The 112774-nt window shown below is 69.4% G+C and carries 108 protein-coding genes and 2 tRNA genes (1 of these 110 cut by a window edge); 32 read left to right on the top strand and 78 right to left on the bottom strand.

The window, feature by feature from the left end; all coding sequences use genetic code 11:
• The 35 genes from ABE505_RS05560 to ABE505_RS05730 form a co-directional block, all read right to left on the bottom strand.
• A partial coding sequence (locus ABE505_RS05560) for a hypothetical protein (RefSeq protein WP_346458266.1) occupies positions 1–217 on the bottom strand: 217 nt, incomplete at its 3' end.
• A complete protein-coding gene (locus ABE505_RS05565; protein WP_346442614.1) occupies positions 214–993 on the bottom strand; it encodes a ParA family protein in 780 nt (259 codons plus the stop codon). The genes ABE505_RS05560 and ABE505_RS05565, both read right to left, overlap by 4 nt.
• Positions 993–1955, bottom strand: a complete 963-nt coding sequence (gene motD / locus ABE505_RS05570; protein ID WP_346442612.1) for a flagellar motor protein MotD — start codon at positions 1953–1955, stop codon at positions 993–995. Before motD ends, ABE505_RS05565 begins: the two co-directional genes overlap by 1 nt.
• Positions 1956–1965: 10 nt before the next feature.
• Positions 1966–2706 (bottom strand): flagellar motor protein, encoded by a 741-nt coding sequence (locus ABE505_RS05575; RefSeq protein ID WP_183426873.1) that lies wholly within the window; start codon positions 2704–2706, stop codon positions 1966–1968.
• A gap of 49 nt (positions 2707–2755) precedes the next feature.
• Positions 2756–4732 (bottom strand): chemotaxis protein CheA, encoded by a 1977-nt coding sequence (locus tag ABE505_RS05580; protein WP_346442609.1) that lies wholly within the window; start codon positions 4730–4732, stop codon positions 2756–2758.
• Positions 4733–4735: 3 nt separating this feature from the next.
• Positions 4736–5353, bottom strand: coding sequence for a protein phosphatase CheZ (locus ABE505_RS05585; protein ID WP_346442608.1), 618 nt, complete (start codon positions 5351–5353; stop codon positions 4736–4738).
• On the bottom strand, positions 5350–5742 hold the full coding sequence (gene cheY / locus ABE505_RS05590) for a chemotaxis response regulator CheY (RefSeq protein WP_346442606.1): 393 nt from the start codon (positions 5740–5742) through the stop codon (positions 5350–5352). The genes ABE505_RS05585 and cheY overlap by 4 nt, the downstream gene beginning before the upstream one ends.
• 22 nt (positions 5743–5764) lie before the next feature.
• A complete protein-coding gene (locus ABE505_RS05595) occupies positions 5765–6520 on the bottom strand; it encodes an RNA polymerase sigma factor FliA (protein ID WP_346442604.1) in 756 nt (251 codons plus the stop codon).
• Complete coding sequence (locus ABE505_RS05600) at positions 6517–7368, bottom strand: MinD/ParA family protein (RefSeq protein WP_346442602.1); 852 nt, start codon at positions 7366–7368, stop codon at positions 6517–6519. Before ABE505_RS05600 ends, ABE505_RS05595 begins: the two co-directional genes overlap by 4 nt.
• Positions 7355–8890: a flagellar biosynthesis protein FlhF gene (gene flhF / locus ABE505_RS05605; protein ID WP_346442600.1), complete on the bottom strand. Its 1536-nt coding sequence runs from the start codon at positions 8888–8890 to the stop codon at positions 7355–7357. The genes ABE505_RS05600 and flhF overlap by 14 nt, the downstream gene beginning before the upstream one ends.
• Before the next feature lie 170 nt (positions 8891–9060).
• Positions 9061–11130: a flagellar biosynthesis protein FlhA gene (gene flhA, locus ABE505_RS05610; RefSeq protein ID WP_346442627.1), complete on the bottom strand. Its 2070-nt coding sequence runs from the start codon at positions 11128–11130 to the stop codon at positions 9061–9063.
• Positions 11131–11138: 8 nt separating this feature from the next.
• On the bottom strand, positions 11139–12278 hold the full coding sequence (gene flhB, locus ABE505_RS05615) for a flagellar biosynthesis protein FlhB (RefSeq protein WP_346442598.1): 1140 nt from the start codon (positions 12276–12278) through the stop codon (positions 11139–11141).
• 65 nt (positions 12279–12343) lie between these two features.
• Positions 12344–13141, bottom strand: coding sequence for a flagellar biosynthetic protein FliR (gene fliR / locus ABE505_RS05620; protein ID WP_346442597.1), 798 nt, complete (start codon positions 13139–13141; stop codon positions 12344–12346).
• Positions 13142–13169: 28 nt separating this feature from the next.
• Positions 13170–13439 (bottom strand): flagellar biosynthetic protein FliQ, encoded by a 270-nt coding sequence (locus ABE505_RS05625; RefSeq protein WP_346442595.1) that lies wholly within the window; start codon positions 13437–13439, stop codon positions 13170–13172.
• Positions 13436–14209: a flagellar type III secretion system pore protein FliP gene (gene fliP / locus ABE505_RS05630; RefSeq protein ID WP_346442594.1), complete on the bottom strand. Its 774-nt coding sequence runs from the start codon at positions 14207–14209 to the stop codon at positions 13436–13438. Before fliP ends, ABE505_RS05625 begins: the two co-directional genes overlap by 4 nt.
• Position 14210: 1 nt before the next feature.
• Positions 14211–14573: a flagellar biosynthetic protein FliO gene (gene fliO, locus ABE505_RS05635; RefSeq protein WP_183427101.1), complete on the bottom strand. Its 363-nt coding sequence runs from the start codon at positions 14571–14573 to the stop codon at positions 14211–14213.
• A 218-nt stretch (positions 14574–14791) separates the two neighbouring features.
• The gene (fliN, locus tag ABE505_RS05640) at positions 14792–15136 is read right to left on the bottom strand and encodes a flagellar motor switch protein FliN (RefSeq protein WP_346442592.1); all 345 of its coding nucleotides are present in this window, start codon (positions 15134–15136) and stop codon (positions 14792–14794) included.
• A complete protein-coding gene (fliM, locus tag ABE505_RS05645) occupies positions 15133–16146 on the bottom strand; it encodes a flagellar motor switch protein FliM (protein ID WP_346442590.1) in 1014 nt (337 codons plus the stop codon). Before fliM ends, fliN begins: the two co-directional genes overlap by 4 nt.
• A 10-nt stretch (positions 16147–16156) precedes the next feature.
• Complete coding sequence (locus tag ABE505_RS05650; protein WP_346442588.1) at positions 16157–16645, bottom strand: flagellar basal body-associated FliL family protein; 489 nt, start codon at positions 16643–16645, stop codon at positions 16157–16159.
• A gap of 187 nt (positions 16646–16832) precedes the next feature.
• The gene (locus ABE505_RS05655) at positions 16833–17900 is read right to left on the bottom strand and encodes a flagellar hook-length control protein FliK (RefSeq protein ID WP_346442586.1); all 1068 of its coding nucleotides are present in this window, start codon (positions 17898–17900) and stop codon (positions 16833–16835) included.
• Positions 17897–18343 carry a flagellar export protein FliJ gene (gene fliJ, locus ABE505_RS05660; protein ID WP_346442584.1) on the bottom strand — a complete coding sequence of 149 codons (447 nt, stop codon included), beginning with the start codon at positions 18341–18343 and terminating at the stop codon, positions 17897–17899. Before fliJ ends, ABE505_RS05655 begins: the two co-directional genes overlap by 4 nt.
• Positions 18340–19731 (bottom strand): flagellar protein export ATPase FliI, encoded by a 1392-nt coding sequence (gene fliI, locus ABE505_RS05665; protein WP_346442582.1) that lies wholly within the window; start codon positions 19729–19731, stop codon positions 18340–18342. Before fliI ends, fliJ begins: the two co-directional genes overlap by 4 nt.
• Positions 19728–20348: a FliH/SctL family protein gene (locus ABE505_RS05670; RefSeq protein ID WP_346442581.1), complete on the bottom strand. Its 621-nt coding sequence runs from the start codon at positions 20346–20348 to the stop codon at positions 19728–19730. Before ABE505_RS05670 ends, fliI begins: the two co-directional genes overlap by 4 nt.
• Positions 20345–21337 carry a flagellar motor switch protein FliG gene (gene fliG / locus ABE505_RS05675; RefSeq protein WP_183427103.1) on the bottom strand — a complete coding sequence of 331 codons (993 nt, stop codon included), beginning with the start codon at positions 21335–21337 and terminating at the stop codon, positions 20345–20347. The genes ABE505_RS05670 and fliG overlap by 4 nt, the downstream gene beginning before the upstream one ends.
• A 10-nt stretch (positions 21338–21347) precedes the next feature.
• Complete coding sequence (fliF, locus tag ABE505_RS05680; RefSeq protein WP_346442579.1) at positions 21348–23048, bottom strand: flagellar basal-body MS-ring/collar protein FliF; 1701 nt, start codon at positions 23046–23048, stop codon at positions 21348–21350.
• A gap of 23 nt (positions 23049–23071) precedes the next feature.
• Positions 23072–23467 (bottom strand): flagellar hook-basal body complex protein FliE, encoded by a 396-nt coding sequence (gene fliE, locus ABE505_RS05685; protein WP_346442578.1) that lies wholly within the window; start codon positions 23465–23467, stop codon positions 23072–23074.
• Positions 23468–23630: 163 nt separating this feature from the next.
• Positions 23631–25049, bottom strand: a complete 1419-nt coding sequence (locus tag ABE505_RS05690; RefSeq protein ID WP_346442576.1) for a sigma-54 dependent transcriptional regulator — start codon at positions 25047–25049, stop codon at positions 23631–23633.
• Positions 25046–25441, bottom strand: coding sequence for a response regulator transcription factor (locus ABE505_RS05695; protein ID WP_346442574.1), 396 nt, complete (start codon positions 25439–25441; stop codon positions 25046–25048). The genes ABE505_RS05690 and ABE505_RS05695 overlap by 4 nt, the downstream gene beginning before the upstream one ends.
• A 7-nt stretch (positions 25442–25448) precedes the next feature.
• The gene (gene rpoN / locus ABE505_RS05700; protein WP_346442573.1) at positions 25449–26858 is read right to left on the bottom strand and encodes an RNA polymerase factor sigma-54; all 1410 of its coding nucleotides are present in this window, start codon (positions 26856–26858) and stop codon (positions 25449–25451) included.
• Between the two features lie 167 nt (positions 26859–27025).
• Complete coding sequence (locus tag ABE505_RS05705; RefSeq protein ID WP_346442571.1) at positions 27026–27658, bottom strand: response regulator transcription factor; 633 nt, start codon at positions 27656–27658, stop codon at positions 27026–27028.
• A 76-nt stretch (positions 27659–27734) separates the two neighbouring features.
• Positions 27735–28304 (bottom strand): PilZ domain-containing protein, encoded by a 570-nt coding sequence (locus ABE505_RS05710; RefSeq protein WP_346442569.1) that lies wholly within the window; start codon positions 28302–28304, stop codon positions 27735–27737.
• Positions 28301–28612 carry a hypothetical protein gene (locus ABE505_RS05715; protein WP_346442568.1) on the bottom strand — a complete coding sequence of 104 codons (312 nt, stop codon included), beginning with the start codon at positions 28610–28612 and terminating at the stop codon, positions 28301–28303. Before ABE505_RS05715 ends, ABE505_RS05710 begins: the two co-directional genes overlap by 4 nt.
• Positions 28609–29025 carry a flagellar export chaperone FliS gene (gene fliS, locus ABE505_RS05720; RefSeq protein ID WP_346442567.1) on the bottom strand — a complete coding sequence of 139 codons (417 nt, stop codon included), beginning with the start codon at positions 29023–29025 and terminating at the stop codon, positions 28609–28611. The genes ABE505_RS05715 and fliS overlap by 4 nt, the downstream gene beginning before the upstream one ends.
• A 17-nt stretch (positions 29026–29042) precedes the next feature.
• Positions 29043–30440: a flagellar filament capping protein FliD gene (fliD, locus tag ABE505_RS05725; protein ID WP_346442565.1), complete on the bottom strand. Its 1398-nt coding sequence runs from the start codon at positions 30438–30440 to the stop codon at positions 29043–29045.
• A 232-nt stretch (positions 30441–30672) separates the two neighbouring features.
• Positions 30673–32175, bottom strand: a complete 1503-nt coding sequence (locus tag ABE505_RS05730; RefSeq protein ID WP_346442563.1) for a flagellin — start codon at positions 32173–32175, stop codon at positions 30673–30675.
• A 283-nt stretch (positions 32176–32458) separates the two neighbouring features.
• Here ABE505_RS05730 and ABE505_RS05735 point away from each other — a divergent pair, with 283 nt between their 5' ends.
• From ABE505_RS05735 to ABE505_RS05745, 3 genes are read left to right on the top strand one after another with little or no spacing between them, the layout of a single operon-like run.
• The gene (locus tag ABE505_RS05735; protein ID WP_346442561.1) at positions 32459–32968 is read left to right on the top strand and encodes a helix-turn-helix transcriptional regulator; all 510 of its coding nucleotides are present in this window, start codon (positions 32459–32461) and stop codon (positions 32966–32968) included.
• Positions 32952–33296 carry a nucleotidyl transferase AbiEii/AbiGii toxin family protein gene (locus ABE505_RS05740; protein ID WP_346442559.1) on the top strand — a complete coding sequence of 115 codons (345 nt, stop codon included), beginning with the start codon at positions 32952–32954 and terminating at the stop codon, positions 33294–33296. Before ABE505_RS05735 ends, ABE505_RS05740 begins: the two co-directional genes overlap by 17 nt.
• Entirely contained in the window at positions 33268–33678 is a 411-nt protein-coding gene (locus ABE505_RS05745; protein WP_346442558.1) for a nucleotidyl transferase AbiEii/AbiGii toxin family protein, read from the top strand. The genes ABE505_RS05740 and ABE505_RS05745 overlap by 29 nt, the downstream gene beginning before the upstream one ends.
• Positions 33679–33788: 110 nt before the next feature.
• On the opposite strand, the gene flgL is transcribed toward ABE505_RS05745, so the two are convergent.
• The 12 genes from flgL to ABE505_RS05805 form a co-directional block, all read right to left on the bottom strand.
• Complete coding sequence (gene flgL, locus ABE505_RS05750) at positions 33789–34991, bottom strand: flagellar hook-associated protein FlgL (RefSeq protein WP_346442556.1); 1203 nt, start codon at positions 34989–34991, stop codon at positions 33789–33791.
• Positions 34988–36862: a flagellar hook-associated protein FlgK gene (gene flgK / locus ABE505_RS05755; RefSeq protein WP_346442555.1), complete on the bottom strand. Its 1875-nt coding sequence runs from the start codon at positions 36860–36862 to the stop codon at positions 34988–34990. Before flgK ends, flgL begins: the two co-directional genes overlap by 4 nt.
• A 15-nt stretch (positions 36863–36877) precedes the next feature.
• Positions 36878–38011, bottom strand: a complete 1134-nt coding sequence (flgJ, locus tag ABE505_RS05760; RefSeq protein WP_346442553.1) for a flagellar assembly peptidoglycan hydrolase FlgJ — start codon at positions 38009–38011, stop codon at positions 36878–36880.
• 1 nt (position 38012) lies between these two features.
• Positions 38013–39131, bottom strand: a complete 1119-nt coding sequence (locus tag ABE505_RS05765; protein WP_346442552.1) for a flagellar basal body P-ring protein FlgI — start codon at positions 39129–39131, stop codon at positions 38013–38015.
• Between the two features lie 8 nt (positions 39132–39139).
• Positions 39140–39838, bottom strand: coding sequence for a flagellar basal body L-ring protein FlgH (flgH, locus tag ABE505_RS05770; protein WP_346442550.1), 699 nt, complete (start codon positions 39836–39838; stop codon positions 39140–39142).
• A 7-nt stretch (positions 39839–39845) separates the two neighbouring features.
• The gene (gene flgG / locus ABE505_RS05775) at positions 39846–40631 is read right to left on the bottom strand and encodes a flagellar basal-body rod protein FlgG (RefSeq protein WP_346442548.1); all 786 of its coding nucleotides are present in this window, start codon (positions 40629–40631) and stop codon (positions 39846–39848) included.
• 172 nt (positions 40632–40803) lie between these two features.
• Positions 40804–41553, bottom strand: a complete 750-nt coding sequence (locus ABE505_RS05780) for a flagellar basal body rod protein FlgF (protein ID WP_346442546.1) — start codon at positions 41551–41553, stop codon at positions 40804–40806.
• Between the two features lie 97 nt (positions 41554–41650).
• The gene (gene flgE, locus ABE505_RS05785) at positions 41651–42874 is read right to left on the bottom strand and encodes a flagellar hook protein FlgE (protein WP_346442544.1); all 1224 of its coding nucleotides are present in this window, start codon (positions 42872–42874) and stop codon (positions 41651–41653) included.
• 40 nt (positions 42875–42914) lie between these two features.
• The gene (locus ABE505_RS05790; protein WP_346442542.1) at positions 42915–43583 is read right to left on the bottom strand and encodes a flagellar hook capping FlgD N-terminal domain-containing protein; all 669 of its coding nucleotides are present in this window, start codon (positions 43581–43583) and stop codon (positions 42915–42917) included.
• Complete coding sequence (flgC, locus tag ABE505_RS05795; protein WP_047135034.1) at positions 43583–43990, bottom strand: flagellar basal body rod protein FlgC; 408 nt, start codon at positions 43988–43990, stop codon at positions 43583–43585. Before flgC ends, ABE505_RS05790 begins: the two co-directional genes overlap by 1 nt.
• A 3-nt stretch (positions 43991–43993) precedes the next feature.
• Complete coding sequence (gene flgB / locus ABE505_RS05800; protein ID WP_346442540.1) at positions 43994–44401, bottom strand: flagellar basal body rod protein FlgB; 408 nt, start codon at positions 44399–44401, stop codon at positions 43994–43996.
• Between the two features lie 78 nt (positions 44402–44479).
• Positions 44480–45439: a chemotaxis protein gene (locus ABE505_RS05805; RefSeq protein WP_183426914.1), complete on the bottom strand. Its 960-nt coding sequence runs from the start codon at positions 45437–45439 to the stop codon at positions 44480–44482.
• A gap of 137 nt (positions 45440–45576) precedes the next feature.
• Here ABE505_RS05805 and flgA point away from each other — a divergent pair, with 137 nt between their 5' ends.
• The 4 genes from flgA (at position 45577) to ABE505_RS05825 (ending at position 48254) form a co-directional block, all read left to right on the top strand.
• On the top strand, positions 45577–46224 hold the full coding sequence (gene flgA, locus ABE505_RS05810) for a flagellar basal body P-ring formation chaperone FlgA (protein ID WP_346442624.1): 648 nt from the start codon (positions 45577–45579) through the stop codon (positions 46222–46224).
• Positions 46225–46331: 107 nt separating this feature from the next.
• Entirely contained in the window at positions 46332–46649 is a 318-nt protein-coding gene (gene flgM, locus ABE505_RS05815) for a flagellar biosynthesis anti-sigma factor FlgM (RefSeq protein ID WP_346442538.1), read from the top strand.
• Positions 46650–46653: 4 nt separating this feature from the next.
• Entirely contained in the window at positions 46654–46989 is a 336-nt protein-coding gene (locus ABE505_RS05820; protein WP_346442536.1) for a flagellar protein FlgN, read from the top strand.
• A 95-nt stretch (positions 46990–47084) separates the two neighbouring features.
• Positions 47085–48254, top strand: a complete 1170-nt coding sequence (locus ABE505_RS05825; protein WP_346442534.1) for an ATP-binding protein — start codon at positions 47085–47087, stop codon at positions 48252–48254.
• Between the two features lie 21 nt (positions 48255–48275).
• Here the strand turns inward: ABE505_RS05825 and ABE505_RS05830 are convergent, their stop codons facing one another.
• Together ABE505_RS05830 and ABE505_RS05835 are read right to left on the bottom strand one after the other, a co-directional pair.
• The gene (locus ABE505_RS05830; protein ID WP_346442532.1) at positions 48276–49985 is read right to left on the bottom strand and encodes an EAL domain-containing protein; all 1710 of its coding nucleotides are present in this window, start codon (positions 49983–49985) and stop codon (positions 48276–48278) included.
• 35 nt (positions 49986–50020) lie between these two features.
• The gene (locus tag ABE505_RS05835) at positions 50021–51337 is read right to left on the bottom strand and encodes a sensor histidine kinase (protein ID WP_346442530.1); all 1317 of its coding nucleotides are present in this window, start codon (positions 51335–51337) and stop codon (positions 50021–50023) included.
• 150 nt (positions 51338–51487) lie between these two features.
• Between ABE505_RS05835 and ABE505_RS05840 the strand changes: the two genes are divergently transcribed.
• Positions 51488–54286, top strand: a complete 2799-nt coding sequence (locus tag ABE505_RS05840) for an EAL domain-containing protein (RefSeq protein ID WP_346458267.1) — start codon at positions 51488–51490, stop codon at positions 54284–54286.
• 179 nt (positions 54287–54465) lie between these two features.
• Here the strand turns inward: ABE505_RS05840 and ABE505_RS05845 are convergent, their stop codons facing one another.
• From ABE505_RS05845 to ABE505_RS05865, 5 genes are all read right to left on the bottom strand, one after another.
• On the bottom strand, positions 54466–54660 hold the full coding sequence (locus ABE505_RS05845; RefSeq protein WP_346442526.1) for a hypothetical protein: 195 nt from the start codon (positions 54658–54660) through the stop codon (positions 54466–54468).
• Between the two features lie 61 nt (positions 54661–54721).
• Entirely contained in the window at positions 54722–55915 is a 1194-nt protein-coding gene (locus ABE505_RS05850; RefSeq protein ID WP_346442524.1) for a methyl-accepting chemotaxis protein, read from the bottom strand.
• Positions 55916–56019: 104 nt separating this feature from the next.
• Positions 56020–56631 carry a high frequency lysogenization protein HflD gene (hflD, locus tag ABE505_RS05855; protein ID WP_346442522.1) on the bottom strand — a complete coding sequence of 204 codons (612 nt, stop codon included), beginning with the start codon at positions 56629–56631 and terminating at the stop codon, positions 56020–56022.
• Complete coding sequence (mnmA, locus tag ABE505_RS05860) at positions 56628–57791, bottom strand: tRNA 2-thiouridine(34) synthase MnmA (RefSeq protein WP_346442520.1); 1164 nt, start codon at positions 57789–57791, stop codon at positions 56628–56630. The genes hflD and mnmA overlap by 4 nt, the downstream gene beginning before the upstream one ends.
• Positions 57788–58258 carry an NUDIX hydrolase gene (locus ABE505_RS05865; protein ID WP_346442518.1) on the bottom strand — a complete coding sequence of 157 codons (471 nt, stop codon included), beginning with the start codon at positions 58256–58258 and terminating at the stop codon, positions 57788–57790. The genes mnmA and ABE505_RS05865 overlap by 4 nt, the downstream gene beginning before the upstream one ends.
• 198 nt (positions 58259–58456) lie before the next feature.
• Between ABE505_RS05865 and clpS the strand changes: the two genes are divergently transcribed.
• Both clpS and clpA read left to right on the top strand, forming a co-directional pair.
• Entirely contained in the window at positions 58457–58777 is a 321-nt protein-coding gene (gene clpS, locus ABE505_RS05870; RefSeq protein WP_346442517.1) for an ATP-dependent Clp protease adapter ClpS, read from the top strand.
• Between the two features lie 90 nt (positions 58778–58867).
• On the top strand, positions 58868–61147 hold the full coding sequence (gene clpA, locus ABE505_RS05875) for an ATP-dependent Clp protease ATP-binding subunit ClpA (RefSeq protein WP_346442515.1): 2280 nt from the start codon (positions 58868–58870) through the stop codon (positions 61145–61147).
• A gap of 109 nt (positions 61148–61256) precedes the next feature.
• Here clpA and infA read toward each other — a convergent pair whose 3' ends face one another.
• From infA to trxB, 5 genes are all read right to left on the bottom strand, one after another.
• Positions 61257–61475, bottom strand: a complete 219-nt coding sequence (infA, locus tag ABE505_RS05880; protein ID WP_047138142.1) for a translation initiation factor IF-1 — start codon at positions 61473–61475, stop codon at positions 61257–61259.
• Between the two features lie 504 nt (positions 61476–61979).
• Positions 61980–62747 (bottom strand): leucyl/phenylalanyl-tRNA--protein transferase, encoded by a 768-nt coding sequence (gene aat, locus ABE505_RS05885; RefSeq protein WP_346442623.1) that lies wholly within the window; start codon positions 62745–62747, stop codon positions 61980–61982.
• Positions 62744–63877, bottom strand: a complete 1134-nt coding sequence (locus ABE505_RS05890) for a GNAT family N-acetyltransferase (protein ID WP_346442513.1) — start codon at positions 63875–63877, stop codon at positions 62744–62746. The genes aat and ABE505_RS05890 overlap by 4 nt, the downstream gene beginning before the upstream one ends.
• On the bottom strand, positions 63874–65127 hold the full coding sequence (locus ABE505_RS05895; protein ID WP_346442511.1) for a DUF2254 domain-containing protein: 1254 nt from the start codon (positions 65125–65127) through the stop codon (positions 63874–63876). Before ABE505_RS05895 ends, ABE505_RS05890 begins: the two co-directional genes overlap by 4 nt.
• Before the next feature lie 51 nt (positions 65128–65178).
• Positions 65179–66141 carry a thioredoxin-disulfide reductase gene (gene trxB, locus ABE505_RS05900; RefSeq protein ID WP_346442509.1) on the bottom strand — a complete coding sequence of 321 codons (963 nt, stop codon included), beginning with the start codon at positions 66139–66141 and terminating at the stop codon, positions 65179–65181.
• Between the two features lie 254 nt (positions 66142–66395).
• On the opposite strand from trxB, the gene ABE505_RS05905 reads away from it, so the two are divergent.
• The 6 genes from ABE505_RS05905 (at position 66396) to ABE505_RS05930 (ending at position 73206) form a co-directional block, all read left to right on the top strand.
• Positions 66396–68774 (top strand): DNA translocase FtsK 4TM domain-containing protein, encoded by a 2379-nt coding sequence (locus ABE505_RS05905; RefSeq protein ID WP_346442507.1) that lies wholly within the window; start codon positions 66396–66398, stop codon positions 68772–68774.
• A gap of 112 nt (positions 68775–68886) precedes the next feature.
• Complete coding sequence (lolA, locus tag ABE505_RS05910) at positions 68887–69531, top strand: outer membrane lipoprotein chaperone LolA (RefSeq protein ID WP_346442505.1); 645 nt, start codon at positions 68887–68889, stop codon at positions 69529–69531.
• 165 nt (positions 69532–69696) lie between these two features.
• Complete coding sequence (locus ABE505_RS05915; RefSeq protein ID WP_346442621.1) at positions 69697–70992, top strand: replication-associated recombination protein A; 1296 nt, start codon at positions 69697–69699, stop codon at positions 70990–70992.
• 135 nt (positions 70993–71127) lie between these two features.
• Positions 71128–71529: a hypothetical protein gene (locus ABE505_RS05920; protein ID WP_346442503.1), complete on the top strand. Its 402-nt coding sequence runs from the start codon at positions 71128–71130 to the stop codon at positions 71527–71529.
• 237 nt (positions 71530–71766) lie between these two features.
• Positions 71767–72678 carry a GNAT family N-acetyltransferase gene (locus ABE505_RS05925; protein ID WP_346442501.1) on the top strand — a complete coding sequence of 304 codons (912 nt, stop codon included), beginning with the start codon at positions 71767–71769 and terminating at the stop codon, positions 72676–72678.
• Between the two features lie 120 nt (positions 72679–72798).
• Complete coding sequence (locus tag ABE505_RS05930) at positions 72799–73206, top strand: DUF4124 domain-containing protein (RefSeq protein WP_346442499.1); 408 nt, start codon at positions 72799–72801, stop codon at positions 73204–73206.
• A 628-nt stretch (positions 73207–73834) separates the two neighbouring features.
• On the opposite strand, the gene sigJ is transcribed toward ABE505_RS05930, so the two are convergent.
• The 4 genes from sigJ to ABE505_RS05950 form a co-directional block, all read right to left on the bottom strand.
• A complete protein-coding gene (sigJ, locus tag ABE505_RS05935; protein ID WP_346442497.1) occupies positions 73835–74737 on the bottom strand; it encodes an RNA polymerase sigma factor SigJ in 903 nt (300 codons plus the stop codon).
• Between the two features lies 1 nt (position 74738).
• Positions 74739–75188 carry a carboxymuconolactone decarboxylase family protein gene (locus ABE505_RS05940; protein ID WP_346442495.1) on the bottom strand — a complete coding sequence of 150 codons (450 nt, stop codon included), beginning with the start codon at positions 75186–75188 and terminating at the stop codon, positions 74739–74741.
• A 109-nt stretch (positions 75189–75297) separates the two neighbouring features.
• Positions 75298–76164, bottom strand: a complete 867-nt coding sequence (locus tag ABE505_RS05945; protein ID WP_346442493.1) for an MBL fold metallo-hydrolase — start codon at positions 76162–76164, stop codon at positions 75298–75300.
• The gene (locus ABE505_RS05950; RefSeq protein ID WP_346442491.1) at positions 76161–76982 is read right to left on the bottom strand and encodes an MBL fold metallo-hydrolase; all 822 of its coding nucleotides are present in this window, start codon (positions 76980–76982) and stop codon (positions 76161–76163) included. The genes ABE505_RS05945 and ABE505_RS05950 overlap by 4 nt, the downstream gene beginning before the upstream one ends.
• A 131-nt stretch (positions 76983–77113) precedes the next feature.
• Between ABE505_RS05950 and gcvA the strand changes: the two genes are divergently transcribed.
• Positions 77114–78034, top strand: a complete 921-nt coding sequence (gene gcvA, locus ABE505_RS05955) for a transcriptional regulator GcvA (protein ID WP_346442489.1) — start codon at positions 77114–77116, stop codon at positions 78032–78034.
• Between the two features lie 55 nt (positions 78035–78089).
• Here gcvA and ABE505_RS05960 read toward each other — a convergent pair whose 3' ends face one another.
• Genes ABE505_RS05960 through wrbA form a run of 3 tightly spaced genes read right to left on the bottom strand, consistent with a single transcriptional unit; the run spans position 78090 to position 80850 of the window.
• On the bottom strand, positions 78090–79004 hold the full coding sequence (locus tag ABE505_RS05960) for a transporter (RefSeq protein WP_346442487.1): 915 nt from the start codon (positions 79002–79004) through the stop codon (positions 78090–78092).
• A complete protein-coding gene (locus ABE505_RS05965) occupies positions 79001–80185 on the bottom strand; it encodes an MFS transporter (protein WP_346442485.1) in 1185 nt (394 codons plus the stop codon). Before ABE505_RS05965 ends, ABE505_RS05960 begins: the two co-directional genes overlap by 4 nt.
• A 29-nt stretch (positions 80186–80214) precedes the next feature.
• A complete protein-coding gene (wrbA, locus tag ABE505_RS05970; RefSeq protein WP_346442483.1) occupies positions 80215–80850 on the bottom strand; it encodes an NAD(P)H:quinone oxidoreductase in 636 nt (211 codons plus the stop codon).
• Between the two features lie 97 nt (positions 80851–80947).
• Here wrbA and ABE505_RS05975 point away from each other — a divergent pair, with 97 nt between their 5' ends.
• Together ABE505_RS05975 and ABE505_RS05980 are read left to right on the top strand one after the other, a co-directional pair.
• Entirely contained in the window at positions 80948–81895 is a 948-nt protein-coding gene (locus ABE505_RS05975) for a LysR family transcriptional regulator (protein WP_346442482.1), read from the top strand.
• 161 nt (positions 81896–82056) lie between these two features.
• Positions 82057–83205, top strand: coding sequence for an alpha/beta fold hydrolase (locus tag ABE505_RS05980; RefSeq protein WP_346442481.1), 1149 nt, complete (start codon positions 82057–82059; stop codon positions 83203–83205).
• A 10-nt stretch (positions 83206–83215) separates the two neighbouring features.
• On the opposite strand, the gene ABE505_RS05985 is transcribed toward ABE505_RS05980, so the two are convergent.
• The 8 genes from ABE505_RS05985 to ABE505_RS06020 form a co-directional block, all read right to left on the bottom strand.
• The gene (locus tag ABE505_RS05985) at positions 83216–83854 is read right to left on the bottom strand and encodes a copper resistance protein B (protein ID WP_346442479.1); all 639 of its coding nucleotides are present in this window, start codon (positions 83852–83854) and stop codon (positions 83216–83218) included.
• A gap of 569 nt (positions 83855–84423) precedes the next feature.
• Complete coding sequence (locus ABE505_RS05990) at positions 84424–86223, bottom strand: copper resistance system multicopper oxidase (RefSeq protein ID WP_346442477.1); 1800 nt, start codon at positions 86221–86223, stop codon at positions 84424–84426.
• A 76-nt stretch (positions 86224–86299) separates the two neighbouring features.
• Positions 86300–86683, bottom strand: a complete 384-nt coding sequence (locus tag ABE505_RS05995) for a CopL family metal-binding regulatory protein (RefSeq protein ID WP_346442475.1) — start codon at positions 86681–86683, stop codon at positions 86300–86302.
• Between the two features lie 9 nt (positions 86684–86692).
• Positions 86693–88492, bottom strand: coding sequence for a GGDEF and EAL domain-containing protein (locus tag ABE505_RS06000; protein ID WP_346442619.1), 1800 nt, complete (start codon positions 88490–88492; stop codon positions 86693–86695).
• Between the two features lie 142 nt (positions 88493–88634).
• Positions 88635–88710, bottom strand: a tRNA-Glu gene (locus ABE505_RS06005).
• Positions 88711–88762: 52 nt separating this feature from the next.
• Positions 88763–88838, bottom strand: a tRNA-Ala gene (locus ABE505_RS06010).
• A 98-nt stretch (positions 88839–88936) separates the two neighbouring features.
• On the bottom strand, positions 88937–89443 hold the full coding sequence (locus ABE505_RS06015) for a DUF1249 domain-containing protein (RefSeq protein WP_346442473.1): 507 nt from the start codon (positions 89441–89443) through the stop codon (positions 88937–88939).
• A gap of 56 nt (positions 89444–89499) precedes the next feature.
• Entirely contained in the window at positions 89500–90321 is an 822-nt protein-coding gene (locus ABE505_RS06020; RefSeq protein ID WP_346442471.1) for a pyruvate, water dikinase regulatory protein, read from the bottom strand.
• A gap of 112 nt (positions 90322–90433) precedes the next feature.
• Here ABE505_RS06020 and ppsA point away from each other — a divergent pair, with 112 nt between their 5' ends.
• Entirely contained in the window at positions 90434–92812 is a 2379-nt protein-coding gene (gene ppsA / locus ABE505_RS06025; RefSeq protein ID WP_346442470.1) for a phosphoenolpyruvate synthase, read from the top strand.
• 641 nt (positions 92813–93453) lie between these two features.
• Here the strand turns inward: ppsA and orn are convergent.
• The 3 genes from orn to ABE505_RS06040 all read right to left on the bottom strand — a co-directional run bounded on the left by orn (position 93454) and on the right by ABE505_RS06040 (position 95307).
• A complete protein-coding gene (gene orn / locus ABE505_RS06030) occupies positions 93454–94017 on the bottom strand; it encodes an oligoribonuclease (RefSeq protein WP_241946213.1) in 564 nt (187 codons plus the stop codon).
• Positions 94018–94084: 67 nt separating this feature from the next.
• Positions 94085–94591, bottom strand: coding sequence for a tRNA adenosine(34) deaminase TadA (gene tadA, locus ABE505_RS06035; RefSeq protein ID WP_346442468.1), 507 nt, complete (start codon positions 94589–94591; stop codon positions 94085–94087).
• 80 nt (positions 94592–94671) lie between these two features.
• Positions 94672–95307, bottom strand: a complete 636-nt coding sequence (locus ABE505_RS06040; RefSeq protein ID WP_346442466.1) for a helix-turn-helix domain-containing protein — start codon at positions 95305–95307, stop codon at positions 94672–94674.
• 306 nt (positions 95308–95613) lie between these two features.
• On the opposite strand from ABE505_RS06040, the gene ABE505_RS06045 reads away from it, so the two are divergent.
• The 12 genes from ABE505_RS06045 (at position 95614) to ABE505_RS06100 (ending at position 112034) form a co-directional block, all read left to right on the top strand.
• Positions 95614–97584, top strand: coding sequence for a serine hydrolase domain-containing protein (locus ABE505_RS06045; RefSeq protein ID WP_346442464.1), 1971 nt, complete (start codon positions 95614–95616; stop codon positions 97582–97584).
• Between the two features lie 30 nt (positions 97585–97614).
• Positions 97615–98613 carry a dipeptide epimerase gene (locus ABE505_RS06050; RefSeq protein WP_346442462.1) on the top strand — a complete coding sequence of 333 codons (999 nt, stop codon included), beginning with the start codon at positions 97615–97617 and terminating at the stop codon, positions 98611–98613.
• Positions 98610–100625, top strand: a complete 2016-nt coding sequence (locus tag ABE505_RS06055; protein ID WP_346442460.1) for a serine hydrolase domain-containing protein — start codon at positions 98610–98612, stop codon at positions 100623–100625. Before ABE505_RS06050 ends, ABE505_RS06055 begins: the two co-directional genes overlap by 4 nt.
• 19 nt (positions 100626–100644) lie before the next feature.
• Positions 100645–101946 (top strand): peptide MFS transporter, encoded by a 1302-nt coding sequence (locus ABE505_RS06060; protein WP_346442459.1) that lies wholly within the window; start codon positions 100645–100647, stop codon positions 101944–101946.
• Between the two features lie 183 nt (positions 101947–102129).
• Positions 102130–103308 (top strand): membrane dipeptidase, encoded by a 1179-nt coding sequence (locus tag ABE505_RS06065; protein WP_346442458.1) that lies wholly within the window; start codon positions 102130–102132, stop codon positions 103306–103308.
• Positions 103309–103340: 32 nt separating this feature from the next.
• The gene (locus ABE505_RS06070; protein WP_346446143.1) at positions 103341–105542 is read left to right on the top strand and encodes a TonB-dependent receptor; all 2202 of its coding nucleotides are present in this window, start codon (positions 103341–103343) and stop codon (positions 105540–105542) included.
• Between the two features lie 119 nt (positions 105543–105661).
• On the top strand, positions 105662–106705 hold the full coding sequence (locus ABE505_RS06075; protein ID WP_346442617.1) for a DUF1611 domain-containing protein: 1044 nt from the start codon (positions 105662–105664) through the stop codon (positions 106703–106705).
• Positions 106702–107703, top strand: coding sequence for a class A beta-lactamase (bla, locus tag ABE505_RS06080; protein ID WP_346442456.1), 1002 nt, complete (start codon positions 106702–106704; stop codon positions 107701–107703). Before ABE505_RS06075 ends, bla begins: the two co-directional genes overlap by 4 nt.
• On the top strand, positions 107700–108848 hold the full coding sequence (locus ABE505_RS06085; protein WP_346442455.1) for a hypothetical protein: 1149 nt from the start codon (positions 107700–107702) through the stop codon (positions 108846–108848). Before bla ends, ABE505_RS06085 begins: the two co-directional genes overlap by 4 nt.
• 130 nt (positions 108849–108978) lie before the next feature.
• Positions 108979–110013: an N-acetyltransferase DgcN gene (dgcN, locus tag ABE505_RS06090; protein ID WP_346442454.1), complete on the top strand. Its 1035-nt coding sequence runs from the start codon at positions 108979–108981 to the stop codon at positions 110011–110013.
• The gene (dgcA, locus tag ABE505_RS06095) at positions 109998–111071 is read left to right on the top strand and encodes an N-acetyl-D-Glu racemase DgcA (protein ID WP_346442453.1); all 1074 of its coding nucleotides are present in this window, start codon (positions 109998–110000) and stop codon (positions 111069–111071) included. The genes dgcN and dgcA overlap by 16 nt, the downstream gene beginning before the upstream one ends.
• Positions 111072–111131: 60 nt before the next feature.
• Complete coding sequence (locus tag ABE505_RS06100; RefSeq protein WP_346442452.1) at positions 111132–112034, top strand: LysR substrate-binding domain-containing protein; 903 nt, start codon at positions 111132–111134, stop codon at positions 112032–112034.
• Here ABE505_RS06100 and ABE505_RS06105 read toward each other — a convergent pair.
• A protein-coding gene (locus ABE505_RS06105) for an alpha/beta fold hydrolase (RefSeq protein WP_346442451.1) crosses the window boundary here: on the bottom strand, positions 111960–112774 show its 3' portion. The gene runs 184 nt beyond the window's last position; 815 of the gene's 999 nt are visible here — the last part of the coding sequence; its start codon lies off the right edge, out of view; its stop codon occupies positions 111960–111962. The two genes, ABE505_RS06100 and ABE505_RS06105, sit on opposite strands and share 75 nt — an antisense overlap.

A 112774-nucleotide genomic window follows, 5' to 3' on the forward strand; every position in this document is an offset into this window, starting at 1 on the left:
TCGTTGCGGCGGCTGCCGGCTGCGCGCGCGCTGCCGGCGCAGGCACTGCTGGACGTGGCCGCGCTGCGGGGGGCGCCGGTGGGGGCGGCAGTACTGGCGTCTGCGCCGGCGTCGGGCTCGGCGCAGCGGGCACGGGCGCTGCCGCGGAGGCCGCCGGGGCCGGCGCGGCCGACAGCAGCACGCCGAGGTAGTCGTCGACGACCTCGGCGGCGTTCATGCTGCGTGCTCCAGCGCCTGGTCTTCGGCCAGCAGCCAGTCGAGCGCGCGGCCGTAGGCCGAGAATGCGCGGCCCGGCGGATGGCCGTTGACCACCTGCTGGGCGAGTGCGTCGGCGTTGCTGAGCTGGGTGTCGACCGGCACCGCCTCGTCCCAGATCTTGCCCGCGTACTCGTCCTGCAACTGCGCCAGGGTCTCGCGTCCGATGCGGGTGCGGCGGTCGTACATGGTCGGCACCACCGAGACCGGCAGCGGGCGTTGCCGGGAGCGTTCGACCATCTCGGCCGTGCGCACCATGCCGGCCAGGCCGTAGAGCGCCAACGGTTCGCATTGCGTGGGCACGATCACCCGGTCGGCGGCCGCCAGGGCGTTGACCATCAACAGGCCAAGCGTCGGCGGGCAGTCGAGCAGGATCGCATCGTGGCCGCCGGTGTGCCGGGTGATCGCCTGCGACAGCGCCAGGCCCAGGCCCGGCTGGGTCGCGCTGCGGCGTTCGAGCGTTGCCAGCGCGGTCTGCGCGCAGACGTAGTCCAGGCCCTCGGTCGGCGAGGCGCGCATCAGCGAAGCCAGGCTCGAGGGCGGGGTGGCGAACAGGTCGGCCACGCCGGCAGGCGGTGGGTCGGTCGGGATGCCGAACGCGCGGGTGAGCGAGGCATGCGGGTCGAGATCGACCAGCAGCACGCGCAGTCCGCGCGCGACCATCGCGCGGCCGAGGGCCAGGGTGGTCGTGGTCTTGCCGACGCCGCCTTTCTGGTTGGCGATCGCCCAGACGCGCATCAGGTCTCTCCTCGGGGATGGGGGGGCAGGGAATCGGGAGCGTGGTCGGCGGCGACCGCGGGGATGGCATCGATCGCAATCGGCTGCGCGGGCGACGGCCCGCCGATCGGCTGGCCCTGGGTCGACTCCGGCTCGGCCAGCACCATCAGCACCACGCGCCGATTGGCGTTGCGGCCGGCCTCACTGGTGTTGTCGGCCTTGGGGCGCTGTTCGCCGTAGCCGACCATCACCAGCCGCTCGGGCGCCAGGCCCTCGCGCACGAACAGGTGCACCACGCTGGCCGCGCGTGCGGCCGACAGCTCCCAGTTCGACGGAAACTGCGCGGTGCGGATCGGACGGTCGTCGGTGTAGCCCTCGATCCGGATCGGATTGGGCAGCCCGCGCAGCACCGCGGCCAGCCGGCCGAGCAGGGATTGCGCGCCGAAGTCGAGCGTCGCCGAGCCGCTGGGGAACAGGATGTCGCTGTTGATCTCCACCTCCAGCCAAAGATCCGCGCGGCGCACGGTGATCAGCCGCGCATGCACCATCTCCGACAGTGCGTCCTCGAGCTGCAGCGCGATGCGCGCCAGTTGCTGGCGCGAGGCCGCACGTGCCGCGCGGTCGGCGCCGTCGTCGATGCGGTCGCTGCGCATCTTCGATTCGAGCATCGGCTGCAGTGGTGAATCGAGCACCGGCGAGGCGCTGCCCGGTCCGCGCCGCGCACCGCCGGGAATCGGCACCGGGGCCTTGAGGCTGGCATCGCGGTAGACGTTGTCGCCGACCTGGATCGGGTCGATCGTCCGCGGCGTGCCGCTGAAGGCATTCGCCAGCGAACTGGCCATTACCCGGTACTTGCCCTCGTTGAGCGAGGACACCGCATACATGACCACGAAGAACGCCAGCAGCAGCGTCATCAGGTCGGCGTAGGGGATCGCCCAGGCCTCGTGGTTGGCGTGTTCCTCGTGGTGGACGCGTCGTGCCATCGTCGCCGGCTCAGTGCAGGAAGCCGGCCAGACGGGCCTCGATGTTGCGCGGATTCTCGCCCTGGGCGATCGCGATCAGACCCTCGATCGCCAGCTCGCGCTCGCCGCTGCGGCGGCCGATCACGCTCTTGAGTTTGGAGGCGACCGGCAGGAAGAACAGGTTGGCCGAGGCGATGCCGTAGATGGTGGCGGTGAAGGCGGCGGCGATGCCGTGGCCGAGCTTGGACGGGTCGGCGAGGTTCTTCATCACCGCGATCAGCCCCAGCACCGCGCCGACGATGCCGAGCGTAGGCGCGTAGATGCCCATGCTCTCGAACACCTTCGCCGCGGCCAGGTCCTGTTGTTCCTCGCCGTGCAGCTCGATCTCGAGCATGTGCCGGATGGCTTCCGGTTCGACGCCGTCCACCAGCATCTGCAGCCCCTTGCGCAGGAACGGGTCGCTCTGCGATTCGACATAGGCCTCCAGGCCCAGCAGCCCCTGCTTGCGCGAGACGTTGCTCCATTCGAGCAGTTGCGCGATCAGCGCGCCGCGGTCGGCGGTGGGTGGACGGATCGTCCAGCGCAGGATCCGCATCGCACGCTTGAACACGCTCGGCGGTGTGTGCAGCAGGATCGAGGCCAGCGTGCCGACGATCACGATCACGAACGCGGCCGGCGACCACAGCGCGCCGAGCCCGGCACCCTTGAGGATGCTGCCGCCCACCAGGGCGGCAAGGGCGAGCACGAGTCCGACGACGCTGAAAAGGTCCATGATCGCGATATCGGCGCCGGCCGCGGCGACTTGAGCGGCGCGCGGGGGGTCAGGGGCCGCGCAGCGCGTCCACGTCGAGGATCAGCGCGAGCCGTCCATCGCCGATCAGCGTCGCACCGGCGTAGCCAGGCAGGCCGCGCAACGCGCGCGGCAGCGGCTTGATGACCACCTCTTCGCGCCCGCGCACTTCGTCGACGACCAGGCCGAAGCGACTGTCGCCCCGCTGCAACACCACGATGGTCAGCAAGGCGGCTTCCAGCGCAGGCCGGTCGAGCCAGTGCCGCAGATCGAGCAGCGAGAGCGTGTGCGAGCGACGGTCGAGTGCGGCGCGGCCATCGAACCAGTTGACCGTGCGCGCCGGTGCATGCAGTACCTCCTGCACACGGGCCAGCGGCAGGGCGTAGGCGTCGCCGGCCGCGTGCACCAGCAGCGTCGGCAGGATCGCCAGCGTCAGCGGCACCCGCAGCGTGAAGCGGCTGCCGCGACCGAGTTCGGACTGCACCTGGATCTGCCCGCCGAGCTCGCGGATCCGCGACTGCACCACGTCCATGCCGACGCCGCGGCCGGAGATGTCGCTGACCTCGGCGCGGGTCGACAGGCCGGCCAGGAAGATCAGGTGCAGGCATTCCTCGGCGTTGAGGCGCGCGGCCGACTCGGCGTCGATCAGGCCTTTTTCGCGGGCCTTGGCGCGCAGGCGCTCGGGGTCGATGCCGGCACCGTCGTCCTGGACCTCGATGCCGACGTAATCGCCCTGCTGCTGGGCGATCAGCCGGACCTTGCCGGCGCGCGGCTTGCCGGTCGCCTCGCGCAGCTCGGGCGTCTCCACGCCATGGTCGATCGCGTTGCGGACCAGGTGGATCAGCGGGTCGGCCAGCGCCTCGACGAGGTTGCGGTCGAGCTCGGTGTCGGCGCCGACCAGCTCCAGGTCCACTTCCTTGTCGAGCGCGCGGGCGACATCGCGGGCGACCTTCGGAAACCGCGAGAACACCTTGCCGACCGGTTGCATGCGCGTGCGCATGACCGCGCCCTGCAGGCGTGCGGTGGCGTTGTCGAGGGTGGCGACCGCGCGGTCGAGATCCTCGTCGCGCAGGCGCGCGCGCAAGGTCTTGAGGCGGTTGCGGGCCAGCACCAGTTCGCCGACCAGATCGACGATCGCGTCGAGCCGGCGGGTGTCGACGCGGACGGTCTGCTCGCGTTCGGCGGGTGCCTGCGTGGTGCCCGGCTTGGCCGGCGCCGGCGGCGCGGCGCGCGGTGCAGGCGCGGCGGCAGGGGGCGGTGCCGCCACCGCGGCGGCTGCGGGGGCTGGCGCCGCACCGGGCGCGTGCGCGCCATGCAACTGGTCGAGCAGCGCTTCGAATTCGTCGTCGTCGATGATGTCGCCGCCCGCGGCCGGTGCGGCGGCGACCGGCGCAGCGCCCGGGGCGGCCTTGCCGTGCAACTGATCGAGCAGCGCTTCGAACTCAGCGTCGTCGATCGGGTCGTTCGGGCCTGGCGCGGGTGCGGACGCCGATGCGCCAGGCGCGGCGCTGCCGTGCAACTGGTCGAGCAGCGCCTCGAACTCGTCGTCGTCGATCATCCCGCTGCCCGCCGTGGCCGGCGCGGCGGCGGTCGGGGCCACGCGGGCGGCCGGGGCGGGCGCCGCGGGTGCGGCGGTGTCGAGCGCGAAACCGGCGATCAGCTCGGGCGGCGCGTGCGGCACGTCGTCGCCGCTCTCGACCGCATCCACCATCGCCTGCAGCCAGTCGAGCGACTGCTGCGCGGCGTCGAAGTGCCGCGGCAGCAGGGTCGCTGCGCCCGAGCGTGCGGCACCCAGCGTTTCCTCCGCGGCATGGCACAGCTCCACCAGCGCGGTCGCACCGAGGAAGCCGGCGCCGCCCTTGAGGGTGTGGAAGGCCCGGAAGACCGCGTTGAGCTGTTCGCGGTCGTCAGGCGTCTGCTCCAGCTCGACCAGTTGCCCGCCCAGATCGACGAGCAGCTCGCGCGCTTCGAGCACGAAATCGGCGGCGATGTCGGGCGAGAACTGCATCGCTCACAGTCCCAGGCGCGAGAGCAGGTCGTCGGCGTCGTCCTGGCCGACGGTGCCGCTGTCGAGCCCAGCGACCGCCGGGCCGGCGGCTCGCAGGCGGTCCTGCTCGCCGTCGGCGGGCGGCAGCCCAAGTGCGCCCAAGCCCTCGTGCACACCGCGTACGATGCCGGCCACGCGCCGAATGATCTGCCCGCCCAGGTCCTGGTGGCTTTGCGCCAATGCCATCTCACGCAGGTTCTCGCGCAGCGCGTCGATGGTCGCGGTCTGCGCAGCGTCGAGCGTGCCGGCGCGCAACTGGGCGACGTGCGCGCGGCTGTCGTCGATCAAATCGAGCGTGCGGTGCGTGGCCTGCTCGGTCATCGTCACCACGTGGTCGAGACGAGCGCAGGCATCATCCAGCCCTCCCTGCGCGGGCGCGGCCGGTAGGGTGTCGAGCGCCTGCGCCAGTTCGCGCGCCAACCGCCCCAGGCCGTCGACCAGGGTGCGTGCGCGGGCGGCGGCGAGCGCGTCGACCTGGCGGCGCCAGCCGGCCTCGTCGCCGCGTTCGAGCGCTTCGAGTGCGTCGTGCAGCAGCCCGGCGAGCTGGCTGCGGTCGGTGGTCGCCGCGGCGGTCGCGGTCACGCCGCGCTCCCCAGGCGCTCGAAGATCTTGCCCAGCTTCTCCGACAGCGTCTGCGCGGTGAACGGCTTGATGATGTAGCCGTTCACGCCGCTCTGCGCGGCCTCGATGATCTGCTCGCGCTTGGCCTCGGCGGTGACCATCATCACCGGCAATGCGCGGAACTTGGGGTCGGCGCGGATCGTGCGCAGCAATTCGATGCCGGTCATGCCGGGCATGTTCCAGTCGGTGATGACCAGGTCGACCGCATCCTGGCGCAGCACGGCCATCGCGCTGTTGCCGTCCTCGGCTTCGACGGTGTTGTTGAAGCCCAGGTCCGACAACAGGTTCTTGACGATGCGGCGCATCGTCGAGAAGTCGTCGACCACGAGGATACGGATGTTCTTGTTCAAAGCGGGCTCCACGGGAGGGGCATCAGTCGGCGTTGCCGATGCCGGTATCTGCAAGTTCGAAGGCGGACAGGCGGCCGCGCAGGCGCACCACGGCCTGGCCGTGGATCTGGCACACGCGCGATTCGCTCACGCCCAGCACCGCGCCGATTTCCTTGAGGTTGAGTTCCTGTTCGTAGTACAGCGACAGCACCAGTTGCTCGCGCTCGGGCAACAGTTTGATCGCCGCGGCCAGTTCCCGGCCGAACTCGCTGCGCACCAGTTGCTCCTGCGGCGTCGGTCCGCCGTCGCGGTTGGCCGGCTCGACCTCACCGTGGTCCTCGACGTGCGAGTCCAGGCTCAGCACCTGGCCGCGGGCGGCATCTTCGAGCAGGCGTTGGTAGTCGGCGAGCGGCATCTGCAGCTTGGCCGCCACCTCCTGCGCGCTGGCAGCGCGGCCGCTGGCCTGCTCGATCTCGCGGATCGCGGCAGCGGCCTCGCGGGCGCGGCGATGGACCGAGCGGGGCACCCAATCGCCGCGGCGGATCTCGTCGATCATCGCACCGCGGATGCGGATCGAGGCATAGGTCTCGAACGAGGCGCCCTGTTCGGCGTCGTAGCTGCGCGAGGCCTCGAGCAGTCCGATCATGCCGGCCTGGATCAGATCGTCGATCTCCACGCTGGCGGGCAGCCGGGCGGCGATGTGATGGGCGATGCGGCGGACCAGTTCGGCGTGCACCACGACCGGGTCCGGTGCGCTGGTGCGCTGGACGGCCTGGTACTGGCGGGCAGCGGCGTTCATGCCGCCGCTCCCTGGCGCAGCAGGCGATCGACGAAGAACTCGACGTGGCCGCGCGGCGCGGTCGGCGCCTGCCAGCGCGCGACGCGACGTGCGATGTCCACCAGCGCCTGCGACGACGGGCTGCCCGGGTAGGCGCGCACCACCGCCTGCTGGCGCTGGACTGCGGCGCGCAGCCATTCGCATTGCGGCACCGCGCCCAGGTAGTTCAGCGAGACGTCGCCGATGAACCGCTCGCACACGCGCACCAGCTTGTCGTACAGCGCGCGGCCTTCCTGCGGGCTGCGCACCATGTTGGCCACGACCTGGACCCGGTCCAGGCCGCGCTCGCGCGCGAGCACCTTGATCAGCGCATAGGCGTCGGTGAGCGAGGCCGGTTCGTCGCAGACCACGACCACCGCATCCTGCGCGGCCTGGCAGAAGGTCAGCACCGAGTCGGTAATGCCGGCAGCGGTATCGATCACCAGCACATCGAGCTCGCGCTGCAGGTCATTGAAGACGTTGACCAGCCCGGCGTGCTCGATCGGGCGCAGTTCGGCCATGTGCCGGCGGCCGGAGGCGGCGGGCACGATCAGCACGCCCGCCGGGCCCTCGATGATCGCCTCGTCGAGCGTGCAGCGCCCGGCGACGAGATCGGCCAGCGTGAAGCGGGGCGACAGACCCAGCAGCACATCGAGATTGGCCAGGCCCAGGTCGGCGTCGAGCAGCATCGTGCGCTGGCCCATGCCGGCCAGTGCAATGGCGAGATTGGCCGACACGTTGGTCTTGCCCACGCCGCCCTTGCCGCCGGTGACGGCGAGGGTGCGGACGGGCGCAAACGGGGCAGGAGCGGGCAGGTCAGGCGACGGCATGGTGGGGCTTCTGGGCGTCGGGGTCGTGGAGATCGTGCGTGGGGACAATCGGCTTATCGGCATCGCGGCGGAGATCTTCAAGCCGCAATGCGAGATGGGCGGCATTGGCGCGATGCAGATCGTCGGGAATGCGCTGGCCGTCGGCGATCCAGGTCAGCGGCAGGGCGTGGTCGACGGCGACCGACAGCACGCTGCCCAGGCGCCCGGTCTCGTCGAGCTTGGTCAGCACCGCGCCCTGCGGGCGGGCGCCCTCGAAGCGGCGGACGACCTCGTCGAGGTCGGCGAAATGGGTATTGGCCGGCAGCACCAGCAGGGTGCGGATCTGGCGGGCGGCGCGCAGCCAGTGCAGCTGGCCGGCCAGGGCGCGGTCGCGTTGGCTCAACCCGGCGGTGTCGACCAGCACCAGGCGGTAGTCGCGCAGGCGCTGCAGCAGCTGGACCAGGTCGGTCTCGCTGTCGGCTTCGTGGACCGCGATGCCGAGCTGCCGGCCATAGCTGTGCAGCTGTTCGCGGCCGCCCACCCGCACCGTGTCGGTGGTCACCAGTGCGACATCGCGGGCCTGGTGGCGGGCGACGTAGCGCGCGGCGAGCTTGGCGATGGTCGTGGTCTTGCCGGCGCCGGTCGGGCCGACCAGTGCGATGACGCCAGCCTCCTCCAGCGGGTCGATCGGACAGATCGGCAGGCGCTTGGACAGCAGGGCCAGCATCAGACCACGGACGCGGTGGGCCGGGGTGTCGGCCGGCACCTGGAGGGCGATGTCGCGGGTGATGCCGGCATCGAAGCCGTAGTCGTCCATCAGCTCCATGACCTGGCCGCGGGCCGGGGACCCGCGCAGGCGCTCGTCGGTCAGGCGCGCCATCTCGCGCTCGATCATCTGTCGCATCTGCACCAGTTCTTCGCGCATCTGCGCCAGCTCGCCGTCGCTGGCCGGCGCCGGCGGTGCGGGCACGGCGACAAGTGCGGGCGGCGGGGTGCTCGGCATCGCGGTGTGTGCGAGGGGCACGGCCGCCTCCGGCGAGGGCGCGGTCGGCATAACGGGGGGCTGCGACGGAATCCCGTCGTCTTCTGCGTCCACTCTCGTTGCGGGCACTCGACGGCGTCCGAGCAGTTCGGCAAACGACGGAAATCCGGCGCCGGCGTCCGCGACCTCGGCCTGCAAGGCCTCGGCAATCGGCGCGGAGGGTGGGGCGGCAGGGGGCGTGCTGGGCACCGCCTGCGGCGATGCCGCCGCCTCGCTCGGCGCCAGCGCACGCAGCCAGCGTTCGGCGGGCGAGTCGTTCCGGGTCTGGGCCGCCTGCGGTTGCGGCGGCTCGGTCGGCGGCGGAGCCGTCGGTGCATCGCGCCGCTGCGCCTCATCGAGGGCGCGCTGGACCACACTCTCGTCGTAGTTGCTGGCCGCCACGATCTCCACACCCTCGTCGGTGCGGCGATTGGACAGGATCACGGCGTCGGGTCCGTGCGCGGCCCGCACCATCTGCAAGGCGCTGCGCATGTCGGCGGCGACGAAACGGCGGATGTTCATGGGCGGGGGCCGGAAATGGAGAAGGGGGCGTGCGGCCTGGCGCAGGCGAAGGGATCGCTTCGCTCGGGGCGGCCTTGGGGGGCGCTGGGCTGTCGTGTGTGCATCGTGCGTTCTCCGTGGCGGGGCACCGCGTTGACGATGCCCCAGTCCCTACAACCAAGTCCCGCGCTTCAACTGATCGTCCCCAGCAACTTGAGCCGCTTGTCTTCGGGGACTTCGGTGTAGGCCAGCACCGACAGGGTCGGGACGCTGTGCCGGACCAGGCGCGCGAGCGCGGCGCGGACCTGCCCGGGGACCAGCACCACCGCCGGCTCGTTCCTGGCCTCCTGCTGGCCGGCGCAGTCGGCCAGGCTCTGCTGCAGGCGTTCGGCCAGGCCCGGCTCCAGCGCGGCCCCGGTCCCTTGCGCGGAATCCTGCAAGACGCGTTCCAGCGCCGGTGCCAGCGTGTAGACCGGCAACTCGGGCGCCGGGCCGGCGATCTCCTGGACGATGAAGCGGCCCAGCGCGTTGCGGACCGCGGCCGTCAGCTGGCCGGGGTCCTGGGTGTGCGCGGCGTGCTCGACCAGCGCCTCGGCGATGCGGCGCAACTGCCGCACCGGGATGCGCTCGACGAGCAGGTTCTGCAGCACCCGGACCACCACCGCCAGCGGCAGCGCCTTGGGCGTGAGGTCCTCGGCGAGCTTGGGTGCGCTGCGCGCCAGGGTGGCCAGCAACTGCTGGACTTCCTCGTGCCCGAGCAATTCGGGCGCCTGTTCGCGGACCAGATGCGAAAGGTGGGTCGCGACCACGGTCGCTGGATCGACCACGGTGTAGCCCGAGGCCTCGGCCTGGGCGCGCTGGATCGGCAGGATCCACAGCGCGTCGAGCCCGAACGCCGGGTCCTTGCCCGGAATGCCCTCGATCGGTTGCAGCGCGCCGCCCGGGTCGAGCGCCAGCAGGCGGTCGGGATGCACCTCGGCGGTCGCCACCGGCACGCCGTGGACCAGCAGCCGATAGGCGGTGGGCGACAGTTCGAGGTTGTCGCGGATGTGCACCGGCGGAATCAGAAAGCCGATGTCCTGCGTGAGCTTGCGACGCACGGCCTTGATCCGCGCCATCAGTTCGCCGCCCTGGGCCTTGTCGACCAGCGGGATGAGGCGATAACCGACTTCCAGGCCGAGCGGATCGACCGGGCGCAGGTCGTCCCAGCCCAGCTCGGCATTGGCGGCCTGTTCGGGCGCGGGCAGCGCGGCGTCCGGCGCCGCCGCAGCACGCTCGGCCGCCAGGCTGCGCTTGCGCATCGTCCAGGCGCCATAGCCGACCAGCGCAGCCAGGGTCAGGAAAGCGAGGTTGGGCATGCCCGGCACCAACCCGACCACCAGCAGAATGACCGCCGCGATCGCCAGCGCCCGGTACTGGCCGAACACCTGGCCGGTCACCGCGCCGCCCATGTCCTGCGCACGCGAGGCGCGGGTGACCAGCAGCGCGACCGCCGAGGACACCAGCAGCGACGGCAACTGCGATACCAGGCCGTCGCCGATCGACAGCAGGGTGTAGGTCGCCGCCGCATCGCCGAACGGCATGCCGTGCTGGAGCATGCCGATCGCCAGGCCGCCGATGATCGTCACGAACAGAATCAGGATGCCGGCGATCGCATCGCCGCGGATGAACTTGCTGGCGCCGTCCATTGCGCCGTAGAAGTCGGCCTCTTGCCGGACTTCTTCGCGCCGGGCCTTGGCGTCCTCGCGCGTCAGCAGGCCGGCATTGAGGTCGGCGTCGATCGCCATCTGCTTGCCGGGCATCGCATCGAGGATGAAGCGCGCGGTGACTTCCGAAACCCGGCCCGCCCCCTTGGTGATGACCATGAAGTTGATGATCGTCAGGATCGCGAACGCGACGATGCCGACCGCGAAGTTGCCGCCGACGACGAACTCGCCGAACGATTCGATCACGTTGCCGGCCGCCCCCGGGCCGTTCTGGCCGTGCAGCAGGATCACGCGCGTGGAGGCCACGTTCAATGCCAGGCGCAGCATCGTGGTCATCAACAGCACGATCGGGAAGATGCTGAAGTCCAGCGGGCGCTGGACGTAGACGACCGCCAGCAGCACGACCAACGAGATCGCGATGTTGAAGCTGAAGAGCACGTCGAGCGCGAACGGCGGCAACGGCACCACCACCATCGCCAGCAATGCCAGCACCAGCAGCGGCGCGCCCAGCCCGTGACGCAGCATGTCGAACAGACGCTTGGGACCGGACTGCATCACCGCGCTCACGGCCGGGCTCCGTCGCCGGACGCGGCCTCATCGACCTCCACCGCCGACAGCTCGGGATAGGGCTGGCCCGGCGTCCAGTTGCGCAGCTGATACACGTAGGACAGCACCTGGGCGACGGCGGCGTAGAGCTTCACGGGGATTTCCTGACCGATCTGCGCCTCCCGATACAAGACCCGTGCCAGCGGCGGCGCGGCGACCAGCGCGATGCGGTGGCGCTCGCCCACGGCGCGGATGCGCAGCGCCATTTCGTCGACGCCCTTGGCGATCACTTTGGGCGCGCGCATCGCCTCGCCCTCGTACTTGAGCGCGACCGCGTAATGCGTGGGATTGACCACGATCACATCGGCGCCAGGCAGGTCTTCCATCATCCGCCGCTGCGACAGCTGCTGCTGCATCTGGCGGATGCGGCCCTTGACCTCCGGTCGGCCCTCGCTTTCCTTCATCTCCTCGCGCAGTTCCTGCCGCGTCATCTTCAGCTTCCGTCGCCAGTTCCATTTCTGGTACGGCGCGTCGAGCAAGGCCAGCAGCAGCAAGGCTGCGGAGGTGGCCATCAGCATCCACAGGGCGAAGCCGAGCCCGGCGCCGGCCGCGGCCTCGAGCGGCTGGTCGAGCATGCTGCGAAGACGATGCAGTCCCGGCCACAGGAACAGCGCGGCCGCGGTGCCGACCAGGGCCACGCGCAACAGCGATTTGAGCAGTTCGGCCGCGCCCTCGGGCCCGTAGATGCGCTTGAGGCCGGCCAGCGGGTTGAGCTTCTTCAGGTCGGGAATCAGCCCTTTGGTCGAGGCGTTGAATCCGCCCATCAGCGCCGGCGCGACCAGGCAGGCGAGCAGCAGCACCAGCAGCAGCGGCGCCAGCAGCCACAGAAAGCCGAGCATCAGCTGGCCGGCATGGCCGAACAGCCTCTGCGGCGATTCGAGCATCGCCAGATCAGGCGTCAGTGCCGCGCGCATCCAGTCGAGCGCCCGCGCCGACAGGCCGCCGCCGGTGGCCAGCAGCATGCACACGCCCGCGCCGAACACCGCCACGGTCGACAGTTCGCGCGAGCGTGGGACGTTGCCCTTCTCGCGCGCATCGCGCAATCGTTTTTCGCTTGGCTGTTCGGTCTTTTCCTGACCGTCTTCGTTCTCGGCCATCGTTGCCGGCGTCGCAAGTACCCGACAGGGCGCTGCAAGTCATATGCCGCGCCGGACCGGCCGCCTCAACGCCCCAGCGGCACGCGTCCGGCAGCGTCGAAGGCCATGTCGAAGAGCCGCTGGATCGGCGGCCCGAGTTCTCCGGCCAGCACCGAGATCAGCAGCAGGCCCACGAGCACCGAGATCGGCAGCCCGAGCTGGATCGGATTGAGCGCCGGTGCGGCGCGCGATAGGACGCCGAAGGCGAGATTGACCGCGAGCATCGCGACCATGACCGGCAACGCCAGCGAGACCGCACCGCGCAGCACCAGCGCGAAGAACTCGGGCGCCACGCGCAGTGTGGCGTCCAGCTCGGGCAGCGCGGTACCGACCGGCAGCGCCTCGTAGCTGCGCACCAGCAGCGCGATCAGGGCGAGGTGGCCGTTGGCCGCGAAGAACAGCAGGCCGAAAGCGAGATAGAACCACTGGCTGATGATCCCGGAGTTGACCCCGCGCATCGGGTCGCTCATCTGTGCGAACGACAGGCCGGTGCCCTGGGAGATCAGTTCGCCGGCCAGCGCCCCGGCCTCGAACACCAGCCGCAGCATGAACCCCATCGCCGCGCCGACTGCGAGCTCGCGGCCGATCGACAGCACGGTGGCGGCATCGAAGCCGCTCCAGGCCGGCGGCGCGGGCAGGATCGGCGCCAGCGCCAGGCTCATCGCCAGCGCGACCATGACCCGGATCCGCGCCGGAAGCGCGCGCGTACCGATCATCGGCATCGCCATCAGCAGCGCGCCCACCCGCAGCGCGGTCCACAGCAACGCACCGATCATGCCGAAGGCCGCCTGGCCGTCGATCGCCGTCTGCGTGGCGGCATCCATCAGCAGGGGCCTGGGCGCATCGCGGCGATCACCCGATCAGGTGCGGGATGCTGTGGAACAACGTCGTCGTGTAGTCGACGAGATAGCCGACCAGGAACGCGCCGAGTGCGAACAACGCGGCGGTTAGCGCGACGGCCTTGGCGACGAACGCGATCGTCGGCTCGTTGATCTGGGTGGCGGCCTGCAACACGCCGACCACGACGCCGACGACCAGCACCGTCGCCAGCAGCGGCCCACCGACCCACAGGGCGACTTCGAGGCCACGACGCAACTCGGTGAGGGCGAGTTCGGGGGTCATGGCAGGTTGAAACTCGCCGCCAACGTGCCCACCGTCAGCACCCAGCCGTCGACGAGCACGAACAGCAGGATCTTGAACGGCGCGGAGACGAGCATCGGCGAGAGCATCATCATGCCCATCGACATCAACACGCTGGCCACGACCAGGTCGATGATGATGAAGGGGATGAAGATCAGAAATCCGATCTCGAACGCGGTCTTGAGTTCGCTGGTGACGAACGAGGCGACCAGCACCTGGAACGGTACCGCGTCGGGGCCGGCGTAGGTGCCATGCCCGGCGAGGCCGGCGAAGGTCATCAGGTCGGTCTCGCGCACCTGCGCCAGCATGAAGCCGCGCAGCGGCGCGGTGCCGAGCTCCCAGGCGGTGCGGAAATCGATGCGGCCGTCGAGATAGGGTCCGAAGCCGGCGTTCCATGCCGACTCCCAGACCGGCGTCATCACCAGCGCGGTGAGGAACAGCGCCAGGCCGACGAGCACCTGATTGGACGGCGTCTGCCCGGTGCCCAGTGCCTGGCGCAGCAGTGCGAGCACCACGATGATGCGGGTGAAGGCGGTCAGCACCAGCAGCATCGACGGGATCAGCGTGATCGCCGTCATCAGCAACAGGGTCTGCAGCGGCAGGCTCACCGGCGCATCGCCGATCTGGCCGACGGTCACGTCGGGCAAGGCCGGCAGTTGCGGCGCGAGCGCAGGCGTGGCGAGCGCCAGCACCGGCAGCAGCAGGCATAGCGCGCCGGCGAAGGTCGCCAACAAGCGGGAAGGGCGGAACATGTCAGGGATCCTTGCGCAGCCGCTGGGCGAGCAGCTGTCTGAAATCGGGAAGCGACTTGAGCGTGGGCATCGCCAGCGGCGGTGCCTCGGCCAGCGGTGCGGGCAGCACATGCAGCGTGCGCACGCCGCCGGCGCCGATGCCCACCAGCAGTTGTTCGCCGCCGACCTGCAGCACCGCTGCGCGCTCCTTGCCGCCGAGCGGAATGCTGGCGACCACCCGCAGGCCGTCGGCCTGGCGCAGGCCGCTGCCGGGCAGACGCTTGAGCAGCCAGGCCAGGCCGAGGATCAGCCCGAGCACCAGGACCAACGCCACGAAGGCGCCGCCCAGGCCCGGGGCCTGTGGTGCATGGCTGCCGATCGGCATCGGCGTCGGCGGACCGAGCGTGGCGACCGGCGTCGCGACGGCCGGGGTGACGACCGCAGCTTCGATGGGGGGCGCCGATGCGGTGGGCACGGCATCCGTGCCATGGTCCGCGTCGCTGTCGACATGAGGCTGTGACGCCGTCGCTGCCGTCTGGGGCGAAGCCGACAGGGCCGTGGCCCGACCGGTCGCCGCGGCGGCGGGAAAGGCGCCGGCAACGATCACCGCAGTCTCCGGATCCGCTCGCTGGGGCTGACGACATCGGTCAGGCGCACGCCGAACCGGTCGTTGATCACGACGACTTCGCCATGGGCGATCAGCGTGCCATTGACGTAGACATCGAGCGGCTCGCCGGCACCGCGCTCGAGCTCGACCACCGAACCGCGGTTGAGCTGCAGCAGATTGCGGATCGGCATGCGCGTACGGCCGACTTCCAGCGACAGCGCGACCGGCACGTCGAGGATGACATCGAGGTTGAGATCGGCGGCATCGTCGGCGCGTTCGGAGCGCAGGTCGTCGAAGCGCGCCGGTTCGGCCGCGTGCGCGGCGGGATCCTGGGAGTTCATGCGGGCAGGTCCTGGACGGGGGCGGGGCGGGGCGGCTGGGTGCCGGGTGGTCGTGTCTCGGTGATCTTCACCACGTTGCAGCCGCCGGAGGTGCCGAAGCGCCCGGTGAACACCGGGATGTCCTCCACGCAGATCGGCACGTCCTCGGGCAGCTCGATCGGCAGGATGTCGCCGACCTTCAACCGGGTCAGGCGGCGCAGGTCGATCGTGCGCTTGGCCAGGATGCTCGACACCGTGACCTCGGCCGACATCAGCTGCTCGCGCATCGACACGTTCCAGCTTTCGTCGCGGTCGACGCGGTCGCTCTGGATGCCGGCATCGAGCAGTTCGCGGATCGGTTCGAGCATCGAATAAGGCAGCGTGATGTGGATCTCGCCGCCGCCGCCTTCGAGTTCGACATGGAAGCGGCTGACGACCACGTACTCGCGCGGGGTGACGATGTTGGCGAAGTGCGGGTTGATCTCCGAGTTGATGTACTCGCACTCCACGTCCAGCACCGGCGCCCAGGCCTCGGCCATGTCGGCGAAGGTCTGGCGCAGCATCAGCTGGATCACCCGCATCTCGGTCGGGGTGAACTCCCGGCCTTCGATGCGGGTGGGGTAACGGCCATCGCCGCCGAAGAAATTGTCGACGACCGCGAACACCAGCTTGGGCTCGAACACGATCAGGCCGGTACCGCGCAGCGGCTTGAACTTGATCAGGTTGAGGTTGGTCGGCACGTAGAGCTGGTGCAGGTAGTCGCCGAACTTGATCAGGTCGATACCGCGTACCGACAGGTCGGCCGAACGGCGGATCAGGTTGAACAGGCCGATCCGCCACAGCCGCACGAAGCGTTCGTTGACCATCTCCAGCGTCGGCATGCGCCCGCGGATGATGCGGTCCTGGCTGGCGAAGTCGTAGGTCCGCGCCTCGCCCGGATCGGCTTGCGGCTCGGTGTCCACCGCGCCCGAGTCGACGCCGTGCAGCAGTGCGTCGATCTCGTCTTGCGATAGCAGGTCGTTGGAATTCATGCCGCTCGCCTCACTGGGTCACGAAGCTGGTGAACAGCAGCGCTTCGGCGCGCGGCTTGCCGGTTTCCTCGGTCATCAGCGTCTGCACTTCCGACAGCGCCTGCGCGCGCAGCGCCTCCTTGCCCTGGCGCGTGGCGACAGTGCCGGCGGTCTGCTGGGAGAACAGCATCAGCAGCCGCGCGCGCAGCGCCGGCTCGTGGTGCTGGAGCTGGGCGACATCGAGTGGATCGCGCGTGACCAGTTGCACCTCGACCTGCAGATAGCGCGGTCCTTCGCTCTCGTCGCCGAGGTTGACGACGAACGGCGGCGCCATCGGCAGGTACTGGGCCTGTGCCGGCAGCACGGGCTTGGGCGGCCCGGGATTGTTGCGCAGGTGCAGTGCCGCGGCGCCGCCGGCCGCCGCCAGTGCGAGCAGCAGCAGGCCGCCGAGGATCGACAACAGCAGCTTGCGCCGCTTCTTGGGAGGAGACTTGGGTTGCGGGTCGGCAGCGGCGGCCACGGGCGGGTCCGAAAAGGGAATGCCTGTGCTTGGATGCAATCGCCGTGCCGTTCTGGCGACGGTGGGCCGTCACGCTGGGCGGATGTGGCCGGGCCGAGGCACTGTGGACGCAGCGTCGCGCGGCGCGAAACGCGCGCGACGCCCGTCGCGCTGCGACTGGAAGCCGTCGCGGGATCGACGTCGTCGTCTAGGCGTAGGCGTCGAGCAGACCGATCCGCCGGGCCGTCGGTGCGGGCGCCGGCCGCGCTTCGGGGCCGGCGTCGTGCTGGGCGGTGGATGTCGCGCGGCCGGACGGCGACGACATTCCGTCGCGTGCGTCCGAGCCGCCGTCGTGGCCCACGCCGGCATGCGCGAGCTGGAAACCGTGTTCGCCGAGCAGATCCCGCAGCCGCGGCAGGCCCTGTTCGAGGGCGTCGCGGGTCTGTGCGTGCGGGCTGATGAAGTCGGCGGCGATGCGGTCGCCGTCGAGCTGCAGGCGCACCTCGACCGGGCCCAGGTCCTGGGGCGTGACGCGGATGCGGGCATGGCCGATCTTCTGGCCCGCCATCCATTCGAGCTGGGCGCCCAGGCGCTCCTCGAAGTCTCCGCGATGGACATCGGGCGTCGGCAGTGGGGCATCGAGCAGCGGCGGCGGCGTGCGCAAGGCCGGGGCCGGTGCGCCCGGCAGCGCGAATGCGATCGGCGCAGGGGGCTGGCCAGTATCGGGCGCGGGCTCGCTGGCCGGGTGCGTCGCGACGACGGCGATGGTCGCGAGCGTGTCGACGTCGCCGGTGGCGGCATCGGGCGACAGCGCGAGCGCGGGCATGCGCGGCGCGGTTGTCGCGGCGGCCGTGGTGATCGCCGCGGCCTGCGGCGGCGTCTGGGCCGCCGGCATTGCGGTTGTCTCGGCGGGCGGGTCGGCGACCGGCAGCGCGGCGAACCCCGGCAGCCCGACCAGGCCGGCCGGCGGCCACGGCATCGGATCGCCAGGCACCGGCCCGGTCCCGGTCGCGGCGGCCGGATCGTGGTCTTCGGAGGTCGGCGCGGTGTCGGGCGATGCCGCTGCCTCGACCTCGGCGGACGGGCGGTCGTCGTGCCGCCCTTCCGGCGCGCGCCGCTGCGCGGAGGCGTCGGTGCTGCGTTGCGCCTGCCGCCGTTCGAGGGCCCGGGCGAACCCGTCCTCGCCGTCGGCGGGGCCCGACGCCGCGCCGGTGCTGCGCGCCGCCGCGGACGGCGCGCCCATGCCGGGAGTCGCGGTCGCCGCCAGTGGGGTCATGCGTCCTGGCCCTCGCTCGCGGCCAGGCGCACGCGGCGCGCCCCCAGATCGTCGAGCTCACGCTGGGAGCGGCGCTCGTCGACCTGGCGCTCCTGCGCGCGATAACTGGCCGCCAGTTGCTCGAGTACCTGCTTGTCGCGGCTGGCCAGCAGCAGCCGGCCGCGTTCGAGCTCGACCGTCTGCCGGCTCTGGTCGACGGTGCGGCTCTGCTGCTCGACGGCGTTTTCCAGCCGATCCAGGAAAGCGCGGCGGTTGGCAAGTTGCGCCGGACTGGTCGCGGCGAGCTGGCTGTGGGCGTACTCGTCGGCATAGCGCCGCAACTCGGCCAGGCGGGCCTCGTGCGCGTCGAGCGAGGACTGGCGCTGGGCGAGTACGCGCGCCGCCGCGTCTTCGTGGTCCTGGGCGCGGCTGAGCAACGGATCGATGCGTCGGGACTGTTTCATGCAGCGGGTTCCTCAGGTTGCAGCAGGCGTTCGAGCGCCTGTCGGCTGTGTTGCAGGTCGGCAGCGCGGGCGATGTCCTGGCCCAGGAAGGCGACGATGTCCGGCCAGCGCGCCAGCGCTTCGTCGACCGCCGGGTCACCGCCGCGCTGGTAGGCGCCGATGGCGATGAGGTCGCGGTTGGCGTTGTAGGCGCTGACCAGACGCTTGAGCGCGCGGATCCGGTCGCGCCAGTCGACGTCGGCGATCTCGGTGACCACGCGGCTGACCGACGATTCGACGTCGATCGCCGGGTACAGGCCGGCGTCGGCGATCCGGCGCGAGAGCAGGATGTGGCCGTCGAGGATCGCGCGCGCGGCATCGGCGATCGGGTCCTGCGGATCGTCGCCTTCGGTCAGCACGGTGTAGAACGCGGTGATCGAGCCGCGGCCCTTGGCGCCATTGCCGGCGCGCTCGACCAGGGCCGGCAGCTTGGCGAACACCGACGGCGGATAGCCGCGCGTGGTCGGCGGCTCGCCCACCGACAGCCCGATCTCGCGCTGCGCCTGCGCAAAGCGGGTCAGCGAGTCCATCAGCAGCAGCACGTTGAGGCCCTGGTCGCGGAACCACTCGGCGATCGCGGTCGCGCGATAGGCGCCATGCAGACGCGCCAGCGGCGGCCGGTCGGCCGGCGCGGCGACCACGACCGCACGCCGCAGGCCATCCTCGCCCAGGGTGGTCTCGACGAAATCGCGTACCTCACGGCCACGCTCGCCGATCAGGCCCACGACGATCACATCGGCCGAGGTGAAGCGGGTCATCATGCCCAGCAGCGTCGACTTGCCCACGCCCGAGCCGGCGAACAGGCCCACGCGCTGGCCGCGGCCGATCGGCAGCAGCGCGTTGATCGCGCGCACGCCCACGTCCAGCGGCTGGGTGATCGGCTCGCGTGCCAGCGGGTTGATCGACACGCCGGCCATGCCGACGGTGCCCTCGGCACGGATCGGGCCCTTGCCGTCGAGCGGCACGCCGTCGCTGTCGATCACCCGGCCGAGCAGGCCCTCGCCGATCTCCACGCCGCCGCGGCGCTGCAGCGGCACGACGCGGGCGTTGGGCAGCAGGCCGTGCAGTTCGGCGCTGGGCATCAGCGAGGTGCGTTCGCCGGCGAAGCCGACGACCTCGGCCTCGACCCAACCCCCGTCGGCGACCTCGACCCGGCAGGTCGCGCCCATCGGCGCTTCGCAGCCGACCGCCTCGAGCGTCAGCCCGACCGCGCGGCGCAGGATGCCTTCGCGGATCAGCCCGCGTCCGGCCGCAGGGTCCGGCCCGGTGCTGTCCAGGCGCGCGGCCAGGCGCAGGTTGCGGGCGGCCAACCAGTCGGCGGGATCGGCGCGGGGCAGGGGGGCGCTCATCCGCGCGTCCCGGCGCGGCGCAGCACGGTGTCCAGCGCGCCGCGCAGCCGCGCCTCGAGACTGCCATCGATGCGCACGCTGGGCGCATGCACGCGCAAGTCGCCGCGCGCCAGCGCCGGATCGGCGACCAGGCGGGTCTCGTCCGGCAACGCCAGCAACGGCGTCAGCGAGGCGATGTCATCGGGATGCAGGCGCACCTCGACCTCGCGCGCCGCGCCGCCGACCGCATCGACGGCGTCGGTGACCAGTTCGGCCAGCAGTGCCGGCTCGGCCTCGTAGGCGCGGCCCACCAGGCTGCCTGCGATGCGCGCGGCCAGTTCGCCCAGCGCGGCGACGACTTCGTTTTCCAGCCGCGCCAGCGGCCGCGAGAAGTTGTCGAGGATGCCCTCGATCTGCGCGGCCAGCCGGCGCATCTCCGCCTGCGCCTGCGCCAGGCCTTCGGCGCGGCCCTGGGCCAGGCCCTCGGCATGGCCTTCGCGCTGGGCGTCGTCGCGGATGCGCTGGATCTCTTCGAGCGAGGGCGGGCGCGGCAGTTCGGCCGGGACCTCGGTGGCCGCGGGGGCAGGGACGAGGGCCGCGTCGAGCGCCGGTGCCAGCCAGCGCACCGCGCCGCTCATACCAGCGCCTCGGCGTTGCCGCCGCCACCGAGCGTCAGCGCGCCCTCATCGGCGAGCCGGCGCACGATCGTCAGGATCTCCTTCTGCGCCGACTCCACGTCCGACAGCCGGACCGGCCCGCGGGCTTCCATATCCTCGATCAGGATCTCGGCCGCGCGTTGCGACATGTTGCGGGTGATCTTCTCGCGCACACGCGGATCGGCGCCGCGCAGCGCGATGCCCAGGCGGTCGCCCGAGACTTCGCGCAGTACGATCTGCAGTTCGCGGTCGTCGAGTTCGATCAGGTCGTCGAACACGAACATCAGGTCCTGGATGCGCTGGCACAGCTGCGGGTCGATCTTGCGGATCGCACCCAGCAGCCCCTGGTCCTGGCCCGACTCCATGAAGTTGAGGATGTTCGCCGCGACCTTGACCCCGCCGACGGCCGACGACTTGAGGTTCTGGTTGCCGGCGAACTGCCGCTCCATGATCTCGTTGAGTTCGTTGAGCGCATTGGGCGGGATGCCGTCGAGCGTGGCGATGCGCAGCAGCACGTCGGCGCGGGTGCGCTCGGGCATCAGCTTGAGCGCATCGGCCGCCTGGTCGGGGTCGAGGTGCGACATCACGATCGCGATGATCTGCGGATGCTCGTGGCGCACCAGGTCGGCGATCGCGCGCGGGTCCATCCACTTGAGCGTGTCCAGCCCGGTGGTGTTGCGCCCCAGCAGGATGCGGTCGATCAGGCTGCCGGCCTTGTCGGCGCCCAGCGCCTGGACCAGCACCGCGCGGATGTAGTCGTCGGCGCCGACGCCGAGCGAGGTCTGCCGCTCCAGCGCGCCGTGGAAGTCGTCCATCACGCCGGTGACCTGCTCGCGGCTGACCGGCCCCATGGTCGCCATCGCCAGGCCGAGCTTCTGCACTTCCTTGGCGCCCATGTGCTTGAGCACCTCGGCCGCGTCGGCCTCGCCGAGCGAGAGCAGCAGCACCGCGGCGCGCTGCACGCCGGTCATCTCGCCGATGTCAGGTGGTCGCTTCATCGCCCAGCCATCCCTTCACCACCTGCGCCACGCGCTTGGAATCGGTCTTCACCGCCTCGCGGGCCTGCCGCAGGCGGTCTTCATAGGCATCGGACGGCAACGCGATCGCCGCCTGCGCGTGTGCCGGGCCCGACAGTGCGCCGATCTGCGCGGTGTCGTCGGCGAGCGCCGGCACGGCCTCGTCGTCGAGCAGCACGACCTCGGCGGTCTCGGGGTCGGCGCCGCGCCGGGGCTTGGCCGACGGCCCGGTGATCTGGCGCACAGCCGGGCGCACCACGCCGAACAGCAGCGCCAGCACGACCAGCGCGCCGAGCGCGATCCGCGCGATGTCGCGCAGCATCGGCTGCTGCCACCACGGCACCGCGCCGACGTCGTCGAGCGTCTCGCGCACGAACGGCGCGTTCATCACCGACACCACGTCGCCGCGGGCCTCGTCGAAGCCGACCGCCTGGCGCACCAGCGCCTCGATGCGCTGCAGTTCGGCCGCGGTCAACGGCTGCAGCGTGGTCGCGCCGTCGGCGCCGGTGCGCGGCACGTGGTCGACCAGCACCGCGGCGGTGACCCGGCGGATCCGGCCGCCCGGCTGGCGGGTGTGGCTGAGCGTGCGGTCGAGCTCGTAGTTGCGGGTCGCGCTGCGCGACGATTCGCCCGTGTTGCCTGCGGCCGCGGCGACCGCCGCATCGACCGGCGCCGGGTTGGCGGCGGTATCGGGCAGGTTGCTGGTCGCGCCAGGGATGCCCTGGGGACCCGCGGGCGCGCTGTTCTCGCTGGTCTGCTCGCTGCGCAGCTTGGGCGGCTCGGCGTTGTAGAGCTCGCGCGCTTCTTCGCTGACCGAGAAATCCATGTCCACGGTGACCTCGGCGTTGACCCGGCCGGCGCCGGTCATCGGCTCGAGCAGCTCGCGGATGCGCTGGTTGAACGAGGTCTCCTGGCGCCGCGCCTGCTCGAACTGCTGCGCACTCATCGCCGCGTCCGGGTCCTGGCGGCTGTCGCTGAGCAGGCGGCCGTTCTGGTCGACGATGGTGACGCGCTCGGGCGCGAGGTCGGGGATGCTGGAGGCGACCAGGTGCACGATCGCGTCGACCTGTCCGCGCTCGAGACTGGCGCCGCCGCGCAGCTCGAGCACGACCGAGGCACTGGCGGCCTCGCGCTGGCGGGTGAAGGCGCTGGGCTTGGGGATCGCCAAGTGCACGCGGGCGTCGCGCACCGGGCGCAGGGCTGCGATCGTGCGCACCAGTTCGGTCTCCAGCGCATGCTGGTAGCGCGCGGTCTCGACGAACTGGCTGACCCCGAAGCCTGGGTCGCGCTCCATCAACTCGAAGCCCAGGCGACCCGACTCGGTCAGCCCGGAGCCGGCGAGCTTCAAGCGGGCGTCGTGCACGTTCTGCTCGGGCACCGAGATCGCGCCGGTCGCCTGGTCGATGCGGAACGGGATCTGCGCGGTACGCAGCAGGTCGGTGGCTTCGGCCGTGGCCTTGGCGTCGAGGCCGGCGTACAGCGGCACGTAGCCGGGCGTCTGCGACCAGAAGAACACGATCAGGCCGCCGGCGATGGCCGCGGCCAGCAGCAGCATCTTGCCCAGACGGCGGGCGAGCTGCATCTTCTCCAGCCGGTCGAGCACCTCGACTGCCTTGCCGCCGGCCTTGTCGGCGTTGAAGACATCCTTGGGAAGCGGGATCGCCATGGGTCAGTCGGTCTCCGGTGCCGTCACAGCGGCATGTTCATGACGTCCTGGTACGCCTGTACCAGACGGTTGCGCACTTCCACCGTGGCGCGGAATGCCACCTGCGATTGCTGCGAGGCCACCATCACCTTGGCCAGATCCGCGCCCGGCTCGCCGAGCTCGAACGCGCGCACCAGCGCGCCGCTGCGCTGCTGCGCCGCGTTCACGCCCTCGATCGCGTTGCGCAGCGTCGCGCCGAAACTCGGGCTCGCCGCGCCTGCGACGCCACCCGGCGCCTGCGCGCCGCCCAGGCCCTGGACCGGGATCGCATCCGAGCGCGCGGCATCGGCGGCGATCGTCTCGCGCGCCTGCGCCATGGCCGGCATCTGGCCCTGGAAGCTGCGGATCTGCGAGAGGATCGAATTGACCGAATGGCTCATGGGGGCGGGGTGTCGGAAGCCTGCCGGGACGATGCAAGTCGCGTGCCGCGGGCCTTGCGACAGTGGCGCCGGACTCTTGGCGCCGCACCCGATGCGCGGTTTTGCCCGCCCGACAAAGGCGGCGCGCGTTCTCGGGTTGTCGGGTGGCGGGCGCGGCGTCCGCTCAGGCGGCCAGTTCGCGCTCGATGCCGTACTTGCGCAGCTTCTCGGCCAGCGTGGTGCGGCGCAGGCCCAGCAACTGCGCGGCGTGCGCGACGACGCCGTCGCTGCGCTCGAGCGCCTCGCGGATCAGGCCCAGCTCGATCCGTGCCATATGGTCGCGAAGGTCCAGCCCGTCCTCGGGCAACTGCGTCGGTTCGGCCGCGTCCGCGGTCGCAGCGGGCGCTTGGACGTCCGCCTGCGGCGCCGCAGGCGTGTCGATCAGATGCTCGCGGTAGCGTTGCGGCAGGTCCTGCACGCGTACCATGCCGCCTGGATTGAGCACCGCCAGGCGCTCGACCAGGTTGCTCAGCTCGCGCACGTTGCCCGGCCAGGCATAGCCGGCCAGGGCCTCGATCGTGTCGGCCGCGAAGCGGATCTCGCCGCGGCCGTTGCGCGCCAGCTGGCCGGCGATCGTGGCCATCAGCTCGGGCAGGTCGTCGCGCCGTTCGCGCAGCGACGGCATCTCGATCGGGAACACATTGAGGCGGTAGAACAAATCCTCGCGAAACTGGCCCTCGCCGATCCGCGCCTCGAGGTCGCGGTGGGTCGCCGCGATCACGCGGACATCGCAGCGGATCGACTGGTTGCCGCCGACGCGCTCAAAGCACCGCTCCTGCAGCACGCGCAGCAGCTTGACCTGCATCGGCAGGCTCATGTCGCCGATCTCGTCGAGCAGCAGCGTGCCGCCCTCGGCCATCTCGAAGCGGCCCTTGCGCGCCGACAGTGCCCCGGTGAACGCGCCCTTCTCATGGCCGAACAGCTCGCTTTCGAGCAGTTCGGCCGGGATCGCACCGCAGTTGATCGCCACGAACGGCCCATCGCGTCGGGCCGAGCGCTGGTGGATGGCGCGCGCGGCGACTTCCTTGCCGGTGCCCGATTCGCCCAGCACCAGCACCGTGGTGTCGAACGGCGCCACCTGGTCGATCATGCGTCGCAGGCGCCGGACCGGCTCGCTGCTGCCGGTCGGCCCGAAGCCCTGCTCGGTCGAGGCCTGGCGGTCGGCATCGATGCGCTTGAGGCTGGCGATGCGCAGCAGGTTCTCGAGCTGGGCGTGGCGCAGCGGCGATTCCAGCGTCCACACCCCGGCCTCGTGCAGGCCGTGCGCGGCAGCGAACGTCGGCGCTTCGCCGTCGATCAACAGCACCGGCGGCGCGATGCCGGCCTGGCCCAGCCAGCCGAAGAAGGCGGGCGCGGCGGCATCGTCGGCGGCGATGTCGCCGACCAGCACTGCGACCCAGTCGCTGGACCGGTGGCGCGCGGTGGAGATCTCGCCGGCCTCGGCGACCCAGCGCGGGCGCAGGTCCATGAATTCGAGCAGCGTGCACAGCCGCTCGGCGCGGTCGCCGTCGGCGTCGATGACCAGGATGCGCGGCTCGCTCACAGCTGCGCTCCCGGCTCGCCCTGCGGATGGCGCAGGCTGTCGAGGATCTGCATGACTTCCTGGATATAGGACAGCTTGCTGACGAAGTTGTCGGCGCCGGCGCGCGTGGCGTGCTCGCGGTGCTCGGCGTCGTCGAAGTGGCTGGCGATCACGATGTAGGGCGGGTCGTCCTGCGCCTTGATCAACCGCGCGGCCTGCAGGCCGCCCATCTCCGGCATCGCCAGGTCCATCAGCACCACATCCGGGCGCAGCGCCTCGGATTGCGCGATGGCCTCCAGGCCGTTGCCGGCGGTGCCGACCACGTCCAGCCAGTCCAGTCGGCGCAAGTGGCGCAGCGCGGCATTGATGAAGCCGTCGTGGTCGTCGACCAGCAGTACCTTGATCTTGTCCATGGGGGTCTCAGGCCGTTCGGGCCAGTGGCGCGGACGCCGGGGCGCGGCGCAGACGTGCGGGCGGAATGTCGAGCTGTTCGCGGTACTTGGCGACGGTACGCCGCGCGATGTGCACGCCCTGGCGTGCGAGCAGCGCGGCGATCGCGTCGTCGGCCAGCGGGCGGTGCCGCGGCTCGGCCTCGATCAGCCGCCGCACCATCGCCCGGACGGCGGCGCCGGAGACTTCCGCGCCTTCCAGGCGCACTGCGAAGAAGCGCTTCATCTCGATCGTGCCGCGTGGCGTCTGCAGATACTTGCCGGTGGTGATCCGCGAGACCGTCGATTCGTGCATGCCGATCGCCTCGGCGACCTCCTTGAGGGTCAACGGCGCGATGGCTTCCTCGCCCTGGGCCAGGAAGGCCGCCTGGCGTTCGACCAACACGCGCGCGGTGCGCAGCAACGTGTCGTAACGCATCGACAGGCCACGTGCGAACCAGCGCGCCTCCTGCAGCAGTTCGCGCATCGGCGCGGCGGCCTCGCCGCCATCGGCAAGCAACCGCTCGTAGCCGGCGTTGATCGTCACGCGCGGGGTCGTGACCGGGTTCAATGCGACGCGCCAGCCGGCGTCGGCATGCCAGACCACGACATCGGGCACGACCGCGTCGTCGGATACGGGGGCGCCGGTCTGGGCCGGGCGCGGATCGAGCGCGCGCACCAGCGCGATCGCTTCGTGGATATCCTCGACCGCGCGGTCGAGACGGCGGGCGATCGCATCGACATCGTGCGCGGCCAGCAGGTCGAGCGCGACCGCGACCAGGCGCCGGGCCAACGGACGGCCGGGCACGTGGCCGGGCTGGGCGTCGAGTTGCGCCAGCAGGCACTCGCGCACGTCGCGGGCGGCGATGCCGGCCGGATCGCCGGCCAGCAGCCGCTGGCGCACCGCCTCGGCTTGCGCCGCCGAGCAGCCCAGCTGCGTCGGCGCCTGTTCGGCGAGCGTCTCGGGCGGCGCGACCAGATAGCCGGCCTCGTCGCAGTGGGTCAGCCAGAACGCGGCGATCGCCAGTTGCGCGTCCGAAAGTTCCAGCGCCAGGCGCTGCAGGATTCGCCAGTGCGGATCGCTCGACGGCTCGGCCGCGATCCGCTGCAGACCGTCGTCATCGCCGCTCCAACTCGCGCTGCGCACGTCCCACATCGTGCTGTCGGGCAGTTCGTCGAACGCGGCGACCTCGACCCGGCCATCGGGGATGGCGTCGGTATCGACCGGAGCGGGCGCGGCGACGGGGACCTCGTCGAGCTCCAGCATCGGGTTGTGCGCGAGCACGCGGCGCACTTCCAGCTCCAGCTGCTGCCCATCGAGCTGCAGCAGGCGGATGGACTGCAGCAACTGCGGTGTGAGGTGCAGCTGTTGGCCGAGCTGCAGCGAGGCGGAGGCCTTCATGTCGGAATCCCGTCGCGCCGGACGTCGACGCGTGCAGGCATCGTGAAGGCGGCGTGACGGCAACGCTATCGGGCCGTTCCCCACGTCGGCAAGGGATTACCTGACTGCTGTCGGGGTTTCCCCGACACCCCGATCGGCATCGGCGCCGGAATTCCGGCGGCGCGGCGTCAGTCTCCGGCCGGCCGCTGCCGCGCGGCGAGCAGCACCAGGTCGTTGGCGCGCCGGCAACCGAGCGTCTCCATCATGCGTGCACGGTGGGTTTCCACCGTCTTGATGCTGATCGCAAGCTCGGCGGCGATCTCCTTGCTGCTGCGCCCGCGACCGATCAGGTCGAGGATCTGCTGCTGGCGCCTGGACAGCGCATCGACGCCGCCCTGCACCGGGCGGCCGAACATCGGTGCCATCAGCCGCGACGACAGCCGTGGGCTGAGATACAGCTCGCCGGCCGCTGCGGTGCGCAGCGCCAGTTCCAGTTCCATCGGGGCGGCGTCCTTGACGATGAAGCCGGCCGCGCCGCGTTCGATCGCCGTGCGCACGTGCTGGGCGTCGTCGTGCATCGACATGATCAGCACGCGGGTGGCGGGCAATTGCGCGCGGATCGCGACCATGGCCTCGATGCCGCTGCGGCCAGGCAGCGAGAGGTCCATCAGCACCAGGTCCGGGCGATGGGCCAGGCTCAGCGCCAGCGCCTCGTCGGCGCCGCTGGCCTGTGCGCACACATCGACGTCGTCGAAGCCCTGCAGCAGCCGGTCCAGGCCGGCCCGCACCAGCGTGTGGTCATCGACGATCAATACGCGCACCAGCCCGGTCCCCTCCTGGCCGCCGTCTGAGCGGCCTCCCGGTGGACAGGATACGTCAGCGCGGGGCAGGCGGGTTTCAGCGCCGCCGTTGTTCGGCGACCTGGCGCCGGTGCAGGCGGAACAGATGGCGGTCCAGTGCCTCAACGAGGTCGGCGCGCAGACCGGCGAAAGCCAGCCACACCCGGCTCCCGGCATGGCCTTGTTCGCAGGCCACGACGGTCGCCGGCAAGGCCAGATGGTCGGGCAGCCAGTCGGCCGGCTGCAGCCGCACGATCGCGGCCGCGCCCGGCGGCAGATGCTCGCCCGGTTCCAGGTCGACCCGCAGGCCATGGCAGGACCAGTGCAGCCGGCGATCGACCAGGCCGTCGTCGCGCCGCGCCAGCCGGCCGAGCAGGGCGAGGATCAGGTCGAGCTTGGCGTCCATGCGCTGGGCCAGCAGCGGCAGGTCGCCGTGGTCCTCGCCGCCGTCGTCCTTGCGCAGGTCCTCGATGTGGGCGAGTGCCGACAGCAGGGTGATGGCCTCGGCCTGTCGGCCGGCGCCGTCGGCCGGTTCGATGGCCATCGGCAGGTCGAGCTCGCAACTCAGCGCGTCGCCGAACAGCCGCGCCTCGGCTTCGGCGGGCGTGGTCGATGCAAGCGGATTCACGGCGTCTGCTCCAGTCCGGCATAGAGCCTGGAGGCCGCGTTGGCACGGTGTGCCTGCCGCAACCGCGCGGCGGCCGTGTCGCGGCGTGCGCCCAGGCGTGCGGTCAGCGCGAGTTGGGCGTCGAGCAGGGCGCGCAGCGCCGGCGCCGGTGGCGCGTGCCCGGCGGATGCGCCCACTGCGGGCCCCACCGTGGCCTGCAGGCGCTGGTGATAGGCGTCCAGCAGGCCGGCCGCGGTCTCCACGTCATCGTGCGCGATCGCCGCATCGAGCGCGGCGAGGTCGCGGTGCAGGGCCTCGAGCCCACTCATGCCGATGCGCCGGTCGCTTCGTTTGCCGCCTCGCCGGGCCCGATCGCGGCCCAGGCGGCATCGACCTCGGCCAGCAGCGCCAGCGACTCGCGTAGGCCGGTCGGGTCGTTCTGCAGGTTGGCTTCGGTCAGCCGACGGACGATGTAGTCGTAGAGCGAGGAGAGGTTGGCGGCGATCTCGCCGCCGGCTTCGTGGTCGAGCGAGCCGTCGAGATGGCCGACGATCGCGCAGGCCTCTCCGATTGCCTTGCCCTTGCGCGCCTGATCGCCCCGTTCCAGGCAGGCTTCAGCCAGGCGGATGCGCTCGCAGGCGCCGGCCAGCAGCAACGCAACCAGCCGGTGCGGATCGGCCTCCATGACGGCGCCCTCCAACTGCGTCTGTCGGTACTGCTGGGCATAGTTGCGGGGCATCATCGGGCGTCTCCGAGGGATTACTTCGAGGTCTGCGCCGACAGCGCGGCGAGCTGCTGGGCGAGATAGGAATTGGTGGTGCTCATCTGCGCCATGAGCTTGTCGAGGGCGACGAACTGCGCCTTGTAGCGCTCGGCGACGCCCTTCATGCGCAACTCCAGCGCATCGCGCTGCTTGCCGATGTCCTTGAGCTGGCCATCGAGTCCGTCCTTGCGCGAGGTGAACGAGCCTTCCTTGCCGACATAAGACTTGACCACCGCGTTGAGCCGGCTGGCGATGCCGGTCTGCCCGGTGAACGCCGCCGCGATCTTGGCCGGATTCTCGGCCATCGCGGCGTCGAACTTGGCGGCATCGAGCACCAGATTGCCGTTAGGATTGGGGTGGCCCTGGGTCTGCAGGCCCAGAGTCTTGGCATCCAGCCCCTGGGCGGCGAGTTCGCCGAGCAGTTCGCTCATCATGCCGCGCAGTTGGGAGCCGGCGCCGCGCATCTGCGCATCGCCGGTCAGCGACGACGGCGTCTTGGTCTCGGCGTTGTAGCTGGTGGCGGTGGTGATGGCGTTCAGAGCGGCGTTGTAGGCCTTGACGAAGCCTTCGACCGCGGCGCGGCTGCCGGTGGGATTGGCGTCGACCTCGACGATGCTCGTCCCGGCATCCTTGAGCTTGAGAGTCAGTCCCTGCACCGTATCGGTGACGGTGTTGCTGGCACTGGTGCTGACCAGCCCATCGATGGCGATCCGCGCGTCGCTGGCGGGCGTCTGCTCCGCCAGGCCGTCGACCAGGCCGTGCAGAGCGCTGTCGCCCTCGAGCACCGAGATCGTGATCGCATGCGCCGCGCCGGTCTTGGCGCTGCCCAGAGACAGGTGCTGGCCCTTGTCGGAGGTCAGCAGCGCGGCCTGCACGCCGTGCTTGCCGGCGGCGGCGGTGATCGCATTGCGGATGTCGGCCAAGCTGGCGTCCTTGGCCACGGTGACATCGACGATATCCTTGCCGATCCCGACCCGCAGGGTGCCGGCCCCGAACTTGGTGGCCTTGCCGATGCCGTCGCCGACCAGCTTGTGGGCGGTGGCCAGGCGCTCGACCACGACCTCGTAACGCCCCAGCGGCGTATTGCCGCCGACCGTGGCGCCGAGCACGGTATCGGTGACGGTCCCGCTGGGCGGCGTGCCGGTCGTCGAGCGCGAGCTGACCATACGAGCGCCCAGCGCCTCAGGCTTTTGCAGGGCATCGAGCGCGGTCTTGAGGCCGTCGAATGCGGACGTCACCCCGCCCAGGCCCGAAAGCTTGAACTTGGCGTTGGTCTCGAGCTTGTTCAGGCGCGTGTCGTGCGGCGCACGATCGTTGTTGACCAGCTTGGTGACGATCGCACTGATGTCCAGGCCGGAGCCCACGCCGCCGTAGCCGAAGGAATAGTCCGCCATGTCCGGTCTCCCGTTGCCCGCCGACGCCGCGCCGTGCAGGCACGCGCCGTATGGAATGGATATCGGCGCCGACGCGCCGCGCTTGAGTCGACGTCGGACATGCAGGTTGCATGCCAGCGGACGATCGGCGTCCCGCCGGTATGTTCCGCACAGGGTCTGCAGACAAGCGAAACCCGCCTTTCGTTGCCGAAAGGCGGGTTGCGTCCACGTCAGTGCGGGATGTGCGGCGCGATCAGCGCAGCAGGCTCAGCACGCTCTGCGGGATCTGGTTGGCCTGCGCCAACATTGCGGTCCCGGCCTGCTGGAGGATCTGCGTGCGCGACAGCTCGGCGGTCTCCTTGGCGAAGTCGGTGTCGACGATGCGGCTGCGCGAGGCCGCCAGGTTCTCCGACCCGGTCTGCAGGTTCGCCACGACCGAGCTGAAGCGGTTCTGCACGGCGCCCAGGTCGGCGCGGGCCGAGTTGACCGACTTCAGGGCCGCGTCCATCGCCAGGATGGCGTTTTCGGCGCCACGCTCGGACGAGATGTCGAGCTGGGCGAAGCCGGTCGCGGCGGCGCCTTGGGCGAAGTTCGCCGTCGTGCCAGCGGTCAGGCCGGTCTGTTCGAGCAGGCCTGCGGCATCGCCTCCCTGGGCGGCGCCGACCGTGAAGTTGCCATTCGCCGACGACAGCGCGACATTGCCGTTGTCGTCGAGCGCGGCGGTCACGCCGGTGTTGTAGCTCTGGTTGTTGATCGCGGTGACCAGGTTGCTGGCGCGCTCCGACGCGCTGCCCGCGGCGCCGTAGCTGATCGTGATCGCCTCGGAGTTGTCGCCCGACGGCAGCACGCCCTGCAGCGTGAAGCTGCCGGCGGTGAAGCTGCCCGTGGCGCCTGCTTCGGTCTGTGCGGCCACCGCACCGGTGATCCCACCGGTCAACGCGACAGCGGCACCGGAGGTGTTGCTGAAGGTGACGACGCCGTTTTCCGCGGCGGCGGTCAGGCCCGCGGCCTGGTCGGTGATGCCCGCGGCGATCGCGGTGGCCAGCCCGGCCGCGTCACGACCGGCCGCGGCGGCGATCTCCACGTTGGTGCCGTTGACCGCGAACGTGAACGCAGCGGCCGCATTGGCGACGCCCGCAGTGTCGAAGGCCAGCGTGCCCGGCGTGGCAGCGCCGCCGCCCGCATCCGCGCCGCCGGTCGCGGCGACGCCCGTGGCCGTTGCCGAAGTGGCGGCTTCGTTCCAGTTGCCGAGCTTGCTGATGTTGGCGTTTGCGATCTGCGCAACGCTGATCGTCTGCCCCTGGTTGGCGCCGACCTGGAAGGCCTGGTTCTGGAAGCTGCCGTCGAGCAGCTTCTTGCCGTTGAAGTTGGTCTGCTCGGCGACGCGCTGGATCTCCGACTTCAACAACTGAACTTCGGCGTTGAGCGCAGCACGGTCTGTGCCGGAGTTAGTGGCGTTGCGCGACTGCACCGACAGCTCGCGGATGCGCTGCAGGTTGTTGCCGATCTCGCCCAGCGCGCCTTCGGCGGTCTGTGCCAGCGAGATGCCGTCATTGGCGTTGCGGGCGGCCTGATTGGCACCGCGGATCTGGGTGCTGAAGCGCTGGGAAATCGCCAGGCCGGCGGCGTCGTCCTTGGCGCTGTTGATACGCAGGCCCGAGGACAGGCGCTGGATCGTCGTCGACAGGCTGGCGCTGTTGGTCGACAGGTTGCGCTGGGCGTTGAGCGAAATGGTGTTGGTGTTGATGACGGACATTGCTGGTCTCCTGGATGAGGGATCCGGCGGGTACAGGGCCTTGCCGGGTGGCTCCGCAGGGGCTTGCCGTCTCACCGGCCCTGTCCTCTGCTGACACCATTAACGGCGTGCCGGGGCTGGGCTTTAGGGTTGTCGTTGCACATCATGGGACAGGTTGCCATCTGCCCGTTCGCTGGGCCTAGGTGAGGTCCGCGGGAGGCACCGAATCGCGGCGACCGAACACAGTCTTGTTGTTCATTAGTTTTTGTATCCATTCATTTGCATTCCGTGCAAAATGTATAGGATGAGCAACGAAACCGAGGAGCCTGCCGTGGCTGTCGAACGTGTTCCCGACGTGGCAACCCAGGCCAGGTATAGCGGGCAAAGGCTGCGCGACAGGCGCAAGTCGCTGGGCATCAGCATGACGGCCGCCGCTGAAGCTGCAGGCATGTCGCGCGTCACTTGGCATCGACTGGAGCGCGGCGAGACCTCCGTCGCTTGGGGCTATGTCCTCGCGGCGGTGCATGCGCTGGGGCTTGAGGTCGAGATCGAAGTCCCAGGTGCGGCTTCGACTGCATCCGCGCCTTCGGATCTCCCAGCGCTGCCGCTGACGATCCGCCTCTCCGATTACGCGCAGTTGCAGCGCTTGGCGTGGCAGGTCGGCGACGGCGCCACGATCCTGTCACCGCGGGAGGCGCTGGCGCTTTACGAGCGCAATCGGCGACATCTGGACATCGCGGCGCTCGCCTCCGGGGAGCGCGCCTTGATCGATGCGTTGTCGCAGGTGTTCGACGTGGATGTCCTCGGTGTTTGAACGCGGTCATCACCGCCGGATCGCCGCTGTGCTCGACGCGTTGGACGGCGACCGCCTGCGCCAGGCCCAATGCTGGTTCGGTGGTGGCACCGCCATCGCCTTGGCCCACGGCGAGTATCGCGAATCGGTGGACATCGATCTGATGGTGTCGGATGTTGCCGGATATCGCTGCCTGCGACAGATGCTGGCCGGTCGCACATCTGACGCCCATCCTGAAGGCCGGTCGGACGTCACCGACGGTGACCCGCGCCCTTCGCGCGGACCAATACGGCATTCGGGCATGGCTCGATGTAGACAGTGTGCCGATCAAGTTCGAGATCGTGCCTGAGGGCAGGATCGAATTCGACACGCCCCGCGTTCGCGACACGATCTGCGGCATTCCGACGCTCACGCGCCCCGATCTCGTGGCAAGCAAGCTGCTCGCGAACGCCGATCGCTGGGCAGACGACAGCGCGTTCTCGCGCGACGCCCTGGATTTGGCCATGATGGCGCCGGCGCCCAGCACGTTGCGACCCGCCATCGCCAAGGCCCGGAGCGCCTATGGCGATGTGGTCGTGCGAGACCTTCAACGGGCGCTGGAGGCGCTGCATCGCCGACCCGAACACCTGGCGCGTTGCATGCGAGCAATGTCGATGACGTTGCCGCCAGCCTTGCTGCAGCAACGGCTCCGCGCGTTGCGGCTGAGACTGCAGCGCATGGAGCAGGCCTGAGCGTATCGCGAACGTGGGGGCTCGTGCAGAAGACGTTTCGCGGACGCGCCGTGGACGTCCAGGCGCCCTGCGCGTAGCTGGCCGTGCGACGCGCGGCGATGCTGCCTGGGTCAGCGCAGCCGATCGAACAGCGACAAGCGCTGCATCTGCACGAAGCTCAGCTGGGCGGCGTCGAGCGCGACCTTCTCGAGGTTGAACTGGGCGATGGCCTTGGCGTAGTCGAGGTCGCGCAGGCCCGAGAGCGTGGACTCGATGGTCAGGCCCTGGGCGCCGCGCAGGCTATCGGCGCCGTCGAGCGCCGACAATTGGGCGCCGCCGGCGGCGCGCGCATCGATGAAGTGGTCCTGCGCCGTGGCGATGTCGCGCATCGCGCCCTGCAGGGCATTCTGCTGCGCAGCCCTCTGGGCGTCGGTGGTCGGATCGAGCGCCAGCGCGCCGAGCAGGCGGTCGATGGTCGCGAACACGTCGCGCGTCGTCGCCGGGCCGACCTCGAACGCATCGCCATCGGCCGGCGTGCCGCCAAGCACCACGTGGACGCCCTGCACGTCGATGGCCTCGCCGTCGACGTGCGTGCCGCTGGCGACCACTTCGCCGGCGGCATCGCGCACCTCATAGGCGCCGTCCTCGCCGAACGCGATCCGGTACTGGCCGCCGTCCCAGCGCGACGAATCGGCGACCGAGAAGCTGCCGACCCGACCGGTGCCGGTGTTGCCGGCCTGCGCGGCGACGTCCACGCGACCATCGCCGGTGCGCACCCGCAGGAACACATCGCTGCCGGGCAGGGTGTCGGCGACAAACAGTTGCGGGGCGACCTCGACCTGGCGCTGGGTCTGGTCGCCGCCATAGGCAACGCTGCCGGCGACCCGACTGAACGGTGGGCTGCCGTCCTGGGTGCCGCCGAACAGGTAGCGACCGGCGCCGTCGGGGCTGTTGGCCACTTCCAACAGGCTGTCGCGCAGGTTGGTGATTTCGATGGCGATGGCCTGGCGGTCGCCATCCGACAGCGAGGCACTGTTGGCGCGCACGGTCAGCTCGGTGATCCGGCCCATGATGCCGCCGGCCTGCGTCAGCGCGCTTTCCTGCATCCCCAGACGGTGCCGCACGGCGTCGCCGTTCTTGCCGAAGCGTTCGAGTTCGGCAAGCGCCCGATCCAATCCGACCGCGGCGCCGGCGCCGACCGGATCGTCCTTGGCGGTCAGCAGTTTCTGCCCGGTGCTCATCTGCTGCTGCAGGCGCGCCAGCGACGCCTGCTTGGACTGCAGCGAGGCGATCGACTGCTGGTAGAGCATGCTGGTGGAGATGCGATTGCTCATCGGCGGACCGCCCCCAGGATCGACTGGAACAGGGTGTCGGCGGTGGAGATGATCTGCGCGGCGGCCTGGTAGGCCTGCTGCAATTGCAACATGTTCGCTGCCTCCTCGTCGAGATTGACGCCCGAGATGCTGGCGCGCGCCGACTCCGCCTGGGTGTGCACCACCGCCTGCGCTTCGGCGGCGTAGGCCGCGTGCCGGGCGGTGGAGCCGACGGCGGAGGTCAGGCCCGAGATCGCGCCGTTAAGGCTGACGTTGCCCCCGTCGAGCAGGCGCAGGTCGTCGAGCCCGGCGAGCAGGGCGGCGTTGCCGTTGTCGCTGGAGCCGGCGCCGGTCGGGTCGACCGTGAAGGTATCGCCCGCGGCCGGCACGCCGTCGAGCACGAACGACCAGCCATTGGCCTGGATCCGCGCGCCCGGTGTGTAGGGGAACGGCCCGTCGCCATTGATCGTGTACTGATCGCCGTCGAGGAACTCGATGCTGGCCGGGCCCGCGAGCGCGGCCTGGGCGTCATCGACGCGCATGCCCGACGGCTTGCCGCTGCCCTGGTTGTCGAGCGCGGCATCCACACGCACCGCCGTCGCGGCGGCGATCCGGCCCGGATCGGTGATCGCCACCGCCAGCCCACCGGCGACCTGGGCGGTGGGCTGCAGCAGGAAACGGTCCTGCTGCGCGGGCGTGCCGTCGACGACCAACGCGATGCCGCCCACCCGCAACGGATCGTCGGCGGTGCCGGTGCCTGCGACCGGCACCGCGACACCGGTGGCCGCATCGCTGGCCGACCAGGCGCCATCGCGCCACTGCACGACCAGATTGCGGCCATCGACCGCGGCGAGGTCGGCGACGCTGGCCGACAGCCGTGCCGATCCGGCGTTGGCCGTGTGGCCGGAGACCACCGGCGCGGGCACGCTGAAGAAATCGCCGCCGCGTGCGCCGGTCTGGTCGACACCAGCGGCGTGCCCGGCGTTGAAGCGCATGCCCAGCCCCAGCGCGATGCGGCCCAGTTCGGCCTGGGTCGGGTCCAGCACCTGGCTGCGGAACTCGAGCAGCCCGCCCAGGCGTCCGCCCATCGCACGCTCGTCGATGCGCACCGTCTGGCCGGTGCCCTGCAGCGCGAGCTGCTGCCGTTCGGGACGGTAAGGGTCGGAGACGGTGGTCAGTTGCGAGGCCTGCGCCCCGACGACCAGCGCCTGGCCGCCGCTGGAGAACACGTTGATCGCGCCGCCGTCCTGCGCCACCGCAGTGCCGCCGGTCCAGCCGACGAGTTGGGTGATCAACTGGTCGCGCTGATCGAGCAGGTCCGGCGATGCGGTCGACGCGCTGCTGATGCGTGCGTTGAGCTGGGCGATCTGGCCGGCCAGCCGGTTGACCTCGGTGGCGCCTGCGACCAGCCCGTTGTCGACCTCGGTCGCCAGGCGCCCGAACTCGCCGTGCAATTGCTGGAAGCGCGACGTCAGCGCCTTGGCGTCGCCGAGCAGGCTCTGCCGCTCGGCCGATGCCGAGGCCTTGGACGACAGGGCGCTGACGGCATCGAAGAAGTTCGACCATTGCCCGGCGATGCCGGTGGCCGACTCGGACATCAGGCTGTCGACGCGGCCGGTGAGGGTGGAGAGTTGCTGCAAGCGGGCCAGTTCGCCGCCGCTGTCGATCAGCCGCGCATTGGCCAGATCGTCGGCGACGCGGCGGATGTCGCTGATCCGGGTGCCGCTGCCGATATAGCCCACGCCGATGTCGCGCGGGGTGCCGGTCGTGAACTCGACCTGCTGGCGACTATAGCCGGGCGTCTTGAGATTGGCCACGTTGTGGCCGACGGTCGACAGCGCCCGCTGGAACGCAATCAGGGCGCTGGTGCCGGTGGTGAGGACGTTGGCCATGACGGGTCCTGGCGACTAGCGGCGGGTGAATGCCTGGCCGGGCGCATCGGCGCCGGCGAAGCGGAGCGGCTGCACGGCGTCGCCAGCCTCGCGTGCGACTTCGGCGATCGTCGACAGCGCGCGGCCAAGCGTGGGGCCGTTGGCGATCGCGCTGATCTTGTCGGCGTAGCGCGGATCGGTGGCATAGCCGGCCTGCTGCAGCGCGCTGGCGAAGCGGCGCACGTCGCCGCCCGACTCGAGCGCCTGGCGATAGCGGGGGGTCTGTTTGAGCAGCCGCACGTAGTCGGCAAAGCTCTCGGCCGGCGATGCATAGGCGCGGAACTGCGCGCGCTCGTCGCGGCGCACGCCGTTGCGGTACTCATGGGTGCTCGCGGTGGCGCGCTCGCCCTGCCAGCCCGTGGCCTTGATGCCGAACAGGTTGTGCGCGGTCCCGCCGTCGTCCTGGCGGATCATGCGCCGGCCCCAGCCGGTTTCGAGCGCCGCCTGCGCCACCAGCGCCCGGGCATCGACCCCGAGCTCGCGCGCCGCGCTCTGCGCGTGCGACCAGATCGAGGCGACGAAGCCTTCGGGCGTGCGCGCACCGAGCCGATCGGCGGCCGCGCGCGAGGCGCTTTCCAGCGCAGCCGCTCCCGGCACCAGCGCGGTCGCGGCCGCGCCTGCGGCCGAGGCTGCAGGCTGCACGCGCGCCAGCAGCCGATCGATGAAGCCATCCATCGGCGAGGCCGGGCTCGCCGTCTCGCCGGACACGTCGGTACGCCCGGCGATCAGATCCAGGGTGCGCGCGCCCAGCGTTTCGGGCAGCAAGGACCGGTCGCCAGGGGCGGCTGTGGCAGGCGGCAGTGGCGCGGTCGGGTTCAATCGCGTGTCCAGCGCCGGGGCGGCCTCGGCGCCCCCCAACTGCCGTGCGATCGTCTTCGCCAGGCCCAGCCCCGGACCGTCGGTCAACGACTTGGCGAGCTTCTGGTCGTAGAGGTCGCGGTAGAGCTGGTTCTCGCCGGGGAACAGCGCATCGCCGAAGCTCGCATCGCGCATGCTCTTGATCAGCATCTGCGCGAACACGCCCTCGAACTGGCGTGCGGCGTCATCGATGCGGGCAGCATCGGGCCGTTGGCTGGGCGCAAGATCGATGGGCGTCGGGGCGATGCGCATGTCAGATCACCTCCAGTTCCGCGCGCAGCGCGCCGGCCTGCTTGAGCGCTTCCAAGATCGCGATCAGATCGCCGGGCGCGGCGCCCACCGCATTGACCGCGCGGACGATCTCGTCGAGCGAGGTGCCACCAGCGAACTTGAACATGCGGCTGCCGTCCTGGCCGATCTCGATGTCCGACCGTGGCGCCACGACCGTGCTGCCGCGGCCGAAGGCCTCGGGCTGGCTGACGTCCACGCTCTCGGTGATGGTCACGCTCAGCGAACCATGCGCGATCGCGGCCGGCAGCACCTTGACCTGCGCGCCGATGACCACGGTGCCGGTGCGTGAGTTGACGATGACCTTGGCCGGCGCCGAACCGGCGGCCAATTGCACGTTCTCGACCTGCGCGAGGAAGCCGATCCGCGCACCCGGGTCGTACGGCGCGCGCACCGCGACGGTCACGCCGTCGACCGCGCGCGCCGTGCCCGGACCGAAGCGCGCGTCGAGCGCGGCGACCATGTTGGCGATGGTGCTGAAATCGGCGCGGTTGAGGTTGAGCGTCAGCTCGCCGCTGTCGCCAAGGTCCCCGGTCGCGACGCCGCGCTCGACCATCGCGCCGTTGGGGATGCGGCCCACGCTCGGGATATTGACCGACACCCGCGAGCCGTCGCGGCCCTGCGCGCCGAAGCCGCCGACGACCAGGCTGCCCTGGGCGATGGCGTAGACCTGGCCATCGGCGCCCTTGAGTGGCGCCATCAGCAGGGTGCCGCCGCGCAGCGAGATCGCATTGGCGATCGACGAGACGGTCACGTCGATTGTCTGGCCGGGCTTGGCGAACGGCGGCAGTTCGGCGTGGATCGCGACGGCGGCCACGTTCTTGAGCTGCGGGTTGACGTTCGACGGCACGGTCACACCGAGCTCGTTGAGCATGTTGCGCAGGCTCTGCACGGTGAAAGGCGCCTGGCTGGTGCGGTCGCCGCTGCCGTCCAGGCCGACCACCAGGCCGTAGCCGACCAGCGCGTTGCCGCGCACGCCGCCGACGGTGGCCAGGTCCTTGATGCGCTCCTGCGCCCAGGCGGGCACGCACGCGCACAAGGCGAGCGCGACGACGAGGAACGGGCGGAGGCGGGCAGGGCGCATGACGGGACTCAGTAGGGAGACAGCCGCGAGTTGAAGAACCGGCCGAGCCAGCCCATCGCGTTGGACTGGGCGATCGCGCCGCGGCCACCGTAGACGATCCGCGCGTCGGCGACACGGCCCGACGGCACGCTGTTGTCGGGGGCGATGTCGGCCGGGCGCACGATGCCCTGGACCTGCACCAGTTCGTTGCCCTGGTTCAAACGCAGCTCCTTGCTGCCTTCGACCACGAGATTGCCGTTGGGCAGGCGCTGCACCACGGTGACGGTGATGCTGCCCTGCAGGCGGTTGCTCTGGGTGCTGCGGCCGTTGCCGTCGAAGCTGCGCTTTCCGCTGGCGCTGGCGCCCAGCACCTCGCGCCCACCGATTGTGACCGGGGCGCCGAACAGGTTGGGGGGCGCGATTGCCACGCTGCTGTCCTTGCCGACCTTGGTCGCGGCGTTGGTCTGCGCGATGGTGCTCTCGATCAGCTGGATCGTGATCAGGTCGCCAACCTCGCGCGCGCGCTTGTCGGCGAACAGCGACAGCCCGCCGCCGCCGGCCTGGTAGATCGCACCCTGGGTCGCATACGTCGGCGGCGCGGCGACCGGCTGGATCGGCGCCAGCGCAGGATAGGGCCGGACATCGCCGGCGGCCACGCAGCCGCCGAGCAGCGCGGGCAGGGCCAGCAGCACGAGCGCGCGCGGCGCGGAAGGCGGACGGACGAACATGACGGCCTCAGATCTTGTTGTTCAGATAGCCGAGCATCGAATCGGTGGTCGAGATCGCCTTGGCGTTCATCTCGTAAGCGCGCTGGGTCTCGATCATGCTGACCAGCTCCTCGACCACGTTGACGTTGCTGCCTTCCAGCGCGCCCTGTTCGATCAGCCCCAGCCCGTTGAGGCCGGGCGTGCCGTTCTGGGCAGGGCCCGAGGCCGTCGTCTCCAGATACAGGTTCTCGCCGCGCGCCTGCAGGCCCGCGGGGTTGATGAAGTCGGTGATCGTCAGCGCGCCGATCTCCAGCGCTTGGCCTTCGCCGGCCATCTGCACGGTGATCGTGCCGTCCTGGCCGATCGTCATCGCCTGCGCGCCCTCCGGGATCTGGATGCCCGGCTGCACCGCGAAGCCGCTGTTGGTGACCAGTTCGCCCTGTGGGCTGATCTTGAAGCTGCCGTCGCGGGTGTAGGCAGAGGTGCCATCGGGCAGCAGCACCTCGAAGAACCCGCGACCGTTGACCATCACATCGAGCGCGCGGCCGGTCTGCTGCGGATTGCCCTGCTGGAAGTCCTTGGCCGTCGACACCACGCGCACACCGGTCCCCAACTGCAGGCCGGTTGGCAGCTGCGTCTGCGCCGAGGTCGCACCGCCCGGCTGGCGCACCTGCTGATACAGCAGGTCCTCGAAGTTGGCGCGGTCGCGCTTGAAGCCGGTGGTGTTGGTGTTGGCCAGATTGTTGGAGACCACCGACATGCGCGTCTGCTGCGCATCCAGCCCGGTCTTCGCCACCCACAGTGCCTGGTTCATCGTCGTGTCCTCGATGCGGCGCACCGCGCCGTCCCCAATCAGCGATGCAATCCCCGTGCCATCGCCTCAAAACCGGGGTCAGAGTGCAATTACGTAGCGACTGCATCGGGTCGTCTTGCCACGACGACGAAATTGCACTCTGACCCCGGTTTTGAGGCCCGGTTTTCTAGCGTCAGCCGCCCAGGCGGAGCAGGCTGTTGGCGGCCTGGGCGTTGTCGTCGCCGCGCTGGATCAATTTGACCTGCATTTCGAATTGGCGCTGCAACTGGATCATCTGCACCAGGGCGCCGGCGGCGTCGACGTTGCTCGATTCCAGGGCGCCGGTGGTCATGACGTTGCCGACAGCCTCGGCCGGCGGCCGCTGGGGATCGGCGCTGCGCATCAGCCCGTCGAGTCCGCGTGTGAGCCGGTCGGGGGGCGCTTCGACCACACGCAGGCGGCCGACGATTGCCAGCGTCTGCGGGCCTTCGCCCAGGGGCACGATCGACACCGTACCGTCTTCGCCGATGTCCAGCGCCTGGTGCGGCGGCAGCGCCAGCGGCTGGCCGTTCTCGTCGATCAGCGGATGTCCGCCGCCGGTCACCAGCTGGCCGTTGGGGGTCGGCGACAGATTTCCGGCGCGGGTATAGGCCTCGCCGCCGTCGGCCGACTGCACCGCCAGCCAGCGGTCGGGCCGCAGCGAGACATCGAGCGCGTTGCCGGTGACCCGCTGCGCACCGACCCGGCTGTCGAAGCCCTGATCGATGTGCATCGCGTCGATGCGCGAGGCGTGTTCGCCGCCGGGCACGCGATACGCCTGCGTGTTGGCCAGCGCGGCCTTGAACCCGGCGGTTTCGGCATTGGCGAGGTTGTGCGCCACTGTGCCCTGGGCCTGCAGCGTGGCGCGCGCGCCGCTCATGGCGACGTAGAGGGCTTTGTCCATTCGGCGGGCTCGGTCAGCGAGAAGCGAGAGAACGCGACGTGCAGCGGGCGGATCACCGGGCCGTCGATACCTGACGCGCCGGTGGCCGAACCCCGGCCTATCGGATGTTGATGACCGACTGCGTCACCTTGTCCTGGGTCGAGATCATCTGCGCGTTGGCCTGGAAGTTGCGCTGGGCGACGATCATGTTGACCAACTGTTCGGTCAGGTCGACGGTCGACGATTCCAGCGCGCCGGCCTGCAGCTGGCCGAAGTCGGCGCTGTCGGGCACGCCGGTGCGCGAGGCGCCCGAGTCGTAGCTTTCGGCCCAGAAGTTGTTGCCCTGAGACTTGAGGCCCTGCGGGTTGACGAAGGTCGTCAATGCGACCTGGCCCAGCGCGGCATTGGCGCCGTTGGAGTAGCGCGCGAAGACCACACCGTCTGCGGCGATACTGATCTCGTCGAGCTTGCCGGCCGCGTAGCCGTCCTGGCGGTTGTCGCGCAGCTGGAAGCCGTTGCCGTACTGGGTCGAGCCGCCGACATCGAGCGTCACCGCGACCTCGCCTGCGCCATTGCCCGGCGCGAACGGCGTCAACACGATGCGGCCGTCGGCGGGCGTGGCCAGCGCGCCGTTGTCGGTGAAGGTGAGCGTGGCGACATCGCCCACGCGTCCGCCGTCGATGTAGGTGTGCACCTGCCATTCGTTGGCGGCTTCGGTCTTGACGAAGTACGAGGTCTGCACGTGGCTCACGCCCAGCGAGTCGAACACCGTGACGCCGCCGCTCGAGGCGGTGTAGCTGTTGGGTTCGCTCGGATCGAAGGCCGCGATCGTGGGCGGCTGCGCGTTGCCGGGCAAGGTGAACTTCAGGTGGACCGCGGTGGTCGCGCGCGGCGGACTGTCGGTGGTCAGCAGTTGCAGATCGGTGACCCGGCCGATGTCGAAGCCATTGCCGTTGGCGCTGGGCGGATAGACCTGCAGGCGGGCCCCGTCCGGGGTGCCGATGTACCCCTGGTTGTCGGCCTGGAAGTTGCCGGCGCGGCTATAGAGCCGGGCGCCGTTCTTGTTGAGGGTGAAGAAGCCCTCGCCGTCGATCGCCATGTCGAGATTGCGACCGGTCGGCGCGATGTTGCCCTGGGAAAACTGCTGGGCGACGTTGCTCAGCTTCACACCCGAGCCGACCGCGTTGCGCGCCAGGCCGTAGGACGTGCGCGAAAACAGGTCGCCGAACTCGGCGCGCGATGCTTTGAAGCCGGTGGTGTTGACGTTGGCGATGTTGTTGGCGGTGACGTTGAGGTCGGCGTTGGCCGCGTTGATGCCGGACAGGGCGGTATTGAAGCTCATGGCGGACTCCGTTGAGGTCGAGCGCGGATGAAAAGGGCGGTCAGTTGACGCGCAGCACGTAGCCGATCGGCGCGGTGCCCAGGCCGTCGAGGTCGAGGTAGAGGCCGTCGCGGCCGACCGACACGCTGTCGACGCGGGCGCGCACATAGGTGCTCAGTACCGAGGACTCGCCGCTGCCTGCCAGATGGCGTGCAGCGATGCCATAGGTCCCGGCCGGCAGCCGGTTGCCGGCGGCATCGGTGCCGTCCCAGGCGAACGCGACCTCGCCAGCGGCATGCGCGGGCACGCTGAACTGGTGGACCAGCTGGCCGTTGGCGTCGGTGACGTCGAAGTTCACGGTACCGGCCGCCGGGGCGGCGACCAGGCCGCTCGCAGCCCCTTCGTTGGGCAGCGCCAGCTTGGCCGACGGCAGCACCACGTCGCGGCCGACCAGGCTTGCGCCGCGCAGCAGCTGGTCGCTGGCCATCGCACTGGCGAACCCGTTGACCGAGGTGTTGAGGTCCTGGATGCCCTGCACGGTCGAGAACTGCGCCAGCTGGCCGAGAAACGCGCTGTTCTCCATCGGCTTGAGCGGGTCCTGGTGCTTGAGCTGCTCGGTCATCAGCCGCAGGAAGTCGGCCTGGCCGAGCGAGGCGTCTTTCTTGTCGGTCGCCTTGCCGCTCCCGGTCAGGCCGAGGCTGTTGGCGATGTCGCTGGAGATCGTGCTCATCAGCGGCCCATGCTCAGAGTGGCGACGGCCAGCTCCTTGGCGGTGTTCATCATCTCCACGCCGGCCTGATAGCTGCGCGAGGCGGAAATCAGGTTGACCATCTGCGAGACCGGGTCGACATCCGGCGCGTACACATAGCCCTGGGCATCGGCGAGCGGATGGCCGGGTTCGTAGCGCTGGATCGGCGGAGTCTCGCGCTCGACGATGCCGGCCACCTGCACGCCGGTCAGGGCCGGGTCGCTGGCGTGCGCGCTGGCGCGAAAGACCGGCTCGAGCGGTCGGTAGACCTGCTCGGGCGAGCCGGCAACCGAGTCGGCGTTGGCCAGGTTGCTGGCCAGCGTGCTCAGGCGGACCGACTGGGCCTGCATGGCCGAACCGGCGACGTCGAAGATCGGCAGGTTGCTCATCGGTTACTGTCCGGTGATGGCGGTCAGCAGGGTGCGGACCTTGGATTCGAGGAAGCTCAGCGAGGCGCGGTACTCCAGCGCCGCACGGCCGTAGGCGGCGCGCTCGGCATCGGGATCGACACTGTTGCCGTCCAGGCTGGCCTGGGCGGCGACGCGCGCGACCTCGAACGGCGCCAAGGGATCGGCGCCCGGCAGCGGGATGTGGTCGGCGCGCTCGCGCGGCGGCGGCTGCCTGCCGGCTTCGCGCGTGCGTGCGGCGGCGGCCAGCGCGGCGTTGAAGTCGAGATCGCGGGCCTGGAAGCCGGGCGTGTCGGCATTGGCCAGGTTGCTGGCGATGAGCTTCATCCGCTGCTCGCGCAGCGGCAGCGCATCGGCCTGCAGCCCGAGGTAGGACGAGATCGGATTGGACATGGCCGGGCTCCGGCGGAGGTCGCCGGTGACCGTGCAAGCGGCGTGCCAGGGCGCCCGGCGCGGTGGCCGCGACTGGGCTCAGGCGGCGACGAGTCGCCCGCCGGCCGCCTCGGCGACCTCGTGCAGGCGCTTGAGCACTTCGTCGGCCAGGTCGTGCGGGCTGTACTTGGCGACGAACGCGTTGGCGCCCACGCTCTGCACCATCGAGGTATTGAACACGCCCGACAGCGAGGTGTGCAGCAGCACGTACAGGTCGGCCAGGCCGGGGTGGCGACGGATTTCCGTCGTCAGCGTGTAGCCGTCCATGGCCGGCATCTCGATATCGGAGACGATCATCGCGTAGCGCTGCGAGGGCGGCTCGCCGGCCGCATGCAACTGCAACAGGTGGTCGAGCGCCTGGCGGCCGTCGGACAGCAGGGTCACGCCGACGCCGAGCTGGTCGAGCACGCTGCGGATCTGCTGGCGCGCGACGCGCGAGTCGTCGACCACCAGTACCTGCATCGGCGGCGCGTCGGCCGGCAGCGCATAGTCCGGGGACAGGTCGGCATCCATCCGCGCCTGCGAGATGTCGGCCAGCACGCTCTCCACGTCGATCACCTGGATCAGCTCGCCCTGGTAGCGCGTGACCGCGGTCAGGTAGCCGCCCTCGGCGCCCAGGTCGGGTGGCGGCAGCACGTCCTCGACCGCGATGTTGACGATGCGCTCGACCCCGCTGACCAGGAAGCCCTGGACCGAACGGTTGAACTCGGTGACCACCAGGTAACCGGGTGGGGCGTCGTCGCTGCGCTCGGGATGGCCGATCGCCACTCCCAGGTCGAGCACCGGCACGCTGCGCCCGCGCACGTCGGCGACCCCGGCGAACTGCGCCGGCAGCCCCGGCACGCGGAACAGGTGCGGCCGGCGCAGGACTTCCTGCACCTTGAACACGTTGACGCCAAAAACCTGACGTCCGCCGAGACGGAACAGCAGCAGCGCCAGCCGGTTGTGGCCGGCGAGGCGGGTACGCTGGTCGATGCGGTCGAGCAGATCCTGCGACATGCCTGCGGTATCGGCGCGCAACCCCACGACTTGAGCGGCGACCGACACGCGTCGCGGCACGGCGCTTGCATCGCCTGCGATATCCGTTCGTCCGTGAGGGCCCCGCCATGACCGTCTGCCTGCTGCGACCCGCCGCAATGGCCTGGTGCCTGAGCGCCGCGCTGCTGGCGGTCGCTGGGGTCACGTCGGTGGCCGCGTCGGACGCATTCCAGTCGGTCGATTCGATCCGCCTGGCGGCGCTGTCGGCGGTCGAGAGCGGCGAGGCCGAGGCGACGCTCGACCCGGCGCTGCGCATGCCGCGGTGCGCCGAGCCGCTGGAGGCCGCCCGCAGCGGCGGCGCCACGGTGGAGGTGCGCTGCCCCAGCGGTTGGCGGCTGTATGTGCCGGTCCGCGTGCGGCGCAGCCAGATGGTGTTGGTGCTGGCGCGCGGCGTGGCTGCAGGCCAGGCGCTCGCGGCCGATGATCTCATCGCCGAACGTCGCGACGGCGCGCGCGTGGCCGGCGCGGCGGTCGCCGATCCGGCCGATGCCATTGGCCGCAGCGCGCGCCGCACCTTGCTCGCCGGCAGCGTGTTGACCGCAGGCGACCTCGTGTCGCCGCGACTGGTGCGCCGTGGCGACACCGTCGCGCTGGTCTCGCGCCAGGCCGGTATCGAGGTGCGCATGGCCGGTCGCGCGCTCGGCGATGCCGGCGAGCGCGAGCGGGTCAGTGTCGAGAACCTGTCCTCGCGCCGGGTGGTGCAGGGCATCGTCGACCCGGCCGGCGACGTGGTCGTCGGGCGCTAGTCGACGATGCGATCCCACGCCCGGCGCCGATCCGCGCTAAAGCTCCGCGGACCGGGGCCGATACCATCCACGAACCCATTCACGCACTTCGTGTCAGGATCCCCGTCATGACCCACAAGATCGATGGACTCCAGGCGCCGACTGTCCGCAGTGCCGCGCCCGTGGCCGGCGCCCAGGTGGCCCGCGCCGGCGACAGCCGCGACAAGGCGGTCGAAGCCGCCAGCGCCACGACCGGCGACAGCCTGCGCCTGACCGGCGAGGCGACTGGCCTGCAGGCCCTGCAGCGCGACCTCTCGACACGACCGGCTTTCGACGAATCGCGCGTCCAGGCCGTGCGCGAGGCGATCGCCTCGGGCAGCTACCGCGTCGACGCCGAGGCGATCGCCTCGCGGATGCTCGATCTCGACGCCCGCCTGGGCGGCTGATCCGATGACGCCGGCACAGGACAGCCTGGCCCGTCTTGCGAGCGCGCTCGCCGACGAGCGCGAGGCGCTGATCTGCCACGATGTCGGCGCGCTGATGCGCTCGACCCAGGACAAGATCGTCGCGCTGCGCGAGCTCGAGCGCTGCCCGGCCGACGAACTGGCCGGCCCGTTGGCCGAGCTGAGCGAGCTCAACCGCGCCAACGGTGCGCTGCTCGCCCGGCGCCGGCGCGAGGTGAACTGGGCGCTGCGACACCTGGGGCGGTCCGAAAGCCTGCCCGGGTACGACGCACAGGGCCGCGCCGAGCGTGATTGCCGCAGCCGCGAACTCGCGGTCGCCTGAGCGGCGACGTCCTGCGGTTAGAATCGTCAGGCGTCCGTAGCCGGCTCCACGCAGTGCCCCCGATTTCCGATCCCGTCGTCGCACCGCCCCCGACCATGCCCACTTCGGTCCTGTCCTGTATCGAGGAGGGCGTCTACCTCTACGGAGGCGACGGTCGCCTGCTGTACGCCAACCCGACCGGCGATGCGCTGCAGCGGTTGCATCCGACCTGGGCCGCCGACGCGTATAGGCTCGACGCGCTGCTGCCGGCGCAGGCGCTGGAGCAGGCCGAGACCACCGGCCGCTGGCGCGACCAGGTCGCCTTCGGCGAAGGCACCCAGGTCGCCGCGCGTCTGTATCGGTTGGCGGCCGACGACGGGCGCTACCTGCTGGTGCTGCAGGACCCGGGCCGACCGCGACGCGGCGACGACGAACTGTTGCAGCGCCACCGCGAGCTCAACGTTCGCTTCAATGCGGCGCAGGAGCAGTTGCTGCAGGCCGAGAAGCTGGCCTCGATCGGCCAGTTGGCCGCCGGCGTCGCGCACGAAATCAACAACCCGATCGGTTACGTCCATTCCAACCTCGGCAGCCTGCAGGAGTACGTCGGCAACCTGTTCGCGCTGATCGATGTCTACGAGCGCGCGCTGCGCAGCGACGACCCGCAGACGATGCGCGCGGAGATCGACGCCACCCGCGAACGCCTGGACATCGACTTCATCAGCCGCGACCTGCCGCAGCTGCTGACCGAGTCGCGGCAGGGCATCGAGCGGGTCACCCGCATCGTCCGCGACCTGCGCGACTTCTCGCGCTCGGACCGCGAGCACGCCTGGCGCCTGGCCGACCTGCATGCCGGGCTCGAATCGACGATCAACATCGTCTGGAACGAGCTGCGCTACAAGGCCACGCTGGAGAAGGACTACGGCACGCTGCCGATGGTCGAATGCCTGCAGTCCGAGCTCAACCAGGTGTTCATGAACCTGCTGCTCAACGCCGGCCAGGCGATCGAGACCCAGGGCACGATCGCCGTGCGCACCGGCCACGAGGGCGAGGAGGTCTGGGTGGAGATCGCCGATAGCGGCAACGGCATTCCGGCCGAGATGCTGCAGCGGATCTTCGACCCGTTCTTCACCACCAAGCCGGTGGGCAAGGGCACGGGCCTGGGCCTGTCGATCTCGTACGGCATCGTCGCCAAGCACCACGGCCGGATCGAGGTCGACAGCGCGCCGGGCACCGGCAGCCGCTTCCGCATCGTGCTGCCGGTGCGGCAACCGGGTGCGCACGCCTGAGTCGGGGTGTGTGCCTGGCGCCTACTCCGTGCCGTCGCGCCCGCGCTGCATGTCGTAGGTCCGGAACGCCTGGCGGATGTGGTCGCGCAGCACGTTGTCGTCCCAGGGCTTGGTCAGGAACCGGTAGATCGCGCCGCGGTTGATCGCCTCGGTCACCGTGGCCAGGTCGGTGTAGCCCGAGAGCACCAGGCGGATGGTGTCGGGATAGAGCATCTTGACCCGGCCGAGGAACTCGGTGCCGTCCATCTCCGACATCCGCTGATCGGACAGGATCACCTGCACTTCGTTGGTCGCCAGCAGGCCGAACGCGTCGCGCACGTTGCCGGCGGCCAGGATCCGGTAGCCATCGCGGCGAAACAGCCGCACCAGCGCCCGCAGCACGTTCTCCTCGTCGTCGACCAGCAGCAGCGTGCGATGCGATTTGGTCGCGGTGAACAGCTCCGGACGCAGATAACGGCGACGCAGCGCCTGGCCCGCGGTCTCGGCGCTCATCGGTTCGCCGAACAGGTAGCCCTGGAAGTAGTCGCAGTCGGCCCGGCGCAGGAAGCCGAGCTGGGCCTCGGTCTCCACGCCATTGGCGATCACCTTCATGCCCAACTGGTGGCCCATCGCGATCAATGCCCGCACGATCGCGGTCTCGCGGCTGCCTGCAGGCGCGGCGTTGATGAAGCTGCGGTCGATCTTGAGGATGTCGGCCGGATACCGCACCAGCGCGCCCAGGCTGGCGTCGCCGGTGCCGAAGTTGTCGAGCGTGACCCCGATGCCCTCGTGGCGCAGCGTCGACACTGCGCGATGGACGACGTCGATGTTCGCGCCCAGCGCCCGCTCGTTGAGCTCGAGCACCAGCGAGGAGGTCGGCAGTCCGGCCTGCTGCATGCGGCCGAGCAGGCGATCGACGAATGCCGGGTCGAGCAACTGTTGCGTGGTGACGTTCATGCCGACGAAGAAATCGTCGAACCCCTGTTCGCGCCAGGCGCGGATCTGTGCGACCACGCGATCGAGCATCCAGTTGCCGATCTGCAGGATCGCGCCGATCCGCTCGGCGGTCGGCAGGAAGCGCTCGGGCAACAGCAGGCCGAGGGTCGGCGATTGCCAGCGCAGCAGCGCCTCCATGCCGATCACGCGCCCGTCGCGGGCGCTGATCTTGGGCTGGTAGCGCAGCCGGAACTCCCCATTGGGCAGCGCTTCGAGGATCTGCCGGCCGATGCCGTTCTCGCCCTGGCTGCGATCGGCGGCCGCGTTGCTGTGCAACTGGACGTGTTCGTAGACCGCGTGCGAGGCGCGGCGCACCGCATTCTCGGCCAGTTGCAGCAGGGCCGAGGGCTCGGTGCCGTGCTGCGGGCACAGGCTCACCCCGAGCTTGGCATCGAGAAAGAGCGTATAGGGCAGGACTTCGAGCGGGCGCTCGATCTCCTCGACCAGGGCCTCGGCCAGCGCCTGCGCCGAAGCGGGCGCGTCGTCGGGCAGCCAGGCGGCGACGACGAACTCGTCGCTGCCGTGGCGCCACACCATGCCCTGCGCGCCAAGCCTGGCCTGCAGCCGGGCGCCGACCGCCTCGAGCGCGGCGTCGCCGACGTCCGTGCCCATGTTCTGGTTCACCGAGACGAAATGGTCGATGTCCACGTGCAGCACCGCCAGGGCACCGCCGCGGGTTCTGGCATCGCGGATCATCCGCGCCAGGGCAGGGTGACCGGCACCCAGACGTTCCAGCGGCATCGAGGTAGGCTGCATCGCGGGATTCTACCGGCTCGCCCGGCCTGCAGCGGTCATGAGATGGCCTGCACGTCGTAGGGCAGGCGCGCCTCGATCCGCGTGCCACCGGTACGCGAGGACGCCGCGTCCAGTTGGCCACCGACGCCTTGCGCGCGCTCGCGCATGATCACCAGGCCCAGCCCCGTCGGTGCGCTGTCGGGAAAGCCGACACCGTCGTCGCCGACGTGCAGGCACAAGGTGCCGGCGTCCTCGTACAGCCGCAACGCCACCCGACTCGCCCGGGCGTGCCGGACGATGTTGGTCAGCGCTTCCTGTGCGATGCGGAAGCAGGCCTGCTCGACTTCGCGGGCCGGCCGGCGTGTCAGCGTCGCGACTTCGACCTCGGCCTGCAGCGCGGCGTTGCGCAGCAACCGTGCGGCATGCGCGCGCAGCGCGGCCTCCAGACCCAGCGCGTCGAGCTGCGGCGGGCGCAGCAGCACCGAGATGTCGCGCAAGCGCTCGATCGTCGCATCGGCCAGCATCGCGATGTCCTCCAGGTCGTCGCGGCGGCGCAGCGGGTCGGTCTCCACCAATGCACTGCCGGCGGCCAGCTTCATCGCGGTGACCGACTGCCCGATGTCGTCGTGCAGCTCGCGCGAGATCGCGCGTCGCTCGTCTTCCTGCAACGTGAACATGCGCGCCGCGAGCGCACGCAGTTCGGCGTTGCCGGCCGCCAGCGCGTCGCGCATCCGCTCCACCTCGCTCAGGTCGCGCAACACCACCAGCACGCAATCGGTGTCTTCGTAACGCGTGCGGCTGGCGGTCAGCGAGGCGCGAAAGCCAGTCGCGTCCCGGCGCCGCATGCGCGGGGCAGGCGTGTCGCGCGCGTGCGTGGGCTCGGCGAGCAGCGCGTCGAACGTCGCCCGGTCCTCGTCTGCGACCAGCGTCGCGGCCGGCACCCCCGCCATCGACCCGGCGTAGCCGAACGCGGCCGCAGCGGCGGCATTGGCGTGGCGGACCTGGCCGCCTGCGACCAGCAGCGTGCCGTCGGGCAGCAGTTCCAGCAGTTCGCGCAGTTCCCGGTCGCGCTCGATGCGCCGGGCGGCAGCGAGCGCGCGCTCGTGGTTGCGGACCAGGCTGGCGGCCTGTCGCCGCAGCCACCAGCCGGGCAGTCCGGCCGCCGGAATCAGCAACAGCGCGGCGACCAGCAGCCGGCCGTCGAGCGGTCCGGCGGCGGGCAGCGACGCGGGCAGCACCGCGCAAACCCCCAGCCAGGCCAGCCCGCCGAGCAGGCAGCCCAGCCAGACGCGGCGGCCGAATGCGGCGAATCGGCGGCGCAACGCCTCGTCCTGGCGCCGTGCGGCGCGGACGTTCGTGTGTGCGGAAACCATCTGACCGGCTGCCCCGTGCATCGTTCGCCCACGAGTCTACCGGGCTGCTTTCGACAGCGCTCAACTTCGTCCCACGGTCGCCGCTAACGGACGGTGAGCAAAGTCGCGATCCGCGACCTACCAAGCCGACACGGAGCGAAACGGTCCCAGATGGATGCCGGCGTCATCTCGAGTCTTCTCGATCACCCGCTGTCCGACGGGTTGTTGCTGCTCGACCGCGGCGGACGCTGCCTGGTCGCCAACCCGGCCGCCCGGCGGCGGGGCCTGGACCGCCTGGTGGAACTGCATGCGCCGTCGCTGTCGCTGCTCTATGCGCGATTGCTCGATGGCGAGCATGCGATCGCCTGTGAACTGCCGGGACCGGACGCCCCGCTGTACGGCCGATTGCGCGCGATCTCGGTGGACGGGGCCGGCCCGATCGCATTTTCGTTGAGCGTGAGCCTGTCGGAAGATGTCGAGGACTGGCTGGAGGCCGCGGAAGCGGGCGGGCATGCCCTGTGGGTGTGGGACGTGCGTCACGACCAACTGCGTGGTTCGGCGACCTGGCATGGGCTCGTCGGCCATCGCGATGGCGCGCCGCTGTCGTTCGAGGAGATGTGCCGCAGGGTGCATCCGGAGGACCGCGGGCGGATGCGGGAGGCGATCGGTGCGTATCTGACCGGACGCGAATCGTCCTATTTGTGCGAATACCGCTGCCTGCAGCCCGCCGCCGGCTGGCGCTGGGTGCGCGACAGCGGTCGGATCATCGCCCGCGACGCCCAGCGCGCGCCGCTGAAGGTGGCCGGCACGCTGACCGTCATCGACGACCATAAGCGGCTGGAGCAGCGCTTGCGCGAGCAGCGGCGCCTGGTGGAGGACACCCAGCGCCTGGCCGGCATGTCGAGCTGGAGCTGGGCCCCGGCCGCAGGGCTGGTGCACAGCGCGCCCGAGCTGCGACAACTGCTGGGCGTCGGCGACGGCGGCTCGTTGCGCGTGTGGCTGCGGCGGATTCCGCGCGCGCAGTTCCCGGTGCTGCGTACCAGCTGGCGCTGCCTGCGCGAGTGCGCCAAGCCCGCGCATTTCGACCTGGTGGTCGACAGCGTCGCCGGCCCTGCGCACCTGCAGATCTGGGCCTCGCTCAGCGGCGACGAGGACGAGGGCGGGCTGCCGGCGCGGGTGCTGGCACAGGTCCAGGACGTGACCCGGCAGCGGCATGCCGACGCCGAGGCACATCGGCGCGGCGACCTGTTGCGGCGCGTCGCCGAACTCGGCCGCATTGGCGGCTGCGAGGTCGACGCCGCGACCCGGCGTCTGCACTGGACCGGCGAGTGCGCCGGCCTGCACGGCCGCGAGGGCGAGTCGCTGGCGCTCGACGAGCTGTTGCGCCACTACACCACCGAATCGCGCGAGATCCTGCAAGCGGCGATGAGCCGCACCGCCGGCGGCGCGCCCACTCAGACCATCGAGCTGTGTTTCTACCGGCCCGACGGTGCGCAGGTGTGGACCCAGGCCGTCGTCGACTACGAGTCGGGCGACGGCCGGCCGGCGCGCTGGCTGGTGCTGTTCCGCGACATTTCCCGCGAGCGCGCCGCCAGCGAGCGCATCGAGCGCCTGGCGCACTTCGACGCGTTGACCGGGCTGCCCAATCGCACTCGGCTGCGCCAGGACATCGAGACGGCGCTGGTCGCCAACGCGTCCGCCTACCAGGCGCTGCTGCTGCTCGACGTCGCGGGGTTTGGCGGCATCAACGAGGCCCATGGCCATGCCGCAGGCGACGGCGTGCTCAAGGCCATCGCCACCCGGTTGCACATGCTCGTCGATGCCGGTGACCTGTTCGGGCGCGTAGGCGCCGACGAGTTCGTGGTGCTGCTGCAACAGGGCGAAAGCCGTCACGATGTCGCCAGCAGCGCGCAGCGGATCGTCGCCGGGCTCTCGGATCCGGTGCCGGTCGGCGGCGAGATCTTGCGCTTTGGCATCAGTGCGGGCATCGCGATCCGGCCTGCGGGCGTGGGCTTCGACGAACTGCTGCGTGCCGCCGGGGTCGCATTACACGGCGCGCGCCAGGGCGGGCGCAATCGGGTCGAGTTCTACAGCCCCGATGCCTGGCGGCTCGCTCGGCGGCGGCTGGATGTCGAACATGCGCTGCGCGGCGCGCTCGAGCATGAAGAGTTCACACTCGCCTACCAGCCGCTGGTCGACATCGCACGCCGCAGCGTCTCGGGGGTGGAGGCGCTGCTGCGCTGGCAGCATCCCGAGCTCGGGGTCTGCCCGCCGGACGAGTTCATCGGCATCGCAGAAGCGACCGGCGACATCGCTGCGATCGGCGACTGGGTGCTGCGCGAGGCCTGCCGCCAGGCCGCGGCGTGGGAGGCGGCCGGTATCGCGTTCGGCCGGATGTCGATCAACGTCTCGGCGGTGCAGTTGCGCGACACCGCGTTCGCCAGCCGGGTCCTCGCCGCCTGCGCCGAGGCGGGTTGGCCGCCGGCCCGGCTCGAGCTCGAGCTGACCGAATCGGCGCTGTTGCACGACACCGAGGCCCTGCGGTCCTGCTTCGACATGCTCGTGGGCGCCGGCGTGGCGCTGGCCATCGACGACTTCGGCACCGGCTTCTCGAGCCTGAGCTATCTGAGCCGCTTCCCGGTGGGCCGGCTCAAGATCGACCGCAGTTTCATCTCCGAACTCGGAGGCTCGCGGCGCGCTGTCGAGGTCGCCCGCGCGATCATCCACCTGGGCAAGGCGCTGCGCATGCAGGTCCTGGCCGAAGGTGTGGAATCGATGGAAGACGAGCGCCTGTTGCTCGAGTCCGGCTGCGACGAGGTCCAGGGCTATCTGTACTCGCGCCCGCTACCGCCGCGCGAGATGGCGCGCTGGCTGCTCGCCCACCACCAGGCCGTGGCCGGCGCCACCGCGCGCGGCCCGCGCCGCCGGACGAGCCAAACCCGGGGTCCGAGTGCACTTGCGCCTCGATAATTTGCACTCTCACCCCGGTTTTGCGAGCCGTCGTGTCGAGAAGCTGCCAAGCGTGCGGGCGCGGGGGCATCCCCTTGCGCGACACGTCGGCCTTTGAAACTGGATGCCGGTGGCCCGGAGTGCGCTTGAGAACGCGCTGGATTCGTTGGCCAGCCCGTCCGCGTCGCGCAGCGCGACGCTCAGTAGCCGGCGGCCAGGTCCCAGGCGATGCTGGCCGCCACCGGATCGGGCGCGGGCGCATGCGATGGCGACTGGGACGCGTGATCGAGCAGGTCGCGCAGTTCTTCGTGGGCAGCGGCGTCGAGCCGCTGCAGCAGGTCGGCCGGGATCCTGCTGACGGTGGCATCGGCCGGTGCGCTCGTGCGCGACTGCACGCAGGCCCCGGTCGAAGCCGGGGCCTGGGGCGGGGCGCTGCTGGCAGAGCGCGGTTCCAACTCAGAACAGCTCGACGGTTCCTGCGCCCATGCTCTCCTGCGCAACCGGCTTGTGCGGTGGCTTCTCCCAGGTCGAGCGCGACTCGCGCAGGCGCTGTCCGATCCGCTGCAGCGCACGCATCATTTCCTCGTCGAGCGCGCCGCCGTTGCGATGCAGGATCTCCTGCAGATCGATCGCCTCGCGGTTGATCGCGCTCAGGCGCTCGAGGTGGGCATGGACCCCGCCCAGCGCCTGGGTCGCGATGTCTTCGAACTGCAGTGCCCGCACCGCGTCGCCGACGCTCGAGTCGATTGCGCGCCCGCACTCGGAGATCTCGCGCATGCCGTCGCCGAGCGAGCGGTTGATCGCGGCCACCTGGGTCAGCATGCCCGCCGCCTCGGCGCGCGCGTCGCGTGAGCGGTCCAGGTCGCGCGAGGCCATGTTGGAGACCGTGTCGCGGACCTTGGCGATCGATTCCTTCGACGAATGGGCCAGCTTGCGGATCTGTTCGTTGAATGCGGTCGAGCGTTCGGACAGGTTGCGGACCTCGTCGGCGACCACCGCGAAGCCGCGGCCGGCCTCGCCGGCGCGCGCCGCTTCGATCGCGGCGTTGAGCGCGAGCAGGTTGGTCTGGTCGGCGATCGACTTGACGTCCTCGAGCAGCGCAAAGATGCCGTCCAGATGCCCAGCCATCTCATCGATGTGCGACACGGTGGTCACGCTCTGGCCGCTGACCTGCTCCAGCGCCTCGACCAACTGTTCCATGCGCTGGCTCGCGTGTTGCGCGAAGCGGGCGACATCGGCGCCGCCCATCCCGTCCTGGTCGCCGGTATGGTCGAGCAGCCGCCCCATCGCCTGCGCCTGCTGGCGGGACTTGCGGTTCATCGCGTCGAAGCTACTGCCCAGCGCGCTGACCGCTTGTCGGATCAACTCGCGTGCACGCTCGATCTCGACCCGCGATCCCTCGATCTCGGCGCCGACGAACTGGCGCAGTTCGGTCAGCAACTGGTCCTGCTCCTTGAGCACGCGCACCTGTTCGGGCGAACGCCGGGTTTCTCGGCGCAGCAGCCACAGGCCCACGCCCAGCCAACTCGCGGTGAGGGTCAGCAGGATCGCCCATCGCGCAGGCGCCGCCCAACCCAGCGCGAACGCCAGCGGCAGAAGCAGGGTCAGCGACAACGGCGCGGCGAGGCGGATCAGGATGCGTGCGTACATGGCGCTCTCAGGGAGGTTCTCACGCTCCCGGTATCGGCACCCGGTGGCCGGCCTTTAGCCGGCCGCTGACAACTGCATGCGGATCGACGCCTGCAGCCTGACGCTCAGGGCACGCGCCGGGCGATCGACTCGAGCATGCGACCGCGCGAGAACAGCAGATCCCACTGGGTGCCGCCGAGCTGGCGCCACAGCACGGTCGCGCGCACCGCGGCGAGCAAAAGCGCGCGGATCTCAGCGACCACGCTGGCCTGGCCCAGGTAGTGCGGTGCGCCCTGGACCATGACCCGCGGCCGCAACTGGCTGATCGTGTCGGCATACAGCGCACCCAGCGCAAGCAACACGTCGGGATGCGCCGCGCCCTGCGATTCGGCCTGCGGCGCGATCCGGCGCAGGCCTGCACTCACCGCCTCGATGACATCGGGCTCGGCCGAGAACCGCCGTTCGAGCCGCATCACCGACATCGCGAGTTTCGGCACGCCCTCGTCGTGGGGCTGGCGGGTCAGGATGTCGCGCAGCAGGCGCAGCCCGGGCTGCAACCGCGGCACGCCGTCGTAGACATCGGCCACCGAATCGGCATCGATGCGGAAGACGCTGTCGATGACCGTTTGCGCCGCGTCGCCACGCGACTGGCCGGACTCGGCGGTGGTGCGGACTTGCTGGAGGGCCTGGGCGAGCGCGGCGAGCGCGAGCACCCGATCGTCAAAGGAATCGCTCATCGGACAAGTCTAGCGTCTGCGGCGCGATCAGGCCCGCCTGCGGCTGTCGTGGTGGCGGTCGCGGGGGCGTCGGTCGCCTCGATGACCGCACCGCCCAGGCAGCGCTCGCCGTCGTAGAGCACCAGCGACTGGCCGGGCGTGACCGCGCGTTGCGGCTGCGCGAAGCGCACCGCGAGCGTGCCGTCGTCGCGCACCTCGACCGCGCAGGCCTCGTCGGGCTGGCGGTAGCGGGTCTGCGCGCTGGCCACGAAGTGGGCGGCCGGCGGCGCGCCCGCAATCCAGTGCGCCTGCGCGGTCCAGGTCGTGCGCGACATCAGCCAGGGGCTGTCGCGCTGCTGATCGACCACCAGCACGTTGTCGTGGACGCGTTTGTCGACGACGTACCAAGGCGCGGCGGCAAAGCCGCGCACGCCGCCCAACTGCAGGCCCTCGCGCTGGCCGAGGGTGAAGAAGAACACCCCCGGATGGCGGCCGACCACGCGCCCGTCAGGGGTCTTGATCTCGCCCTCGCGGGCAGGCACGTAGCGGGCAAGGAAGCTGCGGAAGTCGCGTTCGCCGATGAAGCAGATACCGGTCGAATCCTTCTTCTCGGCCGTCGCCAGGCCATGAGCACGGGCGATCTCGCGGACCTGCGATTTGGGCAGGTCGCCGAGCGGGAACAGCGTCGCGGCCAGTTGCGCCTGGCCGAGCTGGTGCAGGAAGTACGTCTGGTCCTTGCTGCGATCCACGGCCCGCAGCAGCTGCCAGCCGCTGCCGTCACGCCCCACACGGGCATAGTGGCCGGTCGCGATCCGGGTCGCGCCCAGCGCGTGCGCCGCATCGAGGAAATGCCGGAACTTGATCTCGCGGTTGCACAACACGTCGGGATTGGGCGTACGCCCGGCCGCGTACTCGGTGATGAAGTGGGCGAACACACCGTCCCAGTATTCGCGCGAGAAGTCGCGGAAATGGATCGGCAGGCCCAGACGGCCGGCCACTGCGACCGCGTCGCGCCGATCGTCCTCGGCGCGGCAGACGCCGCTGCCGTCCTGGGCATCGTCGTCGGCCCAGTTCTGCATGAACAGAGCGGCCACCGGCGTGCCCGCGTCGCGCAGCAGCAGCGCGGCGACCGACGAATCGACCCCGCCCGACAGGCCGACGACGACCTCCGGCGCGCTCATCGCAGTTGGCGCAGCAGCGACAGCGGGTGACGCTGTCCGGCCAGGCAGTCGGCGACGACCTGCCAGACCAGTGGGCTGCGATGGCGTGCGGCCTCGGCGCGCAGCGCCTCGGGCGTGAGCCACAGCGCCTGCACGATGCCGTCATCGAGCGTGCGGTCCGGGTCGTGTGCCAGTGGGCGGGCGACCACGGCCACGCGAATGAAGTGGCGGCCGTCGGCCTCGCCCGGGCGCGGCGGGGATCTCCACTGGTACAGGCCGATCAGCGCGGTCGGCTCGACCGTCCAGCCCGATTCTTCGAGGGTCTCGCGCACCGCCGCATCGACCAGTGCCTCGTCGGGCTCGAGATGGCCCGCCGGCTGGTTGAGCACCAGGCGACCATCGACCCGCTCCTCCACGCACAGCACCCGGCCGGCATCGAACACGACGCTGGCCACGGTCACGTCGGGCTGCCAGAAACGCCCGCTCATCGGGTCGCTCCGGCTGCGGACCACGTCGCGGTCGCGCAGCGGTGGCATCGCGCCATGCGGCCGCCGGCCGCAACACGGACGGGGGCGGGGAACGGGCGGGGCGGGGAACGAAGGCGCATGGCAGATCGGGCGGGGGACTCGGGGCATTGTCTCCCCGGCGCTCCCGACGCGTCCATCGCCGGCGCTTATAATTGCGCCATGAGCCGTAGACACCAACACGAGCACGACCACGGCACGGTCGTGGAGACCAGCAGGCCGGAAGTGGCGCCACCGCCGCTGTATTCGGTGCTGCTGCTCAACGACGACTACACGCCGATGGATTTTGTCGTCGAGATCCTGACCCGATTCTTCGCGCTCGACATCGAGCGCGCCACCCAGGTCATGCTGCACGTCCACACCCGAGGCCGGGGGGTATGCGGGATCTACAGCCGCGAGGTCGCCGAGTCGAAAGTCGCGCAGGTGAACGAATACGCAAGACTCAACCTTCACCCCTTGCTGTGCACGATGGAGAAGGCCTAATAAGAGCCGGCTGACAGGACCGGGGCAGGGATGGAAAAGCCGGGTCCGGGCCCCCACTCAGGGTTGCAGTGATTCCGGAGGCCCCGCCCCATGTTCAGCAAAGATCTCGAGTTCACGATCGGCCAGTGCTACAAGCGCGCCCGCGAAGCCCGCGACGAGTACATGACGGTCGAACACCTGCTGCTGGCCCTGCTCGAGAACCCGTCCGCCGAGTCGGTGCTCAAGGCGACAGGTGCCGATTTCGCCCGTCTGCGTGGCGATCTGGAACAGGCCATTCTGACCTCGGTGACCAAGCTCGCCGATGAGGACACCCGCGACACCCAGCCCACGCTGGGCTTTCAGCGGGTCCTGCAGCGCGCCGTCTACCATGTCCAGTCCTCCGGCAAGAAGGAGGTCACCGGCGCCAACGTGCTGGTGGCGATCTTCGGCGAGAAGGACTCGCACGCGGTCTACTACCTCAACCAGCAGGACGTGACCCGGCTGGATGTCGTCAACTATCTCTCGCACGGCATCGCCAAGGCCGGTGGCGAGGAGCCCGAGAGTGCGCACGAGGACGGCGCTGCGGGTGCAGGCGGGGAGGGCGAGGTCAAGGGGGATGCCCTGGCCGAGTTCGCCAGCGACCTCAACGCCGCCGCGCGCGAGGGCCGCATCGATCCGCTGGTGGGCCGGGCCGAGGAGGTCGAGCGCACGATCCAGGTGCTGTGCCGCCGCCGCAAGAACAACCCGCTGTACGTCGGCGAGGCCGGGGTCGGCAAGACGGCGATCGCCGAAGGCCTGGCCAAGCGCATCGTCGACGGTGAGGTGCCCGAGGTGCTGAGCGAGGCGACGATCTATTCGCTCGACCTCGGCGCGCTGGTCGCCGGCACCAAGTACCGCGGCGATTTCGAGAAGCGCCTGAAGGCGGTGCTCTCGGCGATCAAGAAGCATCCCGGTGCGATTCTGTTCATCGACGAGATCCACACCATCATCGGCGCCGGGTCGGCGTCGGGTGGCACGATGGACGCCTCGAACCTGATCAAGCCGGCGCTGTCGTCGGGCGATCTGCGCTGCATCGGTTCGACGACGTTCCAGGAGTACCGCGGCATCTTCGAAAAGGACCGCGCGCTCGCCCGGCGCTTCCAGAAGATCGACATCGTCGAGCCGACCGTCGGCGAGGCCTACCAGATCCTGCTGGGCCTCAAGCCCAAGTACGAGGCGCATCACGACGTGACTTACGCCGACGACGCGCTGCAGGCAGCAGTCGACCTGTCGGTCAAGCACATCGCCGACCGGCTGCTGCCCGACAAGGCGATCGACGTGATCGACGAGGCCGGTGCCCGCCAGCGGCTGCTGCCCGAGGGCGTGCGCAAGGCGTTGATCGATGTCGAGGAGGTCGAGACGATCGTGGCCAAGATGGCGCGCATCCCGGCCAAGCAGGTCAGCGCGACCGACAAGGACGTGCTCGAGCACCTCGAGCGCAACCTGAAGATGGTGATCTTCGGCCAGGACCCGGCGATCGAGACGCTGACGTCTGCGATCAAGCTGGCCCGCTCGGGCCTGGGCGATCCCGACAAGCCGATCGGCAATTTCCTGTTCGCCGGCCCCACGGGCGTCGGCAAGACCGAGGTCACCCGGCAGTTGGCGCTTCAGTTGGGCATCGAGCTGGTGCGCTTCGACATGTCCGAGTACATGGAGGCGCACTCGATCAGCCGCCTGATCGGCGCGCCTCCGGGCTACGTGGGGTTCGACCAGGGCGGGCTGTTGACCGAGAAGATCGTCAAGACGCCGCACTGCGTGCTGTTGCTCGACGAGGTCGAGAAGGCGCATCCGGACATCTTCAACATCCTGTTGCAGGTCATGGACCGCGGCGTGCTCACCGACACCAACGGCCGCGAGGCGAATTTCCGCAACGTGATCGTGGTGATGACCACCAACGCCGGCGCCACCCAGGCCTCGCGCCGGTCGATCGGCTTCATGCGCCAGGACCACAGCAGCGACGCGATGGAAGTGATCCGCAAGAGCTTCTCGCCGGAGTTCCGCAACCGGCTGGATGCGATCGTGCAGTTCCAGTCGCTGGGTCTGGATCACATCCTGCGCGTGGTCGACAAGTTCATGATCGAGCTCGAGAGCCAACTGCACGACAAGGACGTCACGCTCAGCGCCACGCCGGCCGCGCGCGACTGGCTGGCCCAGCACGGGTTCGACCCGCAGATGGGCGCGCGTCCGATGTCGCGCGTGATCCAGGACCGGATCAAGCGCCGCCTCGCCGACGAGCTGCTGTTCGGCAAGTTGATGGGCGGCGGTCGGGTGGTGGTGGATGTCGAGGACGGCGAGTTGACCGTGCAGACCTTCGCCGAGCCCGAGCGCCTGCTCACTGCGACCGTGGAGTGAGGCGCGCACCGCCGCCGGTTCGCCCGCCGGCGTGCGCAACGCGAAAAGGCAGCCCTTGGCTGCCTTTTCGTCGTCCGGCGACGGAGCACGTCGCTTAGGAGCGTGTCGCTTACTTCATGCGGTAGGTGATGCGACCCTTGGTGAGGTCGTAGGGCGTCATCTCGACCTTGACCCGGTCGCCGGTCAGGATGCGGATGTAGTTCTTGCGCATCCGTCCGGAGATGTGCGCAATGATTTCGTGGCCGTTCTCGAGCTTGACGCGGAACATGGTGTTCGGGAGCGTCTCGGAGACCGAGCCTTCGAATTCGATGACGTCGTCTTTCGCCATTCGTGTTGGGTACTCGTCGTTAGGGAGCCGCGCTGAAGCCGCGCCGGCAAAGTCGGGTATTGTGGCACGGCTGCCGCACCGATGCAAAAGGCTGCGCCCTTGTGATCGGCTGAGTGCGGACGTGTGAGTCCTACTCCGGGTGGGCAGCAGCCTGGTGGCCGGAAGCCGCTCTCCCCTCGGCAAGGCATCCTGCCTTGACTCGAGCGCGCGCCATCCATGGCGCGCTCGACGCGGTCACCGACCACCGGTCCGCTGCCATGGACGTCTGCAACCCGACTTCGGGGCCTGCTGGACAAAGTCGCGCACTGTCGGGCCTCAGTGCGTCGGGCCGGCTGGGGATTGCGATAGCGAGCCAGGGATGGCTGACCGAGCCGAGGAGCAGTCCCCGGCCGGCGCGACGCGCGCGACGAAGACGAACGCACCGGTCGAGCGCAGAGGCAGGATTCCCCTGGCTTCGGCGAAGAATTCTTACGGATTGTCCGCCAGTCCTGAGGTCGAGGCGGGTCAAGCTGGCCCGGCGGCAGTCTCGTCCGCGCGTCCGGCGAACGTCGCGGCGTGCTGGACGCCGAACGTCTGCGTCCAGGCGCCGTCGACCGGTGGCGGCTGCTCGACCAGGGCGGCGATGGCCGCGGCGAATCGGGGTCTGGGCCATTGCGTGGCGCCCAATGCTTCCAGGTGCGGATTGCCGACCTGGGCGTCGATCAGCGGCATCTGCCAGCGATGGAGCTGGCGGGCCAGCGCGCCGAGCGCGAGCTTGGAGCCGCCGGAGGTTCGGCTGAACATGCTCTCGCCGAAGAACATCCGGCCGATCGCGACGCCGTAGAGGCCGCCGACCAGCCGGTCGCCGTCGAAGACCTCGACGCTGTGGGCCAGGCCTGCGCGGTGCAGTGCGGCGTAGGCGGCCTGCATCGCGTCGGTGATCCAGGTGCCGTCCTGGTCGGGGCGCGGTGCCGACGCGCAGGCCGCGACGACCGCTTCGAAGGCGGTGTCGGCGCGGACCTGCCACTCGCTGCGCCGCAACTGGCGGATAAAGCGCCGCGGCAGCGTGAAGGTTGCAGTCTCGAAGACGGTGCGCGGGTCGGGCGACCACCACAGGATCGGCTGGCCCTGGGAGTACCAAGGAAAGATGCCCTGCCGGTAGGCATTGGCCAGCCGGGTCACCGACAGGTCGCCGCCGAAGGCCAGCAGGCCGTCAGGGCGCCGCAGCGCCGAGGCCACCGGCGGAAATGGCGCCAGCGGATCGCTGTCCAACTGCGGCAGGTGCAGGCTCAGCGCAGCGCGTCCGCGCGGAACGGGCCGCTGCGGCCAAGCGAAGCGGCGTAGCCGCCGATCGCTTCGGCTTCCTGCGCGCACCAGTCGCGCAGCGCCTCGCGGAACTGCGGATCGGCGATCCAATGGCGGCTGTGCACGAACGCCGGCAAGAACCCGCGCGCGAGCTTGTGCTCGCCCTGCGCGCCGGGCTCGAAGCGGCGCAGGCCCTCGCGCAGGCAATAGGCGATGCCCTGGTAGTAGCAGGTCTCGAAGTGCAGGCCGGGCAGGGCGATGTGCGCCCCCCAATAGCGGCCGTACAGCGTGTCGCCGCCGCGCAGGCACAGCGCGCCGGCGACCGGCACGCCGGCCAGGTCCGCGAACACCAGCACCAGCTGCCGCGGCATCGTGCGTGCCAGGTGACGCAGAAAATCCAGCGTCAGTGCCGGCGAATTGCCGTACTCGGCGAAGGTCTGCAGGTAGAAGCCGTGCATCGTCGCCAGGTCGTCGTCGCTGGCCTCGTCGCCGTGCAGCACCCGGAAGTCGACACCGGCGCGCGCGACCTTGGCGCGTTCCTGGCGGATGTTCTTGCGGTGCTTGTGGTCCATCGCGCCCAGATAATCGTCGAACGTTGCCCAGTCGCCGGGATTGCACCAGTGGTACTGCACATCGACCCGCGGCAGCCAGTCATCGTCGAACGCGACGGCCTCGGCGTCGGTATGGAAGTTCACATGCGCCGACGACAACTGCGCGGCGCCCACCTGGTCGCGCATCGCCTCGAGGAGTGCCGTCCGCGCCGCAGGCGTGCGCGCCAGCAGCCGCGGCCCGGTCACCGGCGTGTAGGGCACCGCGCACAGCAGCTTGGGGAAGTAGTCCCGCCCATGGCGGGCATAGGCGTGCGCCCAGGCGTGGTCGAAGACGAATTCGCCGTGGGAGTTCGCCTTCAGGTAGGTCGGCGCGGCCGCCACAAGCCTGTTGGCGTCCCACAGGGTCAGATGGTGCGGGGTCCAGCCCCAGTCCGCGCGCAGGCAGCCTTCCGATTCCAGGCCCGCGAGGAAGGCATGCGCGACGAACGGATGGCCGGCGTCCGACAGTGCGTCCCACTCCTCGGCGGCGATGGCATCGAGGCTGCGTACGATGCGCAGGCTGCTCACGTGCCCCAGGCCTTCGCCGTCGCGTCCCGCAGCGCCGCGCGATCGCCCTCGAAGGTCATCGAATCGAGGGCGCGGGCGTGCGCCTGCGTCGCCTGCCGGCGCGCCGCCGTGGCGAACGCCGGGTTGCCGGTCGCCGCGATCGCCGCCAGGCCCTTCTGCAGCCGGATGCCGACCTCCAGCAGGCCCGCGCCGTCGCGCGCCAGCAGCGGGAACACATCCTCGAAGACATCGTCAATCGCAATCGCCGGAACGAACACACGCGCATGGTGCGGGCCGTCGCCGGCCGTGTCCGTGGCCGCCCATTCGCAGAGCAGTCGGGTGGCCGTACCGACGACATCGATCGCCGTGCCGCTGTCGTTGGTGGCGGCCGACAACGCCCGGCTGCCGATCTCGGTCAGCACGACCAGCCCGTAGCGCGGATCCTGGTCGAAACTGCGTTCGTCGCCGATCGTGAAGGCGTCGCGCAGCGCATCGCGGGTGTCGGCATCCGGCGGCGTGCCCTCCAGTACCAGCAGTGGTCGTCCCGGCACGGCGAACGTGCCCGGGCGGCAGAGCACATGCACGACGCCGCCTTGATCGCTCGCGATCTGCGCCAGCCGCGCCACGTCGACGTGTTCGATGTAGCCGACGCGCCCGGCCTCCACCGGATGCCCGCCCTCGGGCGCGCCCATGCCCGGCGCACCGCCCAGGTGGGGATCGCGCAGGTGCGCCCGGATCGCCCGGCGCGTGGTTGCCTCGACCAGATTGATCGTCGCGCCGAGCCGGCCGAAGCTCGACAACTGCTCGATCCAGCGCAACAGGGTCAGCGTGATCAGCACGATCACCAGCACCGTCGCAGCGAACAGCACCACGCGGCCGCTGTCGCCGTAGAGGCCGGTGCTCAGCGCGATCAGGCCGACCACCGAGAACAGGAAGGCGCCGATGAACGTCGCCAGCGCGCTCTGCGCCGCGCTGTCGGCGATCAGCAGGCGCGTCGCGCGCGGCGTCGCACCGGTCGACGCCGAGCTGTAGGCCGAAACCATCGTCGACAGCGAGAACGTGGTGACCGCGAGCATCGAGGCGGCCAGGATGCTGAGCAGATTGCCGACCGAGTCGGCGCCGATCCGGCCGGCCAGCGACTCCGGGATCCAGGTCTTGACCAGCGCGCCGACCAGCGCGGTGACCACCCCCAGCGCGCAATACACGGTCGCACGGACCCACATGCGCCGGCCGTGGCGGCGCGCGAACAGGCGCAGTTGTTCGACGGTCACGGCAGGCGGCCGGCCGCGTCGCGCGCGTCCGCCTGCGCGACGCTTCCGCGATCAGCCCTGCTGATCGAGGAAGCGTTCGGCATCGAGTGCGGCCATGCAGCCGAAGCCCGCCGAGGTGATCGCCTGGCGATAGTGCTGGTCGGTGACATCGCCCGCGGCGAACACGCCCGGCACGTTGGTTGAAGTCGCATTGCCGTCAATCCCTGAGCGGATCTCGAGATAGCCGTTGTGCATCGCCAACTGGCCCTCGAACAGCGTGGTGTTGGGCGTATGGCCGATCGCGACGAAGAAACCGTGCACGTCGAGGTCGCGGGTCGCGCCGTCATGCACCGATTTCACCCGCAGCCCGGTCACGCCGGCGTCGTTGCCCAGCACCTCGTCGACGGTGTGGTGCCACACCGGCTCGATCTTGCCGGCCTGGATCTTCGCAAACAGCTTGTCCTGCATGATCTTCTCGGCGCGCAGCGTGTCGCGGCGGTGCACCAGGTAGACCTTGCGGGCGATGTTGGACAGATACAGCGCTTCCTCGACCGCGGTGTTACCGCCGCCGACCACGGCCACGTCCTGATCCTTGTAGAAGAAGCCGTCGCAGGTCGCGCAGGCCGACACGCCGCGGCCCTTGAAGGCTTCCTCCGACGGCAGCCCCAGGTACTTGGCGGTCGCCCCGGTGGCAATGATCAGCGCATCGCAGGTGTACTCGCCGCTGTCGCCCTTGAGCCGGAACGGGCGCTGGGACAGGTCGGCGGTATGGATGTGGTCGAACACGACCTCGGTGTCGAAGCGCTCGGCGTGCGCCTGCATGCGCGCCATCAGGTCCGGGCCGAGCAGGCCGTGGGCATCGCCCGGCCAGTTGTCGACCTCGGTGGTGGTCATCAGCTGGCCGCCCATTTGCATGCCGGTCACGACGACCGGCTTGAGGTTGGCGCGCGCCGCGTAGACGGCGGCGGTCCAGCCGGCGGGGCCGGAGCCCAGGATCAGCAGACGGATGTGGCGGGGGCCGTTCGAAGAGCTCATGTAGACTCGCGGTTGATCGCACTGCGGCGTGTGTGACGCATAGCTTGGCGTCCCGCTCCCGGCAAGACAAGGCGCGCCGGAGGCCGCCGCGCGCAACGCAGCGTCGCTCGTCGCGCTGGGCGACGCGGCTGGCCCGCGCCAACCCCGGATGCCCCTGGGGCCGCCGCAGCTGCCGTCCCAAGTCGCGCTGCAGCGGAGCCGAGCTTGGCGTAATATCAACGACCTGTATCGAATTCCTCAGGTAATTACCCACGGTGGCACGTCCGCTCTCAGATCGCGTCAAGCGCGCCCGCGGCGCCGAAAAGGCCACCGCGAAGGCGACGGCCGCCGCTGCGCCCAATCCGCGGCGCCAGCGGCTGCTGCGCGACATCGCCCTGATCGTCACCGCGCCGCTGCTGCTGTACCTGCTGGCATGCCTGGTCACCTACTCGAACACCGATCCGAGCTGGTCGACCCAGGGTGGGGTAGTGGCGACCGAGATCCACAACGTCGGCGGACCGGTCGGCGCGTGGACGGCCGACATCCTGCTGCAGCTGTGCGGGCTGATGGCCTACCTGCTGCCGCCGATCCTCGGTGCGGTCGCCTGGATCGCGCTGTTCGGCATGGACGCGGGCAGCGAAGGCCGCGCCGACTTCGGCCCCGCGCTGCGGCTGGTCGGCATCGTCGGCTTCCTGATCTCGGCCGCGGGCCTGCTGGCGCTGCGGTTCGACGTGCTGGCCGGCTATCCGGCCGGCGGCGGTGGCATCCTCGGGCGGCTGGTCGGGCGCTCGCTGTCGGGCGCCTTCGGCCAGGTCGGCGGCAACCTGTTCCTGATCGCATTGTTCCTGGTGTCGGTGACGCTGGCGACCGGCCTGTCGTGGTTCGCGCTGATGGACCGCATCGGCGGCTGGATCCTGAAGTTGCCGCCGCTGCTGCGCCGCAGCAGCAAGCAGGCCACCGAGTGGAAGGCTGCGCGCGAGCATCGCGAGGAGCGCACCGAGGCGCGCAAGATCGAGACCGAATTGCGCGCCAAGCGCGCGCCGGTGAAGATCGAAGCGCCGGTGGTCCCGCCGGTCGTGGAGAAAAGCGAGCGCGCCAAGCGCGAACAGCAGATTCCGATGTTCCAGGGCGTCAATGCCGATGGCTCGGACCTGCCGCCGCTGTCGCTGCTCGATCCGCCCAAGCCCCAGCCGAGTGGCTACGACGAGGCGACGCTCGATACGCTCTCGCGGCAGATCGAGTTCAAGCTCAAGGACTTCCGCATCGATGTCGAGGTCAAGGAGGCCCAGCCGGGCCCGGTGATCACGCGTTTCGAGATGGAGCCCGCGCCAGGCGTCAAGGTCAGCCAGATCAGTTCGCTGGACAAGGACATCGCCCGCGGCCTGTCGGTCAAGGCTGTGCGCGTGGTCGACGTGATCCCCGGCAAGTCGGTGATCGGCCTGGAAATCCCCAACGTGCGCCGGGAGATGATCTATCTCACCGAGTTGCTCGACTCCAAGGAATACGACAAATCGGCCAGCCCGTTGACGCTGGCGCTGGGCAAGGGCATCAGCGGCAATCCGGTCGTTGCCGATCTGGCGCGCATGCCGCACCTGCTCGTCGCCGGTACGACCGGCTCGGGCAAGTCGGTCGCGGTCAATTCGATGGTGCTCAGCCTGCTGTTCAAGGCCTCGCCCAAAGACCTGCGAATGCTGATGATCGACCCGAAGATGCTCGAATTGAGCGTCTACGAGGGCATCCCGCACCTGCTCGCACCGGTCGTCACCGACATGAAGGAGGCCGCCAACGGCCTGCGCTGGTGCGTGGCCGAGATGGAGCGTCGCTACAAGCTGATGAGCGCAGTGGGCGTGCGCAACCTTGCGGGCTTCAACAAGAAGGTCAGGGACGCCCAGGACGCCGGCCAGCCGCTGTCCGACCCGCTGTTCCGGCCCAACCCCGAGAGCGGGGAGGTCGCCGACCTGCTCGAGCCGCTGCCCTACATCGTCATCTTCATCGACGAATTCGCCGACATGATGATGATCGTCGGCAAGAAGGTCGAAGAACTGATCGCGCGCCTGGCGCAGAAGGCCCGTGCGGCCGGCATCCACCTGATCCTGGCCACGCAGCGCCCGTCGGTCGACGTCATCACCGGCCTGATCAAGGCCAACATCCCGACCCGAATCGCCTTCCAGGTCAGCTCCAAGATCGACTCGCGCACGATCCTCGACCAGTCCGGCGCCGAGACTCTGCTCGGCAACGGCGACATGCTCTATTTGCCGCCGGGCACCGCGATGCCCGAACGCGTGCATGGCGCGTTCGTCTCCGACGACGAGGTGCACCGCGTCGTCGAGCACCTCAAGCAGAGCGGAAAGGCCGAGTACATCGAAGGCGTGCTCGACGAGGTGCAGACGATGGGCGACGGCACCGTGGTCGGCGCGACCGGCCTGCCGGAGGCCAGCGGCGGTGGCGGGGACGAGAGCGACCCGCTGTACGACGAGGCGGTCAAGATCGTCACCGAGACCCGCCGCGCGTCGATCTCCGGCGTGCAGCGCCGGCTCAAGATCGGTTACAACCGCGCCGCCCGCCTGGTCGAGGCAATGGAGATGGCCGGCGTGGTCAGCCCGCCCGAGCACAATGGCGACCGCAGCGTGCTCGCACCGCCGCCGCCGCGCTGACGGCTGAACAGTCGATGCCGCGGCATGCGTCCGACAGGCGCATGTCGGCGTCGCATTCAGGCACCGATTCGCACACTCACCGCAACGATTCCCGATCAGCCGAGGTCCAAGGATGCGTCCGATCTTCCGTCATTCCCGCTGGCTCGTCGCCGCCTCCGTGCTGCTGGCCGCAGGGCTTGCCCAGGCCACCGATGCGCGCGCCCAGCTCGACGCCTTCACCCGCGGCCTCAAGGGGCTGGAGGGCCAGTTCACGCAGCAGGTCGCCGACGGCAATGGCCGCGTCAAGGAGAGTGCGAGCGGCACCGTGGCGCTGTCGGCGCCGCGCCTGTTCCGTTGGGAGTACGTCAAACCGTACCCGCAGCTGATCGTCGCCGACGGCAGGACAGTCTGGGTCTACGACCCCGACCTGCAGCAAGTCACGCGCCGCCCGCAGGGTAGCGAGGAGCAGGACAGCCCGCTGGCGGCGCTGATCGACCCATCCCGACTCGACCGCGACTTCGTCGTCGAATCGGCCGGCGAGCGCGACGGCCTGTCGTGGCTGCAACTGCGGCCCAAGCCAGTCGAGGGCGCCGCGTTCGAGAACGCGCGGCTGGGGTTCGGCAACGACGGCGGCCTGGCGCGGATGGAGATCCTCGACAGCCTCGGCCAGCGCACGACGATCGGCTTCAGCGGTTGGAAGCGCAATCCCACGTTCGCCGCCTCGACCTTCCGCTACACCCCGCCGGCCGGCGTCGACGTCGTCGGCGGCGACGAATAGCCTGCTCGATCCCATCGGCTGATCTCTGCCGCCGTCGCACGGGTTGCGACGGCGGCTTGCTATCGTGAAGACCCGTCTTCTGTCCCGCGCAGCTGCCTCGTGTCCCGTTCCGCCAAGTCCGCCGCCTCGTTGACCGGCGACCTGCTGCAGGTCGACCGCAGCGCCATGCGTCCGCTCGCCGAGCGCATGCGTCCGGCCAGCCTCGACGAAATGGTTGGCCAGCGTCGCCTGCTCGCCGAGGGCACAGCGCTGCGCACCGCGGTCGAGGCCGGCAAGGTGCACTCGATGGTGTTGTGGGGGCCGCCGGGTTGCGGCAAGACCACGCTGGCCTTGCTGCTGGCGCGCTATGCCGATGCCGAGTTCAAGGCGATCTCGGCCGTGCTGTCGGGCCTGCCCGAGGTCCGCCAGGTGCTGGCCGAGGCCGCGCACCGCTTCGACGGCGGCCGACGCACGGTGCTGTTCGTCGACGAGGTGCACCGCTTCAACAAGACCCAGCAGGACGCCTTCCTGCCGCACATCGAGCGCGGCACGATCGTGTTCGTCGGCGCGACCACCGAAAACCCGTCGTTCGAGCTCAATTCCGCGCTGCTCTCGCGCTGCCGCGTGCACGTGATGGAAGCGGTCTCGCCCGACGACATCCAGGATGCGCTGCGCCGTGCGCTCGCCGACCCCGAGCGCGGCCTGGGCGACCGCACGCTGCACATCGCCGACGACCTGCTGCGGCTGATCGCGGTGGCTGCCGACGGCGACGTGCGCCGGGCGCTGACGCTGCTGGAAATCGCCGCCGAACTGGCGGGCGAGGGCGGAGAGGTCACCGCCGGCACGATCGAGCAGGTCCTGGCCGACCGCACCCGCCGCTTCGACAAGGGCGGCGAGCAGTTCTACGACCAGATCTCGGCGCTGCACAAATCGGTGCGCAGCTCCAACCCCGATGCGGCGCTGTACTGGCTGGCACGCATGCTCGACGGCGGCTGCGACCCCGGCTATCTCGCCCGGCGGCTGACCCGGATGGCGGTCGAGGACATCGGCCTGGCCGACCCGCGAGCCCTGCAGATGGCGATCGACGCCTGGAACACCTTCGACCGGCTCGGCAGCCCCGAGGGCGACCTGGCCCTGGCGCAAGTGGCGATCTATCTGGCCAGCACCGCCAAGTCGAACGCCGCGTACATGGCCTTCAACCAGGCCAAGCGCGACGTGCGCGAATACGGCACGCAGGAAGTGCCGATGCACATCCGCAACGCGCCGACCAAGCTGATGAAGGAACTCGGATACGGCACGGGCTACCAGTACGATCACGATGCCGAAGGCGGCATCGCGCTCGACCAGACCGGGTTCCCGGATGCGATGGGCGAGCGGGTCTACTACCAGCCCGTCGCCCGCGGCATGGAGATCAAGCTCAAGGACAAGCTCGACCAGCTACGCGCCGCGCGCGAAGCGGCCCGCGCCGCACGCGACGACTGACGCCGCGGCAATCCCCGATCCGCTCGCGCGGGCCAGCCCTAGGCTGATTGGCCGGAGCGCCGATGCGCCAGGCCCGACGACACGGCACCGTATCCGTCCAAGATCGCGCCCAGGATGGAGCCCATGCGAGGGTCGATGTTCGCGCTGCTGATGCTGTGCGTGCTGCCGGCAACTGCCCAGTCGCTGCACAAGTGCCGGGAGGCCACGGGGGGCATCGTCTACCAGTCGCAGGCCTGCGCGGGCGCGACGTTGCGGACCTGGGAGATCGCCGATCTGCGGCCGCCACCTGTTGTGGCGCAACCGGTCCAGGTGACGTCGAACACCCCTTCGGCGCGTCCACGAACGGTGCGTGCGCGCCGCCTCCATGCGCCCCGCCGGTCCGCCGCGACGCGCGATGACCGGCATGCGCGCTGCATCGCGGCCCGCGCGCACCGCGACACGACGCTGGCCCGCCTCGGCTTGAAGCGCCGCTACGACGACCTGCGCCGGCTCAACGATGCGGTCTCTTCGGCCTGCAACCACCGCGGGATCCGTTAGTCGGCAGCGCTGAAGCAGGCTCCTTTGGGCAGGGCACAATTTGTCAGGTTCACCGTCGAGCGGGCCAAGCGCTGCGCATGCCTCGCCGCACCTGATGCGATCACGGGAAAGCGATCACTACATGCGCCCCTTCCTTGGGCGCGCATGAGATCGACCTATAATTTCCAGCTTTGACGGAAAGAACCAGCACGGCAGCGGTCGTGACAGGCTTTCATTCTTGCGACCAAGGTGGCGAAGATGAAAAAGCCGTTTGTTTCGTTGCGTCCCGAGATCACGCGGACACACGCACTGCTTTTGATGGACTGGTTGGAAGATGAGTGCGTGACGCGCTACCTCAGCGACTCCCGCAGCGTGTCTCGATTCATCGCGCAGGCCGTCGACCGGACGCAGATGCCGATCCTGACACATCTGTTCAATCAGGGCGGCCGATTCTTCATGACCTACGACCGGAACGATGTCCCGGTCGGCTTCGTCCGCCTGGTGAAGACAGGCACCGAGTGCGAAATCGTCCTGGTCATCGGCGACCAGGACAACTGGGGGCGCGGACTCGGCGGCAGCACCATCCGGGAAGGCCTGAAGCTCGCCTTCCTCGACATGCGGGCCGATACCGTCATCGCCAAGATTCAGCCGGGCAACACGCGCTCGCTCAAGGGCTTTGAGCGCTGCGGCTTTGTGCGCAAAGCCGAAGTACCCACGCTGAACTCCCTATCCATGACCTCTGCTCGATATCTCCAGTTGCTGCGCGAAGGCGTCCTGGCAAAAGCGACCGACATCTACGTCACTGAGATCGACAAAGCCCGTCTCGAGAGCCTGATTGCGTTCGAGCAAGGGGCAGCCGTTGTCGAGCTTGAACACGAGATCGAGCGCGCGATCGTCGTGGATCCGCAGCTTGTCGCGCACGATGTCGTCACCATGAATTCCAGAGTGGTGCTGCAGGTGGACCACGATCAGGCGCAAGTCGAGCTCGTCTATCCGCAAGATGCCGACGACCGCTCCGGGAAACTTTCGATCCTCTCCGACGTCGGCGCCGCGATCCTCGGCTACCAAGAAGGCGATGCCTTCGACTGGAGAGTGGGGGATCGCACGCGCCATATCCGGATCGACAAGGTGATCTACCAACCGGAATCGTTCGGGAACTTTCATCTTTAGACGTCGGGTAGGGCGCTGGCGGCCAAGCTTTCCGCCGAGTTGGCCACGCGCTGTCCGGTCACGTGACGCGGCACATAAGCAGGCTTACACTCCGTCATACAGGGGATGGAGTTTTGCATCATGGATGTCAGGGGACTTGCCGCGTTCGCGGTGTTGTGTGTCGTGTCGGCGACGGCCTCGGGCCAGCACGTTTACAAGTGCGTGAACTGGCAAGGTGCTGTCACGTACCAATCCGAACGCTGCCCCGATGGCCAGCGCATCGATCGCACCTACGACACGAACCGGGAGATCGAGGTCGGGGGGCGGGTTGTGCGTAACTACGTACCGACCACCAGCTCGGGCGGCGGTCTGTCGCCTACCTATGGCCGGCCTATGAATTCCGATGGGACTGTCAAGTCCGATGCGGGATGCGAGTTGGCGCGTGCGGTCACGTCGGGACGTAACCCCTACCGCACGATCGAGTCTCTCGCTGGCGATGCCGCGCTGCGCTCGAAGTACTGCAACCACACGCGAGGCCCGACCGATTGACCGGATCGAGTGCTGGGCAGAGCCCTGCGGATGCGCCTTCACGCGGATCTGCCGAAGTGCCGCTCGCTTCAATCGCTGCTCGGCCTCGAGGCGGAACGCCAGCCCACGCAGGCGTTCGGTGGTGAAGCGCTCACCATGCGGGGAGACCAGCTCGCGGCCTGCCATCCGCCAGCCAGCCCACGGGCCGTGGAGCTCCGTTGTGTTGTGGACAACGCGGTCGTAGTGGGCGCTGTCCGACTCACGGTTACAGTGGAAGCACGTGAGCATGGCGTTCTCCGTAGATGAGACGGACGATCCATGCTGCTGCCCAACGCGTCGCCGCCCTCGAACTTCGCATAATGTACATTATGTTCTTTTCCTGTAGCGGCCCGGGCAAACAAGCCACCCGCCACAGATCCCCTTTTTGCCCACCCGTTGGTCCAGATGCGCATCCGGGCAAAACTGGAGACCAATGCATCATGAAGTCCCCTGTTTGGCCGATCCGGCGACAACCACCATCGGCTGTGAACGCTTGTACGACCGTTGCCTCGCTGAAGCCTGCGCTTAGATCGGCCATCAGTCCGTCTCCATGAGGCTGCTCTCCAGTCGCCTCATGGAGTGTCCGTATTCAGATGCGCGCCCCCGCACGTCATAGCACCTCGATCGCGGCCTGTTCCACCCACACCAGCTTGTCGGGGTTACGCATGATGAAGATGTCGGACAGGCGCCCAGTCTCGTCATAGGAGAAAGAGGCTGCCGCGGTCACCGTTCCCGTCGCGTCGCGCAGGATCAGGCCCAGGTGGCCATTGAAGATCACGCGCTCGAAGGCGTAGTCGGCCCACCAGATATGCAGGCCCGCTGCGATGAACCGCAGCACTTCGCCCTCCCCGACCATGATCCGGCGCGCCGCAGAAACCTTTCCGCCGCCGTCGGCGGCAAGACGCACGTCTCGCGAGAGGAGCAGCGCAAGCTGCTCGGTCTGTCCGCTACGGATGGCGCGTTCGAAGGCGGTCAGCAGTTCGGCTTGCCGGGTCGGTGGTGTGACATGCCGCACACGCGGATGCCCGACGTGCGCATGGGCGCGCGAGACGAGTTTCCGGCACGCCGGTTCCTGCATGTCCAGTGCCTTGGCGATGTCCGTGTAGTCCATCTCGAAGATCTCGTGCAGCAGGTAGGCCGCGCGTTCCTTCGGGGTCAGCCGTTCGAGCAGCAGCAGGAAGGCCGACGTCAGCGTCGACGCCAGCTCAGCGGCGGCCTGCGGCTCGATGTCGTCGGCAATGCGCAGTGGCTCGGGCAGCCAGGTGCCGACGTAGTCGACTCGGTTGCGATGGGCATTGCGCAGCAGGTCTAGGCAATGCCGGGTGCACGCGGTGGTCAGCCAGGCGCCTGCGGACACGATTGTCGCGCGATCGGCCCGCTGCCATTTCAGGTAGGTGTCCTGCACCGCATCTTCCGCATCGGCCCGCGAGCCGAGCAGCCGATACGCCAGGCCGAGCAGCCCAGGGCGGGCGTGATCGAATGCGGCGATGCCATCGTCGGGCCGATCGGTCATGTCAGTGATTGGCGATCGCGATGCGGTTCCACTGGTTGATCATCGCCACTTCCACGGTCAGCGCCGCGATCATCGGGTCTTCGAAGTGTGTGCGCAACTGCGTGCGCAACGCCCCGATGTCCGGCTCTCGATCGCCACCGAGACGCGTCAGTGCCTCGGTCCAGGCCAATGCGGCGCGTTCGGCCGGGGTGTAGTCCGTCATGTGCTGCCAGCCGGCGAGATGGTCGAGACGTGCGTTGGTCTCGCCGTCCGCCCTCGCCTCACGGGTGTGCATGCGGATGCAATACGCGCAGCCGTTGATCTGTGAGGCGCGCAGATGAATCAGGTGGCGCAAGGCCTGCGGTAGTCCGTGGCGATCGTTGGCTGTGTGCACGGCGAGTAGTGCGCGATAGACATCGGGCAGTACTCGGTCGACCGGCACCGGTTGTGAGGGGGAATCGGTGGCGTGCATCGTCAGTCTCCAGCGCGGGCGCGTGTGCCCAGATATAGGTTTGACGATTCGGCACGCTGGGCTGTGACGCGTCGACGGCTCCAGTGGCTGACGCGCGGTTGCAGCCCACTCAGGCCGGCCACGCGATCCAGTCTCCGGGCGTCAACACCTGCACCGGGACATCCCGTTGTCGGGCGACGGCACGGAGTGCGCCGATGGGATCGTCCACCTCGACGTAGGCCTCCATGTCACGAACCCCGTAATGGATCGGCACCAACGTGCGCGCGCCCAGAATCGCGGCCGCGGCCACTGCCTGCTCGGGCGTCAGCACACCGGGCAGGCCGCTGACGGGGTGTCGCCACCCGAACCGGGCACCGTTGACCGGCAGGAACACCGCGTCGAACGGCCCGAACTGACGGCCGATCCGCCACCAATGGCCGTGCCATAGCGTGTCGCCGCCATGGAAAATGCGCCGCCCGCCAGCGGACACGACCCACGAGACCTGGGTGTCTCCATAGCCATCGACTGCTGGCACGGGCGTGGCGGTGAAGTCGCCGATCAGCTGCGGCTCCCAGAGCGGGCTGGGCCTGGCACGGACGCCGTCAGGCAACGGGCTGGGGTGGAGCCCGGCTGGATAGGCGAACACGCCGCCTTGTCGCAAGGCAGATGCGGTCGCCTGGATATCGAAGTGGTCCGAATGGCCATGCGTGATCAGCACACTGGCCTCGCCGATGGCATCGCCCACCGGCACGAGTGTGTCTGGAAGCGAAGCGCCCCACGCCTGCGGATCGACGAGCGGGTCGATGAACAGTGTCGCCTCCGGCAATTGCAGCCGGATCCCCGCCCAGGCCAAACGCTGGATCCGCAGCGGTTGTGGTGCGGCCGCCGCGTTGCAGACCGCACTCGGCAGCACCATCGTCGCGGCCAGGCCCGTGCAGCCCGTCAGAAAGCGCCTGCGGCCGGAATCGACCGGCCGGGCGCGTGCGACGGCCCTCATGCGCCCTGCTCCATCGACGCCAGCGCCGCATCCAGCGCGAAGATGGATTGCGCGACGATCGCTTCGAGATTGTGGGTGTGCCATGCGCGCTCGAAGGCGACCGGCGCGACGCCCGGTGCGACACAGTCCTCGATCCGGATCTCGGCAATGCGTGCCGCGACCGCGTCCGGCGATGCCTGCCTGCGGATGCGCACGACGTGTCGCTGGATGTTGTCGAGATACTGTTGGGCGTGCTCGAGCACCGTTGCATCGAAGACGCCGATGTGTCCACCGATGATTCGCGCGCGCCCGAGCTGACGGATCCGACCGATGGCGGCGCGCTGCAATTGCGGATCGGCTTTCGACAGGTACACGATGTTCCCGACGATGTTGTCGCCCACGCAGGCCAGATCAGCGCTCGGCACGTCCACGCTGACGTGATCCATGGACTTGCCCGGGTTGTAGAGCAGGCGCAACTGGTGCCGGCCCCAGCGCAGCGCCATGTCGTTGAAGACGAAGTCGGGTTCTCGGTAGAACGCGTCGACGCGGCGATTCTGCGACAGGAAGGTCTGCCGGTGGTGCCGGTGCGCCAGGACCCGAGCACCGGGAAATTGCACCAGGCCCGCGATGTGGTCACTCATGAAGTGTGTGGTCGCGATCAGGCGCACCGTCTTCCCCATCTGTCCGCACAAGGTATCGCGCAACCACGCCGCGTCGGCTTCGCTGCCCAGTGCATCGACCAGCAGCACCTCGTCGTGGTCGACGAACGCGGTGGCGACGGATTCGACCTCATCGCCGACAAACATCACTACATCCGAACACAATTCCTCGACGCGCATGGCAGTTGTCCTGTGGGAAGCCCGCGCATGGTCGCGATGCTGCGCGCACGCGACAAACGAGTTGTGTTGTGGTTCGCATCAGAAAAACTAACGCGATACGATGCTCGCCGCCTCGAACGGTCGCACCTCTTGTGAGATCTCGCCGCCCCGCTCCGCTCAATGCGCTCCGCACCTTCGAGGCGGCGGCGCGCCATCTGAGTTTCAATGCCGCGGCCCGTCAGTTGTTCGTGACCCCGGCCGCGGTCAGCCATCAGGTCAAGCAACTGGAGGCGTATCTCGGGCTGCCTCTGTTCCAGCGTCATCACCGTGCGGTCGAGCTCACCGAAGCGGGCCAGGCACTGGCGGCGACGCTGGGCGAGGTGTTCGGGCATCTGGATCGGGCACTGGACCAGGCGATGTCCCAGGCCACAACGGTGCTGCGGGTGACAACGCTCGAATCCTTCGCGGCGAAGTGGCTGGTGCCGCGGCTGCATCGTTTCCATCGGGTATGGCCCGGCATCCAGGTCCGGATCGAAACCGGCGACGCCCCGGCGGACTTCGTGCGCGATGGCCTCGATGTGGGACTTCGCTATGGCGCCGGCGGCTATACGGACGTGCATGCGGAACGCCTGATGGACGCGGCGGTGTTCCCCGTCTGCGCCCCTGCCCTGTTGCTCGGCCCCCATCCGCTGCGCACGCCTGCCGACCTGCGCCACCACACGCTCCTGCACGACCGGACTGCGGTCGGTCGGCCCGGCGTGCCCGGCTGGTCGGACTGGCTCGCGGCTGCAGGTGCGGCCGACGCCGACGCCGGCACCGGGCCGGTGTTCACCAGCGCCTACCTCGCGCAGGAAGCTGCGATCGCCGGGCACGGGGTGGCACTGGGAATCGCTCCGCTGGTCGCGGACGATCTGAAGCAAGGCCGGCTGGTCCAACCCTACGCGCAGGCGTCGGAGAATGCGTACGCGTTCTGGCTGGTGCGCCGCGACACGCCGGTGCCGACGCCGGCCGTGGACGCGTTCTGCCAGTGGCTGCGCGATGAGGCCTCGAACGAGCGCGCCGTCGCCCGGTGATCGGGCGACGGCCGAAGGCCGAAGGCCCTCCTCCGCGCCTGCGCGGGGGCTTTGCCTAGAATCGCGCGGCGTAACGCAGACTGAGTCGGGTGCCTTCGGAGCGATCCTTCGCCAGGGTCTCGACGTACGCCGCGGCGTGCAGTGAGACGGCGCCACGCGACCAGCCCAGTGCGGGCCCGACACCCACAATGCGCTCGCGTCCCGGTTGTGGAACGCCGTCGATGCGGTCGTCGGTGACCTGGACCAGCGCGTACAGCGCAGCGCCGATGCGCAGGTCCTGGCCAGCCGAACGCGAGATCGATGCGTTGAGATGCACCGCTTGCCCGGCCTGCACGTCGGCGGCGTCGAGGTCGGGCGCGGGATCGTGGTTGGCACGGGTCCACAGGTAGTGCACGCGACCGCTGAGCTCCCAGGCATCGGACCGCTCCCACGTGAACGCGTAGTGCGGATTGAACTGCAGCACGTTGCGTCCCGCGTCCAGGCGGCCGGGCGTGCTGTAGCGTCCGGTGGGCAGGGTCACATTGAGGTTGAGGCGCTGCCAGAACGGCCGTCCGCCGAGGCGCGTCTGCGGCCATTGCAGAATCAGCGGACTGATGAAGACATCGCCGAGGCCGTGCGTGTGCACAGGGCTGTCGTGCGCGGGCGTGCTCTGCGCATGGACCCACGGCACGATGAGTTCTCCACCCCAATGGGCGCCCAGGACGCGGCGGTTGGAGATCACGCTGAGCTGGCCGAGCAGCACCACGGATTCGAACTGCGCTGCATCGAGCGTACGTTGCCCACGGTCATCCAGAGACCGCTGCGCACGATGCGCCGACAGGGTCAGCTGGGCCATCCAGCCCGGCCCAGCGATCCCGTCCTGAAACGTACTGTCACCGAGGTTCACCGGCGGCAGCGTCACGTCCGCCTGCGCCTGGCACATCGATCCCCCGGCCAAAGCGAGCACAGCGATGCCGGCAATCACCCTCATTGGCCTGGCGCCAACGGGTGCCGGCCGGCAGGCGTGGCGTGCATCGCCAGCAGGGCGATCAGCACCAGCGGCAGTGCCACCCAGTGCCAGCTCCCGGCGCTGGCCACGCCTGCGGCGAGTACCGGGCCGATGACGATCCCGACGTTATTGCCTTGCGTGGCCAGGCCCACGATCGAGCCGAGCGTGCCCGGTCGCCTGGCCAGGCGCGGCGCCGCATCGAAGATCGCGACCGGAATGAATGCCCCGACGAACGAGAACAGCACACACAGCAGGTAAGCCAGTTCGCCGGGCAGTGGCAGGGCCAGAATGCCCAGACTGCACAGCGCCAGGGTCGCGAAGCTTGCGCGCAGGATCCGGGGCGCGTCGAGGCCGCGCTGCAGCAGCATGCCGCCGGCCAGACATCCGGCAGCGCCGGCCAGAACGGCGAGCGCGCTGAGCATGCCGGCGGTGGATCCGCCGACCCCGAGACGCTCGCCAAGGAGCGTCGGCAGGAATCCGAACAGGGCGAAGAACATCGCGGTGTAGGCGCAGAACTGGCCGGCGAGCCACCATGCGCCCCTGTCTTCGAGCACCCGTCGCAGGCCGTGCTGCCAGTGGCGGCCCTCGCCCTGCCCCTCGGTTGGAGGCAGATCCCGTGTGCCCGACACCAGGACCAGTGCATACACAGCCAGCAGGGCCGCATTCGCCCACCACAGGCCGCGCCATCCCAGGGTGGCCAGTCCCGGCGCCGCGAACAGCACAAGCGCCATCCCCAGGGGCATGAACATCGCCCACGCGGCGAACGCCTGCTTGCGTGTCGCGGGGGACGTTGCCGCCACCACCAGCACAGGCGCGGCCACGGTCACGGCGAGAAAACCCAGCCCTTCCAGCGCCCGTGCCGCCAGCAGCAGGCCAAGGCCCGGTGCCATCGCGCCCAGCGCTGAGCCGACCGCCTGCAGCAGCAGCCCGGCGACGACCGTCGGGCGCGCCTGAATCCGGTCCGACACCGCCCCGACCAGCACGCTGACCAGCGCCCCGACCATCGCGAACGCCGACAGCACCCAGGAGGCGGCCGACAAGTCCACGCCCAGATCCAGGCGGATCGATTCCAGCGCCAGGGTCGCCTTGCCCACCTGGAAGGCGGAGACGATGCCCGCACCAACGACCAGCGACAGCGCGAGCCGGTCCCTCGTGGCAGCCATGGGCACGGGCCCATCTAGGCGATGCGAGGTCATGGTGACGCCTCCCCTCGCAGCCCGGCGTGCCCGGCCAGGGCCGCGGCGATCCGGGCCACATGGGCGCCCTGGAACCGGGCGCCTTCCAGTTCGTTGGCGCTGGGCTGGCGATCGCGGTCGTTCTCTGCGCTGGCCAGCGTCGATGCCCCGTACGGCGTTCCGCCGGTCACCTCGTCCATGCGCAGCTGGCCCTTGAACGTGTACGGCAGGCCCACGATCACCATGCCCAGATGCAGCAACACGGTGTGGGTGGACTGGAGCGTGGTTTCCTGGCCGCCGTGTTGGCCGCCGGTCGATGTGAACGCACTGCCGACTTTCCCCACCAGCGCATCGCGGACCCAGAGTCCGCCGGTCTGGTCGAGGAAATTCTTCATCTGCGCGGCCATGTTGCCGTAGCGCGTCGGCGTGCCCACGACGATCGCGTCGTACTCCGGCAACTCGGCCACGGTCGCGACCGGAGCGGACTGGTCGGTTCTGTAACCCGCGCGGCTGGCCACGCCTTCGGGCACCAGTTCGGGCACCCGCTTGACCGCAACCTCGGCGCCGGCGCCCCGGGCGCCGTCGGCAACCGCGTGCGCCATCGTTTCGATATGGCCGTAGGCCGAGTAGTACAGCACCAGAACCCTGGGCATGCGAAGTATCTCCACGGGAATCGTGGCCACCTTCGCAGCGGCATCCGATCTACGGAAGTGCTAATATTTTGCTCGATCCGATCGATGGAATAGATCAATGATCGACGGCCTGACCCTCGACCAACTGCGCGTCCTGGTGGCCGTGGCCGACACCGGAAGCTTCCGCGCGGCCGCAAAGCGCATCCGGCGGGTGCAATCTGCGGTGAGTCACGCAATCGCAAGCCTGGAGACGCAATTGGGGGTACGCCTGTTCGACCGTTCCGGTCGTCGGCCGGCCCTGACCCCCGAGGGGCGTGCCCTGCTCGCCGATGCCCGGGGCATCGTGCTGCGGGCCGATGCGATGCGCGCCCGCGCACGCGGATTGGGCGAAGGTGTGGAACTGGGCCTGTCGCTGGTCGTCGATACGCTGTTCCCGATCCACGCGGTCGCCCACGCCCTCGACGCGATGCATCGACACTACCCGTCCGTTGCCGTGCGTCTGCGTGCAGCCCCATTGGGCGAGCCGCTGGCCGCGCTGCGCGAGGGACGTTGCACGCTCGCCATCACCGTGGGCGAAGAGTTCCGGGAGCCGGAGATCCAGCTCGAGGCTTTGTCGCCGGTGCCGTTCGTCGCGGTGGCCGCAGCCGGCCATCCGCTGGCCAGCCCGCCCGGCGGCCTGACGCCATCGGCGCTGGCCGAGCATCTGCAGATCGTGCTCGAAGACGCCAGCGCACGGAGCGCGGACAAGGATTTCGGCGTGCTGTCGCCCAGCACCTGGCGGGTGGCCGGACAGGACATCAAGCACGTGATGATCAGCGAAGGCCTGGGCTGGGGCCGGTTGCCGCTGTGGGCCGTCGAGGCCGAACTGGCGTCGGGACGGTTGAAGCGGCTCGATGTTCCCGCGCTCGGTCAACACGGGCGCGTGGATCTCGCGTCGTATCTGGCGCACCGCAACGACCGCCCGCTCGGGCCCGCCGCCCGCGTCATGCGCGCTGCGCTGCGTTCACTTGCTCAGGCAACCCGGGCCGATGGTGCGGAGGCAGCGTCGCAAGGCCAGATGCGCTGACGATCCACACCGCGCTGGTGTGACGCGGACCGTGGCGCCGTCCTGCATGCGCGCGCATCCGGCAGTCCTGCCCGCTGTGGCATGGCATCATCGGCGCCCCGTTCCATCATGACAGGCATTCGATGTCGCTTCGCCGCATTCTCCGGCCCGCAACTGCTGCCATGCTGCTGTCCACCGCTTGCGCTGCGGCGGCGCTCGCGCTCCTTCTGCTGCCAACGTCTTTGCACGCCGCCGACGCGCAGGTGTCCAAGACCCGGGAAGACAGCGTGGCCATCGTTGCCGACATGCGGCGCGTGGTCACCGATCACGGTGTCGAACGCCTCGAGAAAGTCCGGATCGGCGGCATCGATCAATGGGTTTCCATTCGCGGCAGCGATCGCCGCAATCCCGTGCTGTTGATGCTCCACGGCGGTCCGGGTTGGGTGTCGATGCCGACGAGCTGGTACTTCCAGCGTGGCTGGGAGGAGTTTTTCACGGTCGTGCAGTGGGACCAGCGCGGCGCGGGCAAAACCTACGCGAGCCATGATCCCGACGCGATCGCCCCGACGATGACCCGCGAACGCATGGTGGCCGATGCCGTGGAGATGGTGGCCTGGCTGCGCGAGGCGTTCTCGCAGGACAGGATCTTCGTGCTGGGCCAGTCCTGGGGCAGTTATCTGGGACTCGAAGTGGCGCGACAGCGGCCGGAGTGGCTGCATGCCTACATCGGCGTCGGCCAGATCTCGAATGCACCGGAAAGCGAGCGTCGTGGCTGGGCATGGACGCTGGAACAGGCTCGCCAGGACGGCAATGCGGAAGCTGTCGAGGAATTGATGTCGCTGCAGCCCTACGCGCAGGGCACGGCGCCGGTCCCGCTGGACGATCTGTTCAAGCAACGCAAATGGCTCAACCACTATGGCGGCATGGTCCACAACCGCCGCGGCGGACAGGCCGAGGCTGCAGCCCTGTGGCTGGCACCCGAGTACACCGATGCCGATCTGGCAGCGGTCTGGGCCGGCAATGACTACTCGATGACGCATCTCCTGTCTGGGGTCCTGACGCTGGACATGACCACGATCCGCGAGCTCCAGACCCCGTTGTTCCTGTTTCTGGGTCGCCACGACCACAATGTGTCGTCCGAACTGGCGGCCGAATGGTTCGCGACCGTCGACGCGCCGTGCAAGGAACTGGTCTGGTTCGAGCAGTCGGCACACGAGGTCATGAACGAGGAACCGGGCAAGATGCTGCTCACGCTGGTGGCGCATGTGCGTCCGATGGCGACCGGGGCCGAAGGCCCCGGCGCATCGGTCCGGCGCTGCCGCCAAGACTAGACCGCGTCGGCTAGAACCAGGTCCTGACCCCGATCACCCAGCGCGTCTCGCGTCCGCTGCCGCCGTCGGCCTGCGCTAGCGCCCGGGTCTGGCCAAAGCTGCGCTCGTGCACGACGCCGATGTACGGCGCGAAGCGCCGGGTAACCTCGTAGCGCAACCGCAGACCGGCTTCGATCCCGTTCAGGCCGCTGCCGATCCGGCGCGAGGGATCCGACTCGCTGGCGGCCGAGAGCTCGACCGCCGGCTGCAGGATCAGGCGGTTGGTCAGCAACAATTCGTACTCGATCTCCAGCTCGGCGAGCACGCGGCCGCGATCGTCGACATGCGCCATTGCCGAGACTTCGAAGAAGTACGGCGCCAGCCCCTGCACGCCGAGACTTGCGTAGGTCTTGGCACGCCCCGGCGCGAACACGTGATGAGCGCCGGCGACGACGTCCCACCACGGCGACACGCTGCGGCCATAGAGCGCATCCAGCGAAGCGTCGTGGGTGCGGCCGGCCACGCGCTCGCCGGCGGACTTGAGCCACAAGCGGTGCAGATCGCCGCCGATCCAGCTGTCCACTTCCCAGCCCAGGCCATGGCCGTGATCGGTATCGAAGCCTTCGAGTCGGTCGACGCGTACAAGATGGCGGATCGCCGAATCGCCCATCGCATGGGGATGCAACGACGGAAATGCGGCCTCGCGATCGGCCTCAGTGAGCGCAGGAATTGGCGTGCGCGGAGGCGCATCCGCAGGCAAGTCGCCTGCCCCAGGCGCAGGTCCGGAGTGGCCCTCCATCTCGGCGGCTGCTGGGTGTCCTGCTGCAGCCTCCATCCCTGCGTGATCCATCCCAGCATGATTCATTCTGGAGTGGTCCACCTGCGAATCATCGCGGGCGGGATGTCGGGCACTTGCGGGCATCGCCTGTTGCAGGCGCGCCGCATCGTCAGCAGGTGTCTCGTGCGCCGTCCGATCCGCATGTACGCCATGGTCCGTCCGGGGATGCGGACGGGTCGTTTTCACAGTGGTTCGATGCGCGCCCTGCCCCGCTTGCTTGGGCGCAGCGGGGGCAGGGTGCCGGTGTGCGGACGCGCCATGCGATGCGGCCGTCGACGGCGGTCGATGCGTTTCGCCATGGCCGTGGCCATGCGCGTGGTCCTGCGCCTGCGCGCCGCCAGCAACGAGCAGCGCAGCGGCGAGCAACGAGGGCATGCACCTGGGATGCGAGGTGGCGGCGCTCATTCGACCACCTGCACTTCGCGGAACATGCCCGCTTCCATGTGATACAGCAGGTGGCAGTGGAAGGCCCAGCGACCGAGCGCGTCGGCGCGCACGCGCAAGCTCCGGCGCGTACCGGGCGGCATGTCGACGGTGTGCTTGCGCAACTGAAAGCGGCCGTCGTCGTCCTCCAGGTCGCTCCACATGCCATGCAGGTGGATGGGATGGGTCATCATCGTGTCGTTGACCAGCACGATGCGCATGCGCTCGCCGTAGTTGAGCCGCAGCGGCGCGGCGTCGCTGAACTTGATGCCGTCGAACGACCAGGCGAACTTCTCCATGTGGCCGGTCAGGTGCAGCTCGACATCGCGCGACGGCGCGCGGCCGTCCGGGTCGTCGAACAGGCTGCGCATCGCCCCGTAGGTCAGCACCGTGCGGCCGTTGTCGCGCAGCCCGATGCCGGGATCGTCGAGCTTCGGCGCCGGGGTCATGGTCTGCATGTCGATGAGCGGGTTGCCGCGCTCGCTGTCGGGGTGCGCCTGCATCGGCATGGCACCATGCCCCATCGCGGCGTGGTCGTGGCCGTCACCGTGCGCGCCTGCCGCATGGCCGTCCTGCCCCATGCCCTGCCCCGCACCATGATCCATGCCATGCATGCCGCCGTGGCCCATGTCGTCCATGGTCAGGATCGGCCGTGGGTCGACCGCAGGGACCGGTGCGCGCAAGCCCTCCCGTACGGCGAGCGTGCCGCTGACGAAGCCGGTCCGGCCCATGTCCTGGGCGAAGATCGTGTAGGCATCCTGGCCTGAAGGCTCGACGATCACGTCGAAGGTCTCGGCCACAGCGATGCGGAACTCGTCGACCGTCACCGGGTGCACGTACTGGCCGTCGGCCGCAACGACGGTCATCTTCAGGCCCGGGATGCGGACGTCGAAGTAGGTCATCGCCGAGCCGTTGATGAAACGCAGGCGGATCTTCTCGCCGCTCCGGAACAGGGCGGTCCAGTTGCCTGGCGACGTCGTGCCGTTCATCAGGTAGGTGTAGGTGTGCGCATTGACGTCGGACAGGTCGGTCGGCGTCATCCGCATCTGCCCCCACGCGCGGCGGTCGGCGAGCGTGGCGCGCCAGCCGTCGCGACGCACGTCGCGGGCGAAGTCGCCGGCCGTGCGCTTGTACCAGTTGTCGTGCTCGGCCATCTGCTTGAGCCGCGTGAACAGCGCATGCGGATCGAGGTCGGTCCAGTCGGTCAGCAGCACGACGTAGTCGCGGTCGTAGGCGAAGGGTTCGGGCGCGATCGGGTCGATGATCAGCGCGCCGTACATGCCCGCCTGTTCCTGGAACCCCGAATGGCTGTGGTACCAGTAGGTGCCGCCCTGGCGTACGTCGAAGCGATACTGGAACGTCTCGCCGCGATGGATGCCGTCGAAGCTCATGCCCGGCACGCCGTCCATGTTCGCCGGCAGCACGATGCCGTGCCAGTGCACCGAGGTCATGTCGCCGAAGATCGAGCCGGCCGGCAGCGCATTGCGCACGCGCAAGGTGACCGTGGTGCCTTCGCGCCAGCGCAGGATCGGCGCGGGCAGGCTGCCGTTGAGGGTCGCGGCCGGCCGGGTGCGGCCGGTGAAGTTCACCAGTGTCTCGCCGACCACCAGGTCGAAGTCGGTGCCGGCCAGGATCCGACCGTGCGGGGATTGCAGTGCCCAGGACGGGCGCGGCCAGGCGCCGAGGCCGGCGGCCAGGCCACCGAGCGCCAGGCCCTGGACAAAACGGCGGCGCGCGGGGTCGAAGCCGCCGCGGCCAGAGAACATATCGGAAGTCATCGCTACTCCATCCGTAGGGAGCCCGGTCACACGGGCGCTGCGCCCTGCCCCTCGCGGGGTGGGCGATCGATGCGGATCAGAGGTGGGCGATGGGAGGGCGGTTCGGTTGGACAGGGGCAGGATCTGCACGCACCTGCAGTCCGTGCGCGTCGTGGCGCGTCGGCCGGGGCAGCAGCATCAGCGGGCGGAGGCGCGGCATGAGCGCGATGCTGCAGCCGTGGAGGCAACGGCAACCGTCGTCGTCGCACGCCGCGTGGGGTGTGTTGGCCCTGCCCGGCTCCGACGGCGCCTGCTCGGCATCGCCGTGACAAGGAGAAGCATCGGCGCCGCCTCCATGGCCGGCGTCGTGCGTCGCGATATCGCGCGGGATCGGGGGCGAAGCGAAGACGACGCCCGTCGCCTCGATCAGCAGCAGTGCGAGCAGCAGGATGCGGACGGCAGTGGCGGAGATCCGGGGCATCGATGCCGATTATACCGGGCCGTCCCGCCCGGCACCGGCGAGCGGGACGCCCTCCGCATCCGCCTGTTGCCGGAGCAGCGCGACCAATGCCTCGGGCGCGAGCGGCCGCGAGACGAGATAGCCCTGCGCCTCGTCGCACTGCCATTCGCGGAGTCTGGCCATCTGCTCGGGCGATTCCACGCCCTCGGCGACCGTGCGATAGCCCAGTTCGGCCGACAGCTTGAGCACCGTCCTGACCAGCCGCGCGCGGCGCTCGCTGGTCTCGATGCCAGCGAGCAGCCCGCGGTCGATCTTGATCGTAGTGGCAGGCAGCTCGTTGAGGTACGAGAAGTTGCTGTAGCCCGCGCCGAAATCATCGATCGCGATGTTGAACCCCTGCGCCTGCAGCGCGGCGAGCTGGGCGGCGACCCGGCCCTTGTCGCGCAGCCATTCGCCCTCGGTGACCTCCAGCTCCAGTCGCGGCGGCGCGACGCCGAACTCGCGGGCCAGCCCGGCGACGTAATCCGGCAGCTGTCCATCGCGGAAATCCGCACCCGACAGGTTGACCGAGATGTCGAGCACGACCCCCTGCTGCTCCCAGGCCTGCAGTTGCACGAGCGCCTGGCGCAGCACCCAGCGGGTGACCAACGGCATCAGCGTCGTGCCTTCGATGACCGGGATGAACTCGTCGGGGGCGATGTCGCCGTACTCGGGATGCCGCCAGCGCAGCAAGGCCTCGACCGAATGCAGACGCCCGGTCGACAGACGCAGCCGGGGCTGGTACATCAGCGAGAACTCATGCGTCTCCAGCGCGCGCTCGACCTGCGTGGCCAGGCGGTAATGACGTTGCAGGCGGGCGTCGCGATCACGGTCGTACGCGCACCAGGTCGCACCGGTCTCCAGCGACGCATGCATCGCGGTGACGGCACGGCGCAGCACATCGGCGGCATCGTCCGCGGAGAAACTCGCCACACCGGCGTGGAACACGGCCTGCAAGGTCAAGCCGCTGCTCACCACCGGCTCGCTGAGCCGCTCGCGCAGGTCTTCGAGGACCGCCTCGACGTCTCCTTCCGCCACGTTCGCCAGCACGAAGGCGAACCGGGTCACGCCGACGTGGTACAGCCGTGCGGTGTCGCCCAGGGCGTCGGTCAGGCGATAGCCCAACTGCCGGATGATCGATTCGACCGGCGCCACCCCCAGGGCCTGGTTCAAGCGGTGGGCGCTGGCCAGATCGAGCACGTCGATGATGCACAGGTACGACAGGGCCGGTATCCCGGGCGATGCATGCCGCAGCGATTCGCGCAGGTCCCAAGCCAGCTGCTGGCGGTTCGCCAGGCCGGTCACCGGGTCGCGCCGCCCCATCGACCGGAGCAGCGAGATCTGCCCCACCACCAGGTGCGCAAACGAACGTAGCTGCTCGCGCTCGACATCGTCCAGCCGGCGCGGCGCGTAGTCGATCAAGCAGATCGTTCCGACCTTGTAGCCGTCGCCGAGCACCAGCGGCGCACCGGCGTAGAACCGCATGCAAGGGACCTGCGTGACCAGCGGATTGCGCGCGAACAGCGGGTCGGCGGTCAGGTCGCAGACCTCGTAGATGTCGTCCTGCTCGATTGCATGCGTGCAGACCGAGATCTCGCGGCTGCTCCCGCGCAGCTCGGTGCCGACACAGGACAGGAAGTGCTGGTCCACCTCGTCGACCAGGGAGATGAGGACCGTCTTCACCCGGAATGCGAACGCAGCCAGGGACACGATTCTGTCCAATTCAGGATGCCCCGCCAGCGACAACAGATCCAGACTGCGGATCAACGCGATCCGGTCGGCCTCATGCATCGATCTCACGTCCGTCTCCCCCCTAGGCGCCTGGCGAAACGCTACTCCTGTGGCGTCGATCCGTCATGACGGCAGTGTGCCGCGCGGGACAAAAAAAAACGGGCCGCTTCGCATCGAAGCAACCCGTTCGCAGAGCGTTGAGTGGCGTCCCCACGGGGATTCGAACCCCGGTGTCCACCGTGAAAGGGTGGTGTCCTAGGCCTCTAGACGATGGGGACGCAGAAGCCTGCATCATGTCGCGGACCGGCCTTGTGGTTCGCGACGAAATTGTGGTGGAGCCAGGCGGGATCGAACCGCCGACCTCCTGCATGCCATGCAGGCGCTCTCCCAGCTGAGCTATGGCCCCACAGTGGGAAGCGCGAAATTGTAGGGATGCCGTGCGGCAACGTCAACAAGTTTTCGCTTCCATCTCACTCGCAACTTGCGGCCTCCGGATGGGTGCCTTCAGCCGAGAAGTTCGGCTTCGTTGCGAGCGAGGCGCGCATCATCCAGATTCGGACGCAAAGTTGCAACCCCATGGCCCTGCTCCACCAGATATTGCAGCCACTTGCCCAGGAACGTGTTCATGCGCAAGCGGTGGTCGACCACTTCGGCCGGCGGCGGAAACATGCCGATGACGTCTTGCCAGCGCCGGCCGACGTAGCAATGCGTCGCCTCGACCTGGCCGGCGTCGCGATACAGGCGCAGGTGCGCAGAGGGATCCGGCTCGCCGGTCAGCGGATCGAGCATGGTGTAGCTCAGCCGCAGTTCGGTGGTGTAGCGATGCTGCGCGATCACGTCGAGCCGGACCGTCGGCGTACCCGACGCCTGTGACAGGTAGGGGCCGGGAGACAGGTCGCCGGGATGGAACAGCCGGGTGAGCCGGACGTGGTTCTCGGCATACAGCGCCATCAGCCAGCCGAAGCGGCCCAGGGCGGGCATCCGGACACGAGTGGAGTCGACATTGGCCATGACGCGATCCTACACGCCGTGCAGTGAACCGCCCGGCAGCCCCGGTCCGCGCCGCGTCAGTACATCACCCGCTCGATGCCCAGGGTCGACATCACCTTGCTGGAAATCTCCTCGATCGAGGTATGGGTGGTGCTCAGCACCGGAATGCGCTCGGCCCGGAACAGCGACTCGGCCGCGCTGACCTCTTGGCGGCAGGTCTCGAGCTTGGCGTAGCGCGAGTTCGGGCGCCGCTCCTGGCGGATCTGGGCCAGGCGCACCGGGTCGATCGTCAGTCCGAACAGCTTGGCCCGGTGCGCGCGCAGCCGCGGCGGCAGCCGATCGTGCTCGAGATCCTCGTCGGTGAGCGGATAGTTCGCCGCGCGCACGCCGTGGTGCAGCGCCAGGTAGATGCAAGTCGGCGTCTTGCCGGCGCGCGACACCGCCACCAGGATCACATCGGCCTCGTCGTAGTTGACCGACATGCCGTCATCGTGCGCGAGCGCGAAGTTCATCGCGTTGATGCGGCGGTGGTAGGTGTCGAAGTCCACCATGCCGTGGGCACGCCCGACGCGCGACTCGCGCGCCTCGACCAGTTCGCGCTCCAGCGGCTCGATGAACGGCGCGAACACGTCGAGCACCAGGGCCCCGCTCTCCTCCAGGATGGTCGCCAGGCCCGGGTCGACGCAGGAGCTGACGACGATCGGACGTGCCCCCATGGCCTCGCCACGGGCGCGGATCAGCGCCGCGACTTCGCGCGCGCGCTCGGCGTTGTCGACGAACGGAATCCGGTTGGTGCTGAACTGCGTGCCGCTGAACTGGGTCAGCAGGCTGTGGCCGATGGTCTCGGCGGTGATACCGGTGCCATCTGAGACGTAGAACACGGGACGGGATGTCGGCATGACGGAAGCCGTCGCATCGGCGAGCGCCGCGGCGCCCGGGAGGGCTAAAATAACCCGTCTCAGCCGGACCCGCCGGTCCGGTCTCCCCGATCACGCGACACGGAGCCTCCTCTTGAGCGCCAATATCCTGTGGCTGCACGACCTTCGACTCACCGACCTGGCCCAGGTCGGCGGCAAGAATTCTTCCCTCGGCGAGATGATCGGCAACCTGGCCAAGCTGGGCGTCTCGGTCCCCGGGGGCTTCGCCACGACGGCCGACGCGTTCAAGGCGTTCATTGCGCACAACGATCTGCACCAGCGCATCTTCGACCGGCTCGCGCCGCTCGATGTCGAGGACGTGGGCGCGCTGACCGCCGCTGGCCGCGAGATCCGCGGCTGGGTCACCCAGGCCCCGTTGCAGCCCGAGCTGGACGCCGACATCCGCACCGCCTACGAAAAGCTGGCGTCGGAGAACGGCGGCGGCGACATCGCCGTGGCCGTGCGCTCGTCGGCCACCGCCGAGGACCTGCCCGACGCCTCGTTCGCGGGCCAGCAGGAGACCTTCCTCAACGTCACCGGCGCCGACGACGTCGTGCACAAGGTCAAGGAGGTCTTCGCCAGCCTCTACAACGACCGCGCGATCGCCTACCGCGTCCACCACGGCTTCAAGCACGAGGACGTGTTCCTGTCGGCCGGCGTGCAGCTGATGGTGCGCTCGGACATCGGCGCCTCGGGCGTGCTGTTCACGCTTGACACCGAGTCGGGCTTCCGCGATGTGGTGTTCGTGACCTCGAGCTTCGGCCTGGGCGAGATGGTCGTCCAGGGCGCGGTCAATCCCGACGAGTTCTACGTCTACAAGCCGACGCTCAAGGCGGGCAAGCCGGCGATTCTGCGCCGCTCGATCGGTGCCAAGCAGCTGCGGATGGTCTACTCCGACGTCCCCGGCGAGCGGGTACGCACCGAGGACACGCCGGCCGAACTGCGCAACACCTTCTCCCTCGACGATGAGGACGTGCAGGAACTCGCACGCCAGGCGTTGATCATCGAAGAGCACTACCAGCGCCCGATGGACATCGAGTGGGCGAAGGACGGCGCCAGCGGCAAGCTGTTCATCGTGCAGGCGCGTCCGGAGACGGTGAAGTCGCGCGCCAAGAACACCCAGATCGAGCGTTTCTCGCTGGAGCAGCGCGGCGAGGTGGTCTGCGAGGGCCGCGCGATCGGCCAGAAGATCGGCGCGGGCGTGGCGCGCGTGGTGCGCCGGCTCGAGGACATGGATCGGGTGCAGCCGGGCGATGTGCTGGTGGCCGACATGACCGATCCTGACTGGGAGCCGGTGATGAAGCGTGCTTCGGCGATCGTCACCAATCGCGGCGGCCGCACCTGCCACGCCGCGATCATCGCTCGCGAGCTCGGCGTGCCGGCCGTCGTCGGTACCGGCAATGCGCTGGAAACGATCGAGGACGGCCAGGAAGTCACGGTCAGCTGCGCCGAGGGCGACACCGGCTACATCTATGCCGGCAAGCTGCCGTTCGATCGCACCACGACCGATCTGACCTCGATGCCCGAGGCGCCGCTGAAGATCATGATGAACGTCGCCAACCCCGAGCGCGCGTTCGACTTCGGCCAGTTGCCCAACGCCGGCATCGGACTGGCACGGCTGGAAATGATCATCGCCGCGCACATCGGCGTGCACCCCAATGCGCTGCTGCAGTACGACCGGCAGGATGCGGCGACCAAGAAGAAGATCGACGCCAAGACCATCGGCTACCGCAGCCCGGTCGACTTCTACGTCGACCGCCTGGCCGAAGGCATCGCGACGCTGACTGCCTCGGTCGCGCCCCATCCGGTGATCGTGCGCCTGTCGGACTTCAAGTCCAACGAGTACGCCAACCTGATCGGCGGCAGCAACTTCGAGCCGCACGAAGAGAACCCGATGATCGGCTTCCGCGGCGCCAGCCGCTACGTGGACGATTCGTTCGCCGAAGCGTTCGCGCTCGAATGCCGCGCGGTGCTCAAGGTCCGCAACACGATGGGCCTGGAGAACCTGTGGGTGATGATCCCGTTCGTGCGCACGCTCGACGAGGGACGCAAGGTCGTCGAGGTGCTGGAGAAGAACGGCCTGAAGCAGGGCGAGAACGGCCTGAAGATCATCATGATGTGCGAAGTCCCGTCCAACGCGCTGCTGGCCGACGAGTTCCTCGACATCTTCGACGGCTTCTCGATCGGCTCCAACGATCTCACCCAGCTCACGCTGGGCCTGGATCGCGACTCGTCGATCGTCGCGCACCTGTTCGACGAACGCGACCCGGCGGTCAAGAAGCTGCTGTCGATGGCGATCAAGGCCGCACGCGCGAAGGGCAAGTACGTGGGCATCTGCGGCCAGGGCCCCTCGGACCATCCGGACCTGGCGCAATGGCTGATGGAAGAAGGCATCGAGTCGGTGTCGCTCAACCCCGATACCGTGGTCGATACCTGGCTGCGGCTCGCGAAGTCGAAGGCACGCGCGGGCTGACCGCCCTGCCCCACGAAAAGCCCGGGATGTTCCCGGGCTTTTTTGTGGCTCTTTGCGAGGTCAGGGACATCTTGCTTTTCCACTGCCTCCTCTCCGGAACGCGCGTCGCGCCGGCCGGGGATTGCTCCCCGGCTCGGTCAGCCATCCATGGCTGACTCGCCGCCGCGGGCCATCCATGGCCCGCTATCGCAACCCCCGACCAGCACGACGCACTGAGCCTGCCAGTGCGCGATTTCTCCCAGCATGCGACGTTGCGTTTACTCGAAGCCGGAGCGCACACGTCTGCAGCAGCGGACTGACGGTCGGTGGCCGCGCCAAGCGCGCCATGGGTGAGCCCGTTCTGCTTGCGCGGCATGCCGCGCGAGCGGGCGAACGCCCGGCGTGCTACGCCGGGCCGGACCAATCCGCAAAGCGGAGCGGGCGCGCGCCCGAGTCAGGACAGGGTGAGCATGGATGGCGTGCGCGGCACTGCCGCGCATCCATGCGAACGCCACGCGTGCTTCGCGTGGCCGGACCGCGAAGCGGCCTGCCGAGGGAAGAGCGGCTACCGGGCGGCAGGCCGATGCCTATCCGAAGTGGCCCCCGCAACGGCTCGCGCAGCGAGCACTAGAGCCGTGCACCTTTCTACCGCAGGCAGAGAATCAAGGCTGCGCCAGCGCCGCCATGTGGCGCCGGTAGTGCCGGAGCTCGTCGATCGAATCGTGCACATCGCTCAGCGCCGTATGCGCCGAATGCTTGGTGAAGCCCGACAGGATCTGCGGCGCCCAGCGGCGCGCCAGCTCCTTGAGCGTGCTCACGTCCAGGTTGCGGTAGTGGAAGAACTTCTCCAGCGCCGGCATCTGCCGGTGCAGGAAGCGCCGGTCCTGGCAGATCGAATTGCCGCACATCGGCGAACGCCCCGGCTCGACCCACTGCTGCAGGAACGCCAGCGTGCGCGCCTGCGCCTCGGCCAGGCCGACGCCTTGCTCCAGCGAACGCGCCCACAGCCCCGAGCGCGTGTGCTGGTTGCGGTTCCAGTCGTCCATCGCCTCGAGCACATCGAGCGGCTGCACGATGGCCAGCTCCGGACCTTCGGCCAGCACGTTGAGATCGCCATCGGTGATCACGGTGGCGATCTCGAGGATCTGGTCGTGGTCGGTGTCCAGACCGGTCATCTCCAGATCGATCCAGATCAACCGGGTGTCGCTGTGCCTGTCGGCATTCATGGGCAGGTCGCCATCGCTGTCGTGGCACGCATGATATCGCAGCGGTCCCCCCCCCCCTCGCCCGCGATCAACGCGGCGGACGCCCGCGCTTGCGACGGAAGTAGTTCGTCAGCATCGGCCCGGCGACCTCGGCCAGCACCCCGCCCGTCACCTCGACCCGGTGGTTGTGCCGCGGATCGCCCAGCACGTCGAACACGCTGCCCGCCGCGCCGGTCTTGGGGTCGAAGGCCCCGAACACCACGCGCGCGATCCGCGCATGGATCATCGCCATCGCACACATCGCGCAGGGCTCGAGCGTGACCACCAGCGTGCAGCCGACGAGCCGGTGATTGCCCAGGAGCCGGCCCGCGCGGCGCATCGCCACCACTTCGGCATGCGCGCTGGGATCGTGCTCGGCGATGTTGCGATTCCAGCCCTCGCCGATGACCTCGCCCTGCGGCGACACGACCAGCGCGCCGACCGGAATCTCGTCGTCCTCGGCCATCGCCCGCTCAGCGAGCGACAGCGCCCGGCGCATCCATGTCGCGTCCGCAGCGGCGGCATCGGTCAGAGAGTGCGCGTGCAGGTCCGGCATGCCGGCATTATGGCCCGTGGCCTGCTGCACATCCCAGGCCCTGCATGCACTTGCATGGCAAGGCCCGGGCCCCGGTGGCCTCAGACGCTGCCTTCCTGCTCGTGCATGGTGATCAACGACTCCATGAGGTCTTCCTCCGCGCTCGAGCACACGCCGAGCAGCAAGGCTTCCTCGCAGCCGGTGTCGACGATGTAGGCATGCCCCATCTGGCTGTCGATGTAGATGCCCTCGCCTGCGCTGAGCACCACCGGGTCGTAGAACTCGCTGTGCACCTGGATCCGGCCTTCGAGCACGTGGATGTACTCCTCGCCGGGATGGCGCACCAGATCGCCGAACTCGGCCGTCGTCTTGGCACGGACCCGGGTGAGGATCGGGATCATCCGTTTGCGCCGCAACTCGGTGCACAGATAGAAGTAATCGTAGTTGTCGGTCTTGACCCGCAAGGCCTTGTCCAGCGTGCCGATGCTGCGGCGGGCGGTGACCGCCTGCGGCGCGGCGCCCGGCTCGGGTTCGGCAAACAGCTCCGACACGCGCATGTTCAGGCGCTGCGCCAAGTGCTGGAGCTTGTCGTAGGTCAGGGTCAGACGATCGTGCTCGATCTTCGACAGGGTGGACAGGGGGATGGCGGTGTGTTCGCTCATCTCCCTGAGCGTCCAGCCCCTGCGCGTGCGCAAGCCGCGCAGCAGGGTTCCGAGCGTGGGGCTCTTCGGACTCATCGACAGGCCTTGGTGATTCCCAGTGAAGTGACCGGCACGATACTACGGCCGGATGAACACCATCCTGATCAGGATGTTTTTTTTGCGACACGGCGCGCGGCGAGGGCCTTGTGCCCGCCCAACGTGCGTTGACCGGGCGGCGGCCGGCTCGGCGACGGATCGCGTTGGAAGCGGCCGTTCCGGACATCCCGCGACGCAAGGTTTGACATTTTTCCGATCAGGAATAATGTAGCCTGATTGAGATAATTTCGGCGGTGTCGGGCTGACCTGCATCGCCTCCGGATTTCCTGCGTCGAGGGTCATCGCATGCGTCTGTGGACGTGGCTTGTCGTGTTGTGCTGCGCCATCGCGGCGAGCTTCCCGGCCTTCGCACGGCAATCGGGGGGCGTGGCGAACGCGTCCCCGGCGGGCGCATCGTCATTGACCGAGGCCGATGTTGGCACTTGGCTGGACGGCTTCATGCCGTATGCGATCGAGCGCGGCGATATCGCCGGCGCGGTCGTCACGGTGGTCAAGGACGGCCGGATTCTGGTGCGCCGCGGCTACGGGTTCGCCGATGTCGAGCAGCGGATCCCGGTCGATCCCGACACCACCCTGTTCCGGGTGGCATCGGTCTCCAAGCTGTTCACCTGGACGGCGGTGATGCAGCTGGTCGAGGCAGGACAGCTGGACCTGGACGCGGACATCAACCGCTATCTGGACTTCGACGTGCCCGGACGCGGCGCACCGATCACGATGCGGCACCTGATGACGCATACGGCCGGGTTCGAAGCCAACATCAAGACCATGTGGACCAGCGAGGCCATCGCGCAGGCCGACGGGCTCGCGCTTGGCCCCTACCTCGCGCAGTGGGTTCCCAAGCGGATCTTCGCCCCCGGCACCGTGCCGGCGTACTCGAACTACGGCACCAGCCTGGCGGGCTACATTGTCGAGCGCATCTCAGGCCTGCCCTTCCCCGAGTACATCGAGCGCAGGATCTATGCGCCGCTGCGGATGGAGCACGCCAGCTTCCGGCAGCCGCTGCCGCCGGCGCTGCGCGCACGCGTGTCGCAGGGATACGCACGCGGCTCGGGCGCCGCGCGCGCATTCGAGGTCACGCCGTCCGTTCCAGCCGGCGGCATGTCGGCGAGCGGCGCGGACATGGCGCGTTTCATGATCGCCCACCTGTCGGCGGCCGGCGGCCACGACTCGCCGATCCTCCGGGCGTCGACCAGCGCGCAAATGCTGACCCCGCAGACGCGCTTCGCGCCGCCGTTGCACACGATGGCGCTGGGGTTCTACGAGATCGACGTCAACGGCCAACGCGTGGTCTCGCACGCCGGCGACACCTTCTCGTTCCACTCGCAGTTGTTCCTGTTCCGCGACCACGACGTGGGCCTGTTCGTGTCGCTCAACAGTGCAGGCGTCGGTGGCGTCACCGGTCCGATCCGCCGTGAACTGCTGGAGCGTTTCGCCGACCGCTACTTCCCCGCCGTCGCATCCGCGCCGGCGCCTGCCGTCGATGCGGCCGTGGCCGCCGACCAGGCGCGTCGCCTGGCGACGCCCGCCTATCGCGAATCCCGACGCAATGAGACAGGACTGGGACGGATCAGCGTCCTGTCGCAGCCGCGCCTGCAGGCGCTCGACGATGGCAGCCTGCGGTTCGAGCGCATGAAGCAGCCCAACGGGCAGCCGACGACGTTCAAGCCGGTCGGCCCCTGGCTGTGGCAGGCGACGCACAGCGAGGTGCGTCTGGCGGCGATCCTCGAGGACGGCCAGCCGGTCGGCTTCGCGGTCGACTCGGCGGCGCCATTCAATGTCTTCCTGCAGGTCGAAGGCTACCGCTCGGCGACCTGGCTCAAGCCGTTGCTGATCGGCGCGGTCGTCGTGCTGGTGCTGACCGTGCTGGCCTGGCCGATCGCGGCCATCGTCCGACGCCGCAATGGACGTCGCCTGGACTGGTCGCCGACGGCGTTGCACGCGTATCGCCTGAGCCGCGTGGCCTGCATCTGGATGCTGCTGATGCCGGCCGCCGGCCTGGCCGTGATGAGCTGGGGGGCGGCGGATTTCGCACGCTTCGACGACCGCCTCGACCCGGTCGTGATCCTGCTGGGCATCGGCAGCGTCATCGCCATCGTCGGCGGCATCGCCGCGACGGCCTGGCACCTGCTGCAGACCCTGCGCAGCCGACGCGGCGTGTTCGCAGTCCTTCGGGCCGCTCTGCTGCTGGTATCGGCCTGTGTGCTCGCCTACGTCCTGGTCCTGATGGGCCTGGCCGACTTCGCCCTCGATTACTGACCCCTCGCCGCACGACGGCTGGAGACCTCGATGAAACTGACCCTGCAGATCGACAAGCTGCGCATGCTCGCCCCGTTCCGGATCAGCGGCTATGTCTTCGAGCATGCGCCGGTACTGCGCGTGGAACTGGAAGACCAGGGCCACCGCGGCCGTGGCGAGGCCAGTGGCGTCTACTACCTCGACGACGCGCCCGAGCAAATGCTGGCGACGCTCGAAGGCCTGCGCAGCCAGATCGAGGCCGGCATCACCCGCGCCGACCTGCAGCAACTGCTGCCGCGCGGCGGCGCCCGCAATGCGCTCGACTGCGCCTTGTGGGATCTGGAGGCCAGCCGCGCAGGCAAGCCGGCATGGGCGCTGGCGGGCCTGCCGCAGGTCCGTCCGCTGCTCACCACCTGGACGCTCGGTGCCGACGATCCGGCGACGATGCAGTCGATCGCGATCAATCGGTATGCACCGGCCAAGGCGCTCAAGCTCAAACTCAGCGGCGAACTGGATATCGACAGCGAGCGCGTCCGGGTGGTGCGTCAGGCGCGGCCGGATGTCTGGATCGGCGTGGACGCCAACCAGGGCTACACGATCGACGTGCTCGATGCGCTGATTCCTGTGCTGATGGACAACGACGTCAGTCTGCTCGAACAGCCGCTGCGACGCGGTCGCGAGGCCGATCTCAAGGGTTTCGCCAGGCCGCTGCCGTTCGCCGCCGACGAAAGCGTGCAGGACGTGTCCGAGATCGGAGCGCTCGAAGGCCTGTTCGACGTCATCAACATCAAGCTCGACAAGTCCGGTGGCCTGACCGAAGGCCTGGCGATGGTCGACAAGGCCCGCACGCTGGGTATGCAGGTGATGGTCGGCAACATGATGGGCAGCAGCTGGGCGATGGCGCCGGCCTTCATCGTCGGCCAGCACTGCGACGTGGTCGATCTCGACGGACCGCTGGTGCTGGCCGAAGACCGCGTGCCCGGCGTCCGCTACGACGACGGCCTGGTCCATTGCGACGACAGCGTCTGGGGAACAGGAGTCCAGGCATGACGGTGTCCAAACCCGGCCCCCGCCGCTGGCAGCGTGTCGCGTCCGGCCTGCTGCTCGCGAGCGCTGCACTGTGCATTTCGCTGCAGGCGCAGGTGCCTGCGCCGGCGCAGGGATCGCCCGTTGCCGAAGCGCCCGCCGTCGCGCAGGACGCGTCCCCCGCAGGCGACGTCCCGCTCGATGCATCGCGCGTCGATACCTTCCTCGACGGCCTGGTGCCCTATCTGATGGCGCAGGGCGATCTCGCCGGCGCGGTGGTGACCGTGGTCGAGAACGGTCGCGTCGTCACCGAGCGCGGGTTCGGCTTCTCCGATGTCGACACGCGCACGCCGGTCGATCCGCGGACCACGCTGTTCCGCCCCGGTTCGATCTCCAAGCTGTTCGTCTGGACCGCAGTGATGCAGCTCGTCGAGCAGGGTCGTCTCGATCTCGACACCGACATCAACACCTATCTCGACTTCGAGGTCCCGTCCAAGGGCCAGCCGATCACGCTGCGCCAGGTGATGACGCATACCACGGGCCTGGAAGAACGCCTGCGCTATCTCATCGTGTTGGGGCCCGATCATCCGGCCACCGGCGAGCAGTACCTCAAAGAATGGGTGCCCGAGCAGATCTTCGCGCCCGGCACCAAGCCGGCGTACTCCAACTACGCCACCGGCGTTGCCGCCTACATCGTGGCCCGCATCAGCGGCCAGTCGTTCGAGGACTACGCTCAGGCGCACATTCTCGGCCCGCTGGGCATGCAGTACGCCAGCTTTCATCAACAACTGCCGGCCGCGCTGCTGCCACATGTCGCCAATGGCTACCGGCTCGGTTCCGGCAAGTCCTGGCCGGCGGAGAAGACCACTGCGCCGGGCATCGGTGGCCTGTACGCGTCGGGCGGGTCGATGGCGCGCTTCATGCTGGCGATGCTCAACCAGGGCGAACTCGACGGCCAGCGCATCCTGCGCCCCGACACCGTCGCGCAGATGCTGGCGCCGCAGCCGGCCTACCTGCCGCATCTGCCGCGGATGGCGCTGGGCTGGATGACCTCCGATACGGCCGGCTATGACACCCGTTCGCACGGTGGCACCACGCTGTTCTTCTATTCGTGGCTGTATCTGGTGCCCGAGCGCAACATCGGCCTGTTCGTGTCCACCAACAGCGCCGGCCGCGATGCCGCGGGTTCGGCGCTGCGTGCGCAGGTCTGGGAGCGTTTCGTCGCCGAGTTCCTGCCCCCGCGCCCGATCGTGGCGGCCGGTCCGGGCGTCGATGCCGACACCGCCCGGACGCACGCGGCCGCGCTGGCGGCTGTGAACTGGCAGAGCACGCGCCGCTCCGACAGCTCCTATCTGCGCGTGATGAACCTGTTGTCGCCGGTGCGGGTGCATCCGCAGGCCGACGGCACGATCACCGTCGATGGCCAGAAGGGGCTCAATGGCCAGTTGCTGCGGTGGCGCGAAGTGGCGCCGTGGCTGTGGCAGGAAGAGAACGGCCGCGGCCTGCTCGAAGTGAAGCTCGAGGACGACAAGCCGGTCTACTTCTCGGCCGGTCCTTTCGCCTCGGTGTTCGGCTACGAGCCCTTCCCGGCCTGGCGCTCGCCCGGCTGGCTGCGCCCTGCACTGCTGGTGTCGCTGGCGCTGCTGCTGCTCTCGGCGGTCCTGCGCGTCGGTGGCGTGTTCGTGCGGCGTCATTACGGCGTAGCGGCACCTATCCAAGCCCGTGGCCTGCGCTGGACGCAGACACTGTCGATCACCGTGCTGCTGGCAGGCGTCCTCGCATGGGGGCTGTATGCCACAGCGATATCGGCACCGGGCGGCGTGGCGGACTATCGCGACCTGCCACTGCTGCTGGTGCAAGCGCTGTCGTGGCTGGGTGTGGTGGCCGCGCTGGCCCTGGTCTGGGTCGCGGTCCGCAAGCCCGCGACGTGGCCGCGCGTGCGTCGCTTCGGCAGTTGGGTCGTGGCGCTGGCCGGGCTGGCCGTGGCCTTCGCCAGCTGGACGCAGGGTCTGCTGACCACCGGCGTGCAGTTGTAGGCGGCAGCGGGGATCGACCATGCGCAGCGGCAGCGAGTCCCCGCGGTCCTGGTTCGGGCAACCGCCCGGCCTGACCATCCTGTTCTTGACCGAAATGTGGGAGAAGTTCTCCTACTTCGGGATGCGGGCGCTGCTGGTCTACTACATGACCAAGCAGCTGCTGTTTTCCCAGCAGCAGGCCTCGCTGGTCTACGGCCTGTACACCGCGCTGGCGTATCTGACGCCCGTCTTCGGCGGGCTGATCGCGGACCGCTGGCTGGGCAAGCGACGTGCGGTGATCGTGGGCGGCGCGGTGATGGCGTTGGGCCACTTCCTGATGGCCTTCGACGCCCTGCTGTATCCGGCGCTATTGGCGATCGTGCTCGGCAACGGCCTGTTCCTGCCGACCCTGCCCGGCCAGGTCGGCGACCTGTATCGGCGCGAGGACCCGCGCCGCGGCTCGGCGTTCAACGTCTACTACGTCGGCATCAACCTGGGGGCGTTTCTCGCCCCGCTGGTCTGCGGCACCCTCGGCGAGGTCTACGGCTGGCATGTGGGCTTCGCCGCGGCCGGCATCGGCATGCTGCTCGGCCTGGCGATCTACATCGGCGGGCGCCGGCATCTGCCGCCCGATCCGCCGCGCAGTGTCGGCACGGCCTTGCCGCTGTCGGCGCTGTGGCAGCCGGCGTATCGCCCGTTGTTGCAACTGATGGGGATGATCGCCGGGCTGGTGGTGGTGTTCCGGCTGGCCTACGAGCAGATCGGCAACACCATCGCGATCTGGCTCGACACCGGCGTCGACCGCGCGGTGACCGCGGACTTCACCGTTCCGATGACCTGGTTCTTCTCGCTCAATCCGCTGCTGGTGTTCCTGATCACGCCGTGGCTGGTGCGGGCCTGGACCCGGCAGGCCCGTCTGGGGCGCGAACCGCCGCCCTTGACCAAGATGGCGATTGGCGCTGCCATGGTCGGTGGCGCGTTCGCGCTTGTCGCGGTGCTGGGCGGCACCCCGGCCACTCAGGTCGGCTGGCTGTGGGCCGCCCTGTTCTTTGTGATGTTCACGCTCGGTGAGCTGTTCATCCTGCCCGTCGGGCTGGGCCTGTTCGCACGTCTGGCGCCAGCCGGCTTCGGCGCGACGATCATCGCCGCATGGTTCCTCGCATCGTTCGGCGGCAATCTGCTGGCGGGCGCGGCCGGCACGCTGTGGTCGCGCCTGTCGGTCCATGCCTTCTTCGCGGCGATGGCGGGCGTCTGCGTTGTCGTCGCGCTCTCGCTATGGCGTCTGGAACGGCGCGCGCGCCCGCTGCTCGCCGCTGACGCCAACGACGACGCGCGGGTCTAGCCCCCCGCGGTCCTTGCCCACCACCGCACCGCGTCGGCGTGCTGTGCGCCGTGCGGTCGCCCCCGGATGGCGACGCGCCTGATGCTGCAATGCAGCGCATTTTCGGGACAATGCGTCCGATATTCCTTGACAATTCTCTGATCAGGATAAATATTGCCGTAACGGGATTCTCGGAAGATGGCCATGTCCACCACACCGCACGCCCCTGTCCTGACCCGCCGACGTCTGCTCGGTGGCGTGGCCGCCCTGGCTGCGGGCGCGATCGCGTTTCCCGCCATCGCGCGCGGCCGCCATGCGGTCATCCCCGGCGTGGCGACCGACTACTCCACCCGAGCAGTCGATCTCGTCCGCGAGTCCCTGGTCATCGACATGCTCGGCGTGATCAAGATCGATTTTCGCCCCGAGTATCCGGCCATCCGCATCAGCGACCAGGACGCAGCCGACATGCGGGCCAGCGGCATCACCGCCCTGCATCACGCCATCGGCCTCGGCGGTCCGGACGCGTTCCAGGAGACGCTCGCCTACATGGCCGCATGGAACGGCTTCGTCGGCCGGAACGGGCACGTCTTCACGCTGGTCGGCGAGGCGGAAGACCTCGACCGTGCCAAGGCCGACGGCAAGGTGGCGGTGATGATCGGTGTCCAGAACGCCGAACACTTCCGCACCCCGGACGATGTCGCCCTGTTCTACCGCCTGGGCATGCGCTGCGCCCAGCTCACCTACAACGCGCAGAACCTGCTCGGGTCGGGCGCCACCGACCGGGTCGATGGCGGCGTCAGCGATTTCGGCGTGCAGATCATCGAAGCGATGAACGCGTCCGGCATGCTGATCGACGTCTCCCATTGCGGCGATCGCACCACGCTCGACGCGATCGAGCTGTCGCCGCGCCCGGTCGCGATCACCCATTCCAATTGCCGGGCGCTCAACGACCATCCGCGGGTCAAGACCGACGAGGCGATCCGCAAGCTCGCCGCCAAGGGCGGGGTCATGGGCATCACCGGTGTGCGCATGTTCGTGCGTGACCGCGAGCCCACGACGATCGAACACATGGTCGATCACATCGACCATGTCGTGAAGCTGGTGGGCATCGACCATGTCGGCATCGGGTCGGATGCCGACCTGCACGGCTACGACGACATGCCCAGCGACCAGTTGGCGGCGCTGCGCGCCAGCTACAAGGCCAGCTACGCGTTTCGCGAGCGTATCGACACCGACGGCTTCGACCATCCCCGCAAGACCTACGACCTCGTCGAGGTCCTGATCCGTCGCGGCTACAGCGACGGGCACATCCGCCAGATCCTCGGCGGCAACTTCCGGCGTCTGCTCGGCCAGACCTGGAAACCGATCGTTCTTCCCACCTGATCACGTCCATTGCGGAGCCCGGCATGCGCACGATGAAACGTTCGATTCTCGCCTCCACGCTGGCCATGTGTTGTGCCGGCCAGATCCCCCAGGCGTTCGCGCAGGACGCCGACAGCGACACCGGCCGCAAGGCGCCCGACGCCGTGGAACTCGACCGCGTGGTCGCCACCGCGCAGAAGCGCAGCGAGAACGTCATGGAGGTGGCCTCGGGGGTCAGCGTGATCAGCGAGGAACGCCTCGAAGCGTTCGGCGCGACGCGGCTCAACGACTTCGCGGCCTATGTGCCGGGCTTCCAGGTCGACAGCGGCGGCGCGCCCGGGCAGACCGCGATGGCCCTGCGCGGCGTGGCCCCGCTGGGCGGCGGCTCGATCATCGGGACCTACATCGACGACACGCCCATCGGCCCCAGCACCAACAAGCAGCGTGCGACGACCTACGCGCTCGACCTGCTGCCCTACGACATCCAGAGCGTGGAGGTGCTCCGCGGTCCGCAGGGCACACTGTATGGCGCCGGGGCGATGGGCGGGTTGTTCAAGTACATCACCAAGGCGGCCGATCCGGATGCGATCGAGTTCCGCGCCGGCATGGACGTCAACACCACCAGCGAAGCCGGTGACCTGGGCACCGGCCTGCGCGCGGCGATCAACGCGCCGATCGTCGAGGGGCGGGTCGGCCTGCGCGCCAGCTTCTCCAGGCAGGTGACGCCGGGCTACGTGGACCAGCCCGATCTCACCGGCGACGACGCCAAGGACAGCAACGGTTATTCGCAACTCGCCTCGCGCGTGGCGCTGACCTGGCGCCTCACCGACCACGTGAACCTGCGCCTGCAGACGCTGCACCAGCTGGTCGACGCCGACAACACCGGGCAGGTCGGTCTCACCCCTACGACGCTGGCGCCGTTGCGCGGCGAGCTCGACGGCATCCTGTTCCGTCCCACGCCCTATCGCATGGAGACCAACTACCACTCGGCGATCCTGGACTGGGACCTGGGCAACCTCGACTTCGTGTCGGCGACCAGTTTCTCCGAGACCCGGATGGACGAGACCCAGGACGCCACGCTGGTCTACGGCGTTGCCTGGCCGCTGCTGACCGGGGGCGCGGTGCCGGCCGGTCAGGCGCAGTTCGACGTGTTCCTGGGCAACCGCAAGTGGACCCAGGAGTTCCGGCTCAGTTCCAAGGCCGACGACCGCTTCGAATGGCTGGTCGGCACCTTCCTCACCGGCGAGAAGCACGGCAACCGTCAGAAAGTCAGCCCCTACGACAGCAACGGCAATCCGCTGCCGTTCGAGGCCGCGTCGGGCACCCTGCCCGGCCGTTACGATGAGCAGGCGCTGTTCGCCGATGCGACCTACAAGTTCAGTCCGCGCTTCGACGTGTCGGCCGGCGTGCGCTACGCCCGCAACGAACAGGACTTCGAGCAGCACACCACCGGTGCGCTCTATGGCGGCACGCTCGACCTGGTCGATTCGATCGACGAGAACGTGTTCACCTGGAAACTCGCCTCCCGCTGGCATCTCGACGACCGGTCGATGCTCTATGCGCGCTATGCGACGGGCTACCGGCCCGGCGGCCCGAACGTCTCGGTGACGGGCTCGGTGCCGATGACGCGCTCCGACACGCTGGGCAACTTCGAGCTGGGCTACAAGTCGCACTTCTGGGACCGGCGCGCGATGCTCGACGTGGCGGTGTTCCGTATCGACTGGGACGACATCCAGTTGCGCGAGACCGTCAACGGCATTTCGCGGATGGGCAACGCCGGCAGCGCGAAAAGCCAGGGCCTGGAACTTGCGGCGCTGGTCCGCGCGACCGAGCGGATCACCGTCGGGTTGAACGCCGCCTACACCGATTCCGAACTGGGCGACGTGCCGCCCGCCAGCGGCCTGACCTCGGGCAGCCGCATGCCGCTGACGCCGCGCCTGAGCTGGTCGAGCACCATCGACTACGACTTCGAGGCCGGGCCGCATTGGCACGGGCGCGTCGGCGGCGGCTTCCGCTTCACCGGCAACCGGGTCGGCATCGGCGGCTACGAGATCGAGAGCTACCGCGCCGTCGACCTCCACGCCGAGCTGACCAATCTGCGTTGGACCGCGCGTCTATACGCCCGCAATCTGACCGACGAGCGCTCCTACGTGTCCACCGGACTCGTGCGCGATGTGTTCAACCGCGACGTTGCGGTGGTCGGCGTGCCGCTGCAACCGCGCACGGTCGGCATGTCGATCGACTACCGCTTCTGAGGTCCGCTGCGCGCTCGGTCCCACCGATGCGTGCAGCCGCCTACCCCCTGCTGCCTCTGCAGGCGCGTCCTCGTGCCTGCTCTCCCCTGCTGTCCACGCCCCACTGGAGCTTGACCTTGATGACACCTTCTTCGAACGGCGCGGCGCACGCGGTCATCGCGTTGCCGCAGCCGTACCTGCTGTTTCTCGGCGATGTGACCGAACCGGGCTTTGCCAAGACCGCGATCGGTCTGCGCGACTGGGCGCCGGAACACTGCGTCGGCGAGTGGGCCCTGCCCGCAGCAACCGTCAGTACCGGCCTGCCGTCGATGACGCCTGCACAGGCCTACGCCGCTGGGGCACGCGCGCTGGTGATCGGTATCGCCAACCAGGGCGGCACGATCCTGCCGAGCTGGATCCCGTCGCTGCTCGAAGCCATGGAGCAGGGCCTGGACCTGGTCAGCGGCATGCACCAGGTGCTCGCCCACATTCCGGAACTGGCCGAGGCCGCGGTCCGGCTCGACCGCCGCCTGATCAGCGTGCGCGTGCCGCCGCCGGGCATTCCGGTCGCCAATGGCCGCAAGCGCAGCGGCAAGCGGGTGCTGACGGTCGGCACCGACTGCGCCCTGGGCAAGAAGTACACCGCGCTGGGGCTGGTCAAGGGCCTGCGCGCGCGCGGCGTCGATGCCGATTTCCGCGCCACCGGGCAGACCGGCATCCTGATCGCCGGGGGCGGCCTGCCGATGGATGCGATGGTCGCGGACTTCTCGGCCGGCGCCGCCGAACAGCTCAGTCCAGACGCCGCGCATGACCATTGGGACGTGATCGAAGGACAGGGTTCGTTGTTTCATCCCGCCTATGCCGGCGTGACCCTGGGACTGCTGCATGGCAGTCAGCCAGACGTGTTCGTCGTCTGCCACCAACCCGGGCGTGCCCACGTGCTCGGGTACCCCGACTATCCCCTGCCCTCGATCGAGGACGTGATCGACCTGACGGTGCGTCTGGGCAGCCGCACCAACCCGGCGATCCGCTGTGTGGGGGTCAGTCTGAACACGCATGGCATGAGTCCGGAGGCCGCATTGGCGGCCTGCGCTGAAGTGTCCTCGCGTCTGGGTCTGCCTGCGGGCGATCCGATGCGCGCTGAAACCGGTTTTGAACACGTCGTAGAGGCTTGCATCGCATGAAGAGTCTGAAGAACACCCTCGTCCTCGGTCTGGCCTTCGCGCTGGGCGCCGTCCCGCTGTCGGCATCGGCCGACAGCCGCGTGGTCGAGAAGGAAATCGAACGCCTGGCCTCGTCCATCGATGGCACCGTCGGCGTCTCGGCATGGCGACTGGACGGGACCGGCACGCCGGTGCACCTCAACGCCGATCAGCGCTACCCGATGGCGAGCACGTTCAAGATCGCGGTCGCTGCGGCGATCCTGGCCAAGGTCGATGCTGGCGAGCTCGCACTGGACACGCTGGTCGCCGTGGAACCGGAGAAGTACGTCGATTCGCTGGTGATCGCCGAGCATTTCATCCATCCCGGCGTCAGCCTGTCGATCCATAACCTGATCGAAGTGATGATGACCAACAGCGACAACACGGCGACCGACGTGTTGGTCGAGCAGGCCGGCGGGCCCGCGGCGGTGACTGCCTGGTTGCGGGGTCAGGGCATCGAAGACCAGCGTCTGGATCGCGACACCCGCACGCTGCTCAGGGAGTTCTACGGCGTCGACACCCGCGGTCTGAGCAAGGCCGACGTGGTGGAACTGGTCAAGGCCAACCCCGAACTGGCCACGCGCGGCGCGGGTGCGTATGCCCCCTACGACAACGACCCGCGCGACACCTCCACACCGCCGGCGATGGCCACGCTGCTGCAGCGCATCTTCAGCGGCCAGGCACTGAGCGAAGCGAGCACACGCGTGCTGACCAGCGTGATGGAACGCTGCCGGACCTGCGATGCGCGTCTGCGCGGTCGCATGCCACCAGGCACCGTGGTCGCCGACAAGAGCGGCACCGTCGGCGGCACGGTCAACGACGTCGGCGTGGTCACCCTGCCGGACGGCAGCCAGTTTGTCATCGCCGCGTTCGTCAAGGCCAGCAACGCGCCCCGGCCGGAACGCGAACGCGTGATTGCCGAAATCGCACGCACCGTCCGCGACTTCTACCTGTTCGAATCGGCGGACGCCGCACGATGACGACGCAGGCCAGCCGGTTCCAGCGCTATCTGTTACCGGGCCTGGCCTTCAAGTCGGCGGTCATCGGCGGCGGCTACGCCACCGGGCGCGAACTGGCGGAGTTCTTCCTGCCTTCGGGCCCATGGGGCGGGCTGGCCGCCATGACCCTGTCGATGGTCGTGTGGAGCGTCGTATGCATATTGACCTTCCTTCTGGCGCGGGAGATCCGCGCCTACGACTACCGCAGTTTCTTCCGGCATCTTCTCGGCCGTGGTTGGTGGACGTTCGAAGTCGCCTATCTGGCTCTGATCGTCGTCGTGCTGGCGGTGTTCGGGGCGGCGGCCGGTGAACTGGCCGCCACCATGTTCGACTGGCCGCGCCTGGTCGGCACGCTGCTGCTGGTGGTGGTGATCACGGCCGTCGTGCAGGCCGGCACGACGGCCGTCGAGCGGCTGTTCAAGCTGATGTCGCTGTTCATGTACGTGGTCTACGCGCTGGCGGCGTGTCTGATCTTGTTGCGCTTCGGCGATGGTTCGATGGCACGCATGTCCGGCAGCAGTGGCCTCGGCCCGCATTGGGCACTCGATGGGCTGACCTACGCCGGGTACAACGTGTTCGCAGCGGTCTCGACCCTGATCGTCGTCAGGCACCTGCTGCGTCGGCGCGATGCCGTCGTTGCCGGTGCACTCGCCGGACCGCTGGCGATCGTGCCGGCGATGGTGTTCTACGTCTGCATGCTGGCCTTCCTGCCCGATATCGCCGACGCGCCGCTGCCGTCGGACATGATGCTCGGCAAGCTGGAGCTGCCATGGTTCCAGTGGCTGTTCCGTCTGATGATTCTGGTCGCCCTGGTGGAGACGGGTGTGGCGTTGATGGCATCGGTCGATGCGCGCTTGCGTATCAACTGGCGCGAGCGCACCGGCACCGAACCCGGCCCGGGCCTGCGCACGGCGATCATCGCCGCGATCCTGCTCGGCGCGGTGTTCATGGCCGACGCGATCGGACTCGTCGCGCTCATTGCGCAGGGCTACCGCCTGCTGGCCTACGCGATTCTGGCGACCTATGTCGTGCCCCTGCTGCTATACGCGTTGACGCAGCTCTGGAGGCGTCGCGGCGATGCATTCGAGCCATCTGCCGCGCCGCCGACCGCGCCGGGTGCGGGCTGATCGGGATGGCCCGTCGTCACCAACCCATAATCCCTGGCTATAGACCGGCGGCGTGAATTCAATAGCCCGGCCAGGACGCGCCATCGAAGATGGAGGCCGTCCGGTGTTGGCCAGCAAGCCCAGGTCCCGCATGTCGCCCGATCCCGAAGCCCCCGCGCTGTGGCCGCCGCCCTTCCTGCTCTATCTGGGCGATGCGCAGGACGCACTCGCGGCCAAGACCGCGCGCGGCCTGGCCCAGTTCCGTCCGCAGTGGTGCCGGGCCCAGTTCCGCGGACCGCAATGCCGCACCAGCGTGGACCTGCCGGACATGGGCGTCGTCGACGCCCGGGCCGCCGGCATCAACACCATGGTCGTGGGCGTCGCCAATGCCGGCGGCCGGCTCGGACCGGCGATCGTCGCCGATGTCATTGCCGCGCTGGATGCCGGCCTCAACGTGGCATCGGGCCTGCACGAGCGGCTCACCGCGCATCCGTCGATCGTCGAAGCCGCGCGGCGCAACGGCCGTCATCTGTTCGATGCACGCACGCCGCCCGCGGTCCCGGTCGGCACCGGTCTGAGACGCGCGGGCCTGCGTCTGCTGACGGTCGGCACCGATTGCTCCAGCGGCAAGATGTACACCGCGCTCGCGCTCGCACAGGCGCTGCGCGCACGCGGTAGGCGCGCCGACTTCCGCGCGACCGGCCAGACCGGCATCTTCATCGCCGGTGGCGGATTGCCGCTCGATGCACTGGTCGCGGACTTCATCTCCGGTGGCGTCGAGTGGCTGTCCCCGGCACGCACCGATGGGGGCTGGGACGTCATCGAGGGCCAGGGGTCGCTGTTCCACGCGTCCTTTGCCGGTGTGTCGCTGGGGCTGCTCCATGGCGCCCAGGCCGACGCCCTCGTGCTGTGCCACGCACCGGGGCGCACGCATATGCGCGGGCTGCCGCATTACCCGCTGCCCGACCTGCGCACCACGTTGGACGCGAACCTCGCAGCCGCACGCCTGACCAATCCCGCTGTGCAGGCGGTCGGGATCGCCCTCAATACCTGCGACCTGCCCGATGCCGACGCGCTGCGTCTGTGCCGAGAGATCGAGCAGGCATTCGGACTTCCCACGCAGGACCCCCTGCGCCACGGCACTGACGCCATCATCGACAGGATCCACGCATGCTTCCCTGGTTGAGCGCCGTCCCGCGCTCGTGGCCGCTGGCCACACCGTTCCGCATCTCGCGCGGCTTGCGCACCACGGCCGAGGTGGTCGAAGTCCATATCCGCGACGGCGGCCGCATCGGACGCGGCGAATCGACGCCCTATGCACGCTATGGCGAGACGATCGACTCGGTGATCGCGCAGGTCGAAACACTCGCCCGCCTCCCACCGGCCGCGCTCGACCGTGCGCAGTTGCAGCGGATGCTACCGGCCGGTGCGGCGCGCAATGCCGTCGATAGCGCGTTGTGGGATCTGGAATCGCAGCGCCGCGGTGTGCCGGTCTCGGCGCTGCTCGGGCAGACCGATCTGCCCTGCCTGCCGACCGCCCAGACCATCGGTCTGGACACGGCCGAGCGCATGGCCGAAGCGGCGCGCGGCCATGCGCATCTCGACCTGCTCAAGATCAAGGTCGGTGCAGACGATCCGGCGCGCTTGATCCAGGCCGTCCGCGATGCCGCGCCGCAGGCCCGCCTGATGGTCGACCCCAACGAAAGCTGGACGATCGACCTGCTGCAGGCCATGCAGCCGCTGCTGGCGGCCACGCGGGTGGAACTGGTCGAACAGCCCTTGCCGGCAGGCGAGGACGAACGCCTGCGTGGCTTCCAGTCGGCAACTCTGCTGTGCGCGGACGAGTCGTGCCATGTCGCCGAGGACCTGCCGCGCCTGCAGGACCTCTATGGCGTCGTCAACATCAAGCTCGACAAGACCGGCGGCCTGACCGGTGCGCTGACGCTGCTGGATGCCGCGCGCGCGCAGGGCTTCGAGATCATGGTCGGTTGCATGGGCTGTTCGTCGCTGGCGATCGCGCCGGCGCTGCATGTCGGCCGGCACGCGCGTTTCGTGGACCTGGACGGCCCGCTGTGGTTGCGCGACGATCACCCGGGTGGCGTGCACCTGGTCGGCGGCCTGCTGCAGCCACCCGCGTCCATGTTGTGGGGCGGCGGCCGCCGCATCGAGGTCGAGGACCGGACGCCCACGTCGATCGCCCCGGCGCAGCCGCCCAGGGTGGCGCCCTCCCCGCTGACCGCCTGAGCCGCCACGGCCGGCCGCGCCGATCCGAACGGTGGGCCGATCGCAATCCCGGAGCCGACCATGCGTTTCCGCCAGATCGAAGTCTTCCATGCGATCTACACCACCGGTTCGATCAGCGGCGCCGCGCGCACCCTGCACGTCTCGCAGCCGGCGCTGAGCAAGGTGCTGGCGCACACCGAGCAGCAGCTCGGCATGGCGCTGTTCCGGCGTGTGCGCGGCCGTCTGGTGCCGACCGATGAAGCGCATGCGCTGGCCAACGAAGCGGCGGAAGTCTTCCGGCGCCTGACCTCGCTGCAGAAGACCGCCAGCAACCTGCGCTTCATGACCGATGGCCACATCCGCCTTGCGGTGGTGCCATCGCTTGGCCTGCAGGTGGCACCGTTGGCGATTGCCCGATTCCGCACGCGCTATCCGCACACCACCTTCGAAGTGCAGACCCTGCACCACGACGACCTGTTCCGTGCGCTCTACGAGCGCAGTTGCGACATCGCCATCGGCTACGACGCGCCCACCCATCCACGGCTCAAGCGTCGCGACCTCACCGACGGCGAGCTGGTGCTGATGTTCCGCGAGGCGGACATGCCCGACGTCGGCGCGCGGATTGCATTGCAAGCCCTGCAGGACCGCGAGCTGCTCGGCATGACGACCGGCGGCCCGCTGGGCGATCTGTTCAATCGCGAGCTGCAGCGCCTGCAGGTGCGCGTGCGCGAAGTCGTCTCCAACCAGACCTTCTACATCGCCGCCGGGCTGACCCGGTGCGGCGCGGGCATGTCGATCGTCGACGAGTTCACCGCCCAGGCCTTCGCCGCCCCCGGGCTTGCATGGCGGCCGCTGTCTCCGGCCCTCGGCTTCAAGGTGCAGTGCATGTTCCTCGAAGAGCGTCCGCCATCACGGCTGATCGAGGGATTCCTCAAGCAGTTCTCGATCGCGCTGGAGGGGCGCGGCCCCCCGCTCGGCCTCTGAGTCGCCGTGCGGCGCCCCGGCGCCGTCCTGCGCAGGCAAGGCATCGACGAATGCGCCGACCAGACTGACGAAGCGCGCGGGGTCCTGCGTATGCAGGAAGTGCGAGCTGCCTTCGAAGGTGATCTGCTGGGCGCCATAGCGCGACGCCAGCCCACGTTGGCTGTCGAGCCAGACCTCCAGGACATCGTCGCCGAGCCGCAGCACGCCGGCCGACAACACCAGTGCGGGGACACCGGAGACAGGTTCGAGGCTGCGCACCTGCGCCTCGCTGGCCTGCAGCGCGGTGAATTCGCGCGCCTGGATCGGCGCGAGCTTGAGCAGGGGCGCCACCCACCACGGATCGGCACACCGCGACTCGCCCAGTGCATCCAGGCAGCGCAGCATGAAATCGGCGGCGCGGGCATCGTCGAACACCAGACCGGCGATCTGATCGGGATAGCGCGCGGCGTAGGCCTCGGCCACCAGGCCACCGAGCGAATGGCCGACCAGCACATACGGCGGCGCGATCTGCGTCGTCTCGAGCAGCCCGTGCAGTTCGTCGGCCATCGTCACCACATCGCGCGGTCCCGGCGGTGCGGCATCGCTCTCGCAGTAGCCCAGTCTGTCGTAGGTGAACACACGACCATGTCGCAGCAGTCCCTCGAGCACCGACGCCCAAGTTGCCTGGCCGCTGCCCAGCCCCGTGATCATGACCAGCGTCGGACGTCGGTCGTCCGGATCGCCGCTGATGGACCAGCGCA

The sequence above is a fragment of the Luteimonas sp. TWI382 genome (assembly GCF_039674545.1).
GTDB lineage: Bacteria > Pseudomonadota > Gammaproteobacteria > Xanthomonadales > Xanthomonadaceae > Luteimonas.

Excerpts from the sequence above, each read along its gene's own strand:
- ABE505_RS05565 (WP_346442614.1), bottom strand. The coding sequence starts at position 993 with ATGCGCGTCTGGGCGATCGCCAACCAGAAAGGCGGCGTCGGCAAGACC.
- motD (WP_346442612.1), bottom strand. The coding sequence starts at position 1,955 with ATGGCACGACGCGTCCACCACGAGGAACACGCCAACCACGAGGCCTGG.
- ABE505_RS05575 (WP_183426873.1), bottom strand. The coding sequence starts at position 2,706 with ATGGACCTTTTCAGCGTCGTCGGACTCGTGCTCGCCCTTGCCGCCCTG.
- ABE505_RS05580 (WP_346442609.1), bottom strand. The coding sequence starts at position 4,732 with ATGCAGTTCTCGCCCGACATCGCCGCCGATTTCGTGCTCGAAGCGCGC.
- ABE505_RS05595 (WP_346442604.1), bottom strand. The coding sequence starts at position 6,520 with ATGAACGCCGCTGCCCGCCAGTACCAGGCCGTCCAGCGCACCAGCGCA.
- ABE505_RS05600 (WP_346442602.1), bottom strand. The coding sequence starts at position 7,368 with ATGCCGTCGCCTGACCTGCCCGCTCCTGCCCCGTTTGCGCCCGTCCGC.
- flhF (WP_346442600.1), bottom strand. The coding sequence starts at position 8,890 with ATGAACATCCGCCGTTTCGTCGCCGCCGACATGCGCAGCGCCTTGCAG.
- flhA (WP_346442627.1), bottom strand. The coding sequence starts at position 11,130 with ATGCAGTCCGGTCCCAAGCGTCTGTTCGACATGCTGCGTCACGGGCTG.
- flhB (WP_346442598.1), bottom strand. The coding sequence starts at position 12,278 with ATGGCCGAGAACGAAGACGGTCAGGAAAAGACCGAACAGCCAAGCGAA.
- fliR (WP_346442597.1), bottom strand. The coding sequence starts at position 13,141 with ATGGATGCCGCCACGCAGACGGCGATCGACGGCCAGGCGGCCTTCGGC.
- ABE505_RS05625 (WP_346442595.1), bottom strand. The coding sequence starts at position 13,439 with ATGACCCCCGAACTCGCCCTCACCGAGTTGCGTCGTGGCCTCGAAGTC.
- fliP (WP_346442594.1), bottom strand. The coding sequence starts at position 14,209 with ATGTTCCGCCCTTCCCGCTTGTTGGCGACCTTCGCCGGCGCGCTATGC.
- fliO (WP_183427101.1), bottom strand. The coding sequence starts at position 14,573 with ATGCCGATCGGCAGCCATGCACCACAGGCCCCGGGCCTGGGCGGCGCC.
- fliN (WP_346442592.1), bottom strand. The coding sequence starts at position 15,136 with ATGAACTCCCAGGATCCCGCCGCGCACGCGGCCGAACCGGCGCGCTTC.
- fliM (WP_346442590.1), bottom strand. The coding sequence starts at position 16,146 with ATGAATTCCAACGACCTGCTATCGCAAGACGAGATCGACGCACTGCTG.
- ABE505_RS05655 (WP_346442586.1), bottom strand. The coding sequence starts at position 17,900 with ATGACCCCACTGGCGGCGACCGCGACTCCCGGCATGGGCGCGCCGTCC.
- fliJ (WP_346442584.1), bottom strand. The coding sequence starts at position 18,343 with ATGAAACAGTCCCGACGCATCGATCCGTTGCTCAGCCGCGCCCAGGAC.
- fliI (WP_346442582.1), bottom strand. The coding sequence starts at position 19,731 with ATGAGCGCCCCCCTGCCCCGCGCCGATCCCGCCGACTGGTTGGCCGCC.
- ABE505_RS05670 (WP_346442581.1), bottom strand. The coding sequence starts at position 20,348 with ATGAGCGGCGCGGTGCGCTGGCTGGCACCGGCGCTCGACGCGGCCCTC.
- fliG (WP_183427103.1), bottom strand. The coding sequence starts at position 21,337 with ATGACCGGCGTGCAGCGCGCCGCGGTGCTGCTGCTCTCGCTCGGCGAG.
- fliF (WP_346442579.1), bottom strand. The coding sequence starts at position 23,048 with ATGGCGATCCCGCTTCCCAAGGATGTCTTCAACGCCGACAAGGCCGGC.
- fliE (WP_346442578.1), bottom strand. The coding sequence starts at position 23,467 with ATGAGCCATTCGGTCAATTCGATCCTCTCGCAGATCCGCAGCTTCCAG.
- ABE505_RS05695 (WP_346442574.1), bottom strand. The coding sequence starts at position 25,441 with ATGGACAAGATCAAGGTACTGCTGGTCGACGACCACGACGGCTTCATC.
- rpoN (WP_346442573.1), bottom strand. The coding sequence starts at position 26,858 with ATGAAGGCCTCCGCCTCGCTGCAGCTCGGCCAACAGCTGCACCTCACA.
- ABE505_RS05715 (WP_346442568.1), bottom strand. The coding sequence starts at position 28,612 with ATGAGTGGGCTCGAGGCCCTGCACCGCGACCTCGCCGCGCTCGATGCG.
- fliS (WP_346442567.1), bottom strand. The coding sequence starts at position 29,025 with ATGATGCCCCGCAACTATGCCCAGCAGTACCGACAGACGCAGTTGGAG.
- fliD (WP_346442565.1), bottom strand. The coding sequence starts at position 30,440 with ATGGCGGACTATTCCTTCGGCTACGGCGGCGTGGGCTCCGGCCTGGAC.
- ABE505_RS05730 (WP_346442563.1), bottom strand. The coding sequence starts at position 32,175 with ATGTCCGTCATCAACACCAACACCATTTCGCTCAACGCCCAGCGCAAC.
- ABE505_RS05735 (WP_346442561.1), top strand. The coding sequence starts at position 32,459 with ATGAGCAACGAAACCGAGGAGCCTGCCGTGGCTGTCGAACGTGTTCCC.
- ABE505_RS05740 (WP_346442559.1), top strand. The coding sequence starts at position 32,952 with ATGTCCTCGGTGTTTGAACGCGGTCATCACCGCCGGATCGCCGCTGTG.
- flgL (WP_346442556.1), bottom strand. The coding sequence starts at position 34,991 with ATGAGCAATCGCATCTCCACCAGCATGCTCTACCAGCAGTCGATCGCC.
- flgK (WP_346442555.1), bottom strand. The coding sequence starts at position 36,862 with ATGGCCAACGTCCTCACCACCGGCACCAGCGCCCTGATTGCGTTCCAG.
- flgJ (WP_346442553.1), bottom strand. The coding sequence starts at position 38,011 with ATGCGCATCGCCCCGACGCCCATCGATCTTGCGCCCAGCCAACGGCCC.
- ABE505_RS05765 (WP_346442552.1), bottom strand. The coding sequence starts at position 39,131 with ATGCGCCCTGCCCGCCTCCGCCCGTTCCTCGTCGTCGCGCTCGCCTTG.
- flgH (WP_346442550.1), bottom strand. The coding sequence starts at position 39,838 with ATGTTCGTCCGTCCGCCTTCCGCGCCGCGCGCGCTCGTGCTGCTGGCC.
- flgG (WP_346442548.1), bottom strand. The coding sequence starts at position 40,631 with ATGAACCAGGCACTGTGGGTGGCGAAGACCGGGCTGGATGCGCAGCAG.
- ABE505_RS05780 (WP_346442546.1), bottom strand. The coding sequence starts at position 41,553 with ATGGACAAAGCCCTCTACGTCGCCATGAGCGGCGCGCGCGCCACGCTG.
- flgE (WP_346442544.1), bottom strand. The coding sequence starts at position 42,874 with ATGAGCTTCAATACCGCCCTGTCCGGCATCAACGCGGCCAACGCCGAC.
- ABE505_RS05790 (WP_346442542.1), bottom strand. The coding sequence starts at position 43,583 with ATGAGCACGATCTCCAGCGACATCGCCAACAGCCTCGGCCTGACCGGG.
- flgC (WP_047135034.1), bottom strand. The coding sequence starts at position 43,990 with ATGAGCAACCTGCCGATCTTCGACGTCGCCGGTTCGGCCATGCAGGCC.
- flgB (WP_346442540.1), bottom strand. The coding sequence starts at position 44,401 with ATGTCCAATCCGATCTCGTCCTACCTCGGGCTGCAGGCCGATGCGCTG.
- ABE505_RS05805 (WP_183426914.1), bottom strand. The coding sequence starts at position 45,439 with ATGTCGCAGGATCTGCTCGACCGCATCGACCAGCGTACCCGCCTCGCC.
- flgA (WP_346442624.1), top strand. The coding sequence starts at position 45,577 with ATGGCCTGGTGCCTGAGCGCCGCGCTGCTGGCGGTCGCTGGGGTCACG.
- flgM (WP_346442538.1), top strand. The coding sequence starts at position 46,332 with ATGACCCACAAGATCGATGGACTCCAGGCGCCGACTGTCCGCAGTGCC.
- ABE505_RS05820 (WP_346442536.1), top strand. The coding sequence starts at position 46,654 with ATGACGCCGGCACAGGACAGCCTGGCCCGTCTTGCGAGCGCGCTCGCC.
- ABE505_RS05825 (WP_346442534.1), top strand. The coding sequence starts at position 47,085 with ATGCCCACTTCGGTCCTGTCCTGTATCGAGGAGGGCGTCTACCTCTAC.
- ABE505_RS05830 (WP_346442532.1), bottom strand. The coding sequence starts at position 49,985 with ATGCAGCCTACCTCGATGCCGCTGGAACGTCTGGGTGCCGGTCACCCT.
- ABE505_RS05835 (WP_346442530.1), bottom strand. The coding sequence starts at position 51,337 with ATGGTTTCCGCACACACGAACGTCCGCGCCGCACGGCGCCAGGACGAG.
- ABE505_RS05840 (WP_346458267.1), top strand. The coding sequence starts at position 51,488 with ATGGATGCCGGCGTCATCTCGAGTCTTCTCGATCACCCGCTGTCCGAC.
- ABE505_RS05850 (WP_346442524.1), bottom strand. The coding sequence starts at position 55,915 with ATGTACGCACGCATCCTGATCCGCCTCGCCGCGCCGTTGTCGCTGACC.
- hflD (WP_346442522.1), bottom strand. The coding sequence starts at position 56,631 with ATGAGCGATTCCTTTGACGATCGGGTGCTCGCGCTCGCCGCGCTCGCC.
- mnmA (WP_346442520.1), bottom strand. The coding sequence starts at position 57,791 with ATGAGCGCGCCGGAGGTCGTCGTCGGCCTGTCGGGCGGGGTCGATTCG.
- ABE505_RS05865 (WP_346442518.1), bottom strand. The coding sequence starts at position 58,258 with ATGAGCGGGCGTTTCTGGCAGCCCGACGTGACCGTGGCCAGCGTCGTG.
- clpS (WP_346442517.1), top strand. The coding sequence starts at position 58,457 with ATGAGCCGTAGACACCAACACGAGCACGACCACGGCACGGTCGTGGAG.
- clpA (WP_346442515.1), top strand. The coding sequence starts at position 58,868 with ATGTTCAGCAAAGATCTCGAGTTCACGATCGGCCAGTGCTACAAGCGC.
- infA (WP_047138142.1), bottom strand. The coding sequence starts at position 61,475 with ATGGCGAAAGACGACGTCATCGAATTCGAAGGCTCGGTCTCCGAGACG.
- trxB (WP_346442509.1), bottom strand. The coding sequence starts at position 66,141 with ATGAGCTCTTCGAACGGCCCCCGCCACATCCGTCTGCTGATCCTGGGC.
- lolA (WP_346442505.1), top strand. The coding sequence starts at position 68,887 with ATGCGTCCGATCTTCCGTCATTCCCGCTGGCTCGTCGCCGCCTCCGTG.
- ABE505_RS05915 (WP_346442621.1), top strand. The coding sequence starts at position 69,697 with ATGCGTCCGCTCGCCGAGCGCATGCGTCCGGCCAGCCTCGACGAAATG.
- ABE505_RS05920 (WP_346442503.1), top strand. The coding sequence starts at position 71,128 with ATGTTCGCGCTGCTGATGCTGTGCGTGCTGCCGGCAACTGCCCAGTCG.
- ABE505_RS05925 (WP_346442501.1), top strand. The coding sequence starts at position 71,767 with ATGAAAAAGCCGTTTGTTTCGTTGCGTCCCGAGATCACGCGGACACAC.
- ABE505_RS05930 (WP_346442499.1), top strand. The coding sequence starts at position 72,799 with ATGGATGTCAGGGGACTTGCCGCGTTCGCGGTGTTGTGTGTCGTGTCG.
- sigJ (WP_346442497.1), bottom strand. The coding sequence starts at position 74,737 with ATGACCGATCGGCCCGACGATGGCATCGCCGCATTCGATCACGCCCGC.
- ABE505_RS05940 (WP_346442495.1), bottom strand. The coding sequence starts at position 75,188 with ATGCACGCCACCGATTCCCCCTCACAACCGGTGCCGGTCGACCGAGTA.
- ABE505_RS05945 (WP_346442493.1), bottom strand. The coding sequence starts at position 76,164 with ATGAGGGCCGTCGCACGCGCCCGGCCGGTCGATTCCGGCCGCAGGCGC.
- ABE505_RS05950 (WP_346442491.1), bottom strand. The coding sequence starts at position 76,982 with ATGCGCGTCGAGGAATTGTGTTCGGATGTAGTGATGTTTGTCGGCGAT.
- ABE505_RS05960 (WP_346442487.1), bottom strand. The coding sequence starts at position 79,004 with ATGAGGGTGATTGCCGGCATCGCTGTGCTCGCTTTGGCCGGGGGATCG.
- ABE505_RS05965 (WP_346442485.1), bottom strand. The coding sequence starts at position 80,185 with ATGGCTGCCACGAGGGACCGGCTCGCGCTGTCGCTGGTCGTTGGTGCG.
- wrbA (WP_346442483.1), bottom strand. The coding sequence starts at position 80,850 with ATGCCCAGGGTTCTGGTGCTGTACTACTCGGCCTACGGCCATATCGAA.
- ABE505_RS05975 (WP_346442482.1), top strand. The coding sequence starts at position 80,948 with ATGATCGACGGCCTGACCCTCGACCAACTGCGCGTCCTGGTGGCCGTG.
- ABE505_RS05980 (WP_346442481.1), top strand. The coding sequence starts at position 82,057 with ATGCTGCTGTCCACCGCTTGCGCTGCGGCGGCGCTCGCGCTCCTTCTG.
- ABE505_RS05985 (WP_346442479.1), bottom strand. The coding sequence starts at position 83,854 with ATGGGCGATTCGGCGATCCGCCATCTTGTACGCGTCGACCGACTCGAA.
- ABE505_RS05990 (WP_346442477.1), bottom strand. The coding sequence starts at position 86,223 with ATGACTTCCGATATGTTCTCTGGCCGCGGCGGCTTCGACCCCGCGCGC.
- ABE505_RS05995 (WP_346442475.1), bottom strand. The coding sequence starts at position 86,683 with ATGCCCCGGATCTCCGCCACTGCCGTCCGCATCCTGCTGCTCGCACTG.
- ABE505_RS06000 (WP_346442619.1), bottom strand. The coding sequence starts at position 88,492 with ATGCATGAGGCCGACCGGATCGCGTTGATCCGCAGTCTGGATCTGTTG.
- ABE505_RS06015 (WP_346442473.1), bottom strand. The coding sequence starts at position 89,443 with ATGGCCAATGTCGACTCCACTCGTGTCCGGATGCCCGCCCTGGGCCGC.
- ABE505_RS06020 (WP_346442471.1), bottom strand. The coding sequence starts at position 90,321 with ATGCCGACATCCCGTCCCGTGTTCTACGTCTCAGATGGCACCGGTATC.
- orn (WP_241946213.1), bottom strand. The coding sequence starts at position 94,017 with ATGAATGCCGACAGGCACAGCGACACCCGGTTGATCTGGATCGATCTG.
- tadA (WP_346442468.1), bottom strand. The coding sequence starts at position 94,591 with ATGCCGGACCTGCACGCGCACTCTCTGACCGATGCCGCCGCTGCGGAC.
- ABE505_RS06040 (WP_346442466.1), bottom strand. The coding sequence starts at position 95,307 with ATGAGTCCGAAGAGCCCCACGCTCGGAACCCTGCTGCGCGGCTTGCGC.
- ABE505_RS06045 (WP_346442464.1), top strand. The coding sequence starts at position 95,614 with ATGCGTCTGTGGACGTGGCTTGTCGTGTTGTGCTGCGCCATCGCGGCG.
- ABE505_RS06050 (WP_346442462.1), top strand. The coding sequence starts at position 97,615 with ATGAAACTGACCCTGCAGATCGACAAGCTGCGCATGCTCGCCCCGTTC.
- ABE505_RS06055 (WP_346442460.1), top strand. The coding sequence starts at position 98,610 with ATGACGGTGTCCAAACCCGGCCCCCGCCGCTGGCAGCGTGTCGCGTCC.
- ABE505_RS06060 (WP_346442459.1), top strand. The coding sequence starts at position 100,645 with ATGCGCAGCGGCAGCGAGTCCCCGCGGTCCTGGTTCGGGCAACCGCCC.
- ABE505_RS06065 (WP_346442458.1), top strand. The coding sequence starts at position 102,130 with ATGTCCACCACACCGCACGCCCCTGTCCTGACCCGCCGACGTCTGCTC.
- ABE505_RS06070 (WP_346446143.1), top strand. The coding sequence starts at position 103,341 with ATGAAACGTTCGATTCTCGCCTCCACGCTGGCCATGTGTTGTGCCGGC.
- ABE505_RS06075 (WP_346442617.1), top strand. The coding sequence starts at position 105,662 with ATGACACCTTCTTCGAACGGCGCGGCGCACGCGGTCATCGCGTTGCCG.
- bla (WP_346442456.1), top strand. The coding sequence starts at position 106,702 with ATGAAGAGTCTGAAGAACACCCTCGTCCTCGGTCTGGCCTTCGCGCTG.
- ABE505_RS06085 (WP_346442455.1), top strand. The coding sequence starts at position 107,700 with ATGACGACGCAGGCCAGCCGGTTCCAGCGCTATCTGTTACCGGGCCTG.
- dgcN (WP_346442454.1), top strand. The coding sequence starts at position 108,979 with ATGTCGCCCGATCCCGAAGCCCCCGCGCTGTGGCCGCCGCCCTTCCTG.
- dgcA (WP_346442453.1), top strand. The coding sequence starts at position 109,998 with ATGCTTCCCTGGTTGAGCGCCGTCCCGCGCTCGTGGCCGCTGGCCACA.
- ABE505_RS06100 (WP_346442452.1), top strand. The coding sequence starts at position 111,132 with ATGCGTTTCCGCCAGATCGAAGTCTTCCATGCGATCTACACCACCGGT.